Origin of the sequence: Streptomyces carminius (assembly GCF_002794255.1) — a bacterium.
Classification (GTDB): Bacteria; Actinomycetota; Actinomycetes; order Streptomycetales; family Streptomycetaceae; genus Streptomyces; species Streptomyces carminius.
Genome location: NZ_PGGW01000050.1, coordinates 1 through 112633 on the forward strand (window position 1 = coordinate 1; position 112633 = coordinate 112633).

The 112633-nt window shown below is 72.6% G+C and carries 109 protein-coding genes, 2 tRNA genes and 1 pseudogene (1 of these 112 cut by a window edge); 59 read left to right on the top strand and 53 right to left on the bottom strand.

Annotation, left to right across the window (positions count from 1 at the left end; translation table 11 throughout):
- On the top strand, positions 1-718 hold a 718-nt coding region (locus CUT44_RS14410; RefSeq protein WP_199185710.1), incomplete at its 5' end, for an XdhC family protein.
- 59 nt (positions 719-777) lie between these two features.
- On the opposite strand, the gene CUT44_RS14415 is transcribed toward CUT44_RS14410, so the two are convergent.
- The 4 genes from CUT44_RS14415 to CUT44_RS32755 form a co-directional block, all read right to left on the bottom strand.
- Positions 778-1527 carry a transposase family protein gene (locus CUT44_RS14415; RefSeq protein ID WP_100201776.1) on the bottom strand — a complete coding sequence of 250 codons (750 nt, stop codon included), beginning with the start codon at positions 1525-1527 and terminating at the stop codon, positions 778-780.
- A 237-nt stretch (positions 1528-1764) separates the two neighbouring features.
- The gene (locus CUT44_RS14420) at positions 1765-6828 is read right to left on the bottom strand and encodes an FtsK/SpoIIIE domain-containing protein (RefSeq protein ID WP_100201777.1); all 5064 of its coding nucleotides are present in this window, start codon (positions 6826-6828) and stop codon (positions 1765-1767) included.
- Positions 6825-8258: a hypothetical protein gene (locus CUT44_RS14425; RefSeq protein ID WP_146252198.1), complete on the bottom strand. Its 1434-nt coding sequence runs from the start codon at positions 8256-8258 to the stop codon at positions 6825-6827. Before CUT44_RS14425 ends, CUT44_RS14420 begins: the two co-directional genes overlap by 4 nt.
- Positions 8258-10090, bottom strand: a complete 1833-nt coding sequence (locus tag CUT44_RS32755) for a hypothetical protein (RefSeq protein WP_146252199.1) — start codon at positions 10088-10090, stop codon at positions 8258-8260. The genes CUT44_RS14425 and CUT44_RS32755 overlap by 1 nt, the downstream gene beginning before the upstream one ends.
- A gap of 90 nt (positions 10091-10180) precedes the next feature.
- Between CUT44_RS32755 and CUT44_RS35045 the strand changes: the two are divergent.
- From CUT44_RS35045 to CUT44_RS35050, 3 genes and pseudogenes are all read left to right on the top strand, one after another.
- Positions 10181-10540: pseudogene (locus tag CUT44_RS35045) on the top strand (winged helix-turn-helix domain-containing protein); the annotation flags it as partial.
- 392 nt (positions 10541-10932) lie between these two features.
- Positions 10933-12150 (top strand): DNA cytosine methyltransferase, encoded by a 1218-nt coding sequence (locus CUT44_RS14445; RefSeq protein ID WP_158239593.1) that lies wholly within the window; start codon positions 10933-10935, stop codon positions 12148-12150.
- 85 nt (positions 12151-12235) lie between these two features.
- Positions 12236-13305 (top strand): IS630 family transposase gene (locus CUT44_RS35050; protein WP_456300517.1). Its coding sequence is split into 2 segments (ribosomal slippage): positions 12236-12683 and positions 12683-13305, totalling 1071 coding nucleotides; the frame shifts between segments, so codons are not numbered across the junction.
- Positions 13306-13536: 231 nt separating this feature from the next.
- Here CUT44_RS35050 and CUT44_RS14460 read toward each other — a convergent pair.
- Positions 13537-14259 carry an HAD family hydrolase gene (locus tag CUT44_RS14460; protein WP_100201783.1) on the bottom strand — a complete coding sequence of 241 codons (723 nt, stop codon included), beginning with the start codon at positions 14257-14259 and terminating at the stop codon, positions 13537-13539.
- A 136-nt stretch (positions 14260-14395) separates the two neighbouring features.
- Here CUT44_RS14460 and CUT44_RS14465 point away from each other — a divergent pair, with 136 nt between their 5' ends.
- The 5 genes from CUT44_RS14465 (at position 14396) to CUT44_RS14485 (ending at position 18190) form a co-directional block, all read left to right on the top strand.
- Positions 14396-15592 carry a helix-turn-helix domain-containing protein gene (locus CUT44_RS14465; protein ID WP_233221343.1) on the top strand — a complete coding sequence of 399 codons (1197 nt, stop codon included), beginning with the start codon at positions 14396-14398 and terminating at the stop codon, positions 15590-15592.
- 181 nt (positions 15593-15773) lie between these two features.
- On the top strand, positions 15774-16082 hold the full coding sequence (locus tag CUT44_RS14470) for a hypothetical protein (protein WP_146252200.1): 309 nt from the start codon (positions 15774-15776) through the stop codon (positions 16080-16082).
- On the top strand, positions 16079-16579 hold the full coding sequence (locus CUT44_RS33120; RefSeq protein WP_158239594.1) for a hypothetical protein: 501 nt from the start codon (positions 16079-16081) through the stop codon (positions 16577-16579). The genes CUT44_RS14470 and CUT44_RS33120 overlap by 4 nt, the downstream gene beginning before the upstream one ends.
- Positions 16576-17223, top strand: coding sequence for a hypothetical protein (locus CUT44_RS33125; RefSeq protein WP_100201786.1), 648 nt, complete (start codon positions 16576-16578; stop codon positions 17221-17223). The genes CUT44_RS33120 and CUT44_RS33125 overlap by 4 nt, the downstream gene beginning before the upstream one ends.
- 85 nt (positions 17224-17308) lie before the next feature.
- The gene (locus CUT44_RS14485) at positions 17309-18190 is read left to right on the top strand and encodes a helix-turn-helix domain-containing protein (RefSeq protein ID WP_100201787.1); all 882 of its coding nucleotides are present in this window, start codon (positions 17309-17311) and stop codon (positions 18188-18190) included.
- 7 nt (positions 18191-18197) lie between these two features.
- Here the strand turns inward: CUT44_RS14485 and CUT44_RS14490 are convergent, their stop codons facing one another.
- Complete coding sequence (locus CUT44_RS14490) at positions 18198-18632, bottom strand: DUF6234 family protein (protein WP_146252202.1); 435 nt, start codon at positions 18630-18632, stop codon at positions 18198-18200.
- Positions 18633-18682: 50 nt separating this feature from the next.
- On the bottom strand, positions 18683-19177 hold the full coding sequence (locus tag CUT44_RS14495; RefSeq protein ID WP_100201789.1) for an SRPBCC family protein: 495 nt from the start codon (positions 19175-19177) through the stop codon (positions 18683-18685).
- A 488-nt stretch (positions 19178-19665) separates the two neighbouring features.
- Here CUT44_RS14495 and CUT44_RS14500 point away from each other — a divergent pair, with 488 nt between their 5' ends.
- Together CUT44_RS14500 and CUT44_RS14505 are read left to right on the top strand one after the other, a co-directional pair.
- A complete protein-coding gene (locus tag CUT44_RS14500) occupies positions 19666-20124 on the top strand; it encodes a PaaI family thioesterase (RefSeq protein ID WP_100201790.1) in 459 nt (152 codons plus the stop codon).
- 135 nt (positions 20125-20259) lie between these two features.
- Entirely contained in the window at positions 20260-20739 is a 480-nt protein-coding gene (locus tag CUT44_RS14505) for a pyridoxamine 5'-phosphate oxidase family protein (RefSeq protein WP_100201791.1), read from the top strand.
- 97 nt (positions 20740-20836) lie between these two features.
- Here CUT44_RS14505 and CUT44_RS14510 read toward each other — a convergent pair whose 3' ends face one another.
- The 3 genes from CUT44_RS14510 to CUT44_RS14515 form a co-directional block, all read right to left on the bottom strand.
- Entirely contained in the window at positions 20837-21274 is a 438-nt protein-coding gene (locus CUT44_RS14510; RefSeq protein ID WP_100201792.1) for a DUF4259 domain-containing protein, read from the bottom strand.
- 263 nt (positions 21275-21537) lie between these two features.
- Positions 21538-21678, bottom strand: a complete 141-nt coding sequence (locus CUT44_RS33130; RefSeq protein ID WP_158239595.1) for a hypothetical protein — start codon at positions 21676-21678, stop codon at positions 21538-21540.
- Between the two features lie 216 nt (positions 21679-21894).
- On the bottom strand, positions 21895-22119 hold the full coding sequence (locus tag CUT44_RS14515) for a cold-shock protein (protein WP_100201793.1): 225 nt from the start codon (positions 22117-22119) through the stop codon (positions 21895-21897).
- A gap of 611 nt (positions 22120-22730) precedes the next feature.
- Here CUT44_RS14515 and CUT44_RS14520 point away from each other — a divergent pair.
- Entirely contained in the window at positions 22731-23069 is a 339-nt protein-coding gene (locus tag CUT44_RS14520) for a MerR family transcriptional regulator (RefSeq protein ID WP_100201794.1), read from the top strand.
- A 169-nt stretch (positions 23070-23238) separates the two neighbouring features.
- On the opposite strand, the gene CUT44_RS14525 is transcribed toward CUT44_RS14520, so the two are convergent.
- The 3 genes from CUT44_RS14525 to CUT44_RS14535 all read right to left on the bottom strand — a co-directional run bounded on the left by CUT44_RS14525 (position 23239) and on the right by CUT44_RS14535 (position 25599).
- Positions 23239-23586, bottom strand: coding sequence for an SCO5918 family protein (locus CUT44_RS14525; RefSeq protein WP_100201795.1), 348 nt, complete (start codon positions 23584-23586; stop codon positions 23239-23241).
- Positions 23587-23666: 80 nt separating this feature from the next.
- The gene (locus tag CUT44_RS14530) at positions 23667-25109 is read right to left on the bottom strand and encodes a DEAD/DEAH box helicase (protein WP_100201796.1); all 1443 of its coding nucleotides are present in this window, start codon (positions 25107-25109) and stop codon (positions 23667-23669) included.
- 286 nt (positions 25110-25395) lie between these two features.
- Positions 25396-25599, bottom strand: coding sequence for a cold-shock protein (locus tag CUT44_RS14535; RefSeq protein WP_100201797.1), 204 nt, complete (start codon positions 25597-25599; stop codon positions 25396-25398).
- 541 nt (positions 25600-26140) lie between these two features.
- On the opposite strand from CUT44_RS14535, the gene CUT44_RS14540 reads away from it, so the two are divergent.
- The 4 genes from CUT44_RS14540 (at position 26141) to CUT44_RS14555 (ending at position 28285) form a co-directional block, all read left to right on the top strand.
- Positions 26141-27025: a fructosamine kinase family protein gene (locus CUT44_RS14540; protein ID WP_100201798.1), complete on the top strand. Its 885-nt coding sequence runs from the start codon at positions 26141-26143 to the stop codon at positions 27023-27025.
- A 158-nt stretch (positions 27026-27183) separates the two neighbouring features.
- Positions 27184-27372, top strand: coding sequence for a hypothetical protein (locus tag CUT44_RS14545; RefSeq protein ID WP_233221344.1), 189 nt, complete (start codon positions 27184-27186; stop codon positions 27370-27372).
- A 186-nt stretch (positions 27373-27558) separates the two neighbouring features.
- A complete protein-coding gene (locus CUT44_RS14550; protein WP_100201799.1) occupies positions 27559-27828 on the top strand; it encodes a type II toxin-antitoxin system Phd/YefM family antitoxin in 270 nt (89 codons plus the stop codon).
- Positions 27818-28285, top strand: coding sequence for a type II toxin-antitoxin system VapC family toxin (locus CUT44_RS14555; RefSeq protein WP_100201800.1), 468 nt, complete (start codon positions 27818-27820; stop codon positions 28283-28285). Before CUT44_RS14550 ends, CUT44_RS14555 begins: the two co-directional genes overlap by 11 nt.
- Before the next feature lie 116 nt (positions 28286-28401).
- Here CUT44_RS14555 and CUT44_RS14560 read toward each other — a convergent pair.
- Positions 28402-28477, bottom strand: a tRNA-Arg gene (locus CUT44_RS14560).
- 97 nt (positions 28478-28574) lie between these two features.
- Positions 28575-30398: a glycoside hydrolase family 3 protein gene (locus tag CUT44_RS14565; protein ID WP_100201801.1), complete on the bottom strand. Its 1824-nt coding sequence runs from the start codon at positions 30396-30398 to the stop codon at positions 28575-28577.
- Between the two features lie 273 nt (positions 30399-30671).
- Between CUT44_RS14565 and CUT44_RS14570 the strand changes: the two genes are divergently transcribed.
- Positions 30672-31343 (top strand): TetR/AcrR family transcriptional regulator, encoded by a 672-nt coding sequence (locus CUT44_RS14570; protein ID WP_100201802.1) that lies wholly within the window; start codon positions 30672-30674, stop codon positions 31341-31343.
- 158 nt (positions 31344-31501) lie between these two features.
- Here the strand turns inward: CUT44_RS14570 and CUT44_RS14575 are convergent, their stop codons facing one another.
- Entirely contained in the window at positions 31502-32023 is a 522-nt protein-coding gene (locus CUT44_RS14575; RefSeq protein ID WP_100201803.1) for a GNAT family N-acetyltransferase, read from the bottom strand.
- Between the two features lie 180 nt (positions 32024-32203).
- On the opposite strand from CUT44_RS14575, the gene CUT44_RS14580 reads away from it, so the two are divergent.
- The gene (locus tag CUT44_RS14580) at positions 32204-33220 is read left to right on the top strand and encodes a sigma-70 family RNA polymerase sigma factor (protein ID WP_100201804.1); all 1017 of its coding nucleotides are present in this window, start codon (positions 32204-32206) and stop codon (positions 33218-33220) included.
- A 185-nt stretch (positions 33221-33405) separates the two neighbouring features.
- Here CUT44_RS14580 and CUT44_RS14585 read toward each other — a convergent pair whose 3' ends face one another.
- Positions 33406-34578 (bottom strand): P1 family peptidase, encoded by a 1173-nt coding sequence (locus CUT44_RS14585; RefSeq protein WP_408646736.1) that lies wholly within the window; start codon positions 34576-34578, stop codon positions 33406-33408.
- A gap of 131 nt (positions 34579-34709) precedes the next feature.
- Between CUT44_RS14585 and CUT44_RS14590 the strand changes: the two genes are divergently transcribed.
- A complete protein-coding gene (locus tag CUT44_RS14590) occupies positions 34710-34922 on the top strand; it encodes a hypothetical protein (RefSeq protein ID WP_199185674.1) in 213 nt (70 codons plus the stop codon).
- A gap of 67 nt (positions 34923-34989) precedes the next feature.
- Here the strand turns inward: CUT44_RS14590 and mscL are convergent, their stop codons facing one another.
- From mscL to CUT44_RS14620, 6 genes are all read right to left on the bottom strand, one after another.
- Positions 34990-35547 (bottom strand): large conductance mechanosensitive channel protein MscL, encoded by a 558-nt coding sequence (gene mscL / locus CUT44_RS14595; RefSeq protein ID WP_100201805.1) that lies wholly within the window; start codon positions 35545-35547, stop codon positions 34990-34992.
- Positions 35548-35679: 132 nt separating this feature from the next.
- On the bottom strand, positions 35680-36279 hold the full coding sequence (locus tag CUT44_RS14600) for an RcpC/CpaB family pilus assembly protein (protein ID WP_233221345.1): 600 nt from the start codon (positions 36277-36279) through the stop codon (positions 35680-35682).
- Positions 36280-36548: 269 nt separating this feature from the next.
- A complete protein-coding gene (locus tag CUT44_RS14605) occupies positions 36549-37397 on the bottom strand; it encodes an S-methyl-5'-thioadenosine phosphorylase (protein ID WP_100201806.1) in 849 nt (282 codons plus the stop codon).
- A gap of 114 nt (positions 37398-37511) precedes the next feature.
- Positions 37512-37877 carry an FmdB family zinc ribbon protein gene (locus CUT44_RS14610; protein ID WP_100201807.1) on the bottom strand — a complete coding sequence of 122 codons (366 nt, stop codon included), beginning with the start codon at positions 37875-37877 and terminating at the stop codon, positions 37512-37514.
- A 110-nt stretch (positions 37878-37987) separates the two neighbouring features.
- Complete coding sequence (locus CUT44_RS14615; protein ID WP_408646732.1) at positions 37988-39424, bottom strand: MFS transporter; 1437 nt, start codon at positions 39422-39424, stop codon at positions 37988-37990.
- Between the two features lie 270 nt (positions 39425-39694).
- A complete protein-coding gene (locus CUT44_RS14620) occupies positions 39695-41182 on the bottom strand; it encodes a potassium/proton antiporter (protein WP_100201808.1) in 1488 nt (495 codons plus the stop codon).
- A 271-nt stretch (positions 41183-41453) separates the two neighbouring features.
- Between CUT44_RS14620 and CUT44_RS14625 the strand changes: the two genes are divergently transcribed.
- Positions 41454-44222, top strand: a complete 2769-nt coding sequence (locus CUT44_RS14625) for a penicillin acylase family protein (protein WP_100201809.1) — start codon at positions 41454-41456, stop codon at positions 44220-44222.
- A 42-nt stretch (positions 44223-44264) separates the two neighbouring features.
- Here CUT44_RS14625 and CUT44_RS14630 read toward each other — a convergent pair whose 3' ends face one another.
- Complete coding sequence (locus tag CUT44_RS14630; RefSeq protein ID WP_100201810.1) at positions 44265-44915, bottom strand: 5-formyltetrahydrofolate cyclo-ligase; 651 nt, start codon at positions 44913-44915, stop codon at positions 44265-44267.
- A gap of 124 nt (positions 44916-45039) precedes the next feature.
- On the opposite strand from CUT44_RS14630, the gene galU reads away from it, so the two are divergent.
- The 7 genes from galU (at position 45040) to CUT44_RS14665 (ending at position 50697) form a co-directional block, all read left to right on the top strand.
- Entirely contained in the window at positions 45040-45942 is a 903-nt protein-coding gene (galU, locus tag CUT44_RS14635; protein WP_100201811.1) for a UTP--glucose-1-phosphate uridylyltransferase GalU, read from the top strand.
- Between the two features lie 3 nt (positions 45943-45945).
- Complete coding sequence (locus CUT44_RS14640; RefSeq protein ID WP_100201812.1) at positions 45946-47391, top strand: molybdopterin molybdotransferase MoeA; 1446 nt, start codon at positions 45946-45948, stop codon at positions 47389-47391.
- 138 nt (positions 47392-47529) lie between these two features.
- Complete coding sequence (gene moaC / locus CUT44_RS14645) at positions 47530-48048, top strand: cyclic pyranopterin monophosphate synthase MoaC (RefSeq protein ID WP_100201813.1); 519 nt, start codon at positions 47530-47532, stop codon at positions 48046-48048.
- The gene (locus tag CUT44_RS14650; protein ID WP_100201814.1) at positions 48045-48557 is read left to right on the top strand and encodes a MogA/MoaB family molybdenum cofactor biosynthesis protein; all 513 of its coding nucleotides are present in this window, start codon (positions 48045-48047) and stop codon (positions 48555-48557) included. Before moaC ends, CUT44_RS14650 begins: the two co-directional genes overlap by 4 nt.
- Positions 48554-49180, top strand: a complete 627-nt coding sequence (locus CUT44_RS14655) for a GNAT family N-acetyltransferase (RefSeq protein ID WP_100201815.1) — start codon at positions 48554-48556, stop codon at positions 49178-49180. The genes CUT44_RS14650 and CUT44_RS14655 overlap by 4 nt, the downstream gene beginning before the upstream one ends.
- Before the next feature lie 171 nt (positions 49181-49351).
- On the top strand, positions 49352-50521 hold the full coding sequence (sepX, locus tag CUT44_RS14660) for a divisome protein SepX/GlpR (protein ID WP_100201816.1): 1170 nt from the start codon (positions 49352-49354) through the stop codon (positions 50519-50521).
- 102 nt (positions 50522-50623) lie between these two features.
- Positions 50624-50697, top strand: a tRNA-Ala gene (locus tag CUT44_RS14665).
- Positions 50698-50812: 115 nt separating this feature from the next.
- Here the strand turns inward: CUT44_RS14665 and CUT44_RS14670 are convergent.
- The 3 genes from CUT44_RS14670 to CUT44_RS14680 all read right to left on the bottom strand — a co-directional run bounded on the left by CUT44_RS14670 (position 50813) and on the right by CUT44_RS14680 (position 52904).
- Positions 50813-51292: a hypothetical protein gene (locus tag CUT44_RS14670; protein WP_100201817.1), complete on the bottom strand. Its 480-nt coding sequence runs from the start codon at positions 51290-51292 to the stop codon at positions 50813-50815.
- A 122-nt stretch (positions 51293-51414) separates the two neighbouring features.
- Positions 51415-52014, bottom strand: coding sequence for an NUDIX domain-containing protein (locus tag CUT44_RS14675; protein WP_408646733.1), 600 nt, complete (start codon positions 52012-52014; stop codon positions 51415-51417).
- A 629-nt stretch (positions 52015-52643) separates the two neighbouring features.
- The gene (locus tag CUT44_RS14680) at positions 52644-52904 is read right to left on the bottom strand and encodes a GntR family transcriptional regulator (protein ID WP_100201819.1); all 261 of its coding nucleotides are present in this window, start codon (positions 52902-52904) and stop codon (positions 52644-52646) included.
- Between the two features lie 357 nt (positions 52905-53261).
- Between CUT44_RS14680 and CUT44_RS33545 the strand changes: the two genes are divergently transcribed.
- From CUT44_RS33545 to CUT44_RS14690, 4 genes are all read left to right on the top strand, one after another.
- Positions 53262-53417 carry a hypothetical protein gene (locus CUT44_RS33545; protein WP_199185675.1) on the top strand — a complete coding sequence of 52 codons (156 nt, stop codon included), beginning with the start codon at positions 53262-53264 and terminating at the stop codon, positions 53415-53417.
- Complete coding sequence (locus CUT44_RS14685) at positions 53414-53899, top strand: hypothetical protein (protein ID WP_100201820.1); 486 nt, start codon at positions 53414-53416, stop codon at positions 53897-53899. Before CUT44_RS33545 ends, CUT44_RS14685 begins: the two co-directional genes overlap by 4 nt.
- The gene (locus CUT44_RS34525) at positions 53896-54021 is read left to right on the top strand and encodes a hypothetical protein (RefSeq protein ID WP_269846176.1); all 126 of its coding nucleotides are present in this window, start codon (positions 53896-53898) and stop codon (positions 54019-54021) included. Before CUT44_RS14685 ends, CUT44_RS34525 begins: the two co-directional genes overlap by 4 nt.
- Before the next feature lie 99 nt (positions 54022-54120).
- Entirely contained in the window at positions 54121-54969 is an 849-nt protein-coding gene (locus tag CUT44_RS14690) for a GNAT family N-acetyltransferase (protein WP_107488050.1), read from the top strand.
- A 3-nt stretch (positions 54970-54972) separates the two neighbouring features.
- Here the strand turns inward: CUT44_RS14690 and CUT44_RS14695 are convergent, their stop codons facing one another.
- Both CUT44_RS14695 and CUT44_RS14700 read right to left on the bottom strand, forming a co-directional pair.
- Complete coding sequence (locus CUT44_RS14695; protein ID WP_100201822.1) at positions 54973-55446, bottom strand: YxiG-like protein; 474 nt, start codon at positions 55444-55446, stop codon at positions 54973-54975.
- A gap of 210 nt (positions 55447-55656) precedes the next feature.
- Positions 55657-56670 (bottom strand): MerR family transcriptional regulator, encoded by a 1014-nt coding sequence (locus CUT44_RS14700; RefSeq protein ID WP_100201823.1) that lies wholly within the window; start codon positions 56668-56670, stop codon positions 55657-55659.
- Positions 56671-56781: 111 nt separating this feature from the next.
- Here CUT44_RS14700 and CUT44_RS14705 point away from each other — a divergent pair, with 111 nt between their 5' ends.
- The 4 genes from CUT44_RS14705 to CUT44_RS14720 all read left to right on the top strand — a co-directional run bounded on the left by CUT44_RS14705 (position 56782) and on the right by CUT44_RS14720 (position 59560).
- Positions 56782-57396 carry a sigma-70 family RNA polymerase sigma factor gene (locus CUT44_RS14705; protein ID WP_100201824.1) on the top strand — a complete coding sequence of 205 codons (615 nt, stop codon included), beginning with the start codon at positions 56782-56784 and terminating at the stop codon, positions 57394-57396.
- Positions 57397-57722: 326 nt separating this feature from the next.
- Entirely contained in the window at positions 57723-58565 is an 843-nt protein-coding gene (locus CUT44_RS14710; RefSeq protein ID WP_100201825.1) for a DUF4397 domain-containing protein, read from the top strand.
- Between the two features lie 5 nt (positions 58566-58570).
- The gene (locus CUT44_RS14715) at positions 58571-59206 is read left to right on the top strand and encodes a class F sortase (RefSeq protein ID WP_233221346.1); all 636 of its coding nucleotides are present in this window, start codon (positions 58571-58573) and stop codon (positions 59204-59206) included.
- A 75-nt stretch (positions 59207-59281) separates the two neighbouring features.
- Entirely contained in the window at positions 59282-59560 is a 279-nt protein-coding gene (locus CUT44_RS14720) for a hypothetical protein (protein WP_100201826.1), read from the top strand.
- Positions 59561-59593: 33 nt separating this feature from the next.
- Here the strand turns inward: CUT44_RS14720 and CUT44_RS14725 are convergent, their stop codons facing one another.
- Positions 59594-60352: an SAM-dependent methyltransferase gene (locus CUT44_RS14725; RefSeq protein ID WP_100201827.1), complete on the bottom strand. Its 759-nt coding sequence runs from the start codon at positions 60350-60352 to the stop codon at positions 59594-59596.
- 188 nt (positions 60353-60540) lie between these two features.
- Between CUT44_RS14725 and CUT44_RS33135 the strand changes: the two genes are divergently transcribed.
- Positions 60541-62328 (top strand): hypothetical protein, encoded by a 1788-nt coding sequence (locus CUT44_RS33135; RefSeq protein ID WP_158239596.1) that lies wholly within the window; start codon positions 60541-60543, stop codon positions 62326-62328.
- A gap of 113 nt (positions 62329-62441) precedes the next feature.
- Here CUT44_RS33135 and CUT44_RS14735 read toward each other — a convergent pair whose 3' ends face one another.
- The gene (locus tag CUT44_RS14735; RefSeq protein ID WP_100201828.1) at positions 62442-63422 is read right to left on the bottom strand and encodes an arylamine N-acetyltransferase family protein; all 981 of its coding nucleotides are present in this window, start codon (positions 63420-63422) and stop codon (positions 62442-62444) included.
- A 113-nt stretch (positions 63423-63535) separates the two neighbouring features.
- Positions 63536-64015, bottom strand: a complete 480-nt coding sequence (locus tag CUT44_RS14740) for a GNAT family N-acetyltransferase (protein ID WP_100201829.1) — start codon at positions 64013-64015, stop codon at positions 63536-63538.
- 23 nt (positions 64016-64038) lie between these two features.
- Between CUT44_RS14740 and CUT44_RS14745 the strand changes: the two genes are divergently transcribed.
- On the top strand, positions 64039-64836 hold the full coding sequence (locus tag CUT44_RS14745) for an exodeoxyribonuclease III (RefSeq protein ID WP_100201830.1): 798 nt from the start codon (positions 64039-64041) through the stop codon (positions 64834-64836).
- Here CUT44_RS14745 and CUT44_RS14750 read toward each other — a convergent pair.
- Positions 64824-66041 carry an FUSC family protein gene (locus CUT44_RS14750; RefSeq protein ID WP_158239597.1) on the bottom strand — a complete coding sequence of 406 codons (1218 nt, stop codon included), beginning with the start codon at positions 66039-66041 and terminating at the stop codon, positions 64824-64826. The genes CUT44_RS14745 and CUT44_RS14750 overlap by 13 nt on opposite strands.
- A 56-nt stretch (positions 66042-66097) precedes the next feature.
- Positions 66098-66949, bottom strand: a complete 852-nt coding sequence (locus tag CUT44_RS14755; RefSeq protein ID WP_100201832.1) for a MerR family transcriptional regulator — start codon at positions 66947-66949, stop codon at positions 66098-66100.
- A gap of 201 nt (positions 66950-67150) precedes the next feature.
- On the opposite strand from CUT44_RS14755, the gene CUT44_RS14760 reads away from it, so the two are divergent.
- Genes CUT44_RS14760 through CUT44_RS14770 form a run of 3 tightly spaced genes read left to right on the top strand, consistent with a single transcriptional unit; the run spans position 67151 to position 70608 of the window.
- Complete coding sequence (locus CUT44_RS14760; RefSeq protein ID WP_100201833.1) at positions 67151-68701, top strand: flavin-containing monooxygenase; 1551 nt, start codon at positions 67151-67153, stop codon at positions 68699-68701.
- Complete coding sequence (locus CUT44_RS14765) at positions 68698-69696, top strand: alpha/beta fold hydrolase (protein WP_100201834.1); 999 nt, start codon at positions 68698-68700, stop codon at positions 69694-69696. The genes CUT44_RS14760 and CUT44_RS14765 overlap by 4 nt, the downstream gene beginning before the upstream one ends.
- Positions 69697-70608 carry an SDR family oxidoreductase gene (locus CUT44_RS14770; protein ID WP_100201835.1) on the top strand — a complete coding sequence of 304 codons (912 nt, stop codon included), beginning with the start codon at positions 69697-69699 and terminating at the stop codon, positions 70606-70608. It begins immediately after the preceding gene.
- A gap of 30 nt (positions 70609-70638) precedes the next feature.
- On the opposite strand, the gene CUT44_RS33140 is transcribed toward CUT44_RS14770, so the two are convergent.
- The 4 genes from CUT44_RS33140 to CUT44_RS14785 all read right to left on the bottom strand — a co-directional run bounded on the left by CUT44_RS33140 (position 70639) and on the right by CUT44_RS14785 (position 75837).
- The gene (locus CUT44_RS33140; protein ID WP_158239598.1) at positions 70639-70803 is read right to left on the bottom strand and encodes a hypothetical protein; all 165 of its coding nucleotides are present in this window, start codon (positions 70801-70803) and stop codon (positions 70639-70641) included.
- Between the two features lie 74 nt (positions 70804-70877).
- Entirely contained in the window at positions 70878-71111 is a 234-nt protein-coding gene (locus CUT44_RS14775; RefSeq protein ID WP_100201836.1) for a hypothetical protein, read from the bottom strand.
- Positions 71112-71223: 112 nt separating this feature from the next.
- Positions 71224-74745, bottom strand: coding sequence for a S41 family peptidase (locus CUT44_RS14780; RefSeq protein WP_100201837.1), 3522 nt, complete (start codon positions 74743-74745; stop codon positions 71224-71226).
- Positions 74746-75423: 678 nt separating this feature from the next.
- Positions 75424-75837, bottom strand: coding sequence for an SsgA family sporulation/cell division regulator (locus CUT44_RS14785; RefSeq protein WP_100201838.1), 414 nt, complete (start codon positions 75835-75837; stop codon positions 75424-75426).
- Between the two features lie 318 nt (positions 75838-76155).
- Here CUT44_RS14785 and CUT44_RS14790 point away from each other — a divergent pair, with 318 nt between their 5' ends.
- The 5 genes from CUT44_RS14790 to CUT44_RS14810 all read left to right on the top strand — a co-directional run bounded on the left by CUT44_RS14790 (position 76156) and on the right by CUT44_RS14810 (position 80934).
- Complete coding sequence (locus tag CUT44_RS14790) at positions 76156-77271, top strand: energy-coupling factor ABC transporter permease (RefSeq protein WP_100201839.1); 1116 nt, start codon at positions 76156-76158, stop codon at positions 77269-77271.
- A gap of 1 nt (position 77272) precedes the next feature.
- On the top strand, positions 77273-78034 hold the full coding sequence (cbiQ, locus tag CUT44_RS14795) for a cobalt ECF transporter T component CbiQ (protein WP_100201840.1): 762 nt from the start codon (positions 77273-77275) through the stop codon (positions 78032-78034).
- Complete coding sequence (locus CUT44_RS14800) at positions 78022-78840, top strand: energy-coupling factor ABC transporter ATP-binding protein (protein WP_100201841.1); 819 nt, start codon at positions 78022-78024, stop codon at positions 78838-78840. Before cbiQ ends, CUT44_RS14800 begins: the two co-directional genes overlap by 13 nt.
- Positions 78841-78900: 60 nt before the next feature.
- A complete protein-coding gene (locus CUT44_RS14805; RefSeq protein WP_100201842.1) occupies positions 78901-80088 on the top strand; it encodes a serine hydrolase domain-containing protein in 1188 nt (395 codons plus the stop codon).
- A gap of 171 nt (positions 80089-80259) precedes the next feature.
- Positions 80260-80934, top strand: a complete 675-nt coding sequence (locus CUT44_RS14810) for a lytic polysaccharide monooxygenase auxiliary activity family 9 protein (RefSeq protein ID WP_100201843.1) — start codon at positions 80260-80262, stop codon at positions 80932-80934.
- Between the two features lie 306 nt (positions 80935-81240).
- On the opposite strand, the gene CUT44_RS14815 is transcribed toward CUT44_RS14810, so the two are convergent.
- The 8 genes from CUT44_RS14815 to rsmI all read right to left on the bottom strand — a co-directional run bounded on the left by CUT44_RS14815 (position 81241) and on the right by rsmI (position 89436).
- Entirely contained in the window at positions 81241-82074 is an 834-nt protein-coding gene (locus CUT44_RS14815; protein ID WP_100201844.1) for an SDR family NAD(P)-dependent oxidoreductase, read from the bottom strand.
- A 124-nt stretch (positions 82075-82198) separates the two neighbouring features.
- The gene (locus CUT44_RS14820) at positions 82199-83680 is read right to left on the bottom strand and encodes an acyltransferase family protein (protein WP_100201910.1); all 1482 of its coding nucleotides are present in this window, start codon (positions 83678-83680) and stop codon (positions 82199-82201) included.
- Between the two features lie 118 nt (positions 83681-83798).
- Positions 83799-84782 carry a 4-(cytidine 5'-diphospho)-2-C-methyl-D-erythritol kinase gene (locus CUT44_RS14825; protein ID WP_408646734.1) on the bottom strand — a complete coding sequence of 328 codons (984 nt, stop codon included), beginning with the start codon at positions 84780-84782 and terminating at the stop codon, positions 83799-83801.
- Positions 84779-85696 (bottom strand): 16S rRNA (adenine(1518)-N(6)/adenine(1519)-N(6))-dimethyltransferase RsmA, encoded by a 918-nt coding sequence (gene rsmA, locus CUT44_RS14830; RefSeq protein WP_100201845.1) that lies wholly within the window; start codon positions 85694-85696, stop codon positions 84779-84781. Before rsmA ends, CUT44_RS14825 begins: the two co-directional genes overlap by 4 nt.
- Positions 85693-87129 (bottom strand): resuscitation-promoting factor, encoded by a 1437-nt coding sequence (locus CUT44_RS14835; protein WP_100201846.1) that lies wholly within the window; start codon positions 87127-87129, stop codon positions 85693-85695. Before CUT44_RS14835 ends, rsmA begins: the two co-directional genes overlap by 4 nt.
- A gap of 99 nt (positions 87130-87228) precedes the next feature.
- Positions 87229-88104, bottom strand: coding sequence for a TatD family hydrolase (locus CUT44_RS14840; RefSeq protein ID WP_100201847.1), 876 nt, complete (start codon positions 88102-88104; stop codon positions 87229-87231).
- A 76-nt stretch (positions 88105-88180) separates the two neighbouring features.
- On the bottom strand, positions 88181-88450 hold the full coding sequence (locus CUT44_RS14845; RefSeq protein ID WP_100201848.1) for a hypothetical protein: 270 nt from the start codon (positions 88448-88450) through the stop codon (positions 88181-88183).
- A 128-nt stretch (positions 88451-88578) separates the two neighbouring features.
- Positions 88579-89436, bottom strand: coding sequence for a 16S rRNA (cytidine(1402)-2'-O)-methyltransferase (rsmI, locus tag CUT44_RS14850; RefSeq protein ID WP_100201849.1), 858 nt, complete (start codon positions 89434-89436; stop codon positions 88579-88581).
- 119 nt (positions 89437-89555) lie between these two features.
- On the opposite strand from rsmI, the gene CUT44_RS14855 reads away from it, so the two are divergent.
- A complete protein-coding gene (locus CUT44_RS14855; protein ID WP_100201850.1) occupies positions 89556-91301 on the top strand; it encodes a dolichyl-phosphate-mannose--protein mannosyltransferase in 1746 nt (581 codons plus the stop codon).
- A 198-nt stretch (positions 91302-91499) separates the two neighbouring features.
- Here the strand turns inward: CUT44_RS14855 and CUT44_RS14860 are convergent, their stop codons facing one another.
- Positions 91500-91859: a hypothetical protein gene (locus CUT44_RS14860; RefSeq protein ID WP_199185676.1), complete on the bottom strand. Its 360-nt coding sequence runs from the start codon at positions 91857-91859 to the stop codon at positions 91500-91502.
- Positions 91860-92236: 377 nt separating this feature from the next.
- On the bottom strand, positions 92237-92473 hold the full coding sequence (locus CUT44_RS14865) for a hypothetical protein (RefSeq protein ID WP_100201851.1): 237 nt from the start codon (positions 92471-92473) through the stop codon (positions 92237-92239).
- A gap of 575 nt (positions 92474-93048) precedes the next feature.
- Here CUT44_RS14865 and CUT44_RS14870 point away from each other — a divergent pair.
- The 3 genes from CUT44_RS14870 to trxA all read left to right on the top strand — a co-directional run bounded on the left by CUT44_RS14870 (position 93049) and on the right by trxA (position 95816).
- Entirely contained in the window at positions 93049-94674 is a 1626-nt protein-coding gene (locus tag CUT44_RS14870; RefSeq protein ID WP_100201852.1) for a penicillin-binding transpeptidase domain-containing protein, read from the top strand.
- Positions 94675-94980: 306 nt separating this feature from the next.
- The gene (locus CUT44_RS14875; RefSeq protein ID WP_100201853.1) at positions 94981-95493 is read left to right on the top strand and encodes a MerR family transcriptional regulator; all 513 of its coding nucleotides are present in this window, start codon (positions 94981-94983) and stop codon (positions 95491-95493) included.
- Positions 95484-95816, top strand: coding sequence for a thioredoxin (gene trxA / locus CUT44_RS14880; RefSeq protein ID WP_100201854.1), 333 nt, complete (start codon positions 95484-95486; stop codon positions 95814-95816). The genes CUT44_RS14875 and trxA overlap by 10 nt, the downstream gene beginning before the upstream one ends.
- Before the next feature lie 34 nt (positions 95817-95850).
- On the opposite strand, the gene CUT44_RS14885 is transcribed toward trxA, so the two are convergent.
- Positions 95851-96243, bottom strand: a complete 393-nt coding sequence (locus CUT44_RS14885; RefSeq protein WP_100201855.1) for a thiol-disulfide oxidoreductase DCC family protein — start codon at positions 96241-96243, stop codon at positions 95851-95853.
- 295 nt (positions 96244-96538) lie between these two features.
- Here CUT44_RS14885 and CUT44_RS14890 point away from each other — a divergent pair, with 295 nt between their 5' ends.
- From CUT44_RS14890 to CUT44_RS14910, 5 genes are all read left to right on the top strand, one after another.
- A complete protein-coding gene (locus tag CUT44_RS14890) occupies positions 96539-97186 on the top strand; it encodes a hypothetical protein (protein ID WP_100201856.1) in 648 nt (215 codons plus the stop codon).
- A 220-nt stretch (positions 97187-97406) separates the two neighbouring features.
- Positions 97407-99272: an ABC-F family ATP-binding cassette domain-containing protein gene (locus CUT44_RS14895; RefSeq protein WP_100201857.1), complete on the top strand. Its 1866-nt coding sequence runs from the start codon at positions 97407-97409 to the stop codon at positions 99270-99272.
- A 314-nt stretch (positions 99273-99586) separates the two neighbouring features.
- Positions 99587-101545: an outer membrane protein assembly factor BamB family protein gene (locus CUT44_RS14900; protein ID WP_100201858.1), complete on the top strand. Its 1959-nt coding sequence runs from the start codon at positions 99587-99589 to the stop codon at positions 101543-101545.
- 458 nt (positions 101546-102003) lie between these two features.
- The gene (locus CUT44_RS14905; RefSeq protein ID WP_100201859.1) at positions 102004-102603 is read left to right on the top strand and encodes a hypothetical protein; all 600 of its coding nucleotides are present in this window, start codon (positions 102004-102006) and stop codon (positions 102601-102603) included.
- Positions 102604-102802: 199 nt separating this feature from the next.
- Positions 102803-103534, top strand: a complete 732-nt coding sequence (locus CUT44_RS14910) for a response regulator transcription factor (RefSeq protein WP_233221347.1) — start codon at positions 102803-102805, stop codon at positions 103532-103534.
- Positions 103535-103576: 42 nt separating this feature from the next.
- Here CUT44_RS14910 and CUT44_RS14915 read toward each other — a convergent pair whose 3' ends face one another.
- Both CUT44_RS14915 and CUT44_RS14920 read right to left on the bottom strand, forming a co-directional pair.
- The gene (locus tag CUT44_RS14915) at positions 103577-103897 is read right to left on the bottom strand and encodes a hypothetical protein (protein ID WP_233221361.1); all 321 of its coding nucleotides are present in this window, start codon (positions 103895-103897) and stop codon (positions 103577-103579) included.
- Between the two features lie 134 nt (positions 103898-104031).
- On the bottom strand, positions 104032-105699 hold the full coding sequence (locus CUT44_RS14920) for a sodium:solute symporter family protein (RefSeq protein ID WP_100201860.1): 1668 nt from the start codon (positions 105697-105699) through the stop codon (positions 104032-104034).
- 115 nt (positions 105700-105814) lie between these two features.
- Here CUT44_RS14920 and galT point away from each other — a divergent pair, with 115 nt between their 5' ends.
- The 4 genes from galT (at position 105815) to CUT44_RS14940 (ending at position 110373) form a co-directional block, all read left to right on the top strand.
- A complete protein-coding gene (gene galT, locus CUT44_RS14925; RefSeq protein ID WP_100201861.1) occupies positions 105815-106984 on the top strand; it encodes a galactose-1-phosphate uridylyltransferase in 1170 nt (389 codons plus the stop codon).
- Positions 106981-108018, top strand: a complete 1038-nt coding sequence (gene galE, locus CUT44_RS14930; RefSeq protein WP_100201862.1) for a UDP-glucose 4-epimerase GalE — start codon at positions 106981-106983, stop codon at positions 108016-108018. The genes galT and galE overlap by 4 nt, the downstream gene beginning before the upstream one ends.
- A complete protein-coding gene (gene galK / locus CUT44_RS14935) occupies positions 108015-109244 on the top strand; it encodes a galactokinase (RefSeq protein WP_100201863.1) in 1230 nt (409 codons plus the stop codon). The genes galE and galK overlap by 4 nt, the downstream gene beginning before the upstream one ends.
- A 388-nt stretch (positions 109245-109632) precedes the next feature.
- Entirely contained in the window at positions 109633-110373 is a 741-nt protein-coding gene (locus tag CUT44_RS14940) for a response regulator transcription factor (protein WP_199185677.1), read from the top strand.
- A gap of 49 nt (positions 110374-110422) precedes the next feature.
- On the opposite strand, the gene CUT44_RS14945 is transcribed toward CUT44_RS14940, so the two are convergent.
- Positions 110423-110920, bottom strand: a complete 498-nt coding sequence (locus tag CUT44_RS14945; RefSeq protein WP_100201865.1) for a MarR family winged helix-turn-helix transcriptional regulator — start codon at positions 110918-110920, stop codon at positions 110423-110425.
- A gap of 72 nt (positions 110921-110992) precedes the next feature.
- Here CUT44_RS14945 and CUT44_RS14950 point away from each other — a divergent pair, with 72 nt between their 5' ends.
- Complete coding sequence (locus CUT44_RS14950) at positions 110993-111901, top strand: methyltransferase domain-containing protein (RefSeq protein WP_100201866.1); 909 nt, start codon at positions 110993-110995, stop codon at positions 111899-111901.
- 16 nt (positions 111902-111917) lie between these two features.
- Here CUT44_RS14950 and CUT44_RS14955 read toward each other — a convergent pair whose 3' ends face one another.
- Positions 111918-112633, bottom strand: partial view of an AraC family transcriptional regulator gene (locus tag CUT44_RS14955; RefSeq protein ID WP_100201867.1) — the 3' portion only. It continues 190 nt past the right edge of the window; only the last 716 of its 906 coding nucleotides appear in the window; its start codon lies off the right edge, out of view — the gene reads right to left on this strand; it ends in the stop codon at positions 111918-111920.

Below are 112633 nucleotides of genomic sequence, written 5' to 3' on the forward strand. Positions count from 1 at the left end.
CGGCGACGAACGCCAGGACCGGACGGCAGCCGCCCGCACCCGCGCCCTCCTACGCGTCGGCCGCACGGCCCGCACGGCCCGCACCGACCTCCCCGCCACCCCCAACGCCCCCGACACCACCGCCCCCTGCCCCGACAACCTCACGCTCCTGGTCCACACCCACGCCCCGCCGCCCCGCCTGCTGATCTTCGGCGCGGTCGACTTCACCGCCGCCCTCAGCCGGGCCGGACGCTTCCTCGGCTATCGCGTCACCGTCTGCGACGCCCGCCCCGTCTTCGCCACCCCGGCCCGCTTCCCGGACGCGGACGAGGTCGTCACCGACTGGCCGCACCGCTACCTGGCCGCCACCGAGGTGGACGCCCGCACCGCGATCTGCGTCCTCACCCACGACGCGAAGTTCGACGTACCCCTGCTGCGCCTGGCCCTGGGCCTGCCCGTCGGCTACGTGGGCGCGATGGGCTCCCGCCGCACCCACGCCCGCCGCCTGGAACTGCTGCGGGAGGCCGGCGTCCCGGATGACCAACTCACCTTGCTGCACTCACCGATCGGCCTCGACCTCGGTGCCCACACCCCCGAGGAGACGGCGATCTCCATCACCGCGGAGATCATCGCCCACACCCACCAGGCCCCCGCCCGTCCCCTCACCCACACCACGGGCCCGATCCATCGCCTGGCCCCGACGCCCGAGGAGCTACACCCGATCCCGCAGCCCACATGACCACAGCCCTCTTCCGGCCTCAGTGCTCGTGCTTTCCGCGAGTGATCTACTGAGCATTTTCAGCGTTGCCTCTCCACGGTGAGGACGGCTTTGGTGATGACGGCCATGAGGTTGGGGCTGCAGCGGGCGCGTCGGAAGATCCGCCAGGACTTCAGGCGGGCGATTCCGCGTTCGACGGGTGCCCGGGCGGCGGACAGGGCTCGGTTGACCGTCCGCTCGGTGGGGGTGAGTTCGCCGTTGGGCGGGCGGCGCTTTGCGGTGGTGACCCAGTCGCCTGCACCGAGGTAGGCCATGTCGGCGAGGATCGGGACTCCTTGGCGTTCACAGATTCGGATGATCTTGTGGGTGCGGGCGGCCGTCAGGTCGTGGGTCCGGCCCGGCAGTGCCGGCGACAGCCAGAGGATCTCTCCGGCGGGATCGGTGACGACCTGCACGTTCACGCCGTGCCGCTTGTGCTTGGAGGAGTAGTCGGCTCGTCCGTCGCCGACCCGGTCGCACTCGGCGAGGGTGCCGTCCAGGAGCGCGTACTCGGGGTCCGTCTCCCGCAGGGTTTTCAGCAGTCCCGGTGCCTTGTCCGCCAGGTGCCGGACGACGGTGGTGACGTAGGCGTGGGCGGTGCCGACGGATACGCCGAAGCCTGCGGCGATCTGCGCGAGCGTGTCGTGCCGGCGGAGGTAGACCAGGGTGACGAGAGCACGCTGGTGGGGCGGGAGCTTGCAGCGGCGGTCACCCTCACGGGTGACGATGAGCATGGTTACCCACTCGACCAGGGCGTGAGGCAGGTCGAGTGCGGCAGGATAGGGAACCAACGAGGCTCCTGCGCTGATGAGTTGAGACGTCGAACACCTCTCTCAACGGCACGGGAGCCTCGTGCGTTGCGGGCAGCGGCCTCGTCACCCGTTCGGTGGCCACGCTGAAAAGGCTCACTGAGTCAGCTCGGCCAGCCAGGCAAGGCAGTCGTTTAGGACTGCGGCATCAAGCGCTTTGCCACTCGTGGACTGGCAAAGCAAGCGCGTCTTCGATGGATGAAGCATGGCGGGTCCTGTTTAGCTCCCGTCGTAGGCTACCTGCACTCGTATGGTGCCCTTGGCCGTATGCAGGAGGGCGTCGCCCTGTCCGGCTAGAGCTTCGGCTCCGGTCTCGTCCAGAATGATGCGGCTGTCGGTCGCGGTCTTGACCCGAAGGGCGAGTTGGGCAGGGAAGTTGGAGCGGATGGTCGTCGAGATAACGTCTGCGCTCGGGCGCTGCGTGGCGGCGATGACATGAATTCCCGCAGCGCGGGCTTTCTGCGTCAGACGCTTGAGCAGCGCCTCGATTTTCTTCTTCTCCTCTGGATCGCTAGTAAGGTCGGCATACTCGTCTAGGACGATGACGATCCAAGGCTTTCGTTCCGCTTTGTCGACCTTGGCGTTGTACTCGACGAGTTTGCGTGCACGAATCGCCTTCATGTCCTTGTAGCGCACGGCCATCTCTTCGACGGTTTCCTCAAGGATCTCGATAGCATCGGCGGCGTCCATGCCGATCATGCCGTCAAGGTGAGGGTCGTCCTCAAAATCGACGAGTTCGGTGCCCTTCGGGTCCACGAGGCGGAGTCTCAGGGTGCTCTTGTCGTACCGGATCAAACCTTTAAGGATCGTGTCCAAGGCGACGGATTTTCCTGATCCGGTAGTTCCCGCCACCAGCAAGTGTGGTGAGTCCGCGGAGGACAGGTCGATGGCGACCGGTTTTCCTTCGATGTCGGCGCCCAAGGGGGCAATGAGGCTCTCAGGGTTAGCTGGGCACTGCTGCCACAATGCCTTAGCGTCGACACCATACTTCTCGTCATCGATTTTAGGGATTTCGAAGAGCACGGAGCCGCGGTCGCTGCGAGTACGAATGCTGAAACCGGAGGGCAATTCCAAGGCCAAAAAAATCTCGTCGCGACGATTGGTCAGTTTTTCCACCGTGACGCCGGGATGAGGGACGAACCGGAAGATGTAGAATCCTGGCCCTTCCTGCCACGCGCCGATCTCGGGGGCGGTAACCACGACCCGGTGAAGGTCGAAGACATCAACAACCTTACGGTATCGAAGCCTCAATTCCTCCTCGCCGATCCCACCGCGATGAGCACTTGGAGTGACAGAATCTTCCTTTGCTGCGATGCGACGGGCAACTACCTGATCCGATACAGTCGCCGGAGCGGTCCCTCCGACGACCTCAATAGATGCGGCCGGCTCGCCCGAAGCAGGAATTTCAGTGGAAGCGTTTGCTGAGGGAGGCTTTGCGACAGTGTTTTGAAACCTCTCTGTCCCACTGAGGTCCCCCGAAGAGACAAGGGGGTCAGCATTGGTGGGGTCCTGGTTGGCACGCAGAGCGCCGATAAGATTCAGCAGCTCATGTTTGTTCAGCCTCACCAGGGTGTGCTTGCCGAGTTTTCTGATCTCGGGGGCTGGCTGGTCGTCCTCAGCTGAGATGGCCACGGCAACGCCGGAGACTTGACCAAGCTGAACGTCTGCGGAGCGCAGGGCATCAAGGATCTTCGCTTCGACCTGACGGTGGTCGCTTTTGCCTACTATGGCGCGAGCTGGAAGTTCTGAGGCCTGCAGGGTGTTCCCACTGGTCTGAGCGATCGCGGCGGCAAGCTCGTCCAGCCAGAAAGGACGGTCGTGGCGAGCCTCGTCACCTGAGCGGAAGGCATCCTTGCACAGGTCGGTGGTGCGATTCAGCTGCTCTTCGGCCGAGCCGACGTCGAAGGTCTGGCGGAATTTGGACTCGGCGACCAGAACATCCAGGCGAACTATGCCATCGTCTTGGATAGTCAGTACGAACCGCCCTAGATCGGCACGGGTTTTGTGCCCGCGACCGAACCAACGGTGGTGCTCGTCAAAGCTAATCCAGGTGACCAGGCTCGTGCCCTGCCGAGGGATGGGGAACTGCTGATCGATGACAAATCGAGTGGCTACCAGGCCGACGACTTCGTTGACCGTGGTGCCGATACCGAGGGAGCGCAAAACGGCGCCAGGAGCCACGTTGCGGCCGACCTCGTAAATCCGCTTGGCGGTGCCTTCGGAGTCCTGCGGGATGACGACACCGATCTGCTCCAAGCGGCGTTGCAGGCGCTGGACGACGAACTGTTGGCCGGTCTGCGAGCTGACAATGAGGGTGTACGACTCGTTCTTTCCGACACTCGGTTTGACGAGAATGACGTCAGGGCGGTTGTGCAGGGCATCGATCTGTTCACGGCCGATGAAGCTATCGAGGGTGACGACCCAGTGGGCCACGCGGTGCAGCTTGGCGAACAATTCCTGATGCTGGTGGAACTGCACCTGCATTTCGAAGTAGTCGATGCTGTCGACACTCTCCCGGGAGACTGGAGAACGGCGATCGTAGCGCACGCACAAGGTGGACCAAGACTCAAGAGTCTCATCGGCGGTTTCGGGTAGCAGCGCTCTCACGACGTTCTCACTAGTCTGAGCCAAGTTGTGTGAGGCCGGATGCTTCCAGGGGTTAAAAAGGCCCGACAAGGATTCCTTCTTGGTGCTCTCCTTGATACTGGTCTGAGTACCGAACAGCGCTGGAGCTAGAGCGAGATCTATGGTGTCTTCCAGGGTGTCTTCCAGCCCTGACAGGTCTGCTTTCTGGTCGGGATCCCATGTCTGCAGGATGAGTTGAACGTCGGGCAGGAAGCTGTCCTCGGACATCTCCGCGCCGGAGAACTGTAGGTCGAAACCCTGGATGATCTCGTGGTGGGTGGTCTGGGGAGCCAGCACGACCAAGTCAACCTTTAGACGAGAGTTCTTGGCACGTACTTGCTTGGCCACGCGCATGGGTAGGACGGGGTCGCCGTTGCGGTTCAGAAGCAGTACACGTAGGCCGTCAAGCTTGTGAGGGTAAGTCGTCAGATAGTCGGTGATAACGCGGACCATCTCATCGATCGCGGTCTCGTCGACACTGGAGAGCCATTCCTTGGACTCGTTGCCGCCATGGCGGACCGGGGCATACTCTTCGTGTCCGGCCGATTCTCGCATCGGAATGGCGATCGTGCCACCCGGTCCGACGAGGACTGCCGGTGTTCCGTGTGGGGAGATGCGATCGATAGCGTCGAAAAAGAGATCCTCGTTCTCCTGATTGAGGCTCAGGCCTCCCTCTCTGTCCAGGGCGGTCTTAATGCTGCGAGCGATCTCTGTGTAGTTCCGTGCCAGCCATCGCAGCTTCAGTGGATGGGTGGCCAGCATCATCATGCGGTGATCGGCCAGCCCGACGACGTCGGTCAGGACGACGGCCTTAAGGTCTGCGTCCGGGGAGTTGTCGGGAATCAGGGTGGTGCGAGCTTCGCGGAGAATTTCTTCCCACTCGCGTACGTAATCGTTAACTTTCCCGGCATCAAGCCCTTCGGAGAACCTCTCAAAGTGCTTCCTCTTGAGGTGTTCCAGCTGGCCAGCAAAATTAGTTTCGCTGATAGGTGCAGGCTCGTCGACCTGCCATTGTCGGGGGTCGCTGAACTTCTCAAGGAAGGTGTCGAAAGTCAGATCACTGGCATGGCCAGGGGGGTTCCTCCAGCTGCTGTTGATGAGGGCTGCCAAGGATATCTGCCCGGGGATTCCCAGGGGGTCCCAGCGAAAACGTCGCTGGGCGACGCCATCCATCTCGACCAGGATGCGCAAAGGAGCCCACTCAGTGTTCAGGTCGAACGGCTCGTGGGTTTCTTGGGCCTCCAGCAGGGCTGGTTTCGTTACGTTCAGCAGGCAGTCTTTCACCTCCAGAGTCAGGCGAAGCCCGGTTGATTCCTGGATGTCACGCAGGGTGCGTGCGTACAGGAAAGCAAACAGCCAGCGACTCCATTGCCCGGCTTCCTGGTTTCCTTCAAGCCCGACCACGACGGAGCCTTCCTCTTCGTCGGAGAAGTAGGTCAGCTCGCGCAGCAGGGCACGCAGCGGGTCTTGGACGAACTGAGAGTCCGGGAAGGCAAGCTTCTCAACTTTGCGACGCGAGCGCTTGGACAGCAGGTCGGCCAGCGATTCAGCGCAACCAATGGGAGCCTCGTCAAGGAAGCGCTGTGCGGATTCCTGGTCTCCGCGGTTAAGTGCCTCTTCGATCATCATGGAGTCGAAGTCGTCGACCCGGTCTGAGGCCTTCTTCTCGATCTCTTGCCGGATCTGCTGCCCAAGGCCGATCTTTTTGGACTTCTGCTCAAAGACCTCAAGCCAGAGGGTCAGATCCTGCTCACAGCGCAGCTGACGACGATCCTGCAGGATCGTCCCACTGCGGTTGAGGTTGAGTACGAGGTTGCGCATGCGGGTTTTAACAGTCTCTGGCTCCGCTCCGATGTGAGCCAGGGACTCCTCGCTGAACTCAGCCGTGGCGATGCGGTCTATCAGATCTTCCGCGGTGATCTCCTTGCCGGCGGGCTGTTTGAAGGCACTGACGCAGACGTTCTTCTTGATTCGGGCAGGCAGCGCAGCAGGCTTGACGAAAAGGTTTCGGTCCGGGAATAGACCAAGAGCGGGCAAGGCTGCAGAAATCGCGGTACGGACGGTGTCAGACGTGTGGACCCGAGCTGCTACGACCTTCTGTGCCGTCTCGACCAGGAAGGCTGCCCAACGATGCAAGGACCGGGGATCTTCATCGGTGACTGCGCGCCAGATCTCTGGCATAGAGCCAGCCATCAGAGCCGGAATGGTGCCGCTGCCACCCACCTCCCGCCATACCTCTGCCATGAACCTGCTGAATCCGTGCTCGCCGGAGTTGTCATGCCGGACGCCCAGGATTGTGGCATCGTCAAGGGCGTTCATGGCCGCTAGGCCCTGTGCGTCCGGAGTCCGCCCCCACTCGAACAGCAACACCGCCATGCCCTGCACAGAATTCCGCCACTTGGTCAGCTGGTCCCCCCGGTCCAGCAGGAACTCATCAGGCACGCCGTTGATCTGCTCTGAGGTACCGACCTTGACGACAACCTGAAGCTCCGGTGACTCCGAAAGCCTCTGAGCTGTGCGACGGAGGGCCTCGGCCACAGTCGGCTGATCGAACCCGCTGACGCGCAGGCCGACACGGGTCCCGCTGGTCTCAGTGACCTTCCGCAGTGCTTCATTGGCGACGAACCGGCCGAGCGCTCGGATGCTGCTGTCGGTCACCGTGGCTCCCCTCGAACCATGCTGGTTGCGTCTGAATACTGAGTGAGTAGATTGATAGCGGTCAGCTTCTCTCGGAACGCCTTGCCGTTGTGGACAAGTATCGACGAGTCGATTTCATGGGCCAACGGACCCTCAGCCGCGACCTTGTTTTCCGCTACTAGGCCGTAATCTCTGTACAGCAGCGCACAGAACTGGTCGAATTCCATTTCCGTGCCCTGCGGGATGGTGGCGGATACCAGTGCTTCAAGCATCGAGGGCTTCATAGTGAAGTGTCGGCGCCCGGCTGTTGCGTTCAGGGCTCCTACAGCGGCGAGGGTCTCGCTGAAGAATGCCTGGGGCGATGCGACCGCCTTACCGTTCGCCTTGATGAATCGCTCGTATCGGCGCTTCTTAGCCTCGTCACCTTCGGATTTGTTGATCATTTCCTGGGCCTGGATGTTGATCGCGTTGGCGATGTCGTTGCGGAAGCTGGCGAGACTGTTCTGTGATTCGCTGCGCAGCGGATTCGCCTCATTTCCGAAGTCCAAAAGAATCGACTCACCATCGATGAAACCCAGCCTCCTGCGCGCGAGGTGAAGTTGGTGGCGGGCCAGGCAATAGGGGACCCAATGCATGAGGTTCTCGGTGCGCTTGGCTCTGGGCGTCGTAGCCCGGGCAACGATGTTAAAAACCCCATTCCTCAGGAGGGCAGGCCACGGACTGAGGTCCTCATACAGATCAATGTCTCTTTCTGAATCGTCTTCGTATGGCTCTTCGTCGTAGTCGAAGTCGTGGGCGCTAAGGGCTTTGGCGAGGTTGCCCAGCGGGGTGCCGCTGTCTTGGACGAGATCGCCAAGGCCCTGTTGGGTAGCTGCCTTGCGGTCAGGATTAGTGTCGCTGCGCAGGGCTTTGTAGGCCCAGCCCCCACCATCGCGGAAAAGATAGCGCTCGATGCTCGGAGCCTTGATCCTGGCAGTTAGTTTGCTGGCCTGCTCGCGCTTCTTAGGGGAGGTACCGCGTTGATGGAGCTTTCGGTCGACTGCGTCGTAGTGGATGAGCTCGCCGACGAACGGATAGATGTGCGCCCCGAACCAGCTGGGCTGACGGCGGCGCCCTGGGATATCGACCAACAGGGACGAGAACAGGGCATGGAGTGTCTCCAATGTTTCGGGAGAGTCCAGCTCGACCGCTTTACCGAGTTCTTCGTCGCCTTCGGCGATGGAGGATTTGGTTGCGATCCGCCGAGCCAGGTCGTGTGAGGTTCTCTTGTATGCAACCCTGTCTCCGTCGTCCAGAAGACCTGCATACTTCTGTGGGTTTTCCTGATGTGCCAGGTAGACGCCGCGGGCGATCGCGAGCATCTCAAGCGCGACGTAAAATCCGCGTCCTTGCTGTTCAAGATTCACCCCGAAGAGACGACGGACGACCTCTGCCTTGGAACGATCAGCCACTACACCCGCACCGACCTGATCTTGTCGCCGACGTCGATCATAAGCTTTCTCATGACGTTGCCCACCAGTACCTGAATCTCGTCGTCCTTGTTCGACGAGTCAGCCAGCTCTGCCAGGGATCCGCTCAGTCCGCGGATCTCGGCCTCATGCTGAACCTCGCTACGCAGGCCTGCGGCCCACCGCGTCAACAACTCGAAGCGCAGAAGATCCACCTCAACCGAGACTGCGGCCTGATCAGGGGCGACGGCTGGGATACGGATGTAGATCAAGCGGTTGAGCCACTCGACAGCTTTCTGCATCTCCGGGATGTCGCCCGTGCGGCCTTCCTTCTGCCACTGGGTGACCTGGTCGACTACCTCAACGCCCTTGCTGGATACTCGCCGAGAGATCACGGCTGCGCGGGCGCGATGGGCGAAGAAGGCCGGGTCAAGCACGAGGAAGTCAGGGTTGCTCCCAGCTCGGTGGATACCCTGGACGGCTTCCAGGCCCTTGAGGAAGCGGTCTCGCACTGTGGTGTCTGCTGGGTCACCATTCTTGTTCTGGACACTGACGAAGTCGTCGCCGGCCTGCAGGCCCATGCGGGCGAACCGGTCCTTGTTGTCAATGCTGTTGAAGAAGTCAGCACGTCGCAGGAACGTATACAAGCCCCGCAGCTGTTCGGCCTGTTTCTGTGCGTCCCGGATCGTACGGGCCTTCTGCAGGTAACTTTTGGGGTCCTCAGGAGGGAAACGGCTGACTGTGTCCGGGTCAAGACGGTCGTCAACCTGGCGACGAGATACCTTTCCCGGGTCTAGCTTGCGCAGTGCGAAAAAGGCGGGAACCCGATGACGTTGTTGCTGGGTCAACCGGTCACCGAAAAGCGCCTGATGGTACAGGTGAGGTGCCTGCCACAACCTGTTCGAGCGCGACCACTGGTACTTGGCATGAACGTTTTCACAAGACAGGCCGCCTGTAAGCATGTAGCTGGTCACTGTAAGCGCTTGGCGGGTTGTAACTACGGCTCCGGTGCGCTCGGCTGCGGCGAAGAGGTCCCGGATTGCGGCCCGGCGCTGAGGCCCGTGGGTTGCATCGTTCAACTCGTTGCGATTGGCCAGAATTGGGCAGATTTCCTGTGCATCACAGGTTTCACAAGGCTTCCACCGCGACCATTTCGGAGTCGTCCACTGCCTCAGCACCCAAGGGACGAAGCCACCATTGGGACCTTCAGCCGCTACGGACTGGTAATTGAGGTTGATGACAATGACTGTGTCATCAGGGTTGCTGACCCGCCCGCGAGCAATGCCCTCCGTGAGGGTCTTCACCAGAATCTTGGCGCGTCCTGTGCCGCCGTTGTCGAGGTTGTCGTCTTCAGCGACACATTTACGTAGCTGGCCCTCGTTTGCGCAGATAATCGCGACGCCATTGTCTGGAGGGTCGAGTAGCTCCACGAGCTTGCGGGCGCCCGCCTGCGCATTGAGTTCGCTGAGATCCCTCAGGATGTACAGTGGACGCTTGCTACGGGTCTGGCCGAGGGAGCGGCTGGCGTCGCCAGCCTCGGTCAATTTTTTGAAAACAGCCTTTTTTCGAACATCTGACGATACCGTCTCGCTGTCGACCCACAGCTTGGCCAGGAGGCTGGCACACAGACTCGTCTTGCCATGCCCAGCGTCTCCGGTGAGGACGATGGTTTTCGTGGTCGATTCCTCTATGGCCCTCAGCAGGTAGTCCAGCGTTGAGACGGGGAACAGTGACTGCGTCCGGTCTGCCTGTTCGTAGATCATCTCCGAGGTGTCGACATCGAACGGCTGGTAGCGACGTATCCGTTGGACGTGTTTGTTGACCTCTAGTGGCATGCTGCTGTCCTTCGTCGAGCGAGCCGGGGGCGCTGCAAAAGTCTAGCTGCCAGCGCTCCTGCTGGTAGGTTAAATTCGACCCAAGGGGTTGCCGCGTTACTCAAGCGGCACGGCTGGAGCTACCAGGTGCCGGCCCGCCGAGCAGTGGAGCGCGACGAGGTGGCGGTCGGCTGGGTGAAGGAGATTTGGCTCAGCGTGGAAGAACCGTGGCGGCGCTCAATACCTGGCTCGTCTTCGACGACGAGACCGATTTTTCGACGACGCCGCCAACCGCCCGCACCCGGTCTCGCCACGACCACACTCCCGTCGTGCACGTGCGAGGTCGCTCCCCCGCAGGTTATCCGTCGCCGTTTCGACCCGCTACAAAACCGGCAAACGCTCCCAGTTGATCTACCGGTTCTGCCCCGACGGATGCAAGAGCTTCTCCCGGAGGGTACTACCGCAACCTGACCCAAACCGTGCACCAGTGACTCGGCGACCTGATCGTGCTGCTCTGGGACATCTTGAACACCCACGTGACGGCCCGTTGATCAAGAGCCCTCTCACCCCGGCCAAGGGCACCTGGTAGGTGCTGCGACGTATCACCACGGCCAACTGCGTTTTCGCCGACCCGCACAACCTGATCGACCACTGTCCGGCGGGGCCTACACCACTCTTCGGTACCGCCGCGATGTCCTCAACGGCTGCCTCACCGGTACCGGCCTCCGACCCCAGCCACCATGATGACATCATGCTCTGAAAGTCAGTAGGTATCGGTCTACCGCGCGCGCTCACCCTTGATCGAGTACGATGACCGCTCGTTCCCGCCGGTTCTACAAGCAAGCGCAGATGGGGGGTCACACGTGGGTGAGCAGCACCCCTTGCGGGCCAAGCGGCGGCCGAAGTTTGAGGAGGGTGTCGTCTCCCTGCGAGTTGTGGACCTCTTCGCTGGCTGTGGTGGCCTCACTCTCGGTATTGCCCAGGCGGCACACAAGTGCGACGTCTCGCTCGATGTTCGTCTCGCAGTCGACTTTGAGGCAGCTCCCACCAAGGTCTTCAAGGCTAACTTTCCTAAGGCTAACGTTCATAAGGGGGCCGTCGAGTCCTACTTCGACGGTGATCTCGGCGCCTCGTTGACCGCTCAAGAGGCCGAGACTCTCTCCATGGTGGGTGAGGTGGGGCTCTTGGTCGGAGGGCCCCCATGTCAGGGGCACAGCAATCTCAACAACCACACTCGCCGTAACGACCCCAAGAACCGACTGTACCTGCGTATGGCTCGTGCCGTGGAGGTTCTGCGCCCCCGTGCAGTCGTCATCGAGAACGTGTTGTCCGTCGTAAATGACAAGCAGCAGGTGGTCTCCCGCGCTGTCGTTCACCTGAAGAAGCTTGGGTACGATGTCGCCACCAGTCGTATCGACCTACTCAAGCTCGGGGTCGCCCAAACACGTAAGCGCCATATACTGCTGGCCGTTCGCGAAGACGCGCTCCCTTTTGGTTTTTCGGCTGCTGATCTGCTGCAGATCGAAGACCACAACGTCATACCCCGTGACCTGCGTTGGGCAATTGGTGACCTGCTTGAGGTGCGGCCGAAGTCCTTCTTTGATGAAGCTGCTGTACCCAGTGCGGATAACCAGCGGCGCATGAAGTATCTCTTTGAGAATGACGAATATAATCTTCCGAACGAAGAGCGCCCCGAATGTCATCAGGGAAAGCATAATTACACCTCAATGTACGGCCGTTTGTGGTGGGACCGTCCAGCTCAGACTATTACCAGTGGTTTCGCGACGATGGGTCGTGGGCGGTTTGTCCATCCTGGCGTTCCCCGGTGCCTGACCGCCCATGAAGCCGCGCGCATCCAGGGTTTTCCGGATTATTTCAAGTTCGTTGACGAGAGGGCCAAGCCTCGCTATGAGCTGACTCGCACTGAGGTTCAGGTCATCATCGGAAACGCCGTGCCTCCGCCTCTGACCGAGGCGCTGACCTCCAATCTTTTCGACGCTGAGGTTCTACAGGCAAAGGGCGACGCCCCCCCATCGCTTGAGGACGACTTCGCTGCGTCTACTGTCGACCTCGCCTGCTAAGCCTGCAAAGGGCTACTGAACTTGATTGGGTGATGTCGGACCATCGGCCTGACGGCTGGGGGTCGGGTCCGATAGATCTGGGTGGGTGAGATACGCGCAGGGCGGCGGGCTGACCGACGCCGGGAGGGCCGCGCGGGAGCGTGTCCGGCTTCAGGCCGTGGAACGCTTCGAGCGTGGGGAGAAGAGCAAGGAGATCGCCACCGCACTGCGGGTGTCGGAGCGGTCGGTGGAGCGCTGGCGCAAGTCCTGGCGCGAGCGAGGCGAGGGCGGGGTCCGCTCGAAGGGGTCGCCGGGCCGGCCGAGGCTGGGGCCGGCCCAGATGGAGCGCCTGGAGCGGGAGCTGGAGCGTGGTCCGCTCGCGCACGGGTGGCCGGATCAGCGGTGGACTCTGGCCAGGATCAAGGCGCTGATCGGCCGGCTGTTCCACGTCTCGTACACCATCGAGGGCACGTGGCTGCTGCTGAAGCGGCACGGCTGGTCGTGGCAGCAGCCCGCCCGGCGGGCGATCGAGCGGGACGATGACGCGGTCGAGCTGTGGAAGAAGGAGGTCTGGCCACAGGTAAAAGACAGGCGGCGGCCCGGGGTGCGTGGATCGCCTTCGAGGACGAGGCCGGGCAGTCGATGACACCGCCCCGGGCCCGGACCTGGGGCAGGATCGGCCGCACGCCGGTGGTCAGGGTCCGCAGCCGGGGAAGTGGCCGCCTGTCCATGATGGGCATGTGCTGCTTCAAACCCGGCACCAGGTCGCGGCTGATCTACGGGCTGCGGGAGTACCGAGGCCGCAAGGACGAGCCGAAGGGCTTCGGCTGGAAGGACTTCTGCCGCCTCCTGGTGCGGGCCCGCATCCAGCTCGGCGGCCCGATCGTGCTGGTCTGGGACAACGTCCGCCTGCACCTCACCCGCGGCATGCGGGAGTTCATCGAGAAGAACGCCGACTGGCTGACCGTCTTCCAGCTGCCCACCTACGCACCCGATCTCAACCCGCAGGAGGGCATCTGGTCGCTGGTCAAACGAGAGATCGGCAACCTCGCGGCCGCCGATCTCTCCCAGGTCACCCGAGCCGTCAAGCGCAAGCTCAAGCTCAAGCAGATCCAGTACCGGCCCGACGTGGTTGACGGCTGCCTCGCCGGCACCGGCTTGACACTCAACGACTGACCGACATCACGAATTCAAGTTCAGTAGTTCCATCCGAGAGTATTTGAGTTAGGTGAATACCTTGCTGGTGGCCCGCTCCATAGGGGTGAGCATCATCAGGGGGCAGCCGCGGCACACCTCCTCTCCGACTTCAGACAGCTGATCGCTGTGAGTGCGCGACTGGGTGCTGGTAAAGCCGGAGGCCGGGCCGCATGGTGAGCAGAGCGAGCCGCCTTGAGCCCGTGAAGATTGTTACTCAACCAGCCGGTTGATCGATGTTGAGGGTCGACTGTGCTCCGGGGTGGTGCTGTGGAGTACCAACTTGAGGAGTAGGTCGGTGTTCTGGAGGTCGGGTAGGACGACATCGGCGCCGGCGGCTTGCAGGTCGGCCTCGTTGCTGTGGCCGGATGCGACGGCGATGATTCTTACGCCGCTGTCGTGGCTGGCCTCGACATCGGCGGGGGTGTCGCCGATGAGGACGGCGTCGGCCGGGGTGAGTGTGGCGCGTTCCAGGGCGATGCGGACCAGTTCGCTGCGTACGTCGTCGTCCTCACCGTAGGCGCCGGCCTCCCAGCCGATGTGCTGGTCGAGGCCGAACGTCTGGAGCTTGATTTCGGCGACGCCTCGAACGTTGCCGGTGAGCACGCTCTGCCGTACGTCCGGCTGAGCTGCCAGGGCGTCGAGTGCCGCCGCTGCCCCCGGCAGAGCGCAGCCACGCTCGCGGAGGTCTGCGATCCGGCGCTGGTGGGCGGCGACGAGTTCCCGGGCGAAGCGCTCGAAGTCGGCCCGGTCGGTGGTCAGGCCGTGGAGCTTGGCGGTCTCGCGGAAGATGACCGCTTCGGTGATGCCGTCGACCTTCGCCTGTTGCCGCATCTGGAGGCCGGTGGTCCGGTGGAAGGCTTCGGCCGACAGCTCACGGCCGACCCCTCGCGTGTCGATGAGCGTGTGGTCGATGTCCCACAGCACCAGCACCATCGTCGTCTCCCGCCTATCGGATCCCGTAACTACTTTCACACGTATGTGTACTCAGGGTGCCATCTTGTGCCTGTCGCCCTACGCTGAACCCTCAACCTGCCCCAGGAAGAAGGGGAATAGTGTGAATTCTCCATGTTTGCCCATCGGTGAGCGGATCAGGTACCACCGCACCAGGCGTGGGCGAACGCAGGTCGCAGTCGCCGGTCTGGCCGGTATCACCGAGGCGTACCTGTCCCAGATCGAGCGTGGCCTGAAGGTTCCCTCGGCCGATGTCCTGACTCGCATCGCCGCAGAGTTGAACGTGCCGGTCGCTTCCCTGCTCGGCGAAGACCCCGCCCCGAGCACAACTGAGGCTTCCACCACCACGGCGTCCAGTGTCGTCAGGGCGCTCATGGGCCGTGGTGTCCCGCGCGGGACCGAGCCCGCTACGCCGACCGCCCTGCGTGAACGGGTGGAGGCGGTATGGCGGATCTGGCAGGAGTCTCCCGCGCGGTTCACCGAAGCGGAGAAGCTTTTGCCTTCGCTGATCAGCGATACCGAGCACGCCATCTGTGCCCACCGGACTGGTACCGATACCGGTGGACGACGTGAGGTGTTCCGTACCGCTGCGGATTTGTACGGGCTGCTGCGGTCGTACTGCCGACGAACCGGACGCCTGGACCTGTCTCTGGTGGCCGCCGACCGCGCACGCCGGGCTGCCGAGGATGCCGACGACCCGGTGAGGATCGCAACTGCCCAGTGGAACCTCGGACATGTGCTGCTGTCCCAGGGGGAGGAGCAGGCGCAGGAGGCCGGGGCAGTGGCCTTGCTCGCGGTGGAGGGGCTTCAATGCGTTCCGCAATCCCCCGAAGCCACCGCAGTACGAGGCGCGCTGGAGTTGGTGGCCGTCCTGTCCTCCGCGAGAACTTGCCGGTGGTCGGAAGCTCGGAAACGGCTGGAGCAGCGCGCCAGACCGCTCGCAGAACAGGTGGGGGACGGCAACGTGCAGTGGACGGTCTTCGGGCCGACCAACGTGGAACTCCACGCGATGAGTCTGGGCATGCTTGCAGGCGAGGCATCAGAGGCCCTGCGTGTTGCCGATCAGATCGACACCTCCCATCTGCCGTCACGTGAGCGCCAGTTCACCTTTGGTCTGGAAGTGGCCCGCTGCTACGACCTGCGCCGTGAGGACGCCGCAGTGCTGGTCCATCTGCTGTCTCTTGAGGAACTGGCGCCAGAGGACCTGGTACGCAGCCCGCTGGCCCGGGAGATGGTCACCAACCTGGTGCGCCGGGTACGGCCGACGTACCGCCGCCAGGCCGCCGCACTGGCACAGCGAATGAGCCTGCTGTGACCCGAGCCTGTGGTTACCCGAACTCTCAGTTCGGGTAGGCCCGCCGATTCGCCCATACGGTCGCCGCACACCAGACGAGAACAACGGATGGGAAGCGGTTTTGACCATGGAAGCTGGCGGCATTGAGACAGCGGGCGGTCTGAAGTTGGCTCCTGCCGGGGTCGAATGGGATGCCGTCAAGGTGTCCCGATGGATCGGCCTCGAAGCTCTGGAGCGGCTGAAAGGACCGCACGGTGCTGTCGTCGTCGATCCTCACGAACGCGCCCTGTACTTCCTGGTTCCGCCTCGGAGCACCCAGGGCTGGGAGGTGCAGCACACCACTCCCCTCAGCACCGCCTCGTATGTGGTCGTCCCGCCTGCTGGCAAGGAAGCTGAGCCGGGAATCTACTGGCTGACCTCGCCTACTCACGGGCCTCTGCACACCGATGTGGACGCCCTGCGCGCAGCGATCGAGGAGACGCTGGGGCCGCGAGGGAAGGCCGCACGGTGAACGGTCTGGTCTGGCGTACGGCAGGGGAGCGGGTACGGCGGGCGGCCGTCGCCGAGGTGGCCGGTGGATATCCACCCGTGGGGAGAGGCGCCCGGTGGCTCGCCGGGAGTGGGCGGGCCTGGGAGGTGCTGGGGGCGTGGGCGCGCGGTGGGCCGGCGGAGGTGCCGGCCGGGGGCGGGTTCGACGTGGTGCGGGTGCCCGTCGGGCTGGGGCCCGAGACGGTGCGGTGGCTGCGGGTGGCCGGGGTGCCGCTCGGGCCGGTGCTCGTGGGGCCGGACGGCGCGGACTTCGTCGTGGCGGAGGGGACGGCCGAGGGGGACGCCGTACTGCCGCCGGGGACGCCGGTGCTGCTGCCGCCCGCGTGCGTCGTGGAGCCGTACCGGCTGGGCGGGCGCGGCTGGCTGGTGGGGCCCGCCGGGCGGGAGCCGGCGCGGGGCGGGGACGTGGCGTCCGCGTACGCCCTGGCGCTCGCGGAGGCCGGGGAGGTGCTGCGGTGAGCGGGGGAAACGCGGGAGGGGACGCCCGGGACGCCCGCGGGAACGCGCGGGGGGAGACCGTGCCGTACGTGGTGGCCTGGTCGGGCGAGCGCTGCGTCTCGCCGGACGTGGTCGCCGGCCCGTACGGCCTGGCCTACGTCGGCGAGGTGCCGCAGGACCGCGACCGGCACGGCGTGCTGTGGTCCCGGACGGAGCAGGCCCCGGGCCGGGGCCGCCCCGAGTTCGGGCGGATCCACCCGGCCCGGCAGCGGCGCGCGATGCTCCGGCTGCTGTGCCAGATCTGCGCCCGCCCCGCGAGCCGTACCGCCGACGGGGTGCTGTGGGTGATCGAGGACGACCGCGGGGCGTGGGACGGCTGGCCCGAACGGGCCGTCACCACCCACCCGCCGCTGTGCCTGCCCTGCGCCCGGCAGTCCGTGAACCGCTGCCCCCACCTGCTGAAGGAGGGGTGGGTGGCGGTACGGGTGCGGCACTCCGCCGTCGAGGGGGTGTACGGCCGCCTGTGGCACTCGCGCGGCGGGCGGCTGTACCGGGGCGGGAAGGAGGTCGTCCTCCACGGCCGGCCCGAGGCCCCGTGGGTGGTCGCCGGGCAGCTCACCCGCACCCTGCACGGCTGCACCCCGGCCGCCCTGCCCCTGCCCTGACGGGCGACGACCGCAGACCGCCCCGTCCGCCCGCGCCCCCGTCGCGGGCGTACGGGGCCCACTTCTCGCACGCAAGGAACCGCACATGAACGACACACCGCCGGGGACGCCCGAGGCGTCCGAGTCCGTACCGCCGACGCCCGTGCGCGGGCAGGTCGGGGCGCGGGAGGTGCTGCGCTGCGTCGGGCGGCAGATCAAGATCCTGCGCCGCCGGACCGGTCTGGAACGGGCGGAGCTGGGCCCGGCGATCGGCTACAGCCCGTCCATGGTCGCCGCCGTCGAGCTGGGGCGGCGCCCGCCCCAGCCGGAGTTCCTGGCCGCCGCCGACAGCGTCCTGGACGCGGGCGGGCTGCTGACCTGCGCGACCGACCTCGTCGAGCAGGCCCGCGCCGCCGGGCTGGCCGGCGTCCCCGGCGAACCGGAGTGGTTGGCCGCCTGGCACGCGTACGCCCCCGCCACCGTCCCCGAGCTGCTGCGCACCCCCGACTACCACCGGGCGGTGCTGCGCGCCGCCCGCCCGCTGCTGGACGAGGAGACCGTCGAGCGGCGTACGGCGGCGCTGGCCGAGCGCGCCGAACGGGTGCTGGGGCGGCGGCCCGCGCCGCTGGTCACCTGCGTGCTGGACGAAGCCGTCCTGCACCGCCCCTACGGCGGCCCGGCGGTGCTGCGGGCGCAGCTCGCGCACCTGGCGGAACTGGGGCGGCTGCGACACGTGGAGGTGCAGGTGATGCCGACCGGCGCCGCCGACCACGCCGGGGCCGAGGGCGGCGCCTTCGTCCTGCTGGAACCCGCCGACGGACGGCTGCCGGTGGCCCGCACCGGGGACGGCGAGCGGGTCACCGTCCGGCGGGCGGAGGTGCGTGCGCTGGAGCAGCGCTACGCCGCCCTGCGCGCCCAGGCCCTCAGCCCGGACGAGTCGTCGGCGCTCGTCGGGAAGCGGGCGGCGGAGGCGGGCGCGGGGGCGTGAGGGGAGGTCAGCCGCCGCACCGCGGTACGGACGGCGAGGTGCCGCACCCGTCCGGCGGGGGCATCGTGGCGTAGCCGTGGAACGACTCCGACGTCCCGCACATGAGCAGCACCGCCGTCGCGACGGCCATGAGGCCCTGCGTCCACGCGGTCACCCGGGCGCCCCGGCGGCGGGCGGCCCGCGCCGTCCACACCAGCAGCGCGCACAGTGCTCCCGTGATGGCGAGGTAGCCCCAGAGGGGGTGGGGTGGGGGCGGTGCGACCGGGCCGAGGGTCAGGCGGGCGGGGAACCACAGGTCGAGGACCGCGTCCAGGGCGAGCAGTTCCAGGGCGACCAGGGCGGAGGCGGCGGACGCGTCGGCGATCCGGCGCGTCCGCCCGGCGGCGCGGTCGGTGCGGTCGGCAGAACCGGTGGGGCGGAGGGGGCCGTCGGGGGGTGTCATGTCCACCAGCCTGCACCGGGGGACTGCGGGGGAGGAGCGCGGGCCGGGGCTCAGGGCAGGGCGTCGAAGTACGCCTTCTGCGCCGGGTAGTAGTCGCCGAAGTCGGGGCGGGGGCCGCCGGTGCGGGCGGCGGTGAGCATGTCCAGGTAGTACTCCCAGCCCGGGCCGATCTCGCCGATCCCGTCCGTGTCGGCCAGGTGCTGGACCAGGCGCAGCTCGGTGGTGCCGTCGCCGGCCTCGGACAGCAGCAGCTCCAGGCGCCAGGGGCCGGCCTCGTCCTCCGCCGAGACGGCGAGCCGGTGCGGCGGCTCGCAGGCGTCGATCCGCAGCGGGGACCAGGGCGCCTCCTCCTCGAACACCATCTGCACCTCGACGGTGCGCCCGGGGCCCGCCTCGCCGCGCCACGGGCCGAACCAGCGGGCGGTGCGCTCCGGTTCGGTGACGCTCGCCCACACGTCGGCGACGGGGGCGCGGTAGGTGCGGGTGAGGATCAGGTCGTGGCCGGCCGGGGTGGGGACGAGCCGTCCGGTGGGGGCGGGGGTCATGCCGTGTCCTCCCGTGCGGGGACGTGCGGGTGTGTGCGGGGACGTGCGACACGGTACCGGCCGGGGCGGCGGTACGGGCCCTGCCCGGCGCGGCCCGCGGCGGTGTCCATCCGGACGGCGGGGTCCTACGGCGGTCCGGCGGCGTTGTCGGTGGCGGGTGCTGGCTTTCCGTCCGCTGCCGGCCGGTTCGGCGCCCCCGGTGGGGGACGCGGTGGCCAAGGGGGGTGGCCGCTGAGCGGTCCCCGGGCCTGCGGGCCCCGGGGCCGCGAAAAGGCTCCGACTCCGCCCCCCTCTCACCGCTCTCCCCGGCCCCGGTCCGGGCTTCTGCCGCTCCACGGCGGCGGTCCGCCGTGCGCCGACGGCGTGGGCGGCGCCCGTACCGCCCGCGGTGGCCCCCCGCGGGCGCCCGGGGCGGCGGTGTCATGATGACCGCTCCCGGCGGGTTCCTTCCCGTGGGACACCCGGGGAGGACCGCTCAAGGAGGGCACGTGGAGGACCGGACGCGGCAGGAGCAGGCGAGCCCCGAGGTGCGGGCGCGCGTCAGGGCCGACTTCGAACGCCAGGGGCTGATGCGCCACCTCGGCGCCCGCCTGACGCACATCGGGCCGGGGAGCGCGCACATCGTGCTCCCGGGCCGTCCCGAAGTGACCCAGCAGCACGGCTACTTCCACGCGGGGGCGACCAGCGCGGTCGCGGACAGCGCGGGCGGCTGCGCGGCGCTCACACTCTTCCCCGAGGGCACCTCGGTGCTCTCGGTGGAGTACAAGATCAACCTCCTGGCGCCGGCCGTGGGCGACCACGTCGAGGCGGTGGGGACGGTCCTGCGGGCCGGGCGGACGCTGACCGTGTGCCGCCTGGAGGTGTTCGCCGTCCGGGACGGCGAACGGTCGCTCGTCGTGTCGGGCCAGCAGACGCTGATCCGGGTGGGCGAGCGCCCCGGGCGGTGACCCCCTCCGGCGTACTGCCCCGGACTGCGCTCCGGGGGCGCCACCCGCGGGCGCCGTCCGGGCCGTGTCGGGGACGCCGGACCGGGTACTGCGGGAAGGGCCCGGCCCAGCCACCCCACGACGTACGGAGGCCCCATGTCCGAGGAGCAGAACGAGCAGAAGAAGCTGGTCGAGCTGATGCGGGACATGCCCATCGCGATGATGACCACCTTCGGGCTGGAAGGGCCGCACAGCTTCCCCATGGCCCGCCAGGAGGTCGAGCCGAGCGCCGAACTGTGGTTCATCACCGCCCAGGACACCCGCCACGTCCGCGAGCTCGGGACGGACCCGCGGGTGTCGCTGACCTTCTCCTCCCGGGACTCCTGGGTGGCGATGACCGGGCGCGCGGAGCTCGTCCGCGACCAGGCCAAGCTCAAGGAGCTGTGGAACACCTTCGCCGAGGCGTGGCTGCCCGGCGGCCCCGACAACCCGGACGCGGTACTCATCCGCGTCGACGTGGAGCGCGCCGAATACTGGGACACCCCCGGCGGCAAGATCTCCTCGCTGATCAGCTTCGCCAAGACGAAACTGACCGGCGACACCTTCGACGCGGACCACGGGACCGTCCGGCCGTAGGCGCTCCGGCGCCCGGCACGGCGCCGGGACGCGGCCGGTCTTCTCCGCGGGATCGGGGTCCGCTCAAGTCCCGTGGTCCGTAGTACCGGGTTGCCGGTCAAACGCCGGACGGTGCTTCTTCCCGGGGGCCGGACTCAGGTGCGAGGACGGCGCGAAGGCGGCCGATGCCCTGCTGCCACTTCGGGCTGCTGTGCGCCTCGTCCCAGAGTTCGGCGAGTTCGGAATCCTCGGCGACCACCCGGTCGAGGGCTTCGACGGCGAGCGGCCGGAGATCGCCGGCGAAAGCGGGAAGGGCCTGCTTGGGCCCGTAGCCGGTGCTGATCGCCTCACCGCCCGGGCACTGCGCCGCGACGAGCGCGGCGGCTGCGACAGCCTTCTCGCCCTCCGAGCTCTCGAGGTAGTCGCGGGCCTGGACGGCTCGGCCGAGCGTCGAGCGCACGAGGCTCTCGCGCTTGTCCGGGGCCGTCTCGTCCAGGGTGTGGGCGAAGTCCGCGGCCATGTCGTTCTCGAAAGGACCGACGTCCCAGGCTCCCATGGTGTTCTCCTCGTGTTGACGTGCGGCGATCGTCGCAGCGGCCACTGACAGTGGCTGTCATGGGGAAAGCAGGACATGCTTCCGGGGGAGGGCGGAGCCGGCGCGGCCGGACATCTCGGCAGGCTCGTCTCCGGCACACCGCTGTTTGTGCAGGGGGGCTTCTTGTAGCTGGAGTCGTACGAGGTGGCCGGGATGGTGGGACGCCAGGTGTGCCGGGGCCGGGCATGGCGGTGGCATCCGTCCGGCCGTAGCGGCCCGCGCCGTCAGTGCGAGGGCAGGGTGGCGGCGGCCTCGGTGAGGACGGTGCGCAGCCAGGTCCGGAGGTGGTTGTCGTAGAGCCACGGGTTCCAGACCAGGGCGAGGCCGGGGAAGGGGACGGCGCGGCCGGTTCCGGCGCCCCGCACACCGCTCCCGGCATTCAAGGCGACCGGGGAACATGGCACAAATGCACAGTTCTCGCGCGATCCATGCGGTCGGTGCATGCGGCCGGTGCATGAGGCCGGTGCGTGCGGAGATCTCCGGAGACGGCCGGCGGCCCGTTCACCGGGCGCGCGGCGGTGGGCGGTGCCCGGGCCGGTCCGGCCGCCGGCGCGCGTCACCGCCGGCGACGGCGGCGGAGGTCAGGCGGGCCGGGGCGTGATGCTCACCGCGCGGTAGTCGTATCCGTCCTGCTGGAAGCCGGGGGCCTCCCAGACGAGGTCCACGTGCTGTCCGGGGGAGAGCGTGCGGAATCCGGCCATCCTGATGTCGGAGAAGTGGCCCCAGCATCCGCCGGGGGTCTCGGGGCAGTCGAGCACGCCCCACCCCTCCTCGTCGTGCCACTCGCGGACAGTCGCAGTCACCATGCGGGGAACCCTACGGCTCGGCCGGGCGGGTGACCCGGTGCCCCGGCCGGAGGCGGACGGCTGCGGCAGACGGGTACCGGCGCGGAACCTTTCACTCGCATGGACTGAAACCTGCAGTGGCTGATGTAGACATGCTTCCGCAGCAGGGCTAGTGTGTTTGCTGTAGCCAGGAAGTGAGTGAGGCGTGGCAGAGACGAACTGCCCGCATGCGGTACACGAGGTTGTGGCACGGCGGTGGAGTGGCGGGGCCGGAGCAGGTTTTGGGGTCCCCCCGCTGATCGCCGGGCCTGGTGGCCTTAAGACAGGGCCGCCGGCAGTACGCAGGATCCGCAGTACCAAGAGGTTTGTCAGAAGGAAGAGAGAAGGAGGAGGACGCCATCAGGATCGCCCGGGTGAGAACGGTTCGCCCGGGTACCGCAGGCCCCGGAACGGAAGGTGGTCCCACGGTCACGCATCCGCGATCCCCGCACTCTCCGCCCCCCGCCGGGGGCCGGTGCGGAAGCAGAAGGCCGGCGTCGCAGTAGCCGGTCGATGGTGTTACAAATCCCTCGGGGCCTTGGTGCCGTACGGCACCAAGGCCCCCTTGACGCGTTCCCCGATCAGAGGTGCAGATGACCGCAGGCACACCGCTCGACCGAATCGACGACGACGACTACCCCGCCTACACCATGGGACGGGCGGCGGAGATGCTCGGCACCACGCCCGCCTTCCTGCGGGCGCTCGGGGAAGCCCGGCTGATCACGCCGCTGCGCTCCGAGGGCGGCCACCGCCGCTACTCCCGCTACCAACTGCGGATCGCCGCCCGCGCCCGTGAACTGGTCGACCAGGGCACCGGCATCGAGGCGGCCTGCCGCATCATCATCCTGGAAGACCAGCTCGAAGAGGCCCAGCGCATCAACGAGGAACTGCGACGCGGTGGTGTCGGCTCCGGCCACAAGGCGGACGCCTGACCCGCGTCCTCACGGGGACGGCAGCCGGCACACCGCTCGGCCCGCGAGCGGTGTGCCGACCGGGCGTACCGCGGCTCCCGCGGTGTCCGCGGCGGGAGCGCCCAGGACTGTGGTCGCCCCCGCCCGCACCGCCCGCACCGCTGTCGTCACTTCACTGCTGTCACTGCTGTCATCGCTGTCCTGATGCGGGCTCCCGCCCGTCCCGCGAGCCACCGGGAGCCGGGGCGCCGAGCATCGCGGAAGCCCGCTGGAGCGGATCGACGATCGTCGCGACCGCGGCCCTGGGGGCGGTGCGGCAGGTGAAGCCGAGCCGGGCCATCGCCCTGAGCACCTCGTCGCTGCTGAAATCGCGGCGGTCCTGGTGGGTGATGACCTGACCGACCTGCTTGGCGGGGTAGTGGCGGCGCCCGATGATCACGGACTCGCCGGTGACCGGCTCGGGCTTGACGCCCTTCATCGACGTCAGCACGCCACCCTTGGTGAGCTCGAACGGAAAGCGGGCGATTACACAGCGCATGATGCCTCACAGAGGAGCGGAAGGAGAGGGGAGGGGGAGGGGGGAGAGGGACCGGTCCCCCGGTCGGAGCGGTTCCGGTGCTAGGCGGCCGCACCGGAGACGGACCGCCGTGCGGACGCGCGCCGGGCCGCCGCGGCCGGGTGGCGCCGACCGCGTGAGGTGGCACCGCGCCCGGAGCGTTCGGCTACCGGTGCGGTGATGACGACCGGCACGCCGGAGGGCGCCCGGGCACCGGTGATGCGCTGCAGGGCCTCCGCACCGGCGCGGACCCGGGTGGTCTGCGGGACGATGCCGGCCGTCGCCATGAGGCGGGTCATGGCGCGGTGCTGGTCCGGGGTGACGAGGGTGACGACGCTGCCGGACTCGCCCGCGCGGGCCGTCCGGCCACCGCGGTGGAGGTAGTCCTTGTGGTCGGTCGGAGGATCGACGTTGACGACGAGGCCGAGACTGTCGACGTGGATGCCGCGCGCGGCGACGTTGGTCGCCACCAGCACGTTGACGTGCCCGCTCCGGAACTGCGTCAGCGTACGGGTGCGCTGCGGCTGGGACTTGCCCCCGTGCAGGGCGGCGGCCCGTACCCCGCTGCTCAGGAGGTGCCGGGTGAGGCGGTCGACGGCGTGCTTGGTGTCCAGGAACATGATCACTCGGCCGTCGCGTGCGGCGATCTCGGTGGTGGCCGCGTGCTTGTCGGCGCTGTGGACGTGGAGCACATGGTGCTCCATCGTCGTGACCGCACCGGCCGACGGGTCGACGGAGTGCACGACGGGGTCGCTCAGGTAGCGGCGCACGAGCAGATCGACGTTGCGGTCGAGGGTGGCGGAGAACAGCATGCGCTGGCCCTGCGGGCGTACCTGGTCGAGCAGGGCGGTGACCTGCGGCATGAAGCCCATGTCGGCCATCTGGTCCGCTTCGTCGAGGACGGTGACGGAGACCTGGTCCAGCCGGCAGTCGCCGCGTTCGACGAGATCCCTGAGGCGCCCGGGGGTGGCGACGACGACCTCGGCACCGCCGCGCAGCGCGCCGGCCTGCCTGCCGATCGGCATCCCTCCCACGACCGTGGTCAGGCGCAGCCGCACCGAGCGGGCGTACGGCGCGAGTGCCTCGGTGACCTGCTGCGCCAGCTCACGCGTCGGTACGAGGACCAGCCCCAGCGGCTGCCGGGGCTCGGCGCGCCGTCCGGCCGTACGGGCCAGCAGCGCCAGTCCGAAGGCGAGGGTCTTGCCGGAACCGGTGCGCCCCCGGCCGAGGACGTCGCGGCCGGCGAGGGAGTTCGGCAGCGTCGCGGCCTGGATCGGGAACGGTGTGGTCAGGCCCTGCGCGCCGAGTGCGGCCAGCAGTTCCGCGGGCATGCCGAGATCGGCGAAGCTCGCGACGGCGGGCAGCGCCGGGGTGACCGTCTCCGGGAGGGCGAACTCGCCCTGGAGCGCGGCGGGGCGGCGGGCGCGGCCGTGGGAACGGACCGGCCTGCCGGAGCGGCGCGGGGCCGATGAGCCGAACCGGTTGTTCGAGCGTATGCGGTCCATGCGGAACCTTCCTCGATGCGGCGCGTATCAAGGAATTCTCGCAGCGGGAAGCGGCACGGAGAATTGCAAGAACAGGCCGGGTGGAATGAAGAATTGAATCGTGTGTCACGGCGCGGTCGAGAGGCGCCGAGCGGGTTTTCCCGGAGGGAGTCCGGGTGGGTGGGGCCGCGGGTTTCCCGCAGTCCTCCCGGCGTCGTCCCGCAGGCGGGGCCACCGTGGGAAGCGCATGCAGCAGGGGCCCGCACCCCGAAGGATGCGGGCCCCTGCTGCGAAGTGTGCGCCGGTGTCAGGCGGTGACGATGTTCTCGGCCGTCGGACCCTTCTGTCCCTGCGCGATGTCGAAGCTCACCTTCTGGCCTTCGAGCAGCTCGCGGAAGCCCTGGGCGGCGATGTTCGAGTAGTGGGCGAACACGTCGGCGCCGCCACCGTCCTGCTCGATGAAGCCGAATCCCTTTTCCGCGTTGAACCACTTCACGGTGCCAGTAGCCATGTCTTGCTCCTTCGGGGCAGTGAGTCGGCGTCCGCACTGTACGGACGCCGTGTCGCCGCGATGATCACCCCGCCGGAAGAAGACCGGTGCCAAAAAACACTCCCAGTGGCGCAGAAGCCGACCGGGAGGAAACTGGAATTCGGGAACCACAACTGCAACTGAGATCGACAGTAGCACGTTGCGGCGGTCTGTGCGCGCTCAATGAATTTGCTCCGCCTGTTGTCGCAGCGAAACTGCCCGCACATTTCACCGAATTCTCTTCCCGCGGGTACAGATATGATGCCGTCCGGGCCTCGTCGGTCCGTGGAGCCACGGCCACGGCGTCTCCCTCGGCCACGGGGGCGAAGACCGGATCGACGCGGGCGGACGCCGGCCGGGGTGTCGCACGGTTCCCCGTGTGTGCTGGATCCGCTCCGGCGGGGGCTGCCCGCGGGAGACGGCCACTCCGCCCGCCCTGCGCGGCGGGCAGGACGCGAGCCCGCGGCACCCGCCTCACAGGCCATCGACGGACACCGGCACACCGGCACAGAGGAGCACGCCCGTGACAGAACCGACGTCCCTCCTGCTCTCCCGCCTGCACGCGGCCGGTCTGCACGACGTCGTCGCGGTCGAGCCGGCCACCGGAGGGCTCGCCGCGACCGCGGGGTTCGCACGCCGCGGTGACGGCACATCGGTGTTCGCCAAGGCGTTCGGCGAGCCGTCGCCGGGTGCCGTTTTCGCCGCGGAGGCCGAGGGGCTCACCGTGCTGCGCGAGGCGGGCGGCGTCGCCACGCCCGACGTCGTCCTCGCGGACCGCGACCTGCTCGTGCTGTCCGTACTGCGGCCCCGGCCGCGTACCGAAGCCTTCTGGGAGCGGCTCGCGCATGTGCTCGCACACCTGCACACCACCACGCGGCACCCCCGGTTCGGGTGGCACCGGGACAACTGGCTGGGCCGTCGCCGGCAGGTCAACACCTGGGAGGACGACGGGTTCGAGTTCTTCGCCCGGCACCGCCTGCTGCGCTGGCTGGGCGAGCCCCGTGTCGAGGAGGCGCTGGACAGCGCGGACCGGGCGGCCCTGGAGCGACTGTGCGACCGGCTGCCCGAGCTGCTGCCGGTCAGACCCGCGTGCCTGACGCACGGTGACCTGTGGGCCCTGAACGTCATGGCCACCCCCGACGGGCGACCCGCACTGATCGACCCGGCCGTGTCGTACACATGGGCCGAGGTCGACCTGGCCCACGTGTGGACCACGGCACCGCCGCCCGAGGCGCATGTGCTGTTCGAGTTGTACGCCGAGCTGACCGGGCTCGACCGCGACTGGCGCGAACGCATGCCGATCCTCCAGCTCCGCCAGCACCTGGCCGTGATCGCCCAGTTCGACCCCGACTGGGGTGCCGCCGATCTCGTCCGCGCCACGCTCGCTCCGTTCCGCCGGCGGACCTGACCTGGGAGGTCCTGGAGCTTCCGGCCGACAGGTCGGGCTGCCGGTCGAGATCAACAGGTACGGGAGGGAATGCCGGTGACCACAGCTCCCAGCGGCGGGCCCGCCCGCCGTTCCGGTCGTCGCATCCGCTGCGGACCATCCGTGACATCCGGGAGTCCTTGCCCGAGGGTCGGCGTCGGCGCTTCGACACGGAACTTGCCGACACGGAGATCGAGGCGCTGTCCGAGATACCCCACCGCCGGGTGACGCCGGGCAATGACGGCTTCGAGGAGTTCCTGCTCTCCGCTCCCTTCGAAGGGCTGGAGTTCGGCGCCCGCTCCTGCGACGAGCAGCCGGGCACCGAGTGATCTGCCTGCTCGACACCAGGCCCGGGCCGCGCCGATGCAGTGCGCGCGTAGCCGGAGTGGTTCAGGTTGTCCTTGGCGACTGGCTGGTCTGCGCGGCCGATCGCCGCGCTCACGGCCGAAGGCTTGTCGGCGCAAGCTGTCAGCACCCGATGCCACCAGGTAGCACCGGGTGCTACCGTGAAGAGTGTGAGTATTCAGCCCGAAATCACCCAACGGGATCTGCGCAACCGGTCCCGAGAGATCATGGACGCCATACAGGGCGGCCAGTCGTTCACCGTCACCCGGGACGGACATCCGATCGGTCAGCTCGTTCCTCTGCGGCGACGCCGCCGGTTCGTTCCCCGTCAGGAGTTCACCGCGATGTCCAGGAGCGCTCCCGGCATCGACCTCGACACGTTCCGCGCCGACCAGGCCGCCACGGCCGAGACCTACCCGGACGATCCCTATGTCCGCTGACCGCTCGGCGTACGCCCAGGGCCTCCTCGACACCAACATCATGATTCTGCGCCGGTGGGTGGCTCCCGAGGAACTGCCGGACGAAATGGCGATCACCGCCGTCACCCTGGCCGAGCTGTCCGCCGGTCCGCACGAGGTCCGCCGCAACGACGAACAGAGCGGCTACGACGAACACGCCGAACGCGCCCGCAGGCTCGACGTTCTCCAGCGCGCCGAGAACGAGTTCGATCCCATCCCCTTCGACGCGGAAGCGGCCCGCGCCTACGGCCGCATCTGCGCCGCGGTGATCAGCGCGGGCCGCAAGCCGCGTCGCCGGGTGGCCGACCTGATGATCGCCGCCATTGCCGTGGCCGAGGGCCTTCCCCTCTTCACCACCAACCCCGATGACTTCAAAGGGCTGGACGAACTCCTCACCGTGGTACCGGTCACCCGCCCGAAGGCGCCTCACGAGGGCTGATGCCAGGGAGCCGGATCGGTGGAATCACGACGGACTCGGTGGTGCGAGCCCGGCACGGACGCGAGCACGCAACAGGGCCGGTTCGGGGGAGCAAACCCTCGAACCGGCCCTTCGGCTGGTGCCCCCGGCAGGATTCGAACCTGCGACACCCGCTTTAGGAGAGCGGTGCTCTATCCCCTGAGCTACGAAGGCGTGCGCAGACAGGTTAGCGGATCGGGGCGGGGCGTGCCGAACGCGTTGGCGGTGCTTCGGGGATCGGTCGGACGGGCGGACGGTCGGACGGGCGGGGTCAGTACGTCAGGCCGTGGCCGAAGGGGTGGAGGGTGCCGGTGGCGTCGAGGGTGGGGATGGTGACCGGGAGCTTCCCTGTGGGGGAGAGGTCGCCGTAGAGGGCGCGGACGGCGGCGCGGAGGGAGGGGATGCCGTAGGAGTAGGTGGCCAGGTAGGCGGGGACGCCGGGGAAGCGGCGGATGTCGTACGGATTGCGGACGGCGAGCGCGACGACCGGGCGGCCGGTGTCCGTCAGGGCCCGGACCAGCGCGGCCTGGGCGGCGCCCTGCTCGGAGCCGGCCGCGGCGGCGTTGACGGAGACGAGCACCACGTCGTGTTCCGCGGCGGCGGAGACGGCCTCGGCGATGAGGGAGTCGGTCGGGACGGCTGCCGTCTCCAGGACGGTGGCGGTCTGGCCGGGGCGGTCGGCGACGGCGTCGGCCAGGGCGCGGGTGGTCCCGGTGCCCCAGCCGGTGACCAGCACCGAGCGGGCGGCGGGGGAGAGGGGGAGGAGGCCGCCGTGGTTCCGGACGAGGGTGATCGTCCGGTCGGTGATCGCCTGTGCGTCGGCGCGGTGGCGGGCGTTGCCGACGGTGCGGACGGCGCGCTCCTCGTCCACGTACGGATGGGCCAGGAGGCCGCGGCGGATCTTGTGGACCAGGATGCGCTCCACCGAGGCGTCCAGCCGGGAGAGGGGGATCTCGCCGCCGCGGACGGCGGCCAGGACGGCGCCGTGGGCGGTGTCCAGCTCGGGGGCGAGGACAAGCTGGTCGCAGCCCGCCCGCAGGGCCCGGACCGGGGCCACGTCCGGTGGGAACTGGCCGGCGGCGCCGCGCATGTCCAGGGCGTCGGTGACGACCAGGCCGTCGAAACCCAGCTCCTCGCGGAGCAGGCCGGTGACGATCGGGTGCGACATGGTGGCCGGGACGCCCGACGGGTCCAGGGCCGGGACCACGATGTGGGCGGTCATGATCGTGTCGACCCCGGCGGCGACGGCGGCCCGGAAGGGCGGCAGGTCGATGCGGTCCAGTTCCTCGCGGGTGTGGTCGATGCGCGGCAGTCCGGTGTGGCTGTCGGTGTCGGTGTCGCCGTGGCCGGGGAAGTGCTTGGCGGCGGAGGCGGCCCCGCCGCGGTGGTGGCCGCGTACGGAGGCGGTGGTCAGCTCCGCGCACAGCCCGGGGTCGGAGCCGAAGGAGCGGACGCCGATGACCGGGTTGGCGGGGTTGACGTTGACATCGGCGACGGGCGCGTAGTTCTGGGTGATGCCCAGCGCGGCCAGCTCCCGGGCGAGGATCTCGGCCGAGCGCCGGGTGTCGGCCGCCGAGCGGCCGGCCGCCAGCGCCATGTTCCCGGGCAGCAGGGTGGCGGGCTCGGTGAGCCGGTAGACGACGCTGCCGCCCTCCTGGTCGACGGAGATCAGCAGCGGTACGCGGGCGCCGCGGGTGCGGGCGGCGCGCTGGAGCCCGTTGGAGAGGCGGGCGGTCCGGCGCGGGTCGGAGACGTTGTCGGGGCCGCGCCGGGCGTCGAAGTAGATGACGCCGCCGGGCAGGTACTTGGCGATCACCTCGGCGGGGGTGTCCACGCCGTACAGGGCGCGGTTGCCCGCGGCGGGCTCGTCGGCGGACCGGCCGTACACCTCGACGACGAACAACTGCCCGACCTTCTCCTCCAGCGACATGCGGCGCAGGACGGCCCGCGCCCTGGCCCGTACGCCCCGGGAACGGTCGGCGCGGGCGGCACCTGCCGGGGAGGCCAGGGCGGTGGAGGCGGTCAGGGCCGCGGTGGCGCCGAGCAGACCGGTGGCGAGGGCCTGTCTGCGGGAGGGTGGCACGGGCTGCTGCATTCGGGGCTCTCCTCACACGGGAGGGTGGGTGGCGTACGGGCTGTGGGGTTGTCGTCGGGGCTGTGGCGGGCACATCGTCGCAGCGTGCCGAGCCGGCGGCCAGGGGTGTGGACAAGTGCCGGGAGCCGGGCCGGTGGTCCGTGGACGGGGGCACCTCGAAATGTGACGCGGGTCACAGTGGTGATGTGGAACAACCGGGGAGGCGATCCCCGTTTGCGACGTTACCTATTCCGACGGGAGCCCGCTCCCCGGGAGTCCGCGAGAGGGGACGGCATGGCGGCCACCGGCACCACCGCCCCGCGCGGCACCGTCCCGCCCCGGCGCGCGGACGCGGTCCGCAACCGGGAGCGGATCGTCGCCGCAGCCGGCCAGGCGTTCGCCCGCTACGGCTCCGACGCGTCGCTCGACGACATCGCCCGGCGCGCGGGCGTCGGCAACGCCACCCTCTACCGGCACTTCCCGGACCGGGAGACACTCGCGCACGAGGTCGTGCTCGCCGTGGTGGAGCGGATCACGGACCGGGCGCGGGCGGCCCTGGCGGAGTGCGGCCCGAGCGGCGGGGGAGACGATCCCTTCGAGGCGCTGCACCGCTTCGTCACCGGGGCGGCGCAGGAGCGCGTCGGTGCCCTCTGCCCGATGCTGGACGCGGACTTCGACAGCGAGGAGCCCCGGCTGCTGGCCGCCCGGCGCCGGCTGGAGGGGGCGGTCGGGGAACTCCTCGACCGGGCGCGGCGGGCCGGACGCCTCCGCGCGGACGCCGACACCGGCGATCTGCTGATGGCCGTGGGGCAGCTCACCCGGCCGCTGCCCGGCGCGGACTGCGCGCGGCTGGAGCGGTTCTCCGGCCGGCAGTTGCAGATCTACCTCGACGGGCTGCGTGCCCCGGCGGAGTCCCGGCTCCCCGGGCGGGCGGCGACCCTGGAGGCGCTGCGGCGGGAGGACTGACCGGAGCGACCGGAGACGGCCCTGCGGGAGACGGCCGGGAGCGCGTGCGTACGCCGCGTCCCGGTGACCGGCCCCCACCGCGGACGACGGGGGTGTTCGCGGTGGGGGCCGGTGTGTGCCGGGCGTCCGGACGGGGCGGGCGACGCAGTGGCAGGCGGTCAGGAGTCCAGCGGCTTCTCGTACCAGGCGACGTCCCAGAACCGGCCGAACTTCCGGCCCACCTCCCCGTAGGTGCCGATGTGGCGGAAGCCGAAACGGGTGTGGAGGCGTACGGAGGCCGGGTTGGGCTGGGCGATGCCCGCGTAGGCGCGGTGGACGTCCTCGCCGGACAGGGCCTCGAAGAGGTGCTTGTAGAGCAGGGTGCCGATGCCCCGGCCGCGGGCGGTGGGGGAGAGGTAGACGCTGGTCTCGACCGAGGTGGAGTAGGCGGGCTTGGGGCGGAGCGGGCCGCTGGTGGCGTAGCCGAGCACCCGGCCCGTCCCCGTGTCCCGGGCAACCTGGAGGCGGTGCGGGCCGTCTATCGGGTGGGAGAGCAGCCAGGGACGTCTGTCCGCCGCGGTGAGGGGAACGGTGTCGAATGTGATGGGTGTCTCACGGACGTAGTGGTTGTAGATCTCGGTCAGCTCCGGGAGGTCCTCCTCTCCACCCGCCCTGACCTGCACTTCTCCGTTCCCCGTCACAAGGCTCCCCCTTCGTGCGGCGGCGCAGGATACCGCAAGATCGACAAAGTCGATGGGCGGCTTGGGAATTCTGTCCGGATTGAAGTCGTTGTTTCCAGCGAAGCGGGCACCCGGTTGAGAAGACGCCGGGTGGCCGGAACCGCCACCGACCAGTTGTAGACCACTCGTAAGGGAGTACGTATGGCAACCCGTGCCGTCGCCCGTCGTCAGGCCGATAGCAAGGGCTCTGGCGAGGCACGCACTGCTCGTACCTCGTCCTCGGGGGATGTCGCGGACCGGGACCTGGTCGGCATGTACCTCGACGAGATCGCCCGCACTCCGCTGCTGGACGCGGCCAAGGAGGTCGAGCTCTCGCTCGCGATAGAGGCGGGTGTGTACGCCCAGCAGATCCTCGACGGCGAGGTCGAGCCCGTCTCGGAGGACTCGCCGAGCGCGACCGCGCGCCGGGAGGAGCTGGCGGCGATCGTCGCCGAGGGCGAGCGTGCCAAGGACGTCTTCATCCGCTCCAACCTGCGTCTGGTCGTCGCCGTCGCACGGCGCTACCCCCGCAGCGGACTGCCGCTGCTGGACCTGATCCAGGAGGGGAACGCGGGCCTGGTGCGGGCGGTCGAGAAGTTCGACTACCGCAAGGGCTTCAAGTTCTCCACCTACGCGACATGGTGGATCCGGCAGGCCATCACACGGTCGATCGCCGACCAGTCGCGCACGATCCGGCTGCCCGTCCACCTGGTGGAGGAGCTGGGCCGGATCCGCCGTGTGCAGCGGGAGTTCAACCGCGAGCACGGGCGCGACCCCGAGCCCGCCGAGATCGCCGAGGAGCTGGGCTCGACGGCCGAGCGCGTCACGGACGTGCTCGACTGGGCGCGCGACCCGGTCAGCCTCAACATGTCCGTGGACGACGAGGGCGAGACGCAGTTCGGCGACCTGCTGGAGGACACCTCCGCGACCTCGCCGGAGGACTCCGTGCTCGTGATGCTGCGGCGTGAGGAGCTGGAGGAAATGATCGGGCGCCTGGACGACCGCACCGCCTCCATCATCCGCGCGCGCTACGGCATCGAGGATGGGCGCGAGCGCACGCTGACGGAGGTCGGCAAGCAGCACGGCCTGACGCGGGAACGCATTCGCCAGATCGAGAAGCACGCCCTGCTGGAACTGAAGAAGATGGCTCGTGACACGGGCTTCGACGCGGCGGCGTGACGGGGCGGGGCACGGCGGAACGCACCGTGCCGCGCGGCCCCGGCCCCCGAGACACCCCGGCGGAAGACCCGCATCCGACCAGCACGACCCGCACGGCCAGAGCCCCGGCACTCCCCGAGTGACCGGGGCTCTGCCGCGCCCGTGGGATGCCGCCTCCGGTGCCGGGGGGATCCCGGAGGGACGGCTCAGGAGCGGGGGCGGGGGCGGCTGTAGAGATCGCGGTAGGCGGGGAACACCCCGCCCGGGCCGTCCACGCCCTCCGCGGCCAGCACCGCCTTCACCACCGCCCGTGTCAGGGTGTCGGCCCCGGCGGCCAGCACGGCGTTGAACTCCTCGACGGCCTCGAACCCGGTGGGGCCCCCGGCGGGCTCCCCGGTGGGCCCTCCGGCGGCGGGGCCGTCGGCGGCCTCCCGTACGGCCGTCGGCCGGGCCCCGGTGGCCAGGGCGAACACGGTGTCGCCGTCGGTGAGCAGATGGACCGGGCGGACCGCACGGGCCAGCCCGTCGTGGGAGGTGCCCGCCAGCTTGTGCGCCTGGGCACGGGAGAGCGCGGCGTCGGTGGCCACCACGGCCAGGGTGGTGTTGAGCGGCGCGCGTACGGAGGCGGCCGTACGGCGCTCGGACTCCTGCCGGGCGGCTGCCAGCCTGCGCAGCGCCTCGGCGTGCTCGGCCGCGGAAGGGAAGGCCGGACGCCCGCCGCCGTACAGCTCGCCGTAGAGCGCACCCGTCGCCGGGTCGAGCACCGAACCCGCGGCGTTGACCACGACCAGCGCGCCCACGGTCGTACCCGAGGGCAGGACCGTGCTCGCGGTGCCCACTCCGCCCTTGAGGCCACCCGCCACCGCTCCCGTTCCGGCGCCGACACAGCCCTGGGGCACCGGGCTCCCGGGAGCCGTACGGTCGGCGGCCCCGGCCGCCTCGCGGCCGAGCGCGGCGTCGGGGCGGGCCCGCCAGGAGCCGCCGCGGCCGAGGTCGAAGAGGCACGCGGCCGGAACCACCGGCACCACCTGCTCCGGTTCGGGGCCGACCCGGAAGCCGCGGCCCCGTTCCGCCAGCCAGTCCACGACCCCGCAGGCCGCATCCAGCCCGAACGCGCTGCCGCCGGTCAGCACCAGGGCGTCGACGCGCTGCACCAGATTGCGGGGGTCGAGGGCGTCGGTCTCCCGGGTGCCGGGGCCGCCGCCCCGGACGTCCACCGCGGCCACCGCCCCGCCCTCCGGCGCGAGAACCACCGTCGTACCCGTCAGCCGGCCGTCGCCCCGGTAGCGGGCATGGCCGACCCGCAGCCCCGTTACGTCCGTCAGTGCGTCCAGGGGGCCCATGGCCTCCGCGGACCCCGTGCCGTCCGTGCCGCCCATGCCGTCCGTGCCGTCCGTGCCGTCCGTGCTGTCCGTGCTGTTCATACGGGCCATGGTCCCCGGTACGGCCCCGGAGGCGGCTGCCGCGACGCTCCCGGGGCGGCGGGCCGGGGCCGCCGTACCCTGGGGGCATGAACACCCCCGCCACTCCCGGCCCCGGGCACCGTGCCCCGGCGGACCCGGCTTCCGCACTGGACTTCACCGACCCGCTGAGCCGGCCGTCGAACGACGACACCGACCGGGGCTGGGGCGACCGGGGCTGGGGCGAACGGGCGGACACGGCGGGTGGCGACGCGGCCGACCTGGCCCGTTTCCTGGAGGAGAAGCCCCCGCACCACCTGTGAGGCACGAGCGCGAGCGCGGGCTCGAGCACGAGTGCGGGCGCGGGTGGACGGCGGGGTGTGTCCGGGACTACGCCCGGCCGGTGCCCTCGCCGCCGGTGAATCCCGGGCCGCCGGGGGCACCGCGCTGCGGGCCCAGCCCGGCCGCACCCGCCGCCGGGCCCTGCTCGGCGCGGAGGGCGACCAGGGTGTCGCGGATCTCGGCGAGCAGCTCCACCTCGCTCTTCTGAGCGGGTGTCGCGGCCATCTCCGCCGCCTCCTCGGTGTCCAGGGCGTCCAGCCGCTTCTTGAGCTTGTTCATGGGCACGATCATGAGGAAGTACACGACCGCCGCGGTGATCAGGAAGGTCAGGGAGGCGCTCAGCACCGTGCCCCACTTGATCGTGATGCCGTTGATGACCGCGCCCGTCGACTCGTCGATCTCGCACGGGCCCTGGAGGCAGGAGTGGTAGCGGTCGAGGTCCTTGGGCCCGATGGAGCCCACCACCGGGTTGATGACGCCCTCCACGACCGAGTTCACGATCTTGGTGAAGGCCGCTCCGATGACGACGGCAACGGCCAGGTCGACCACGTTGCCCCGCATCAGGAAGGCCTTGAACCCGTTCAGGACGCCTTGCTTCTCGCTCAACGGACTGCCTCTCTGCACATGCGCGCCGACCCTCGCCGACGGAACGCAGCACACGCTGCATGACCCCCGCGCCGGTTGTCCAATCCGGGGATCCGTCCGGGGCGGGCCCCGGGAGCGGCCGGTCGGCGCAGGTCAGCACAGGGTCACCGCCAGTTGGGAGTGTGCGGCGGCCCCGGCGAGCCGGGCCGCCACGGGCCGTGGCACCGAGAGCACCACCAGCGCCCCGGCTTCCTCGCCGGAGGCACCAAAGGCACCGGAGAGACCGGACGCACCGGAGGAGCCGGAGCCGTCCGGGCCGGGACCGGGAACGGCGGCCACCCGTACGTTCCGGGCGACGGTCCGGGCAGGACGGCCGGCCGGGACGCCCGCGGTGGTGTCGTCGACGGTGGTGGCCAGTACGTCCACCCGGTCGCCGGGCCGCAGCAGTCGCACCACGGCGGCGTCCGGAATCCGCACCGGGGCCTCGACCTCGGCCGCCGTGTCACCGCCGTGCCCGGGCGAGGACCGGGCCGCTGCCGACGGTGCGGGTGGTGCGGGTGCCGGCGCCCGTTGTGCGGCGGACCCGAGCGCGGACGGGGCCGGCTCCCCGCCGGGCCCGCCACGCGGCATCCAGGCCACGGCCACCGTGGCGGCCGCGGCGAGGGAGACGGCCGCCGCGCGCCTGCCCCGTCCCGCCGTCCGCAGCGACCCGAGGAGACCGCGGCCGGCGCGCACCGGCTCGAACTCCGGCACGGGACAGGAAGGAGGCGGACAGGAGGACGGCTGGGAGGAAGAGCGCCGGGAGGCGGAAGGGAGAGAAGGGCAGGGGGAAGAGGACACCGCGGTCACCGCCTTGGAGAGGGAACTCCCTCACGATGGCCGGTTCCGCGCGAGTCCGCCGGGCCCTGTGGAGAGCCCACAGGCTGTGGACAACTCCGTCACCCACACGGGCCGCACACGCCCCTCACGCCACGCAGGACGCGTCCCGCGGCGGCCCCACGCCGGCTCCACGCCGGCCGTCCCTACGGCAGCGCGATCCCCGGGTCCATGCCGTCCAGCGCGCCCGCGCACCCGCACTCCCGCTCCACCGGCAGTCCGGCCACCACGTCGAAGAGCACCTCGCGCAGCCGTCCGACGTTCTGAGCGAAGACTTCGAGCACCTCCTCGTGCGAGACGCCCTCACCCGTCTCCGCACCGGCGTCCAGGTCGGTGACCAGGGCGATCGAGGTGTAGCACAGGGCGAGTTCCCGGGCGAGGACGGCCTCCGGGTGCCCGGTCATCCCGACCACGGACCATCCCTGTGCCGCGTGCCAGCGCGACTCCGCGCGGGTCGAGAAGCGCGGTCCCTCGACCACCACCATCGTGCCGCCGTCCACCGGCTCCCACCCCCGGCCGCGGGCCGCCGCGAGCGCGGCCGTACGGCCCGCTCCGCAGTAGGGGTCGGCGAAGGTCAGGTGCACCACGTTCGGCACCGAGCCGTCGGACAGTGCCTCGCCGTCGTAGTAGGTCTGGACGCGTGACTTCGTACGGTCCACCAGCTGGTCCGGGACGACCAGGGTGCCCGGCCCGTACTCGGGGCGCAGACCGCCCACCGCGCACGGCCCCAGCACCTGGCGCACACCGGCCGAGCGCAGGGCCCAGAGGTTGGCGCGGTAGTTGACGCGGTGCGGCGGCAGGTGGTGCTTGCGCCCGTGCCGGGGCAGGAAGGCCACGCGCCGCCCGGCGACCTCGCCGAGGAAGAGGGAGTCGCTCGGTGGGCCGTAGGGCGTCTCCACCGTGAGCTCCGTCACGTCCTCCAGGAAGGAGTAGAACCCGGACCCGCCGATGACGCCTATCTCCGCCTGCGGAGCGCTTCCTGTCTGAGAAGTCATGGCCGTCACCCTAGCCCGCCCGGCGGGCACGCCGGAGACCCCGCCGGGCCGCGGCGGGGTCGGTGGCGTTCGGGATGCGTCCGGGGGCCGGACGTGTCGTGGGGACGCGCCGCCTCAGGCCGCCGTCGAACCCGCCTTGGAGGACGAGCCGCCCGACGAACCCGACGACGAGGACGACGACGAACCCGACGACGAGGAAGAAGACGACGAGCTGTCGCTTTTCTTCTCGGCCGAGGACGACGACGAAGCCGAGGAAGCCGAGGAAGACGAAGACGACGACGAAGCCGAGCTGCCGGACGAGGAGCTGCGGCTGTCGTTCCGGTAGAAGCCGGAGCCCTTGAAGACGATGCCGACCGCCGAGAACACCTTCTTCAGGCGTCCCTCGCAGCTCGGGCACTCGGTGAGCGCGTCGTCGGTGAACTTCTGAACCGCTTCCAGGCCCTCGCCGCACTCGGTGCACTGGTACTGATAGGTCGGCACTTGCTCCTCCTGGCACTCTTACCTGTGGAGTGCTAACGACGCACCATGGTGCAGCATTCCGGCGGCTTAGTCCACTGCGGACGGCCGACGGTGACCCTCGCCACGTGCCGTCACCCCCTCCGCGTCCCCCGTCCGGAGTCCTGCCCGGAGTCCTCCCGCCCGTCCCGGACGGGCCCCGGACGGGACGGGCGGGAGGGGACCGGTCCCTTCACCACCGGGGTGTCCGGTGCCGCCGGGACCAGCCGCCCGCGCAGCACCGCGACGATCACCAGCGCGAGCGCGGTGACCAGCGGCGGCACCGCGAACCCGGCGTTCGTCCCGAAGCCGTCCACCAGCTGCCCGGCCGCCGTGGCCGCCCCGGCCTGCCCCAGCGCGACCGCCCCGGTCAGCCAGGTGAACGCCTCGGTGCGGACGGTCGGCGGGGTCAGCCGTTCCACCAGCGTGAAACCCGTGATCAGACTCGGCCCGATGCCCGCGCCGGCCAGCAGCCCGAGAACGGCCAGCGGCACCACCGAGTCCACCGCCCACAGCGGCGCGGTGGCCAGCACCAGCAGCCCGTACGAGACCAGCAGCCGCCGTCGCGGGGACGACCGCCAGGTCAGCGCCCCGTAGCCGAGGCCGGCCAGCATGTTGCCCGCCGCGAAGATCCCGTACAGCACGCCGTTGAGGTCCGGCTGCCCGATGTGTTCGGTGTAGGCGGCCAGTGACACCTGCATGCCGCCGAACACCGCGCCGACGCCCAGGAAGGCGACGATCAGCACCCGTACGCCCGGCACCGACAGCGCCGAGGCGTGCGGGCCGCCGTCCGTCCCGGTGCCCGCGGCACCCCCGGCACCCCCGCTGTCCGCGGTGACCCGGGCGCGGCGCTGGACCGGGGGCTGGGTACGGCGCCGCGCCGCGAAGAGCAGTCCGCCGACGACGGTGAGGACCCCCTCCGCGGCCAGCCCGGCGGCCGGATGCACCCCGGTGCACAGCGCCGTCGCCAGCACCGGGCCGAGGACGAAGGTCAGCTCGTCGGTGACCGACTCCAGCGCCGCCGCCGTCGGCAGCGTCCCGGGGCGGTCCCGCAGCAGGTGCGCCCAGCGGGCCCGCACCATCGGGCCGACCTGCGGCACCGAGGCGCCGGCCGGCACGGCCGTCACCAGCAGCGCCCACAGCGGGGCCCCGGACAGGGCCAGCGAGGTCAGCAGGGCGACGGAGACGGCGTGCAGCGCGATGCCGGGCAGCAGGACGGCGCGCTGGCCGAAACGGTCGGCGAGCCGTCCGGCGCGCGGCGCACACAGGGCCATCGCGACCCCGGCGGTCGCGGACACCGTGCCCGCCGCGCCGAACGAGCCGGTGGTGTCCTCGACCAGCAGCACGATGCCCAGGGTCAGCATCGCGAACGGCTGGCGGGCCAGGAAGCCGGGCACCAGGAACGTCCAGGCGCCGGGGGTGCGCAGCAGCTCCCGGTAGCCGGCCCTGCGGGAGGGGCTCCGGGAGGAGCCGTCGGACGTGCCGGGGGGATCCGGCTCAGGGTTGACCGAGGAAGTGACCGTGGTGGTCACGACCTGACCTTTCTGCCGCCTGGTAGCGCGCCCCCGGGCGCCGTACGGCGGGCGTACGGCGGCCGCGCGGGGCCGGCCGAGGGCTGTCCTCTCACGCGGGAACCGCGGGCGCGGCGTGCTGCCGGACGGCCGGGCGGTCGCGTCAGCCCTGCATCAGGCGGAGTCGGAGCTCCGGAAGTCGGACGAAGTCGGATTTCAGGTTAACCCACCGCCCGCCGGTGGGCAGGCGGGCGGTGGGCAGACAGACAGACGAACGGGCGGCCGGGCGCCTCAGCGCCGGGAGCCCCCCAGCGCCGTACTGCCCGCCGATCCCAGCCAGCCCGCCAGCTTGCCGCCGCGCCCCACGGCCATCAGCCGCCGCTCGGCGGCCTCGCGCACCTCGTCGGTGGCGATCACCAGCAACTCGTCGCCGTACCGCAGGACGGTCGTCGGCCCCGGCACGAAGCTGCTGTCCCCCCGCACGACCAGGGTGACCGCGGCTCCTTTCGGCAGCCGGAGCTCGCCGACCTCCACGTTGTGCATCCGCGATCCCCGCGGGATGCCGACCGAGATCAGATGGCCGCGCAGCCGCTCCAGCGGGGCCGACTCGATCTCCAGGTCCATCGCCTCCTCGTTCCCGCCCAGTCCCAGCTTCCGGGCGGCCCAGGGCAGGGTCGGCCCCTGGATCAGGGTGAAGACGACGACCAGGACGAAGACGATGTTGAAGATCCGGTCGCTGTCCCGCCCGGGGGAGGACATGGGGATCGTCGCCAGGATGATCGGTACGGCGCCGCGCAGCCCCGCCCACGACATCAGCGCCTGTGCCCGCCAGGGCAGCCGGAAGGGCAGGGTGCACAGCACGACCGACACCGGCCGGGCCACCAGGGTCAGCACCAGGCCGATGACCAGGGCGGCCCCGAAGTCGTCCAGCAGCTCCGCCGGGGTCGCCAGCAGTCCGAGCAGGACGAACAGCCCGATCTGCGCCATCCACGCCATGCCGTCCGCGAAGCCGCGGGTGGCCGGCCGGTGCGGCAGCCTGGCGTTGCCCAGGACGATCCCGCAGATGTAGGTCGCCAGGAAGCCGCTGCCCTGTGCGAGGGTGCCCCCGGCGTACGCCAGGACGCACAGCGCCAGCACCGCGATCGGGTACAGGCCCGAGGCCGGCAGGGCCACGTGCCGCAGTCCGTACTCGCCGATCTTGCCGACGACGATCCCGGCCACGAGGCCGATGGCCAGCTGCAGCGCGATGTTCCCCAGGAGGACGTACCAGGAGTCCACCGGCCCGGCCATCGAGAAGGCGACGACCAGGATGACCACCGGGGGATCGTTGAACCCGGACTCCGCCTCCAGGGTCCCGGCCAGCCGCCTGGGCAGCGGCAGCCGGCGCAGGACCGAGAAGACCGCCGCCGCGTCGGTCGAGGAGACGACCGAACCCATGATCAGTGCCAGCCGCCAGTCCAGCCCCACCAGGTAGTGGGCGCCCGCCGCGGTGACCGCGACGCTGATGCAGACCCCCACGGTGGCGAGTACGGCGGCGGAGGAGGCGACCGGGCGGATGTCGCGCCACTTGGTGCTCAGCCCGCCCTCGGACAGGATCACCACGAGCGCGGCGTAGCCGAGTACCTGGGTCAGTTCGGCGTCGTCGAAACTGATGCCCAGCCCGTTCTCCCCCAGGGCGATGCCGAGCCCCAGGTAGATCAGCAGACTGGGCAGGCCGGTGCGCGAGGAGAGTCGGACCGCCGCGACGGCGACGAGCAGGACGAGCGAGCCGAGCAGCATGAGTTCGTTGAGGCGGTCGACAGTCAGAGGGCGGGTCCTTCCGTGCGTACGGGCGGGCGTACCGGAGCGGGCGTGCGGGACGGACGTGCGAAGCGGACACAGGGGACGAAACGGCCGGACTCCGGCCGCCGAAAGTCATTTGCCTGCCTAACAATTTACCATTGCTTGAAGGTTGCGGCTTTGTTGCCCGGGCTCCCTGCCGGTCCGGGGCCCGTCTCGTCCTATGGTTGCTCCAGCACTCCTGGTCCCACCCTGCCCGCGAAGGACAGCGATGCCCGCCAAGAAGACCTCACGACGCGCCCGTTTCTCCGTGATCGCAGTCGTGCTGCTGCTCGTGGCGGGTCTCGGCTACGGGACGTACTGGGGCGTGGACACCGTCCGCGCCTCCTTCCCGCAGACGACCGGTTCGCTCCAGCTGGACGGCCTGTCCGCCCCGGTGACCGTCAAGCGCGACGGCCACGGCATACCCCAGCTCTACGCCGACAGCGCCGAGGACCTCTTCCGCGCCCAGGGCTACGTCCACGCCCAGGACCGCTTCTGGGAGATGGACGTGCGGCGGCACCTGACGGCCGGCCGGCTGTCGGAGATGTTCGGCGAGGACCAGGTCGAGACCGACGCCTTCCTGCGCACCCTGGGCTGGCGGAAGGTGGCGGAGGAGGAGTACGAGAGCAAGCTGTCGAAGACGACGAAGGAGTACCTGCTGGCGTACTCGGAGGGGGTCAACTCCTACCTCGCGGAGCGCGGCGGCGCGGAACTCTCCCTGGAGTACGCCGCCCTCGGCTTCGTCAACGACTACACGCCGCAGAAGTGGACGCCGGTGGACTCCGTCGCCTGGCTCAAGGCCATGGCCTGGGACCTGCGCGGCAACATGCAGGACGAGATCGACCGCGCCCTCCTCGCCGGCCGGCTGGAGGAGCGGCAGATCGAGGAGCTGTACCCGGACTACCCGTACGAGCGGAACAAGCCGATCGTGCGGGAGGGCGCGGTGGACCCCGCCCAGGAGGCGTTCGACCCCGGGAGCGAGGCCCCTTCCGGCGGGGAGGCCGACGGGGACACCGGCGAGGGTACGGAGGGATCCGCCGACGGCACCGGCACCGGCACCGGCACCCAGGGCGCCGGATCCCCCGACGGCGTACGGACGCAGCTCACCGGTCTCTCCGACGTCCTCGACCGGCTCCCCGCCCTGCTCGGCCCGAACGGCAACGGCATCGGCTCCAACTCCTGGGTCGTCCACGGCAAGCACACGACCACCGACAAGCCCCTGCTGGCCAACGACCCGCACCTGGCCCCGCAACTGCCCTCCATCTGGTACCAGATGGGCCTGCACTGCAACGAGGTCGGCGAGGCCTGCCCCTTCGACGTCGCGGGCTTCACCTTCTCCGGCATGCCCGGCGTGATAATCGGCCACAACCAGGACATCTCCTGGGGCTTCACCAACCTCGGCGCCGACGTCACCGACCTGTACCTGGAGAAGATCGAGGACGGCAAGTACGTCTACGACGGAAAGCGGATCCCGTACGAGACCCGCCAGGAGACCATCAAGGTCGCCGGCGGCAAGGACCGCACCATCACCGTCCGCTCCACCCGCCACGGCCCGATCGTCTCCGACCGCAGCGCGGAACTGGGCACCGTCGGCGACCACGCCCCCGTCGGCGACCGGGCACCCGACCGCGGCAAGGGCTACGCCGTCGCGCTGCGCTGGACCGCGCTGGAGCCGTCCAACACCATGGACGCCGTCTTCAAGCTCAACCGGGCGGGGGACTTCGAGGAGTTCCGCGCCGCCGCCGCCGACTTCGCCGTCCCCTCCCAGAACCTGCTCTACGCCGACACCGAGGGCAACATCGGCTACCAGGCCCCCGGCCGCATCCCGGTCCGCGGCAAGGGTGACGGCCGCTACCCGGCGCCCGGCTGGGACCCGGACCACGAGTGGACCGGCTACATCCCGCAGGACGAACTGCCCTGGGAGTACAACCCCGAGCGCGGCTACATCGTCACCGCCAACCAGGCCGTCGTCGACGCCGAGAAGTACCCCTACCTGCTCACCGAGGACTGGGGCTACGGCGCGCGCAGCCGGCGGATCGAGGACCTCATCCAGTCGAAGATCAAGGAGGGCGGCAGGGTCTCCACCGAGGACATGGCCACCATGCAGCTGGACAACAGCAGCGAGATAGCCAAGATCCTGGTGCCCCACCTGCTGAGGATCGACGTCAAGGACCCCTACGTCCGCGAGGCCCAGGAACTGCTGGAGGGCTGGGACTACACCCAGGACGCCGACTCGGCCCCCGCCGCCTACTTCAACGGCGTGTGGCGCAACCTCCTCAAGCTCTCCTTCGGCAACAAGCTCCCCAAGGAGGTCCGGGTCGAGGGCGAGTGCCTGCGCGTCCGCCCGGCCGACGACTCCGGCCCCGTCGAGGACCTCGACGGCACCGTCCGCACCGTCCGCGAGTGCGGCATGCGGGCCCCGGAGTCCGCACAGCCGGACGGCGGCGACCGCTGGTACGAGGTCGTGTACAACCTGCTGGAGAAGCCCGACAGCGGCTGGTGGACCCCCGGCAGCCGGTACGAGACCGGCGCGGGCGACCGGGACGAGCTGCTGGCCGACGCCCTGCGGGACGCCCGCTGGGAACTCACCACCAAGCTCGGCAAGGACATCGACACCTGGAGCTGGGGCCGCCTGCACCGGCTGATGCTGAAGAACCAGACGCTGGGCACCGAGGGCCCGGGCTTCGTCCAGCACCTGCTCAACCGCGGCCCGTGGAACCTGGGCGGCGGCGAGGCGGCCGTCAACGCCACCGGCTGGAACGCGGCAGGCGGCTACCAGGTGGTCTGGGTGCCGTCGATGCGCATGGTGGTCAACATGGCCAGGCTCGACGAGTCCCGCTGGATCAACCTCACCGGCGCCTCCGGCCACGCCTACCACTCGAACTACATCGACCAGACGGACCTGTGGGCCGACGGCGAGATGCTGGACTGGCCGTTCGGCGAGGAAGCCGTGGAGAAGGCCACCGAGGACAAGATGGCCCTCACCCCCGAGCCCTGACGGCCCTCGTCCCCGAGCCCCGGCCGGACGCGGACGCCCGGGTCACGCCGTGAAGCGGTGCACCCCCTCGGGGGTCACCGCGGCGTGCACCGGCCGGTCGTGGGGCTCGGCGGGCACCTCGGCCGCCAGCAGCTCGCCGGAGTGGAGCAGCACCACCCGGGCCGGGGCGGCACCGGCGGACTCGACACGGGCCAGCCCCCGGTCGTAGCTGCCGCCGCCCCGTCCCAGCCGCGTCCCGCGCCGGTCCACCGCCAGCCCCGGCAGCAGTACGGCACCGGCCGCCGTGACCGCGTCCGGGCCCAGCCGGGGGCCGGTGGGCTCCAGCAGCCCCCGGCCGGCCCGCGCCAGGGAGCCGGGGCCCTCGTACACCGCCCAGTCCAGGTCGTCGTCGGGCAGCAGCACCGGCAGCAGCACCCGTACGCCGCGCCCGCGCAGCGCGTCCAGCAGCTCCGGGCCCCCCGGCTCGCGGCCGACCGGGACGTACGCCGCCACGGCGCGCGCGCCGGTCAGCTCGGCCAGCCCCAGGGCGTGCCGGACGACCGCCCCGGCGGCCCGCCGCAGCTCCTCCTGGGGCAGCGCCGCCCGCGCCGCCAGCAGGGCGCGCCGCAGCGCGCGCTTGTCCGCGGCGGCACCGGCACGGCCACCTCCCGCGGTGCCCTCCCCGGTACCGCCTCCGCCGCTGCCCTCACCCATGGTGATCGCTCCCTCTCCCCGTTTCTCCCCTTCCGCGGGACCGCCCGCGGACGGCCGGCCGTGGATCGCGGCGGGCCTGCCGGACCTGCGGGTTGTGCGTCCGGCCAACGGATATGGTGCTGACATGACTACCTCACGTGCACGGATCACGAAGGCCGTCGTCCCGGCCGCCGGGCTCGGTACCAGGTTCCTGCCGGCCACGAAGGCGACTCCCAAGGAGATGCTGCCTGTCGTCGACAAGCCCGCGATCCAGTATGTGGTGGAGGAGGCCGTGACCGCCGGGCTCCCCGACGTCCTCATGGTCACCGGCCGCAACAAGCGTCCCCTGGAGGACCACTTCGACCGCAACTACGAGTTGGAGGAGGTGCTGCGGAGCAAGGGCGACGAGGACCGGCTCACCCGGGTCCAGGAGTCCACCGACCTGGCCACCATCCACTACGTGCGCCAGGGCGACCCCAGGGGCCTGGGCCACGCCGTGCTGTGCGCCGCCCCGCACGTCGGCGACCAGCCCTTCGCCGTCCTCCTCGGCGACGACCTGATCGACCCGCGCGACCCGCTGCTGTCCCGGATGATCGAGGTGCAGGCCGCCTACGGCGGCAGTGTCGTCGCGCTGCTGGAGGTCGAGCCGGAGAACATCCACCTCTACGGCTGCGCCGTCGCCAAGCCCACCGGCGACGACGACGTGGTGAAGGTCTCCGACCTGGTGGAGAAGCCGTCCCGCGAGGCCGCGCCCAGCAATCTGGCCGTCATCGGCCGCTACGTCCTGGACCCGGCCGTCTTCGACGTGCTGCGCCGGACCGAGCCCGGCCGCGGCGGCGAGATCCAGCTCACCGACGCCCTCCAGGCGCTGGCCGCCGATCCCGCCATCGGCGGGCCGGTGCACGGCGTGGTCTTCAAGGGCCGCCGCTACGACACCGGCGACCGCGCCGACTACCTGCGGGCCATCGTCCGGCTGGCGTGCGAACGCGAGGACCTCGGCCCGGAGTTCCGGGCCTGGCTGAGCGACTTCGTGAACAAGGAGCTGTAGGACTTGAGCGAGACCTGGTCCGTCGACGAGCACCTGGCCGACATCCTGCGGTCGGTGCGGCCGCTGGAGCCGATCGAGCTGCAACTGCTCGACGCCCAGGGCTGCGTCCTCGTCGAGGACGTCCTGGTGCCCGTCTCCCTGCCCCCCTTCGACAACAGCTCCATGGACGGCTACGCCGTGCGGGTCGCCGACGTGGCCGGGGCGAGCGAGGACGACCCGGCGGTGCTCCGGGTCGTCGGGGACGTGGCCGCGGGCACCGGGCGGGCGCCGGAGGTCGGCCCGGGCCAGGCGGCCCGGGTCATGACCGGCGCCCCGCTGCCGCCCGGCGCCGAGGCCGTCGTCCCCGTGGAGTGGACCGACGGCGGTACCGGCGGCGGCCCCGCCGAGGCCATGGCCGCTCACCGCGCCGACCCGTCCGGGGCGGGCGGCGGGGTCCGTGTCCACCGGCCGGCCGAGGCCCGGCAGTACGTGCGGGACAAGGGCAGCGACGTACGCGCCGGTTCGGTCGCGCTGACCGCAGGCACCGTGCTGGGCCCGGCGCAGATCGGCCTGCTGGCCGCCATCGGCCAAGGCACCGTCACCGTACGGCCGCGCCCGCGCGTGGTGGTGCTCTCCACCGGCAGCGAACTGGTCCCGCCCGGCTCGCCGCTGGGCCACGGGCAGATCCACGACTCCAACAGCTTCGCGCTGACCGCCGCCGCCCGGGCCGCGGGCGCCATCGCCTACCGCGTCGGCGCGGTGGCCGACGACGCGCCCGCGCTGCGCGAGGTGATCGAGGACCAGCTGGTGCGCGCCGACGCCGTCGTCACCAGCGGCGGGGTGAGCGTGGGGGCGTACGACGTGGTGAAGGAGGCGCTGTCCGATCTGGCGGGTACGGCGCTGGGCGGCGCCGAACCGGTCCGCCCCGGGGACGAGCACGAGCACGGAGACGGAGACTCCGCCGAGCCCGCCGCCACCGCCGCCGCCACCGACGCCGCCGAGGGATCCGAGGCCGCCTCCGCCCCCGCCCGTACCCCCGCCCGCGGTGTGGAGTTCCGCCGGCTGGCGATGCAGCCCGGCAAGCCGCAGGGCTTCGGCCTGGTCGGCCCCGACGGCACCCCGCTGTTCGCCCTCCCCGGCAACCCGGTCAGCTCCTACGTCTCCTTCGAGCTGTTCGTCCGTCCCGCCCTGCGCACCCTGATGGGGCTGGAGCCCGTCTCCCGCCCGACGGTCCGCGCCCGCGTCGAGTGCGACGGGCCGCTCACCTCACCCGACGGCAAACGGCAGTTCCTGCGCGGCCGTTACACCCCGCCGGCCCCCGGTGAGAAGACCGGCACGGTACGCCCGGCCGGCGGCGCGGGTTCCCATCTGACGGCCTCCCTGGCGCGTGCCGACGCGCTGATCGTGGTACCCGAGCAGACCACCGGGGTAGCCCGGGGCGACGAACTGGAGGTCGTGCTCCTGGAGTGAGCCGACCGCCACCGGCGCCTGCGGGTACCGTTGTCGGTTGTCGTTCGGCAGTTGTCTGACACCTGTCCGACAGTTGTCCGACAGGTGTTCGGCAATTGACCGGCGACCGACCGGAACGGATCGCCGCACAGGAGAGTGATGAGCAGCGCGCAGCAGGGGAACCCCACCGCCAGTCCGCCCGGCCCGGCCGGGCGCCTCACCCACGTCGACGAGACGGGGGCCGCCCGGATGGTCGACGTCTCGGCCAAGGACGTCACCACCCGCACCGCCCGCGCCACCGGCCGGGTGCTCGTCGCGCCGCGTGTGGTGGAGCTGCTGCGCGGCGCGGGCGTACCGAAGGGCGACGCGCTGGCCACCGCCCGGATCGCCGGGATCATGGGCGCCAAGCGCACCCCCGACCTCGTCCCTCTGTGCCACCCGCTGGCGCTCTCCGGGGTCAAGGTGGACCTGGTGGTGGCGGACGACGCGGTGGAGATCACGGCGACGGTGCGCACCACCGACCGCACGGGCGTGGAGATGGAGGCGCTGACGGCCGTGTCGGTGGCGGCCCTCACCGTCGTGGACATGGTCAAGGCGGTGGACAAGGGCGCCGTCATCACGGACGTGCGGGTGGAGGAGAAGACCGGGGGCGCCTCCGGGGACTGGAGCCGGTCGTGAACCCGGGCTCCCCGGCCCCCGTCCGCCGCGCCCTGGCCGTCACCGTCTCCAACCGCGCCGCCGCGGGCGTCTACGCCGACACCACCGGGCCGCTGCTGGCCGAGGCCCTGGCGGGACTGGGCTTCGCCACCGACGGGCCGCGCGTCGTCCCGGACGGCGAGCCGGTGGCCGGGGTGCTGCGCGAGGCGGTCGCCGGCGGCTACGACGTGGTGCTCACCACCGGCGGCACCGGTATCTCCCCGACCGACCGCACCCCGGAGATGACCCGCTCCGTACTGGACCACGAGATCCCCGGCATCCCCGAGGCGATCCGCGCGGCCGGACTCGCCAAGGTCCCCACCGCCGCGCTGTCGCGCGGCACCGCGGGCGTCGCGGGCACCACACTGATCGTCAACCTCCCCGGCTCCGCCGGCGGTGTGCGCGACGGGCTGGCCGTCCTGGAGAAGCTGCTGGTGCACGCCGTGGACCAGCTCCACGGCGGGGACCACCCCAGGAAGGACCAGAGCTGAACGCGTTCTGGCCGGTCGAGCTGGCGGACGGGGATGTCGCCCTCCGCCCCATAAGGCTGCGCGACCACCGCGCCTGGCGCGAGGTCAACCACCGGAACCGTGAGTGGCTGCGCCCCTGGGAGGCCACCGTCCCGCCCGCCCTGCCCGGCCGGCTGCCGCCGCGTCGCCCGACGTACCGGCAGATGGTGCGCCATCTGCGGGCGGAGGCGCAGGCGGGCCGGATGCTGCCGTTCGTCGTCGACCACCAGGGGCGGCTGGCCGGCCAGCTGACGGTCGCCGGGATCACCTGGGGGTCGATGTGCTCGGGCCATATCGGCTACTGGGTCGATCACGAGGTGGCCGGGCGCGGGGTGATGCCGACGGCCGTCGCGCTCGCCGTGGACCACTGTTTCCGCACGGTCGGACTGCACCGGATCGAGGTCTGCATCCGTCCCGAGAACGGACCGAGCCGCCGGGTGGTGGAGAAACTCGGATTCCGGGAGGAGGGGCTCCGGCCGCGTTATCTGCACATCGACGGCGCCTGGCGGGACCATCTGGTGTACGCGCTGACGACGGAGGACGTCCCCGAGGGGCTGCTGGACCGCTGGCACCGGAGGTCCAGACCAGGTGCGCCACGAAAATAAAATAAATGTTCGATTTTCCTGTCCGGCGGCGACCCGCTGATTACTCGTCGTACATAATTGCGGAAAAGTGATCCGACAAACGCAAAAAACGGTAGGGATATCAGCCAGATCGTGCGACACACCGCGCCAATTGGCCTATCGCTCCCGGGAAATCCCTCTACCGTGTGGGGGGTGAGCAGCAGCGGCCTCATCTACGCAGTCATCGTCGGGGCCTGGGCCGCCTACCTCGTGCCGATGTGGCTCCGTCGGCAGGACGAGCTCAACGAAGCCCGTCCGACGGAGCGCTTCGGCACCGCCATCCGGCTGCTCTCCGGCCGAGCGGCCATGGAGCGCCGCTGCGCCAGGGAGCTGGAGGCGGCCGGGCGCGAGGAGGGCGACCTCGCGGTCAGCGGGGCGGTCACCGACGACGACGCCACGAGCCTGCCCGCCGACGGTGTGGCGGGTGTGGACGTGCGTGCCCTCGCCGACCCCGTGACCGAGCACCACGAGATCCTCTCCCGCACGGCGATCACCCGCGCCGAGGCCCCCACCCAGGTGCGCCCGCACCCGGAGCGTGCCGGAGGTACCGGCCGCGGTGACCGCGACGACCGCGCCGACGACTCCGGCCGCCGGAAGCGGGCCAGGCTGCTGGCCCGCCGCCGCCGCACCACCATGGGGCTCTTCCTCGCCTTCACGCTCGGCGCGGTCGTCGCGGCGGTCGGCGGGGTCGCCTTCCTGTGGGCCCCGGCGATCCCGGCCGGGCTGCTGAGCGCGTACATCGCCCATCTGCGCGCCCAGGAGCGCCGCCGCTTCGTCGTCGTCATGGACCGCCGCCGTGCCGAGGCCGCCGCCCGCCGGCTGCGCGAGAACCGCGCCGCCGCGCCGCCGGCCGCTCCGAAGTCGCAGCCGAAGTCCGGGGCCGGGGCCGGGGCCGAGGCCGCGCCCGCGCCCGCGCCCGTTCCCGACACCGACCCGAGGGCCGCCGCCGAGCGGCGGGCCCTGGTGGAGCAGACGGACCACGCCGAGTGGGTCGACTCCCAGCGGCGCGAGCGCGCCCCCGGCTCGGCGGACGGCGGCTGGGAGCCCACCCCCGTACCGCTGCCCACCTACGTCAACGCCCCGGTCGCCCCGCGCACCGCCGGCGGCGTGGACCTGGACGCCCCGGACGCCTGGAGCTCGGCCCGTTCCGCCACGGCCCCGACGCCGGCCCCGGCTCAGACTCCGACCTCCGCCCAGGCGCCCGCCGCGCCGTCCGGCCGGTCCGACCGGAGCCGGTCCGACCGCTCCTCCTCCCGGCGCAGCCAGACCCCGCTGTTCGACCAGTACGCCGACGAGGACCGCCCGCGCGCCGCCAACGAGTGACCCGCCCGCCCAACCCCTCTCCGGCGCCGGTCCGGGGCATGACCAGCGCGGAACGGATTTCCGCGCACGGCGGTGAGGATGCTAGGGTTTCACCCGTTGCAGGGGCCTGTAGCGCAGTCCGGTAGCGCACCTCGTTCGCATCGAGGGGGTCAGGGGTTCAAATCCCCTCAGGTCCACAACATCCGGCTGCTCTCGCGTTCGCTTGGGAGCAGTTGACGAGATCCCGTCGGTCTTCATGGCCGGTCGGGGTCTTCGTCGTTTCTGCCGTTCACGCTCTGGGCGGCGTGCCGGTCATGCGACATCCCGCGGGTTCGTTGCCGGGCCGTAGTCCTCGGCGTGATCCCTGGTCAGTGCGGCCAGCAGCTCGGGGTCGGAGTGCACCTCGGCGGTGTGCTGCCAGGTGATGAGCAACTGGGCGACGGACGCGCTGTTCCCGAGCGAGTCGGCGGCGCGCATGGTGTCGACCAGCTCGACGGTGAAGGCGTGGAGATCGGGCTCGGGCAGGAAACGAACCCAGGGGAAGACGTCCGGCAGTATGCCGAGGAGCAGTTCCATGCCGCCGGGCTCCCGGCGGGCCAGCGAGGCCAGCATCCGGGTGGCTGCCGACACCACGGTCTGATCCTGCTCGGCCCGCGCCGCGGTGGTGAGGACCAGATCCTCGCCGTCTCTGCGATGCAGGAGCAGCCTCGGCGATTCCTTGAGTCGGGCAAGCGTCTGCTTGTTCCTGTTCACCAGCTCGGAGAAGTTCACGGCTGCGTTCTCGGTACTCATGACTTTGAAACTACTTTGAAACTTGCCCTGGTGCCCTCACCCGAAAGAGGAGCGCGGAGCGGTGGACCTGTCGCGCACACCCCGCCGCGGCCGATCGCCGGTGATCGGGTCCGTTCCGTCCGTCAGTGGAACTGGAGATCAGCGGGAGGGGCCTCGACGTGTTTCGTTGCCCGGGGACGGCTGACGGGCCGTCCGGCGTGGGTGGTGTCGCCGGGTCGGCCGTCCCAGCCGTGCAGGGAGAGCCCGGTGCCGTTGTCGTTGAGGTAGGCGCGGAGAGCGCGGGCGTTGGAGGGCACGAGGTTGCCGGGCAGGGCGGCCGTATCGAACCAGCGAATCTGGGCGTGTTTCTCGGGCTCCCGGTTGTCCGGCTCGCCGGCCCACTCGTGGGCGGCGAAGACGACGGTGAGGAAGCCGTTGGGTGCGGTGGGCCGCGGGGAGCCGTGGACCAGGTGGACGGCGTGCAGGGAATCGGGTTCGACGGTCAGGCCGGTCTCCTCGCGCAGCTCGCGTACGGCGGTCCCGGTGACGGGCTCGTCCGGTTCGCTCTTGCCGGTGGGGAGGTCCCACAGGCCCGGGGCGAACGCGGACCGGGGGCCGCGCTGGAGCAGGACGATCCGGTCAGTGGCCCTGTCGTGGACGATGACAGCCGCGACCAGCAGGGTCGTCGATTCGAGCGTGGGCCTGAGCGCCTCGGACCGGGCACCGTTTTGGGACTGGGGCACGAGGGTCCTTTCGGCGGTGGGCCAGGTGTTCTGGGTGCGGGTGCGGGTGCGGTGCCGACTGGGGCGGGGCCGGTCCGGGGCGGTCGGTCTGGACGGCATTATTTACGGCCGTTGCCGCGTCACGCTTTGTCGCCCTCTCATTGGCCGCAAATAACTCCCCTTGCCTTCGGCATGGGGGACCCCAGGTGTCCAGACCAACCGCCCCTCCCCGTCCCCTTCCGCCGTCGCCCGTCTGCGCCCCGTGTCCGGCAGCCGGTTCGGGTAGAACCGCAAACGTCTCCCTGACCGCTCGCGCCAGGGTCCCACTGGATACCGATCCGCACCGGGCGGAGCAGCGCAGCCACTCGTTTCCGGGGGCGGTCGGCTCAGGTTGAACGCGCTCACTCGCGTGGGGCCGTGCCCGTGAATCTGCTGCGGGTGGGCAGGTCGTCCGCGTGCGCGGGGGAGCAGGCGCGGGGTTGCCGTAGGCGCAGAGGTGGTGCACTCGGCACCGCCCCACCTCGCACTCCGACCCGTGCTGACCCCGGTGGCGGGTCGGGATGCGGTGGGAGGCGTCCCCGGTCAGGCGCACGTCTACTGGAACGGCGACGAGCCCGCCCTGCGGGGAGAGCACCGCGTCGTCTGATGCCTCAGTCTTGTTCGCTCTCGCTGCCCGCCGTCGGCTGCTCGGCCACGAACGAGCCAAGCCCCGGCACTGTGTACGTCGCACCTTCATCCCGTAGTCGGGAGAGAACCTTCTGTGCCGTGGCCTGCGCGATTCCGAACTCGGACTGCAACTGGATCACGGACGGTACGCGACTGCGTGGCGGATAGGTGCCATCGGTGATCCGGGCTCGGATCACATCGGCCACCTGCTTCCATCGCGGCACGTCAGACGCGTAGTCGATCACTGGGTCACGGTAAGCACGGTGTGGTTATCGCTGCGAGACATGCTCTGCCTAGCATGCTAGGTATGCTAGGTGTACGCTCACCATATGAAGGACCCCCGCGACCGCTGGAACGGTCCGGGGGCGTGGCCACCAACTTCCAAGGAGTTGATGACAGTGGGGAACCCTACAGGGGGTGCCCTGGGCCGGGCGTGCAGCCTTGCCCTTCTGCGGCTTCTGGTCCGGATGTTCCCGCCCTCCGGGCGGCACCGGAGGGCGGCGGCACCGCCGTCCGGGTGCCCGACGGCTGCCGGCCGTACGTCCGCGGCCGGGCGCGTGCCCGTTCGGTGCTCGCCGTACAGCCGGGAGCAGGGCGGAGCGTTGACGGGGGAGGAGTCGGCGCTGGTGCGGCCGTACTGGGCGGCGTACGAGCGGGCCGTGCGGCAGCGCAGGCGGCGGGTGCTGTGGCTGGCGACGGTGGGGCTGGATGTGGATACCCGGAACATTCACCTGCGCACGGCCGGGGGAGCGCGGTGAGCGGGGCGGAGGAGTACCGGTCGGCGCCGTGCGCGATCGGGCGGCACGGCGAGTGCGGGGACTTCCCGGCGCGGGAGAGCGGGGTGCCGGGGCTGCGGCACCTGGTGTGCGGGTGCGGCTGCCACCCGGCGGACGAGGGACGGGTGACCGCCCCGGCCGGGGAGGCCGCTGAGGGTGTGGGGGAGCGGTGGTACCGGCTGTGCTGGACGCTGCGGCCGGAGGCGCCGCGGGCGGTGGCCGGGGTGGAGTACGGGGTGCTGGTCGGGCGGGACGTTCCGGCGATACTGCGCGGGATGCGCGGCTGTCTGCCGCCACCGGCCTACCACGATCCGGTGCATGTGCGGGTGCTGGCGGACACCCCGGGCGGCTGGTCGTACGAGAGCCGCGCGGTGTCGGCGCACACCCACCGCATCGCCGGGCCGGAGGAGTGGGCGGCGCTGTTCGCCTGCCCCGGGCGGGAGCGGGCGGGGGACGGGACATGATGTCGCACGTGCGGCGGCGCGGGCGGCTGGAGTCGGTCACCTGGACGGCCGTGCTGGTGGCCGCCTCGGCTGTGGCGATGATCCTGCTGTTGCAGGCCGCGCGGCGGGGCACGACCGGATAGCCGGAACCCCGGGCGGGGAAGGCCTCACCTCCCCGCCCGGAGCCGTACGGCGGCCGGTGTCGGATACGGACGGACAGCACCAGTCGATAGATTGAGGCCATGTCACCCAGGGTCAGACGCATCACCGTCAGCGGCTACAAGGGGCAGACTCACGTACCGGCGGAAGGTGTGCCGGAGGAACGCGTCACGGCGCGGACTCTCCGGCGGATCAACGCCTTCCTGTCGGCGTTCGCACGCAACCAGGCCGCACACAGCGTCGATGTCCCCGGCGGATTCGCCGTGTATGACGACGCCTTCGCGCATTCCCGCGCGAACAACCAGATCGTCATCGACACGGTCGTCGACGCCGGCGTACTGCCCGCCGTCGCAGAGGAGGCACTGGGGCATTTACCGCACCGTATGATCTCCGTCCTCGATGACGAGGTCGGAACGGCGTGTGCGGAAGCGCTGCTCCGGTCCGGGTACACCCACTCCACCCTCCTGGTGATGCAGCACGACGGACCGGTGACGCGGCACGGCCGTGACGCGGGGAAGGTGAGCCTCGACGCGATCCGGGCCCCGCTCGCCGAACAGTGGCGGAACTTCCTCCCGGACGTCGACGACGAGGTCATACGCCACCTCGTCGACCGGAGAGAGGTCCGCCACCGTGGCGCTGACGTCGTCCACTTCATCGGCGCGCACACCGAGGGAGGCGAGGTCGCATCGTGGGCCGACCTCTATCTGGACCGTGCGACGGGTATGGCTCAGATAGAGGACCTGGTCACTTCGGAGGTCCATCTCGGACGCGGTTACGCCGACGCGGTCCTGAACGCCGCCCTGCGTCTGGCCGTCGACGCGGACTGCGGCACGCGGTTTCTCATCGCCGATGCGGCGGACTGGCCTCGCCACTGGTACGAGCGCCGGGGTTTCTCGGTCGTAGGCCGCTCGCACTGCTTTGAACGCGGCTGATCGCTAGTCCGTGACGAAGGGGGCGTAGCCGACCGGGACCTCGCTCACCTTCAGGTCGGAGAAGAGCAGGGTCAGCCGGTGGGCGTTCGTCTCGATGAGCACCCGGTGGAAGTCGATGCCGACGGCCTCCTCCCACTGCCGGACCGCTCGGGACGGGGGGAGGAGCTTCGCTCCGGGGTACAGGACGTGCCACTTCACGCCCCAGACGTACCCGTCCAGGCCGTCGGCGGTCTCGATGTCGGTGAGACGGTCGTCCAGGGAGACCCGCCAGGTCCCGGGCGGCACCGTCGTCTCGCACCGTGCCTCGACGCAGTGGCGGAAGAGGTACCGCAGATAGGCCGGCTCGATGCCGGTGGAGGGTGCGGCGGTCAGGTGGACGACGACCTCGTAGTCGCGCATGTAGCCGGTGTAGCCGTGGTGCACCAGGGCGTGGTCGAAGATCTCGTCCAGCCGCTGCTGGAGTACCGCCGTGTCCATGGTGGCGTTCTACCGCAGGGACGCCCGTTGACGCGTCTCGCGTCGTATGGGGTCGGTCCGGGGCGTACCGGCGGATGAAGGGAAGACGGCAGGGGACGTTGCTTGTCATCCGCTTCGGTGGCCCCACGCGGTGTGTGGCCTCGCGGCCGGAACCGGAGACGGGCCGGGTATCGCGCGGGGCCGTGCCCGCCGGAGTGGGCCGCGGGCGGTTCAGGCGCCGCCCGCGGCGGTGAGCACGTCCAGGGCGTCGCGCAGGCCGCGGGGGCGGACGGCGCCGGTGAGGCGGGTGCCGCGCCAGCCGGGGCCGGCGGCGAGCACGGCGGGGCGCAGCCGGGCGCCGCGCACGCCCCAGGTGAGGGCGCGGATCCGGCGGACCAGGGTGGCGTCCGCCGTCCGCCGGGTCTGCGACCACAGGACGACTGCGGCGGGGCCGGTGCGGCGTACGGCCTCCTCCAGTGCCTCGGGCGGTACCGCGGCGCCGAACATCCGTACCGGCAGGCCGCGCTCGTTCAGCGCGGCGGTCAGCACCTCCAGGGGGAGGGTGTGCGTCTCGTCGGGGGCGCAGGCCAGCAGCAGCGGGGGGCCGGGCGCGGGGGACGGCTCCGGCCCGGGGCGGGGCCGGGCGGTGACGCGGCGCAGCGCCGAGGAGACGTGCCAGGACAGCAGGTGCTCCACCTCGACGTAGCGCTCGCCGGAGGGGGTGTCGGAGGTGCCGTTGGAGGTGGCCCACTTGCGGCCCGCCGCCCGCAGCGCGGGCATGATCACCTCCTCCCAGGCGGCGACCACCCCGTGATCGGTGATCGCCCGGTCCAGCAGGCGGTCCAGGGCGGGCGCGTCGAGGCGTACGGCGGCGCGGGCCAGCCCCCGGCACTCCGGACCTACGGCGCCCACGGGAAGGGTGTTGCCCCCGCCCGTGCGGGGCGGCGGGGCGGCGGGAAGCGGCTCGGGCGCGGGGGTGGGCGGGGAGCCGGGGGCGCGGGCCTGGCGGGCGGCCTCCGCCGGGGGCACCCCGGCGGCGGTCAGCCGGCACATGCGCTCCAGCACGGCGATGTCCCGCGGTGACCAGCGGCGGTGACGGCCGTCCGCGCGGACGGTGGGCCCCAGTCCGTACCGCCGGTCCCAGGAGCGCAGGGTGGTGGGCGAGACGCCCAGCCGCCGGGCGACGGCGCCGGTGCTCAGGCCGGCGACGGAGGGGCGGTCGGCGGGGCCGGGGTGCTCTGCCATGGCGCCAGAGTAAACGATGCAGAAACGATGCGAGTTGTTCTCCGCTGTCATGCCCGCCGACGGTGTCGGTACCGGGGCGCGCCACGCGCCCGGTGGGAGGAGCGAGAGATCATGACGCCCACAGCGGTACAGGAGAGGGCACCCCGCCGGACCGGCCCCGCCCCTTTCGGCGCGGCCGACTCCGAGGAGGAGCTGGCACGGTCCCTGGCGCGCGGCGAGGAGCGGGCGCTGGCGGAGATGTTCCACCGCTGGGGAACGCTCGTGCACACGCTGGCCGCCCGCACCCTGGGCGACGCCCGGGAGGCGGAGGACGTGACGCAGCAGGTCTTCCTCGCCGCCTGGCGCGGCCGGGCCGGCTACCGGCCCGACCGCGGCACACTGCCGGGCTGGTTGGTCGGCATCACCCGCCGGACGGTGGCCGACGCGCTGGCCGCCCGTACCCGCCGCCGCGCGCTGGCCGAGCGGACGGAGGCGGCCGCCGGCGGCGGGCCCGCGGTGTCCGGGCCGCACCCCGACCAGGTCGTGGAGCGCGTCCTGCTCGCCCATGCCCTGGCCGGGCTGCCGCCGGCCCAGCGCCAGGTGCTCTACCTGGCCTTCTACGAGGACCTGACGCACCAGCGGATAGCCGACCGGACCGGGATGCCGCTGGGCACGGTCAAGGCCCACGCCCGGCGGGGGCTGCTGCGGCTGCGCCGGGAGCTGGACGCTCTCCGTCACCGGGGCTGAGCGGTGGTGAAACGGTCTGCGAGCTGGTGATCTGAGGGATTTGAGGTGAAATATGGCGTGTTCTCGGGTGCCGCCACATACTGGCTCAGGTGCCCGCGAACGGGCCGTCGGGGGACGGGTGTCGCCGCCGTACGGCGGTGGGCGGCGCGACGGCGACCGGCCGGTGGAGCCGGCGGGCGACCCAGTGGACAGCAACGAGAACCAGTGGATCCGAGGAAGCCGAGAAATCCGGAAAACCCGTCGTGTGGTGCATCCGTGAAGGGCGCTCGCACGGAAGTGGGGGTGAGAGTCCCGCGGTTGAGCGGGGCTCGTACGAAGGGAGTTCGATGATGAACCCGCGCAGCAGGAACGTCGCCGCCACCGCCGCCGGTGTGTGCGCGCTGGCCCTCACCGCCGCCCTGCCCGCCTCGGCGGCGGCCGCCCCGGCCCAGGACGAGAAGGCCATGGTGTCGGTCTTCCACGCCGTCCCCGGTCTGACCGTCGACGTCTACGCCAACGGGAACGAACTGCTTCCCGACTTCGAGCCCGGCACCCTCACCGAGCCCCAGTCCCTGGACCCGGGCACCTACGACATCGAGGTCTTCGCCGACGGCGAGGGCCCCGACGGCGAGCCCGCCGTCCAGAAGAGCGTCGAGGTGCCGGCCGGGGCGAACGCCACGCTCGCCGCCCATCTGAACGCGCAGGGCGACCCGATGCTCACCGCGTTCGTCAACGACACCTCCGAGATCCCGGCCGGTCAGTCCCGGCTGACGGTCCGTCATGTCGCTGCGGCGCCCGCCGTGGACGTCCGGGCGGGCGGAGACCCGGTGATCGAGGGACTGGAGAACCCGAACGAGGAGTCGCTGGAGGTGCCCGCCGGGACGGTGAGCGCCGATGTCGTCCTGGCCGGGACCGACGACGTGGTCCTCGGCCCCGCCGACCTGGAGCTGGCCGAGGGCACGAACAACGTCGTCTACGCCTGGGGCAGCGCCGAGGACGAGAGCCTGGCGTTGAAGACCCAGACGATCAGCGGCATGCACGGCGCGCCCTCCGGGGTGGACGCCGGGGAGAGCGGAGCGATGGCGCAGTCCAACGAGGCCGCCACCACCTGGCTCGGCTGGGGTGCCGCGGGCGCCGTCGCGGCCGCCGGGCTGCTGGTGGCGCGCCGCCGGTACGCACGGGACAACTGACGGCCGTGCGCACCTCCGGTACGGCGAGGGCCGCGCTCGCGGCCGTCGCGGCGGCGGTCCTGGGGATGCTCGGTTGGGCGCTGTGGCCCTCCGGGACCGCCGCACCAGAGGGATTCGGCGACCGGCCGCGGGTTCAGGCGCCCGCGGCCGGTCCGTCCGCCGGTCCGGCCGGGGAGAAGGGTTCCGGGGCCGCGGCCGAGCCGGTGCGGATACGCGTCCCGCGGCTCGGGCTGACGGCACGTGTCGGCCCGGTGGGGGTCGAGGAGGGCGGCACGGTGGAGGTCCCCGCCGACGCCGGCTCGGCCGGCTGGTACCGCTACGGTCCGCCGCCCGGCGCCGACGCCGGTTCGGCCGTCCTGGTCGGACATGTGGACGACCGCACCGGTGAACTGGGCGCCTTCGCCAAGCTGTACGGAATCCGCCCGGGCGACGCCGTGACCGTCGCCCGCCGCGGGGCCCCCGCCGTACGGTACGAGGTGACCGCCCGGGAGACCGTGGCCAAGGACCGGCTTCCCGCCGAGGTGTTCCGGCGCACCGGACAGCCGGTCCTGACCCTGGTCACCTGCGCGCCCCCCTACGACCGCGAACGCGGCGGCTACCAGCGCAATCTGGTGGTGTACGCCGTCCCGGCCGGGGACTGACCGCACGGCGGAGCACACCGGACAGCGCGCGAGGGAGCGCGAGGGGCACGAGGGAGCGCGAGGGAGGAGGGCGGCGTGGACGGCTGCGACCACACACTCCTGGCCGCCCTCGCCCTCGGTGACGCCTCCCCGGCGGAGGCGTACACCGCCGGATGCCATCTGGGGCACTGCGCCGCCTGCCGCACCGAACTGGCGGAGCTCCAGGAACTGGTGGCCACCGCCCGGACCGCGTCGCCGGGCGGCGACGCGGTCCGGCCTCCCGGGCGGGTCTGGCAGGCCGTCGCCGACGCCGTCACCGCGGAGGGGGACGGCACGGACGCACCGGACGGCACGGGGCCCGTCCGCGAGCGGTGACCGGGCGGGATCAGGGCAGGACCCAGGCAGGGCTCAGGCCGGGATCAGAGTGAGGTACGCCATGCCGAGCACACCCCGGTAGTGCAGCCAGGCGGCGCGGTGGCGGTCCAGCCGCTCACGCACCGCCCCGGCCCCGGGACGGTCGCCGTGGGCGGCGAGCCACTCCTCGGCGTCGGCCTGGTAGCCCGACTCGAACTCCTCCCACTCGTCCCCGTTCGCCGTCTCGGTCCACTCCGGCCGGAAACCGGCGGTGACGGCGGCGTCCACCAGCCCGGCCAGCTCCGGGTGGTCGGCGGCCGAGGCCCCCGGCCACATCCCGGCCAGTTCGGCGGGGGCCGGGACGCGCTGCCAGAAGCCCTCCCCGAACAGCACCCGGCCGCCGGGGGCGACCAGCCGGCGCAGCTCCCGCAGCGCGGCGGGGACGTGACCGGGCGGTTCGGCACCGGTCAGGGCGTGTCCGGAGCCCACGCACAGCACCACGTCGGCCGGACCGCGGACGGTGCCCCGGGCGGACTCCTCGGCGAACTCCACCCGGTCCGCCAGCCCGCGGGCGGCCGCCGCGCGGCGGGCGCGGGCCAGGGACTCCCCGTCGGTGTCGAGCCCGACGGCCGTGGCCCGGGGCGCGGCGGCCAGCAGCCGGAGCGTCAGCTCCCCCCAGCCGCAGCCGACGTCCAGGACGGTGGCGGGCCCGGTGCGGACGAGCCGCCGGACGACACGCGCGGCGCGCTCCTCGGAGAGCGGACCGTGGAAGGCGAGCCGGGTGAGGTGCGGCGGCCCGTCGTGGTCTGTCACCGGGCGAACGGTAGCCCGGCGGGCGGGGCGGGGGTACCGGTTACCGGTCTGCCGGCGGCGGGCACCGGCCGGAGCGCGGCCAAGTCGTGACCACGGCAAGTACAACCCGGGGAACCGGTCGCCGGTCTTCCGTCCCGGGCCGCTGACCTCGTGCCCCCACTTCCGGCTGTTTCCTTAGGAGTTGAAGAGTGCGACGCCACTCACCCCACAGACCTGCCCGCCGGCTGCGGCGGTGGACCGCCGGCGGACTGACCGCCGCTCTGCTGGCGGCCGGCGCCGCCGGCACCGTCGGTACCGCCCACGCGGACGAACCGCCGGCGCCGGTCCCGGTGACCTTCGCCGGGCCGGACTCGTACGACCTGTCGCTCGACGCCGAGCCCGTCGAGGGCGAGCCGGAGATCGAACTGCGGCTCAAGGGGCCGGGGGAGGCGGAGACCGACGAGGACGGGGTCTACATACCCGTGCACCGGGGGGAGTACAGCGTCACCATCGACGCGACCGGCATGGCGGGCGTCGCCGACGTGAACCTGCCGTGCGGCGCCGAGGGGCTGGTGGCCGTCTGCACCGAGTACGACCTGTACGGCGGCACCGAGGTGAACCCGCGCTGGGACATCGGTCTCGCCGTCAGCGGGGAGAGCGAGGCCGGGGACCTGGGCACCATCACCGTCACGGGTGAGGGCGAGGGGCTGGAGTTCACCGAGCACACCGTCGACGTGCTCGTCGGCGGACCGGAGTTCCGGATGCGCGAGCTCTCCGAGCCCGCGGGCTTCGCCCCCGGCGACACCTACGAGGCCCCGCTGGGCTTCCGCAACGCCGGCGGTACGGCGGCGAACGGGGTCGTCCTGCGGTTCGGCGGCTCGCGCGGACTGTCCTTCCCCGAGGAGTACGGCAACTGCGAGTACGCCGTGGAGGAGGAGGGCGACCTGCTGCGCATGCGGCGGGTGGCCCTGTGCACCTTCGAGGGCACCTTCGCCCCCGGGGCGGCGTACGCGCTGGACAGGCCGGTGGCGGTGAAGACGGCCGGCTTCGCGCTGAACGACATCTTCCACTACTACTTCACCGCCCTCTCCCCGGAGGAGGCGGACCGGCTGCGCGAGGGCGCCGACTACCGCCGCGGCGACGGCCGGAAGCTGACACTGGAGCCGGTGGGGAACGCCGACCCCGGCGACTACGCGCAGTACGCCGAGCTGGACTTCCCCACCAGGAACAGCTACGACCTCGACCTCACCGGCGAGCGGGTCGGCGGTGCCGAGGGCGAGACGGTGACGGTGGACGTCGCCCTGCACAACCACGGCCCGGCCTGGCTCGGAGCGCTGCGCTCGGGTGGTGAGCCCGTCAGCTTCACGGTGGACATCCCCGAGGGCGCGACGGTCACCGAGGCGCCCAGGGCGTGCGGGCGGTCCAACGAGGAGGGCGGGGAGCGGGACGACCGGTACCTGTGCTGGGCCGGAACCCCGCTGCTGGAGAAGGACAGCGAGGAGTTCCCGTTCGAGCTGCGGATCGACAAGGTCGTCCGGGGCGCCAAGGGCGCGGTCCGGCTGCCGGAGTGGGGCGGCGGCGCCAACCCCTGGGAGGGGGACCCCGCCAACGACACCGGCTGGATCGTGCTGAACGGCACCGGCGACGAGGAGACCCCCGGCGACACCGGCGGCCCGGGCGGGAACGGTGACGGCCCGGGCGAGGACGGCGAGGACCCCGGCGAGGACGGCGAGGACGGCAAGGACCCCGGCGAGGACGCCGAGGACGGCAAGGATCCCGGCGAGGACGGTGCGGACGCCGGGGGCGGCGACGGCTCCACCGGCGGTGACACCGGAGGCGACGGATCCGGGGACGGCGCCCTGGCCCTCACCGGTACGAGCGCGCTGGTCCTGGGCGGCGCGGCGCTGGTCCTGCTGGCCGCCGGCGCGGGTGTCGTGTTCGCCGTGCGCGGCCGCCGGGCCGGTGGCGCGGGCGGCACCGGTGGTGCGGTGGCCTGACCGGGCCGTGCCGGGAACCCGTACGGGGGTGCGCCACCAGTCCGGTGGCGCACCCCCGTTCCGCTCCCCCTCCCGCGCCCGGCCCCGGCGGCGCGCCCCGCGTCACCCCCGCGTCACCCCCGCGCCGCTCCCTCGGCGGTCCGGGGGACGGAGAGCCGCTCCAGCACCGTGACGAGCGCCTTCGTGTCGTCCGCGGCCGGCACGATGCCGAAGGTGTCCGCCAGGACCCCGGGCACCTCGTGCGGCTCCAGCTCCCGCACCCGGCGCGAGCCGTCCGCGCGGGTGGACACCAGGGTGGTGCCGTACAGCCCGTGGCGGACGTCCGGGCCGTTGCGCAGGACGACCGGGCGGCCGGTGAAGGGGGAGTCGGGGTGGGTGGAGACGTAGTGGTTGCCCACCTCCCAGTCGACGGGGTACTGCGGGACGGGCACGAAGGAGTGCAGCTCGCGCCACTCCTCGCCCGGCGCTCCCGCCGCGCGCCGCTCGCGCAGCACCCACTCCCCGGTGCCGAGCTCCGAAGTGCGCCGCGCCAGGCGGAAGGCCCGGCCGCCGGTGGCGACCCCGGCGCCGTCGGCCAGCTCGACCGGCTCCAGCGGACCGCTGCCGAAGCCGGCGTCGCAGAGCCACACCTGCCCGGTCCGGGCCGTCTCGGCGGTCGCCACCCGCAGGACGGCGTGTGTCGCGGCCTCGGGACGGCCCTTCCCCATGTCCACCCGGGAGGACAGCGCGGTCACTCCGAAGCCCAGCCGTTCCAGGACCGCCGCGAAGAGCCGGGAGTGCTCGTAGCAGTACCCGCCGCGCGCCCGGCGGACCAGCTTGTCCTGGAGGGCGGGCACGCCGAGGAGGACCGGGCGGCCGAGCACGATCTCCAGGTTCTCGAAGGGGACGGCGGTGATGTGCGCGCGGTGCAGGGCCCGCAGGGTCGCCGGGGTGGGGGAGAGGTCCCCGGTGTGGCCGATCCGGGCCAGATAGGCGTCCAGGTCCAGTGACCCGTCGTCCCAGTGGCGGACCTCTCCGGCACGGGCTCCGGTACGGGCCCCGGCACGGATCTCGGCACGGGGACGGATGCGGGTGCGGGTGGGGGTGCGCTTCATGGTGGCTGCCCTCCCTGTGCGAGCCGGTGGCGGTACCAACGCTATGACCTCAAGCGGACTTGAGGTCAAGGCGGACGGGGCGCACGGGTGAGGGGAGGAGCGGGACGGGACGCTCAGCGCAGCGGCTTGGCGTAGCAGCGGCTGCTGTCGTGGCAGCGGTAGAGCCCGAACTTCTCGGTGAGGGTGTAGCCGCTCGACTCGTACAGGGCGATCGCCTCCGGCTGCGCGATGCCGGTCTCCAGCACCATCCGGATCCGGCCCGCCTGCCGCGCGTCCTCCTCCAGCAGGGCCAGGAGGCGGCGGGCCAGGCCCTGCCCCCGGACCTCGCGGACCACGAACATGCGCTTGATCTCCGCGTCGCCGTCCCGGTAGCCCTCGCCGCCGGAGTCCCGGGCCCGCCAGGCGCCGGTGGCCACGGGGCGGTCCGCCGCGTCGTACGCGATCAGGTACAGCCCGTTCGGCGGCCGGAACATCTCCGGGGCCAGCGGGGTGATGTCGCCCTCGTCGCCGTACCGCTCGGCGTACTCCTGCTGCACCATGTCGTTCAGCTTCACGGCGTCGGGATGGTCGTAGGCGGCGGGCACGATGCGCATGACCGCATCGTAAGGTGCCCGGTGTGCTGACGATTTCGACGGTCAACGTGAACGGGCTGCGGGCCGCGGCGAAGAAGGGCTACGTCCCCTGGCTGGCCGCCACCGAAGCGGACGTGGTGTGCCTGCAGGAGGTGCGCGCCGAGCCCGGCCAACTCCCGGACGAGGTGCGCGAGCCGGCCGGCTGGCACGCCCTGTACGCCCCCGCCGCCGCCAAGGGGCGCGCCGGTGTGGCGGTGCTCACCCGGCGCGCGCCGGAGCGGGTGCAGGTGGGCTTCGGGGTGACGGAGTTCACCGACTCCGGCCGCTATCTGGAGGTGGACCTGCCCGGGGTGACCGTCGCCAGCCTCTACCTGCCCTCGGGCGAGGTCGGCACCGAGCGGCAGGAGGAGAAGGAGCGCTTCATGGCGGCCTTCCTGCCGTACCTGGCCGCCCTGCGCGAACGCGCGGCCGCCGCGGGCCGGGAGGTCGTTGTCTGCGGCGACTGGAACATCGCCCACCGGGAGGCGGACCTGAAGAACTGGAAGGCCAACCGGAAGAACTCCGGCTTCCTGCCCGAGGAGCGCGCCTGGCTCGGCCGGGTCCTCGACGAGGCGGGCTACGCGGACGTCGTGCGCCGCCTCCACCCCGACCAGGACGGGCCGTACACCTGGTGGTCCTACCGGGGCCGGGCCTTCGACAACGACGCGGGCTGGCGCATCGACTACCAGATCGCGACGGAGGGCCTGGCGGAGCGGGCGGTGAAGGCGGTCGTGGAGCGGGCGGCCGACCACGCGGGCCGGTGGAGCGACCACGCGCCGGTGACGGTCGTCTACGGCTCCTGACCGGAGTCGCGGTCCCGGTCGCGGTCCCGGTCGCGGGGCAGCAGGCAGGTGGTGAGCCGGCGGGCCTCTGCCAGCAGCGGACCGAAAACCGCCAGCCCCTCGGGGACGGCGGCGACGTGCCCGGGCAGCTCGGCGCGGAGCCGGTCCTGGACGGCGCGGACCTCGGCGACGGCCTCGCGCAGCTCCTCGCGGGCCGCCTCGGTGTCGTCGCCGGTGACGGTGCGCCCGTAGGCGCCCAGCGCGGCGTCGACCTGCCGCAGGAAGTCGGCGTACGGGCGGGTGACGCCGTGGCCGGGGCGGAGGTCGTCGTCGGTCTCCTCAGCGGACTCCACAAGGGTGCGGGTCAGGCCGACGAGCCGGTCGGCGATGTCCTCCAGGGTGTCCAGGGTCTCCTCGTACGCCGCCGCCAGCGCCGTGGCCTCGGTGCGGCGGCGGCGCTCGGGGTTGAGCCGCAGGCTCTCCTGGCTCCAGCCGATCGCGGAGTGCACGCCGCGGATCAGCCGGGGGAGACGGCGGGCCCGCTCGTGCCAGCCGCGGACGCGGTCCCGCTCCCAGGGCTCGTCCAGGCCGTCGGCGAGGTCCGTGACGATCTCCCGCGCCTCGCGGAGCACGTCGTCCACCGCCTCGCGGGTGCTGCGCAGGTAGACGGGCGGCATGACCAGCGCGTTGACACCGACGCCGACGGCCGTGCCCAGCAGTGCCGCCAGGATGCGGGAGACGGCGGAGTCGAGCGTCGCCTCGCCCGGGATCAGGGTGAACAGGGCGGCGGTGGAGGTGTAGATGCCCTGGTCGCCGAAGCGCGGCCAGTTGGCCAGCAGGGTGGTGACGGGCAGCACGACGACCAGCGCCGCCATGGGATGGCCCAGGGGGATGACCAGGGCGGCGGCCAGTACGGTGCCCACGGTGATCGCCAGGGTCTGGTGGAGGCCCTGCCGCACCGAGCGGTAGACGGTGGCCTGCACCAGTACCACGGCCACCCAGGGCGCCATCAGGGCGAAGGCGTCGGGCAGCAGCCAGGCTGCCGCGAACCAGGCGAGCAGGGCGGCGAGCGCGGCCTTGAGCGACTGGACGACCATGTCGCGCTCCCGGCCCGGCCCCCGCCCGGCGCGGCGCGCGGCGCGGGCGGCCCAGGAGACCTCCGCCCGTACGGCGCGGAGCGCGGCGGCGGCCCGGGCGCGCGGCGCCGGAGGGCGTGTATGCATCATGCAGATACCGGTGCCACGAGGGTGGCCCGTCATGCCGGGCGGTTCCCGCGGGCCGGTCAGGCCCCGGTGTCCGGTTCCGGCGCGGTCCCGGTTCCGGGCTCGTCGTCCGGCCGCGGCCAGTTCTCCAGTTCGGCGCGGATCCGGCGGTCCACGGCCAGGGCCACCTCGGCGTCGACGACCTGCTTGGACAGCGGGCGCAGCCGGTCCATGACCTCGGTGAGCCACTCCGGGCCGGCGCCGGCCGGCCGGCGGGCGTCCGCGAGCAGATGGTTCCTGATCAGTTCGGTGAACAGGCCGGCGACGGCGTCGGCGTGCTCGCGGACCACGCGTCCCGCCTCCAGCACCGCCGCCAGCGGTATGCCCTCGCGCACCAGCGCGGTGGAGGCGTCGAGCAGCCGGCGGCTGACATGGACCACCTCGTCGCCGTCGACGGCCAGATAGCCCAGCCGCAGGGCGGCGGCGAGGTTCTCGGGGGTCACCTCGCCGGGGAAGTGGGCGGCCAGCTCCTCGGGGGTGAGCCGGACGGGGGTCTCCTCCGACCAGGGCGGGACGAGGGTGCCGTCCAGCCCGAGCAGTTCGGCGGCCCGGCCGGAGTCCCGGCCCTTCTCGAAGGCGTCGATCAGATCGGCGATGCCGCCGAGGGTGTGGCCGCGCGCCAGCAGTTCGGAGATCGTCCGCAACCGGGCGAGGTGGTGCTCGTCGTACCAGGCGATCCGGCCCTCGCGGCGCGGCGGCGGAAGGAGTCCGCGTTCGCGGTAGAACCGCAGGGTGCGCACGGTGATGCCGGCCGCACCGGCGAGCTCGGCCGTGCGGTACTCCGCGCGTCCCGTCCCGTCCGCCGCTCCTTCCGTCCTGTCCGCCGCCCCTTCCGCCGCTCCGTCCGCCGTCCGACCCGTCGTGTCCGCCACACCCGGAAGCCTATGCGGCGCGGGCCGCCCCCGGCCGGACGGGGCGGGACGGTGGGGCGGGACGGTGAGGCGGAGGTGCAACCGGCGGTAACTTCCCGCTCCGCACCCCTACCCATGAGTACGTTCCTGTCCTACTCTCCAACAGTGCCAGTGATCGCTGGCATATTCTGCCCGCGGGGGCACCTATGTCGGGAGGGCGGCGTGGCCGAACGGGAACACGTACGGGTGGCGGTGATCGGCTCGGGCTTCGGCGGACTGGGGGCCGCCGTGCGGCTGCGCCGCGCCGGGGTCACCGACTTCGTCGTCCTGGAGCGCCGCGACGCCCTCGGCGGCGCCTGGCGGGACAACACCTACCCGGGCTGCGCCTGCGACGTGCCCTCGCACCTGTACTCCTTCTCCTTCGCCCCCAACCCCGACTGGCCGCGGAGCTTCTCCGGGCAGGAGGACATCCGCGCCTATCTGGAGCGGGTCGCCGACACCTTCGGGCTCCGCCCCCACCTCCGCTTCGGCGCCGAACTGCTGGCGGCCCGCTGGGACACCGCGGCGCTGCGCTGGGAGATCGAGACCCGGGCCGGGAGCCTCACCGCGGACCTGCTCGTCTCGGCCACCGGCCCGCTGTCGGACCCGAGGATTCCCGACATCCCCGGCCTGGCCGGCTTCCCCGGCAAGGTCTTCCACTCCGCGCAGTGGGACCACGGCTACGACCTGCGCGGCAAGCGCGTCGCCATGATCGGCACCGGCGCCTCCGCCATCCAGATCGTCCCGGCGATCCAGCCGGTGGTGGAGCGGCTCACCGTCTTCCAGCGCACCCCCGCCTGGGTCCTGCCGCGCCTGGACCGCGAGACCAGCCGCTTCGAGCGCCGGCTGCACGCGAGGGTGCCCGTCACCGGCGCGCTGCGCCGCCGGGCGCTGTGGCTGGTCCGCGAGTTCCAGATCGGCGCCTTCGCCCGGCACCCGGCCCAGCTCGGTCTGGTGGAGAAGCTGGCCAGGCGCCACCTGCACAAGGCCGTCCGGGACCCGGCGCTGCGCGCCGGACTCACCCCCGGCTACCGGATCGGCTGCAAGCGCATCCTGCTGTCCAATACCTACTACCCGGCCCTGGCGCGGCCCAACGTGGACGTCGTCGCCTCCGGTCTGAAGGAGGTGCGCGGCAGCACCCTGGTGGCCGCCGACGGCACCGGGGCCGAGGTGGACGCGGTGGTCTTCGGCACCGGCTTCCACGTCACCGACATGCCGATCGCCCACCGGATCACCGGCGCGGACGGCGTCACGCTCGCCGAGGCGTGGAAGGACGGCATGGCGGCGCTGCGCGGCGCCACGGTCGCGGGCTTCCCCAACTTCATGACGGTCATCGGGCCCAACACCGGGCTCGGCAACAGCTCGATGATCCTCATCATCGAGGCCCAGCTCAACTACCTGGTCGACTACCTGCGGCGGCTCGACGCCCTGGCCGCCGAGGCTCCCGGCGGCCGGACCGGCCGGGTCGCGCTCGACGCCCGCCCCGAGGCGGTACGCGCCTGGAACGACCGCGTCCAGGAGCGCATGCGGCGCACGGTGTGGAGCACCGGCGGCTGCGACAGTTGGTACCTGGACGCGAACGGCCGCAACACGACCGTCTGGCCGGGCACCACCGCCGAGTTCAGAAGGGTCACCAGAAAGATCGACCCGGCCGAGTACGAGGTGCTGCGCGCGCCCGCCCGTACCGCGGACCAGGACAGCCGGCCGGCGCGCACCGCGGAGGGGACCCGATGAACGACGAACCGGCGAACGACGGCCCGACGAACGGCGGCCCGGCCGCCACCGGGCCGTACGCACCGCCCGCCCCGCGCCGCGAGCTGACCGTCGTCTCCGCCGACGGCTCCCGGCTGCACGCCGAGGAGCACGGCCGCGAGGACGGCCCCACCGTCGTCCTGGCGCACGGCTGGACCTGCTCGACGCTCTTCTGGGCGCCGGTGATCCGGCTGCTGGCCGGCGAGCACCGGGTGATCGTCTACGACCAGCGCGGCCACGGCCGCTCCCCGGCCGCCGGACCCGGCGGCCACACCACCGAGGCCCTCGCCGACGACCTGTGCGCCGTCCTGGCCGCCGCCGGGGCCCGGGCGGTGGTGGCCGGGCACTCCATGGGCGGCATGACGGTCATGGCCGCCGCCGGCCGCCCGGAGCTGCGCGAGCGCGCCGCCGCCGCGCTGCTGCTCAACACCGGCAGCTCCGGACTGCTGGCCGAGTCCACCGTGGTGCCGCTGCGGGCGGGCCGGCTGCGTCTGCGCGTCCAGAAGGCCGTCCTCGGCTCCAGTCTGCCGCTGGGCCCGGTGACACCCCTGGGGATGCGCGTCCTGCGGTACGCGACCATGGGCCCCGGCGCGACGAAGGAGCAGATCGCGGCGTGCGCCCGTATCGTGCACGCCTGCCCGCGCAGAGTGCGCGCCTCCTGGGCCCGGGAGGTCCTGGCGGTGCTGGACCTGGACGCGAACCTCGCCGCCCTGGACCTGCCCACCGCCGTCCTGGCCGGGGAGAAGGACCGTCTCACCCCGCCGGCGCACGCCCGGCGGCTGGCCGCGGCCCTGCCGGACTGCACCGGCCTGACCGTACTGCCCGGCCTCGGGCACATGACCCCGATCGAGGCGCCGCGGGCCGTCGCCGACGCCGTGGCCGCCCTGGTGCGCGACCATCTGACGGGGGGCACGCCTTCCGTGTCCGCCGAGCCTTCCGCACGTCCCGCACGTCCCGCCGAGAAGGAGTCGTCGTAGATGGCACGCAACAGTCTCACGGGCCGGGTGGCGGTGGTCACCGGCGCCGCCCGGGGCGTGGGCGAACTGCTCGCCCGCCGCCTCGCGGCACGCGGCGCGCGGATCGCGCTGGTCGGCCTGGAGCCGGAGGAGCTGGCGAGGGTCTCCGCGTCGCTGCCGACCGACAGCGCCCACTGGCACGCCGACGTCACCGACCACACCGCGATGGCCCGGGTCGCCCGGGAGGTCGGTGAGCGCTTCGGGGCGGTGGACGTCGTCGTGGCCAACGCCGGAGTGGCCGCCGGCGGCCCGTTCGCCGACTCCGACGAGACCGCCTGGCGCCGGGTGATCGAGGTCAACCTGCTCGGCAGCGCCACCACCGCCCGCGCCTTCCTGCCCGCACTGATCGAGTCGCGCGGCTACCTGCTGCAGATCGCCTCGCTCGCCGCGCTCACCCCGGCCCCGATGATGAGCGCGTACTGCGCCTCCAAATCGGGGGTGGAGGCGTACGCGCACGCGCTGCGCGCGGAGGTCGGCCACCAGGGAGTGCGGGTCGGGGTGGCCTATCTGAGCTGGACCGACACCGACATGGTGCGGGGCGCCGACGAGGACGAGGTGATGCGCGAACTGCGCGGGCGGCTGCCCTGGCCGGCCAACCGGACGTACCCGCTGGAACCGGCCGTGGAACGGATCGCGGCGGGCGTCGAGCGCCGCTCCTTCCACGTCTACGGGCAGTGGTGGCTGCGCGGCATGCAGTCGGTGCGCGGCCTCCTGCCCGGGATCGTCGGCCGGGTCGGGCAGCGCGAGATGCGGCGCTTCGCGCCCAGGCTGGCCGCCGCGGGCGGCACCCGCACCGGGCTGGTGGGCGCGGGCGGCGCGGCGGACGAGCGGGCCCGCCGGCCGTCCGGCGCGGAGCCCGGCACGGAGCGCTGACCCCCGCCGAGGCGGCGAACCGGCGCCGGGTCAGTGCCTGCGCGTGTCGATCCCGGTGAGCCGATACACGCGCACCTGCGCGACGAGCCGCTCCGTCGCCGCCTGCTTCTCCGCTGCCGACCGCGTCGGCAGGCCGGCGGCCTCACACCGCTCACGTGCCTTGCGCCTGGCATCCTCCCAACTGACGGTGCTCATTCGTACTCCCGGGTCTCAAGGTCGGCGAGGTGCGAGGTGCGAGGTACGGGGTGCGGGGCCCGGGCGGGGCGTGCTCAGGCCTGCGGCCGGTCCTCCTCGCCCCACTCCGGGGAGCCGTCCTCGTGGGGGCGGTCCCCCCGGGCGTCCTGCTCGCGGTCGCGGTCGCGGCCGGACCGCTGGGAGCGGGCGGTGCCCGACATCCTCCCGGCCCGTTCGCCGTGGTCGCGGGTGATCTCGCTCTCGTTCCGGGGGTCGGCGGTACGCCGCGTGTACCCGCCGCGCCTGTCCGGCTCGTCCGGCCTGTTCATGTGCGCTCCCGAAGTGGTGCGGGACGTCCGGTCCGCCGCGGAACCGGCATGGCCCTTCCCAGTACCCGCCCGCCGGGCGCGCACACCGGGCGTACGCGCCGGAGGGCGGCGCTCACGGCCGGGGCGGCAGCGGCGGCCGGGAGCGGTCGGGCACGTCCCCGTAGCCGGGCGGGGCCGCCGCCGGGTGCCTCTCCAGCAGGTCCAGGGCGGTGCGTACGGCCGTCTCCAGCATCGGATGGCGGTCCTGGGTCCAGTCCCGGGGCGTGCGCAGTATCTCGATGTCGGGCTCCACGCCGTGGTTCTCCACGGACCAGCCGTACCCGTCGAACCACGCCGCGTTCATCGGCACCGTGATCACCGTGCCGTCGCCGAGCCGGTGGCGCCCGGTCATCCCGACGACCCCGCCCCAGGTGCGGGTGCCGACCACGGGGCCGATGCCCAGCAGCCGGAACGCCGCGGTGATCATGTCGCCGTCGGAGGCGGTGGCCTCGTCGGCCAGCGCCACGATCGGGCCGCGCGGCGCGTTGGAGGCGTAGCTGACCGGCCGGGCGTCGCGGATCAGGTCCCAGCCCAGCACCTTGCGGGTCAGCGCCTCGACCACCAGCTCGCTGATGTGGCCGCCCGCGTTGCCGCGCACGTCCACGATCAGCGCGGGCCGGGAGACCTCCACCCGCAGGTCGCGGTTGAACTGCGCCCAGCCCGAACCGCCCATGTCCGGGATGTGCAGGTAGCCGCACCTGCCCTCGCTCAGCCTCCGTACGACCGCCCGCCGCCGGCTCACCCAGTCCTGGTAGCGCAGCGGGCGCTCGTCGACGAGGGGGACGACGGCGACCCGGCGGGGCCGGCTCGGCTCCGCGCCGGGCGGGTCGCCCGCGTCGTGGGTGAGGAAGGCCAGTTCGACGGTGGTGCCGCCGGCCGCGGCCAGCAGCGGGTAGGGGCCGGCGACCGGATCCACCGGGCGGCCGTCCACATGGGTGAGCAGCGAGCCGTCCCGGACGCCCGAGCCGGCCAGCGGCGACCGGGCCCGGGAATCGGAGGACTCGCCGGGCAGGACGCGTTCCACCCGCCACCGGCCGTCCCCGGTGGGGGCGAGGTCGGCGCCCAGCAGCCCGATCGGCCGCTGGTAGTGGGCGGGCCCCTCGTCGCGCCGGGCGGGCGAGACGTACGCGTGCGAGGTGCCCAGCTCGCCCACCGTCTCGCGGAGCAGGTCGGCGAACTCGTCCGGGGAGGCCACCCGCTCCACCAGCGGCCGGTACTGGGCCAGGACCGCGTCCCAGTCGACGCCGGACATGCCCGGGTCCCAGAAGTAGGACCGCATGATCCGGCCCGCCTCCTCGAAGGCCTGCCGCCACTCCGCGCAGGGGTCCACGTCGTGCAGGATGCGGCGCAGGTCGAGGTGGGTCGTGGAGTCGCCGTCGGCGGACTCGGTGGCCGGGACCGCCCGCAGGTCGCCCTCGTCGTTGACCACCAGCCGGGTGCCGTCGCCGCTGACCGCGAACCAGTCGATGTCCCCGGTCAGCTCGGTCCGCTTGGCCTTGACCAGGTCGAAGTGCTCCAGGGTGGGGCGGCCGGAGGTGTCGGCGGGGTTGGCGAACGTCTCGCCCAGCGCCCCGGAGATCGGCCAGCGCAGCCAGACCAGCCCGCCGCCGCTGACGGGGTGGAGGGAGGAGTACTTCGAGGCCGGCACCGGGAACGGGGTGACCCGGCTGGCCAGCCCCTCGGCCTCCACCAGCACCGTGCCCTCCTCGCCGGCGGCCTCGCCGAGCGCGTCCGGGTCCAGTCCGCCGGCCGCCGGGCGGCCCTCGGGGGAGAGCGCGAAGGGCGAGGGTGTCGCCGAGGACAGCGGCACCAGGTACGGGCGGCAGCCCAGCGGGAAGGACAGGTCCCCGGTGTGCACGTCGTAGACCGGGTCGAAGCCGCGCCAGGAGAGGAAGGCCAGATAGCGGCCGTCCCGGGTGAAGACGGGCTGCTCGTCCTCGAAGCGGCCCTCGGTGACGTCCAGTGTCGTCCGGTCGCTCAGCCGGGCGATCCGGATGCGGCTGAGGGCGCCGCCGGTCCCGGGCTGGGCCCAGGCCAGCCACTGGGAGTCCGGGGAGAAGGCGAGGTGGCGCACCGGGCCGTCCTCGGAGCGGGCCAGTTCGGTGACACCGGTGTCCGCTGCCTCCCCGGTGGCCCCGGTGTCCCCGCCGGTGCCGGTGTCCGGCGCGGTGTCGGACGGGGCGTCCGGCGGCGGGGCGTCCTCGGCCGTCTCCCCGCCGGTCTCCACGGCGGGCTCCCCGCCGGTGCCGCCGTCCCCGGGGCTCCCGTCGGCGCTCCCCGCGTCCCCGGCGCCGGTGCGGACCAGCAGCAGCCGGCCGTCGTGCGAGGCGACGGCGAGCGTCTCGCCGTCCGGCGCGGCGATCAGTTCGTGCACCCGCCCCAGCCGGCCGGCCGCCGTCCGCCGCGGCTCGCCGGTGCCGCTGGCCCGCGGCAGGCCGGCGATCTCCACGGCGTCCTCGCCCTCGGCGTCGGTGACGTAGGCGATCTGCCCGGTGGAGCCGAGCATCTCCGGCAGCCTCACCCGCACCCCCGGGGTGTCGGCGATCACCCGGGCCGGGCCGTCGCGGTGGGTGAGCCAGTACAGGCTGCCACGTACCCCGACCGCGCTGGCCCGCCCGGTGGTGTCCACGGCCAGGGAGTTCACATGGCCCGCGGCCGGCACCTGGTAGCCGCGCCGTCCGGCGCGCGGCCCGCCCAGCCGTACGGCCAGCCGGCGCGGCCGCGCGTGCGGGGAGAGGTCGTCCACCAGCCACAGCTCGCCGCCGCACTGGTACACCACCCGCTGCCCGTCGGTGGCGGCGTGGCGGGCGTAGAAGTCGGCGTGGTCGGTGTGGCGGCGCAGGTCCGTGCCGTCGGGGCGGCAGGAGTAGAGGTTGCCGACGCCCTCGTGGTCGGAGAGGAAGGCGATCCGGCCACCGACGATCATCGGGCAGTCCAGGTGCCCGTACAGCTCGGGCACCAGGCGTTCGCCCTCCAGCCACAGCCGTCCCGTCGCCCCGCCGCGGTACCGCTTCCAGGCGGCGGGTTCGTGCGGCGGGGTGCCGGTCAGCAGCAGGGTGCGGACCTCGCCGTCGAGGTCGGCGACGGCCAGGTCCGACACCGGCCCCCAGGGCAGCTTCTCGCCGGGGCCGCCGTCGGTGGACAGCCGGTGGGCCCAGGCGAAGTGCGAGAACGGCTGGCCGTGCGAGGCCACGGCCAGGATGTCGCCGTCCGGGGTCCAGCCGCGGACCTGGGTGTCGACGGCCCCCCAGTACGTCAGCTGCCGCGACGGGCCGCCCTCGACGGGGGTGAGGTGGACCTCGGGGTCCAGGCTCCGCCAGGTCGTGTACGCGAGGTGGCGGCCGTCGGGGGAGAAGCGGGGGTGCCCGATCCGGGTGCGGTCCACCGTCAGACGCCAGGCGCGCGGGGGGTGGTGTGCCGCCGGTGTGCCCTCGGGGACGAGCGGGGCGACCCACAGGTCGTCCTCGGCGGTGAAGCACAGCAGCTCACCGTGGAGGTGCGGAAACCGGAGGTAGACGCCGGGCGGCTGCCCGTCCGCCGGGGCCGGGGGGACGGGCGGAGCCGGAGGGGCGGAGGAAGCGCTCACCCCTCCCATGATCGGCCGCCGGACGGGTGACGGCAACTCCTGCCGCCGGCCCCGGCGCCGGTCCTGCTCCCGGCTCGGTACGGGGTCCCGGCCCGGCGGTGGACCACGAGGGACCTCCGTTCACCCGGACGGGTGAGATCGGGGTCCACGGCGAGCCGCCCGGGCGGTGCGGGACGGGACAGCGCGGGACGGAGCGGCGCGGGACGGAGCGGCGCGCAACAGGGCAGTGCGCAACAGGGCAGTGCGGGACAGGGCAGATTGGGGCAGGGGGTTCCCCGGTTCCGGGCCGGGGGCGCGGGTGGTCGTCACCGCGCCGATCGTCAGGACCGGTGTCCTCGCGGGCTCCGCCGGGGCGCCCGACCAGGTGCGGTGGTCGGGCTGCCGGGCTCCGGCCCGGCCGTTCGGCGCCGCCCGGTGAGCGGGCGTGGTGGCCGCCGCGATGGCGGGCGAGGGGCCGCGCGGGCCACTCGCCGGGGGTGTCGGGGCGCGTCCGCCGCGCCCGGTGCGGATCGGTTCCGCCGGTCCTGTGCCCCGGCGGGCTTCTGAGGGGTGGTGCTCCTGGGAGGTGGTGGGGTGCCCGGACCTTCCGGCCCGTCCGGCCTCGCCGGTCCCGCCGGTCCCGCCGGTCCTCCGTGGCTCCCCGGCGGCGCTGTCCGCCGTGTGCCGTCCGCTGCCGTCGCCGGGACGTCACACCCCCCGCAACAGCGCGGTCAGCACCCTGTCGATGTCCAGCTCGTGGCGCTCGTCGCCGCCGGACACCAGCTCGTAGGTGCCGCGCAGGAAGCGCCGCAGGTCGGCGGTGGCGAACTCGATCACGGCCACCCCCTCCGGCGCCCGCAGCTCGACGACGGTCCGTCCCGTCTCGCCCGGCCGGACGTGCACGTCCCCCGGGCCGGCCGGGGACCGCATGCCCTCCTCCAGCAGTTCACGGGAGAACACCCAGACGACCTCGTGGCCGTCGAGGGAGACGTCGGAGGGGAAGACGATCCGCACGGCGAAGGGGTCCTGCCGGTCGTAGCGCAACCCGACGGGGATGTCCCGGGTGAGGGAGGGGACGGTGACCAGACGGGCCTGGACGTTGTGGTCGATGATGATGGGCATGGCGCTGCTCCTTCCGGGGGCCTGCTTTCCTACGACCCAGCCAGGGCGTTTTCATGACGACATACCGCGAGTAATTTCTGTGAGCTCTGCAACAATTTTGTGAGGATCCGGCATTCGCGACTGCTCGGGCTTACCGGTCGGTCCGTGTCAATTGCCCTCCAAGCGGCCGGTTCGGCGACGCTTCCCGACCCGACTGACCACACGCGGTCACTGGCGGCACAGGCGCTCTTGCAAAAGGTTCGCAACAAGTCCTTACTATCGGGAAGGGGAGCCGACTCCCTCGCGCGGTGTCCCTGCAAGCAGAGAGCGGAGCCCGACATGCATGTCCCCGACGGATTCCTCGACGCCCCCGTGTCGGTGGCCACCGGCGCCGTCGCCGCGGCCGCCGTCGCGGTGAGCCTGCGCGGCGCCCGCCGCGAGCTGGCGGGCGCCGCCGACAGCCTCGGCGCGGAGCGCACGGCGCCGCTGGCCGGGCTGGTGGCGGCCTTCGTCTTCGCCGTCCAGATGCTCAACTTCCCCGTCGGGGCCGGCACCAGCGGGCATCTGATGGGCGGGGCGCTCGCGGCCGTGCTCGTCGGTCCGTACACGGCCGTGCTCTGCCTGGCCGTGGTCCTGCTGCTCCAGGCACTCCTCTTCGCCGACGGCGGCCTCACCGCGCTGGGCACCAACATCACCCTGATCGGCGTGGTCACCGTGGTGACCGCCTACGCCGTCTTCCGCGCCCTGGTGCTGGTCCTGCCCCGCAGGCGGAGCTCGGTCACCGCGGCCGCCTTCACCGCCGCCCTGGTCTCCGTACCGGCCGCCGCCGCCGTCTTCACCGGCCTGTACGCGATCGGCGGCACCGCCGAGGTCTCCCTGGGGAAGGTCCTCGCGGCGATGCTCGGCGTCCACACGCTGATCGGCTTCGGCGAGGCGGCCATCACCGCCGCCACCGTGAGCGCGGTCCTCGCCGTCCGCCCGGACCTGGTGTACGGCGCCCGCGGTCTGACCCGCCCCCTCGTCCTGCGCGCCGCCGACGGCACGGAGCTGCCCGCGCCCGCCGGCGGTACGGAGCCCGCCGCGCGGCCCGCCGCCTCCGCCCGGAGGGTCTGGGCGGGCGGACTGGCCGCCACCCTGCTGTGCGCCGGGGTCGTGAGCTTCTACGCCTCCGCCTCGCCCGACGGCCTGGAGAAGGTCGCCGGTGAGCACGGCATCGCCGAGCGGGAGGAGGAGCACGGCCTGGCCGGCTCGCCGCTCGCCGACTACGGTGTGGCCGACATCGCGAACGAGCGGCTCTCCGGCGGGGTCGCCGGGGTCGTCGGGGTGGGCGCGACCCTGGCCGTCGGCTCCGGGGTCACCCTGCTGGCCGTCCGCCGCCGCCGGGCCGGGGAGGCGGCCGGGACCGGGGCCGACGGCCGTACGGCCGGGGCCGGCACCCCGGCCGGAACCGCCTGAGATGGGCGCCGGACACACCCACCGGCTCTACCGCCACGGGCACTCGCCCGTGCACCGGCTCCCCGCGCACTGCAAGACCGTCGCGGTCCTCGCCTTCGTCTTCACCGTGGTCGCCACGCCCCGCGAGGCGGTGTGGGCCTTCGGCCTCTACGCGCTGCTGCTGGCCGCGGTCGCCGCCGCGGCCCGCGTACCGCCCGGCCACCTGCTGAAGCGGATGCTGGTCGAGGTGCCGTTCGTGGCGTTCGCGGTCCTGCTGCCCTTCGTGGCGGAGGGACCGCGGGTGTCCGTGCTGGGCCTGGCGCTCAGCGAGCCCGGACTGTGGGGGGCCTGGAACGTCCTGGCCAAGGGCACCCTCGGCGTCGCCGCCTCCGTGCTGCTGGCCGCCACCACCGAGCTGCGCGAGCTGCTGCTCGGCCTCCAGCGGCTGCGCATGCCGCCGCTGCTGGTGCAGATCGCCTCCTTCATGCTCCGCTACGGCGACGTGATCGCGGACGAGATGCGCCGGATGGGCGTCGCCCGCGCTTCGCGCGGCTTCACCGCGCGGGGCCCGCGGCAGTGGGGAGTGCTGGCCAGGTCCGCCGGCGCGCTGTTCATCCGCTCCTACGAACGCGGCGAGCGCGTGCACCTGGCCATGGTCAGCCGCGGCTACACCGGCACGATGCCGGTGCTCGACGAGACGGCCGCCACCCGCGCGCAGTGGTCGTACGCCGCGGCCCTCCCGCTCGCCGCGCTCGCGGTCTGTCTGCTGGGATGGAGCCTGTGACCACCGCCGACGCCGACCCCGGCCCCGCCCACCGGCCCGCCCCCGGGACCGCCGCGCCCCCCTCCCTGGAGGTGCGCGGCCTCGCCTACGCCTACCCCGACGGCCACCAGGCCCTGTTCGGCGTCGACCTCACGGTGCGGCGCGGTGAGCGGGTCGCGCTGCTCGGGCCCAACGGCGCGGGCAAGACCACCCTCGTCCTCCACCTGAACGGCATCCTCTCCGGCGGCGCGGGCAGCGTCACGGTGGCCGGGCTGCCGGTGAACCGGGCCAACGTCGCCGAGATCCGCCGCCGGGTCGGCATCGTCTTCCAGGACCCGGACGACCAGCTCTTCATGCCCACCGTCCGCGAGGACGTCGCCTTCGGCCCCGCCAACGCCGGGCTGCGCGGCGCCGAACTGGACGCCCGGGTGCGCGAGGCCCTCGACCGGGTGGGGATGGCGGACCACGCCGACCGCCCGCCGCACCACCTGTCCTTCGGGCAGCGGCGCCGGGTGGCGGTGGCGACCGTGCTGGCCATGCGGCCGGAGATCGTCGTCCTGGACGAGCCGTCCTCCAACCTCGACCCCGCCTCCCGCCGCGAACTCGCCGACATCCTGCGGTCCCTGGACGTCACCGTGCTGATGGTCACCCACGACCTGCCGTACGCCCTGGAGTTGTGCCCGCGCTCGGTGATCCTCGGCGACGGCGTCATCGCCGCCGACGGACCCACCCGGGACCTGCTGACCGACACCGGGCTGATGCACGCCCACCGGCTGGAACTGCCGTTCGGCTTCGACCCCGGTTCGGTGACGCTTCCCCGGGCATAGGAGCATGGACGGTACAAGCATCGACCACCGGCCGGGGGAGCCCGGCAGCCGGGGGGAACAGTGGCCGACGTCCAGGGGACGGTGGCGGACGGCTGGGAGCCGGTCCGCGACGCCTTCCGCACCAACCTCGCCGAACGCGGCGACCGCGGCGCGGCCGTGGCCGTGTACCGGGACGGGCACCGGGTCGCCGACCTGTGGGGCGGTCTGGCCGACCCCCGCGGCGAGGCGCCCTGGACCGGGGAGACCGCCCAGCTCGTGCGCTCGGTGACCAAGGGGATCGCCTCGGCCGTCCCGCATCTGCTGCACCAGCGCGGACAACTGGACCTGGACGCCCCGGTGAGCGCGTACTGGCCGGAGTTCGCGGCGGCGGGCAAGGAGCGCGTCCTGGTGCGCCACCTGCTCGGCCACCGCGCCGGACTGCCCGCCCTGGACACCCCGCTCACCCCGGAGCAGGCCCTCGACGGCGTCTCCGGGCCGCGTGCCGTCGCCGCCCAGGCACCCGCCTGGGAGCCCGGCACCGCACACGGCTACCACGCCCAGACGTACGGCTGGCTGCTGGACGAGCTGGTGCGCCGGGTCACCGGGCGCACCCTGGGCCGCTGGTTCGCCGAGGAGGTGGCCGGGCCGTACGGCCTGGACGTCTGGCTCGGACTGCCGGCCGGACAGGCGCACCGGGTGGGCCGGATCGCCGAGGTGGCGGCGCCGCCCGCGCCGCCCTCCCGGGGGCTGCGGGTCCGTCCCCGGCGCGAGGTCGCCGAGGCCTGGCGCGACCCGGACTCCCTCACCCGCCGGGCCTTCGCCGCGATCGACCCGTCCCCGGACGAGAACGACCCCGCCTACCTGGCCGCCGGACTCCCCTCCTCCGGGGGCGTGGCCACCGCCCGTGCCCTGGCCCGCTGCTACGCGGCGTTCATCGGCGACCTCGGCGACGGCACCCGACGGCTGTTCGAACCCGCCACCCTCGCCCGGGCCCGCGCCGAGGAGTCGGCCGGGCCGGACCGCGTGCTGGTCGTCCCCACCCGCTTCGGGCGGGGGTACATGCTCCACGGGCCGTCCTGCCCGATGCTCGGGCCCGGCTCCTTCGGGCACTCCGGCCGCGGCGGCTCCCTGGCGTTCGCCGATCCGGAGACGGGGACGGCCTTCGCCTACGTCACCAACTCCCTGCAGAAATCGGTCACCTCCGACCCGCGGGCGCAGGCCCTGGTACGCGCCGTGCGCCGGGTGCCGGCCGGCCGGGACGCCCGCTGACGTCTGCCGACGCCCGCCCGGCGGCGCACGGCGGCCGTGGGGCGGAGCCGTGAGGAAACCGGCCACATCGAAGGGCGAGGTTTCGGTTCCGTGACGCCGGGTAAAGCCCGGATGACATGGGAGCGCTCCCATGGTCCGGACCCCCCACAGCCGGAAAACGGAGACCAGAGAATGCATTGTCATGACCGGGCCGAGTCCCCCCGCGGCTCCTTCCGCGCGGCGTTAGTACTCCTCTTCGCCGGGCTGCTCGCGCTGATCCCCTGGAGCAACAACACCGCCTCGGCGCACGGCGCCATCGTCAACCCCGGCTTCCGCGCGTACATGTGCCACGAGCGCTGGGGCGGCGACCACCTGAACCCCAACATGGCGCAGGAAGACCCGATGTGCGCCCAGGCCTGGCAGGCCAACCCCAACACCATGTGGAACTGGAACGGCCTGTACAAGAACAACGTGGGCGGCAACTTCCGCGCCGCCGCCCCCGACGGGCAGCTCTGCAGCGGCGGCAACGCCGAGAGCGGCCGCTACCGGTCCCTGGACGCCGTGGGCGCCTGGAAGACGACCGACGTCAACACCAACTTCCGGATGGAGCTGTACGACCAGGCCAGCCACGGTGCCGACTTCTTCCAGGTCTACGTCACCAAGCAGGGCTTCGACGCCACCCGCCAGCCGCTGACCTGGGGCAACCTGGAGCTGGTGAAGACCACCGGCCGCTACGCGCCCGCCCAGAACATCTCCTTCGACGTGAGCGCCCCCGGTCGCAGCGGCCGCCACATCGTGTACACGATCTGGCAGGCCTCGCACATGGACCAGGTCTACTTCCTGTGCAGCGACGTGAACTTCCGGTGATCCGCTGAACCCTCGGTGGTGAATCGGTAGTGGTAGGCCCCGCCGGACGCCCAGGCGTCCGGCGGGGCCGCGCTGTGTGCGCGGCCCGGGGGATCCCGCGGCCCCGCCGCGCGCCGGACCGGTCCGTCCACCGGGCCGTGCGGCGGTGTCACGGTCCGGGCGATCCGTCCGGCCATGCGTGTTCGGCCGGCTGGCCGTGGGCGTCGACGGCGCCGCGGGCAAGCGGGATGTTCCCGGCCTCGGTCGACGGCGGTCGACGTCGGTCGACGTGAGCGGGAGTTGACGCGTCCGTCTCCTCGGCGAGCGCTACGGCTGCGTCGCCGGGCCTGCGACGGCGGCCTCGGAGGTTGCCCAGAGCCGCGCCGCGTTGTCCGCGTTGAAGACGCGCGGGTTCGGACGGATGGGGTCGCCGGGGCCGTGGAGGGCACCGCTGGTCAGCTCGTCGGCCGGTGCTGTGGCGAGTCGCACCAGGCGTCGGGCCGACTTCTCGGGGCCGGCCAGGAACGGCGCGTAACGGAAGAAGAAGCGCAGCGCCGTGTCGCGGCCGATGTCGGTCCGGGCCAGGCCGGGGTGCAGGCTGAGGCTCAGGATGTCGGGCCAGCGCCGCGCCGCCTCCATCGCGAAGAGCACGTTTGCGGCTTTGGAGGTCTGGTAGGCGGCGATGCCGTTGTAACGCCGCCCGTCGCGGTCCAGCCGGTCCGGGTCGAGCCGCACGTTGGGACCGGGGCGCACCGAGGTGTTCACGATCCGGCTCCCGCGCAGCCTTTCCCGCAGCAGCTTGCTGAGCAGGAAAGGTCCCAGGTGGTTGGCCTGGATGGTGGCCTCGTGGCCGTCCACGGTGCGCCGGTGGGACATCGTGGTCATGCCGGCGTTGTTCGCCAGCACGTCGATCCTCGGGTACGTGGCCAGCAGGTGATCCGCGAGTGCCCGTACGTCGGCCAGTCGTTCGAAGTCGGCCTGGAAGCGTCCCGGCTCGGCCCCGCGCCCGGCTGCCCGGACCCGGTCGACGGCGATCGCCAGACGGCGCTCGTCACGGCCGACCAGGACGACCCGGTCGCCCCCGGCGGCGAGCTGTTCCGCGGCGGCGAGCCCGATGCCCGAGCTCGCACCGGTGATCACGATCGTGCGTGGTTCCGCCATGCCGGATGTTCCTCCCAGGTCCCGAGCCGTCACTGCGGTAGGACGCGAAGCGGGCGCCGCGGGTGCATCCGGGACCGAGAAACCGGACCCGGCGCCCCCGCCCACGCCCACCTCCGCACAGGGGTCACCCCGCCGCGCGGCCCGCCCGTTCCACCAGCAGCCAGCCGGCCACCGTCATCGCCACCGCCGTCGGGGCGGTGATCCGTACCGCCACCAGCAGTGCGTCCTGGCCTTCCAGCAGGCCGCCGAGACCGGTCATGGACAGACCCAGCACCCCCAGCACGCACAGGGCCGCGCCCAGCGCGGCGGCCGGCGCGGCGGCGCGCGGGAGAAGGCCGGAACGAGGCGGGGAAGCGGGGGCCGGGCCGGGGACGGCGGTGGCGGCGGGACGCTCGAAGCGCCGGAAGACGGCCACCAGCAGTGCGGTGAGGAGCGCCGCGGCCCCGACCCGGGCCGGGACCCACGCCCACCAGACGGCGCTCGCCGGGGCGGGCAGGGGGATGTCGAGGGCGAACAGCAGCCCGTACACGCCGAGCAGCGCGGTGAGGTGCCACAGGAAGGCCGTCATGGCCACCCCGTTGGCGGCGACCACCGCGCGCCACACCCGGGGCCGCGCCAGCAGCCGTGCCGCGGGAGCGCGCAGCAGCTCCACCGCGCCCACCAGCCAGGCGGCGTGGCAGAGCAGGGCCAGGGTGGGCGGGGACATGTTGCTGACCGGCTCGCCCGGCATGCCCACCATCGACAGCGGATACGGCCCCCACGCCACCAGCGCGGCGGCCGAGGCCAGCCCGCCCAGGGCCAGGGCCGCCGGAACACGCCGGTCCGGCCCCAGCCGCCCGTCGGCGCGCAGGATGCCCAACTGGTGGACCGCGAGCCAGACCAGGGCGAGGTTGAGGAACTCCACATACGGCATCCCGGCGGCGAAGCGCAGCAGGTCCACCATCGCCGCCCCCCAGGCGAGCGCGGCGAACACCCCCCAGCCGTACCGCTCGTTCAGCCGCAGCAGCGCCGGGGTGAGGGCCACCAGCGCCAGATAGACGCCGATGAACCACAGCGGCTGGGTCACCAGCCGGGCGGCGGTCTCCCACAGCGGGCCGTCGCGGCCCGTGACGTGGACGGCCAGTGCGGCCGCGCACCACACCGCGGTGAAGACCATGGTCGGGCGGAGCAGCCGCTGGAGGCGGGCGCGCAGGAACGCCGGGTAGCGCGGCGCGCCGGGCGGCAGGCGGCGGTCAAGCGAGCGGTGGGACAGCGCGTGCGAGAAGCCGCCGACCAGGAAGAACACCGGCATGATCTGCAACAGCCAGGTGGCGGGCTGCAGTTCGGGCACCACGGCCAGCAGGTTGCCCACCACCACGTGCCCGTCGTCCGGTCCGCCGGACCCGACCGTGACCGCCGCCATCAGCCAGTGGCCCAGCACCACCGTGCCGAGCGAGGCGACGCGCAGCAGGTCGACGTAGCGGTCGCGCCCGGCGGGCGTCGCCGCGGCGAGCGCGCGGACGCCGGACGCCCCGCGTCCTTCGGTGCCGGTGCCGGTGCCGGTGCCTGTCCCGGAGCCGGTGCCGGTGCTGTCTCCGGTGCGGTGTGCCGTCCCCCTGTTGTCCATGCCCGGCAGCCTGACGGCTGCGGCCACCTGTTCGACACGGTGTCCGTACTCAGAACCCGGCTGAGTACTTCGGCCGGGGCGCTGTACCCGGGGACGTCCGGGGCCGCCCGCGGGGTGCTCAGCGCACCGCCGCCCCCGGCGCCGGACCGGTGGCGGTACGGGCGGTGCGGCAGGTGCCCGACAGCCGCAGCTCCCGGGCGACGGCCGTCGCCGAGGCGGCGTCCGCCGCCAGGAAGGCACAGGTCGGGCCGGAACCGGAGACCAGGGCGGCCAGGGCGCCCGCCGCCGTGCCCGCCTTGAGGGTGTCGGCCAGACCGGGCAGCAGGGACAGCGCCGCGGGCTGCAGGTCGTTGGTCAGCGCGGCGGCCAGCGCGTCCGCGTCCCCGGCGCGCAGGGCGTCCAGCAGCGCGGCGGAGGGCTCCGGCGCGGGGACGTCGGCGACGCCCGCGCCCGCGCCGTGCCGCTCGCGCAGCCGGTCGCACTCGCGGTAGACGGCCGGGGTGGACAGCCCGCCCTCGGCGACGGCGAACGCCCAGTGGAAGGTGCCGCCCACCTCCAGCGGGGTCAGCACCTCGCCCCGGCCCCGCCCCAGGGCCGCGCCGCCGGTCATCGAGAACGGCACGTCCGAGCCCAGCCCGGCGCAGATCGCCAGCAGCTCCTCGCGCGGGGTGCGGGTGCCCCACAGCGTGTCGCAGGCCAGCAGCGCGCCCGCCGCGTCGGCGCTGCCGCCGGCCATGCCGCCCGCGACGGGGATGTCCTTGGCGATGTGCAGGCGGACGTCGGGGGAGCGGCCGTGGCGCAGGGCGAGCGCGTAGGCGGCGCGGACGGCCAGATTGGTGTGGTCCAGCGGGACCCGGCCGGCGTCGGGCCCGGAGCAGGTGAGGAGCGGGCCCTCGCCCTCCGGGGCCGGGGCGGCGGTGATCTCGTCGTACAGGTCGACGGCGAGAAAGACGTTCGCCAGGTCGTGGAAGCCGTCCGGCCGCAGCCCGCCCACCGTGAGCTGCGCGTTCACCTTGGCGGGTACGCGCACGGTGACCGGCGCGCCCGGGGTCCCGGGGACGGCGGCGCTCATGTCGGGGGTGCTCATGTCGGGGGTGCTCATGCGGTGCTGCCCTTCCGCTCCGCTACGGCCGCGAAGTCCTCGATCGTCAGTGCCTCCCCCCGGGCCCGGGGGTCGATCCCCGCGGCCCGCAGCGCCGCCTCGGCCGCCGCGGCCGAACCGGCCCAGCCCGCCAGCGCGGCGCGCAGCGTCTTGCGGCGCTGCGCGAAGGCGGCGTCCACCACGGCGAAGACCTCCCGCCGGCCGGCCGAGGTGCGCGGCGGCTCGCGCCGGACCAGCGAGACCAGCCCGGAGTCCACGTTGGGCGCCGGCCAGAACACGTTCCGCCCGATCGCCCCGGCCCGCCGCACCTCCGCGTACCAGGCGGCCTTCACCGACGGCACCCCGTACACCCGGGAACCGGGCTCGGCCGCGAGCCGGTCGGCGACCTCCGACTGCACCATCACCAGCCCGTGCTCGAGCGTCGGGAAGACGGCCAGCATGTGCAGCAGGACGGGCACCGCCACGTTGTAGGGCAGGTTGGCGACCAGCGCGGTGGGCGCCGGGCCGGGCAGCTCGGTGACGCGCAGCGCGTCGCGGTGGACCAGCGCGAAGCGGTCGGCGCGCGCCGGCAGCCGGGCGGCGACGGTCGCGGGCAGCGCGCCCGCCAGCACGTCGTCGATCTCCACCGCCGTCACCCAGGCCGCCTCCGCCAGCAGCGCCAGCGTCAGCGACCCCAGCCCGGGCCCGATCTCCACCACCACGTCCGTGGGGCGCACCCGCGCGGTCCGCACGATCCGGCGGACGGTGTTGGCGTCGATGACGAAGTTCTGGCCGCGCTGCTTGGTGGGACGCACCCCCAGCGCGGCGGCCAGCTCGCGGACGTCGGCGGGGCCCAGAAGGGCGTCGGTGCCGGGAGGACCGGACGGACCGGACGGACCGGACGGGCCGGAGGGGGAGGGGGCCGCTGAGCTCACCGCTGCAGTTTACGGCCGCACACCGGCCAGGGTGCCGCGCCCCGGTGCACGTACAGCTTCTTCGCCCGGCGGGTCTGCTCGGCCGGCGGGGCGTCCTGCGGCCGGCCGGTGCCGCCCAGCCGCCGCCAGGTGCGGGTGTCGAACTGGTACAGCCCGCCGTACGTCCCGGTGGGGTCCACCGCGTCCGGCCGCCCGCCGGACTCGCAGCGGGCCAGGGCCGCCCAGTCCAGGCCGTCGGCGCCGCGCTCCGTACGCGGCTCGGCGGTGCCCACCCGGATCACCCGCGGCTGGGGCTCGCGCACCAGCGCCGCGGCCGTCCGCCGGGGCCGCTGCCGTACGCCGTCCACCGTGCGCACCTCGTGGGTGATCCGCCGCAGCCCCGCGCGGCCCGGCCGCGCCACCACCTCGGTGCCCCGCGGCAGGGCCGCGTCCGGGCGCCGCACGGTGCGGTACGGGACCGGTTCCTCGTGGACCTCCGTGGTGTCGGTGACGCGCCGGACGGTGACCGTCTGGCCCTCGCGCGGGAAGGAGTCCAGTGGCGCGGACACCCGGTCCGCGCAGCGCACGCCGTCCTCGCAGGCCCGGCGCAGGCCGACGCCCGCCTCGGCCATCGCCTCGCGCACGGTCGCGGCGTTGGTGCGGACGGTGTGCTCGCGCCCGTCGGCCAGGAAGGTCACGGTCCGCTCGGTCCGCACCCGCAGCGCCAGGCCGCCGCGGCCGATGGGCCGGTCGCCGGGCACCGACAGGTACGCGCCCTCGGGACGCACCCCGAGCCGCCGCAGCGCCCGGGCCACGGTGGGGGCGGTGGTCCACACCCGCCGCTCGCGGCCGTCCACGGTGAGCGCGAGGGGACGGGCCCGGCGGACGGTGACCCGGTCGCCGTGGGCGAGCGCCGCGCCGGGGGCGGGGGAGACGGCGTCGTGCTCGCCGAGCTCCACGCCCTCGTCCGCCAGCAGCCCGGCGACGTCACCGGCGAAGGTGTGCAGGGTGCGCCGCTCGCCCTCCACGGTCAGCTCCACGGCCTTGTCGTGGGCGAGGAAGGCGGTGGTGCCGCCGGTCAGGAAGGCGAGGACCAGCGCCCGGGGCAGCAGGGCGCGCAGCGTCGCGGGGCGCCGGCCGGCCGGCCGCCGGGCGTGCGCGGCCCGCCGCCCCGTACGTCCCCCGGCCCGGCCCCCGGCGGGCGGGGGGACACAGGGGGGCGGGACGTACGGCGCCGCGGGCGGGGGGACGTACGGGGGCGGGACGTACTCGTACCCGGGTCCGTACTCCCCGTACGAGGGGGGACGGGGATCGGCCGCTTCCCACTCCCGTGTCTCCCACTGCTGGTCCCACGGCTGGTCCCACGGCTGGTCCCACGGCTGGTACGGAGGGGCGGCGGGGTACGCGGGCTCGTACCCGTACGCGTACTGCCGGGTCTCCTGCGGATGGCTCACGACGCGACTCCAAGCGGTCCGGGTGGCCGGACCCTAGCGGAGCCTCCGTCACTCTCCCAAGTTGTATGGATACCCTGGGTAACTTCTTCCTCGGATCCCTCAGTACCCGAAGGCGCGTGCGGTGTTGGCCGCGATGTGCTCGGCCAGCTTCTCCTCGTCCAGCCCCTTCACCCCGGCCATGGCGCGCAGCGTGTACGGGATCAGATACGGGGCGTTGGGGCGTCCGCGGTACGGGGCCGGGGTCAGGAAGGGCGCGTCGGTCTCCACCAGCAGGAGTTCGGGCGGCGCGACGGCCAGCGCGTCGCGCAGCGGCTGGGCGTTCTTGAAGGTGACGTTCCCGGCGAACGACATGAACCACCCCCGCTCGGCGCACACCCCGGCCAGCTCCGCGTCGCCGGAGAAGCAGTGGAAGACGGTCCGCTCGGGGGCGCCCTCCTCGGCCAGGACGCGCAGCACGTCCTCGTGGGCGTCGCGGTCGTGGATCACCAGCGCCTTGTCCAGCCGCTTGGCCAGTTCGATGTGGCGGCGGAAGGAGTACCGCTGGGCCGCGCGCCCCTCCTCGCCGGTGCGGTAGTGGTCCAGGCCCGTCTCGCCGACGGCCAGCACCTCCGGCCGGGCGGCCAGCGCGGCGATCTCCGCCAGCGCCTCGTCCAGGGCCGTGCGCCCCCCGGCGGCCTCGATGCGCGGCGCCTCGTTCGGGTGCAGGGCGACCGCGGCCCACACGTTCTCGTGCTCGGCGGCGGTACGCGCGGACCAGCGGGAGCGCTCCAGGTCGCAGCCGACCTGGAGCAGAGTGGTCACGCCGACCGCGGCGGCGGCCGCGACCGCCTCCCCGACGGTGGTGTCCTGCATGTCGAGGTGGGTGTGCGAGTCGGCGACCGGTACGGCCAGGGGCGCGGGCGGCGGCGCGGGCCGGACGGGCTTCGCGCTCTTCCGCGCCCCGGCCGTCTCCGCCGTCTTGGGGGACTGCTCCATGTGGTCGATCCTAGGCGGCCCGGCCGTCCCGCCCGTCGCGCGCCCGCAGGCCCGCGCCGGCCCGTCCGGCCGTCGGTCAGGGCCGCTCGCGCGGCAGCGCCTGCTCCACCGCGGCCACCCGTCCCGCTCCCATGATCCGCACCACGTGCGTCTCGCAGGCCGGGCAGGCCGGGCGGGTCAGGGGTGACGGCACCCGCGTGCCGCTCGCCGGATCGTGGTAGGTGACGAAGGGGCGTCCGTCGAGGTCGGTGTGGTGCCGGATCGCGTACGCCTGCTCCCAGCCGTGCCCGCAGTGCATGCAGGCGAACGAGTACTCCTCGTGAACGGTCGTGTGCCTGGGGTCCATGGGAACCTCCTCCGCTTTCTCCCAGTGGACTCCTCGGGTGCCCGAAATGCACGTGTGTGACCGATCCTTTATGTGATTCCCGGCCGCACCCGCCGGGCCGCCTCCCGCCGGGACCCCTCCGGAGCGCCTCAGCCGGTTCCCGGTCCGGCGCTCTTCGCGGCGACCACCGCGTCGAACACCTCCCGCTTGGGCACCCCCGCCTCGCGCGCCACCGCCGCGATGGCCTCCTTGCGGCGCTCCCCGGCGCTCTCGCGCACCGCGACCCGTCGCACCAGCTCCGTGGCGTCCAGCCCGCCCGGGACCGCGGCGGGCGCGCCCTCGACGACGACGGTGATCTCCCCCCGCACGCCCTGGCCCGCCCACTCGGCCAGCTCGCCCAGCGGGCCGCGCCGCACCTCCTCGTACGTCTTGGTCAGCTCCCGGCACACCGCGGCCCGGCGTTCGGCGCCGTAGGCCTCCGCCATGGCCTCCAGCGCGGCGGCCAGCCGGTGCGGGGCCTCGAAGTACACCAGGGTGCGGCGCTCCCCGGCCGTCTCGCGCAGCCGCGCCTGCCGCTCGCCGGCCTTGCGCGGCAGGAAGCCCTCGAAGCAGAAGCGGTCCACCGGCAGCCCCGACAGCGCCAGCGCGGTCGGTACGGCGGACGGCCCGGGCACGGCCGTGACCCGTACGCCGCGCTCGACGGCGGCGGCCACCAGCCGGTAGCCGGGGTCGGAGACCGAGGGCATGCCCGCGTCCGTCACCAGCAGCACCCGGGCGCCGCCGGCGAGCGCCTCGGCCAGCTCCGGTGTGCGCGCCGCCTCGTTGCCCTCGAAGTACGACACCACCCGCCCGGTGACCTCGACCTCCAGCGCCCGGGTCAGCCGCCGCAGCCGCCGGGTGTCCTCGGCGGCCACGATGTCCGCCCCGGCCAGTTCGGCGGCCAGCCGCGGCGGCGCGTCGCCGATGTCGCCGATGGGGGTTCCTGCCAGTACGAGTGTTCCGCTCACCCGGCCATCCTCCCAGGCGTCCGCCCCGGCGCCGCCCCGGCGCCGTCCCGGCCTCGTCCCGGCCTCGTCCGCCCGGTGGCGCCGGGACGGGGCGGGGCGACCGCGGGCCGTTCCCTACGATGGCCCGCGTGAGCAGTGACACCGCGACTCAGACCCGGCACGGGGAACCCGCGCGGGAGCAGCCCCCCGCGTGGCGCGAACGGCTGCGGCGCTACGGGTACGCGCCGCCCGCGCGGGCCGGCGTCCGGGATCGCCTCGTGCCGCCGTACCCGGAGCCCGGCCGGAGCCCGGTGTGGGGCCTGTTCGGGCTGGACGGCCGGGACGCGCGGCGGCTGGGGCGCCTGGCGGGCTGGGGCGGGCCGCTGCTGGTCGCGCTGTTCGCCGGGCTGCTGAGGTTCTGGAACCTCGGCTCCCCGCACGAGGTGATGTTCGACGAGACCTACTACGCCAAGGACGCCTGGGCGCTGTACCGGCTCGGCTACGAGGGCACCTGGGCGGACAGCGCCAACGACACGATCCTGGACAACCCCGCCGCCGCCCCCCTCGGCGAGACCGCCTCGTACGTGGTGCACCCCCCGGCGGGCAAGTGGGTCATCGCCCTGGGCGAGATGATGTTCGGCCTGAACCCGTTCGGCTGGCGGTTCATGGTCGCGGTGCTCGGCACCCTGTCGGTGCTGATGGTCTGCCGCATCGGCCGCCGCCTCTTCCGCTCCACCGCCCTGGGCTGCCTGGCCGGCGTCCTGCTGGCGGTGGACGGGCTGCACCTGGTGATGAGCCGTGCCGCGCTGCTCGACCTGGTGCTGATGTTCTTCGTGCTGGCGGCCTTCGGCTGTCTGCTGATCGACCGGGACGCCGCCCGCGCCCGGCTCGCCGCGGCCCTCCCGCCGGACGGGCGGCCCGACGCGGGGGTGGGCGGGCGGCTGAACCTGGGGTGGCGGCCCTGGCGGCTCGCGGCCGGGGTCTGCCTGGGGCTGGCCTGCGCCACCAAGTGGAGCGGCGCGTACGTGCTGGTCGCCTTCGGGCTCCTGGTCGTCCTGTGGGACGTCGGCTCCCGGCGCACCGCCGGGGCGCGCCGCCCGTACCGCTCGGTGCTGCGGCGGGACGCCGGGCCCGCCTTCCTCGCCCTGGTGCCGGTGGCCGTCGCCGTCTACGTCGCGTCCTGGGCCGGCTGGCTGGCCGGCCGGGACGGCTACTTCCGGACCTGGGCGGAGGGCCGCGAGGGGCTGTCGCCGGAGCTGGGGCCGCTGCCCCGGTTCGACATGACCTGGGTGCCGGAGTGGCTGCGCAGCCTGTGGCACTACGAGGCCGAGGTCTACCGCTTCCACGTCAACCTGACCTCGGAGCACCCCTACCAGTCCCATCCCTGGAGCTGGCTGGTGAACGCGCGCCCGGTCTCGTACTTCTACGAGTCCGCCGAACGGGGGGAGAGCGGCTGCACGGCGGAGGGCGGCTGCGCCCGCGAAGTGCTCGCCCTGGGCACCCCGCTGCTGTGGTGGGCGGCCTGCTTCGCGCTGCTGTACTGCCTGTACCGCTGGGCGCTGCGCCGCGACTGGCGCGCGGGCGCGATCCTGTGCGGGGTGGCGGCCGGGTACCTGCCGTGGTTCCTGTACCAGGAGCGGACGATCTTCTACTTCTACGCGGTCGTCTTCGTGCCGTTCCTGTGCCTGGCGCTGACCATGATGATCGGCGCGATGCTGGGGCCGCCCGGCAGCACGGAACGGCGGCGGGCGGTCGGCGCGGCGGGCGCCGGGGTGCTGGTGCTGGCGATCGTGTGGAACTTCGTCTACTTCTATCCGGTCTACACCGGCCAGCAGCTCCCCAAGGACGCCTGGCAGGGCCGGATGTGGCTGGACACCTGGGTCTGACGGGCCTTCCGCGCTCCCCGTTTCCCCCTCCCCGGGGCTTCCCTCGGGCTCCCCGCGGGCTCCCTCGGACTTCCCCGGGCCCTTCCCCGGACGCGCCGTGTCCCGCGAGGGGCACGCGGGACACACACAGGCGCCGCCCGCCGGAAGAACCGGCGGGCGGCGTCATGAGAGGGTCAGAACGGAAACCGACGTGAAGCGTCAGTCGACGTTCTTGTTCTTGTTCTCGGCCTCGGCCTCGGCACCCGCCGCGGCTCCGGTCTCCTGGCCCTGGCCCTGGCCCTGGGCCTGCTCCTGCTCGGGGGCGACGATGATCTTCGCCTCCTTCTCGACCTTGTGCACCTTCTTGATGTGCGTCTCCTCCTCGTAGTTCTCGGAGCAGTCGATGTTGTTGTTGGCGGCCGAGAGGATCGGGAGGTCGATGACCTCGATCACGTCGCAGCTCAGAACCTGGCTGTTGTTCTCGAACTTCGCGCCGTTCTGGGCCTGGGCAACGGCGGCTCCACCCGCGACGGCCATGGCGGCGGTGAGCGAAACGACGAGCGACTTCTGCAGCTTCATACGGTCTTGTCTCCTTGACGAGAGAAGGAAGTTTCCGATGATCCCCGGCCACCGCCGAGCGGCCGAGGAGTCGGTTTCCGGAGTACAGTCACCATGCGGCCGGTTCACCGGAAGGCGGGAGTGACCCCCACATCGGCGACATTAACCGACCGAATCCACAGAAGCGTGTTTTTCGCCGCTTGCGTGTCTTGCGGAAAGTTCGTCGCCGACTTCGCCAACCAGTGAACGAGCCGGGGGCCCGGGTTGTTACTACTCCAATTAGGTGGTGCTGTCGCTCCGGTATTCGGCGGCCGTGCGGGAAACGGCGGAAGGCCGCCTCCGGTGAACCTGGAGACGGCCTTCGTGAAGCCGGGGGCCGACGTGTGCCGGCGGTGGCGTCAGTCCTGCTGCGACTCGACGCTCTCGACCCTGACCTCCTTCTCGTAGTTCCGCGAGCAGTCGATGTTGTTGTTGGCGCTGGACAGGATCGGAACGTCCAGGACCTCCAGGGTCAGGCAGGACAGGACCTGGGAGTTGTTCTGGAACTTGGGTCCGTCGGCGTGGGAGACGCCGGCGCCGGCGGCCAGCAGTGCGGCGGTGGAGAGCGAGACGGCCGCGGTCCGCTTCAGGTTCATGGGTGCATACCTCCGATGTACGAATGTTCGAAGCCTTTTCACGGGCTTGTTCCGCGTAATACCGGAACTCGTTCGCCCGGTACACGGTAGAGCCTGCCGTGTGCTGATATCCCGTTCCGCTGCGCTGTACGTGTCACGGACCCGGGCGGCCGGCAGTCGCGCGGGCCCGCGCCGTATGGGCCGGACCGGGGAATCGGTTCCTGCCTCGCCCGTGACAACGACAGGACGGGAGTCCGGGTTTCGTCTTCGAAAGAGTGAAGGAAATATCCGCCGACCGGCGGAATGGATTACCGGGGCGCATTCTTCCGTGCGGGCCGCCGGGGGAGGGATCCGCCGGCCGTCCGGCGCCGGACGGCACCGGACGGCACCGGACGGCCGGTCCCCGGATGCCGCCCGGGGTGCCCGACGGGACGCGGGGGCGCCGGAACCGGCTGTTTTTCACCCGAACGAATCCCTTGTGTCGCGACGGCCGGGGATCACCCCTCGACCGGACCCGTGTCACACGAGTGCTCTAGGGTTTCCTCACAGGCCCCCGGCGGGACCGGCCGGGGCAGGGGCGGAGGTTTCGGACATTCATGCGTGACGGTCGGAAGGCAGTAGTGATCGGCGCGGTCGTCACCGCGCTGGTCGGAGCCGCCGGAGTCGGGGCGTACGCCCTGGTCGGCGACGGCGGCCTGGACGCGGTGATCGCCAACGGTCCGGCCGGCGGGGGGAAGGAGACCGGCCCGCCGTCCGCCGAGGAGATCCGGGAGACGGCGCAGAAGTTCCTCGACGCCTGGCAGGCCGGGAAGACCGAGGAGGCCGCCGCGCTCACGGACGACGAGGCCTCCGCCGCCGAGGCGCTCGACGGCTTCCGCGAGAACGCCGGGGTGACCGGGGTGACCTTCGCCCCCGAGCCCGCCTCGGGCACCACCGTCCCCTTCACCGTGACCGCCGAGGTGGAGCACGGCAAGGAGCGCGCCGAGTGGGTCTACGAGTCGGATCTGGCCGTCATGCGGGACACCGGGACCGGTGAGGCGGTCGTCGACTGGGAGCCGTACGTCCTGCACCCCGAGCTCCAGGCGGGCCAGACCCTCGAGACGGGCGAGGCCGACGCCCCGCCCGTCAGGACGGTGGACCGCAACGGCACCGAGCTGACCGCCGAGGCCCACCCCGAGCTGGCCGCGACCCTGGCCGACCTGCGCAAGCGGTTCGGCGACAAGACCGACGGGAAGCCCGGGATCGCGACCCGGATCGTCGGCGCCGACGGCAAGGACGTCAAGACCCTCAAGAAGCTGAGCGAGGGCACCCCGGGCGAGCTGCGCACCACCCTGGACGTGCGGGTGCAGAAGGCCGCCGTCCAGGCCATCGCGGACAGACCCAAGGCGTCGGTCGTCGCGCTGAAGGCCAGCACCGGCGAGATCCTGGCGGTCGCCAACACCCCGGCCGACGGCTTCAACACCGCCTTCCAGGGCTCGCTCGCCCCCGGTTCCACGATGAAGGTGGTGACCGCGTCGATGCTCCTGGAGAAGGGCCTGGCGGCCAGCGACAGGCAGCACCCCTGCCCGAAGGAGTTCAACCACGGCGGCTGGCCGTTCCACAACCTCGACAAGTTCGAGATCAAGGGCGGCACCTTCGCCCAGTCCTTCTCCGCCTCCTGCAACACCGCCTTCATCAGCCAGGCGGGGAAGCTTGCCGACGACGACCTCACCAAGCAGGCCCGCGAGGTCTTCGGCATCGGGCTGACCTGGGAGGTCGGCACGACCACCTTCGACGGCGCGGTGCCCGTCCAGTCCGACGCCCAGATGGCCGCCTCCCTGATCGGCCAGGGCGGTGTCCGGGCGAATCCGCTGATCATGGCCTCGGTGTCGGCGACGGTGAAGAACGGCGTCTTCAAGCAGCCCCACATCGTCTCCCCCGAGGTGGACGGCCGCACCCTGACCAAGGCCCCGCGCACCCTTCCCCCGGCGGTCTCCCAGGAGCTGCGCTCCCTGATGCGGCTGACGGCCACCAGCGGCACGGCCGCCGAGGCGATGGCCGGCACGAACGGCGACATCGGAGCCAAGACGGGCTCGGCGGAGGTGGACGGCCAGGAGAAGCCCAACGCCTGGTTCACCGCCTACCGCAACGACATGGCCGCGGCGGCGGTCATCCCGGCCGCCGGCCACGGCGGCACGAACGCCGGCCCGGTCGTCCGCCAGGTCCTCAACTCCCTGAACTGACCGGCCCGGTCCCGTTCCGGCCGCCTGCCCCGCCCGAACGGCCCGCGCGAAACCGCCTCGCGCGGGCCGTTCCCGTCCGGTGGGCGTCACCCGCGCGGAACGGCCCGCCACCGCTGCCGTCTCCGCCGCGCGTCCGTGCTTCTCCGCCGCCCCGCGGTTCCGGGCCCGGTGGACACCGAGGCCCGGGCCTTCCGCCCCCGGCACCCGTACGGCCGGGGTGATCGGCCGCGAGGAGCCCTGCCCCGCAGCGTGACGCCGCGTTCCGGGACTGGCGTTGACGTCGGCGTCAGGGTCTAGCGTCGGGGCATGCGGATCGGGGAGCTGGCGAGACGCGCGGGTACCACCACCCGCGCCCTGCGGTACTACGAGTCGCTGGGGCTGCTGCGGGCACACCGTACGGCCAACGGCTACCGCGACTACGGCGAGGAGGATCTGCGGCTGCTGCGGCAGATCCGCACACTGCAGGACTTCGGCTTCGAACTGGAGGAGACCCGCCCGTTCGTGGAGTGCCTGCGGGCCGGACATCCGGCGGGGGACGCGTGCCCCGCGTCCCTGGAGGTGTACCGCCGCAAGCTGGCCGAGCTGGATGACTGCATCGACCGGCTGCGGACCGTACGGCGGGAGATCGCCGCCCAGCTGTCCCGCGCCGAGACGGTGGCGGGAAGGGCGGACGGACCGGTGGACGGACCGGTGGGGGGAGCTTCCGCACCGGAGCCGCGGTGTTTGCTGTCGCCGTGTGAGCCTCCCGGACCGCACGGACCCGCGACGGACGGGCCGCCGGACGCGGCCCGGGAGAGGAGAACGGGAACATGGCGCTGACACAGGAGCTGACGGCGGTCACCGATGCGACGTTCGCCGGGGAGGTGCTGGCGGCCGAGGGACCGGTGCTGGTGCAGTTCACCGCCCGGTGGTGCGGATCCTGCCGGATGATCGCCCCGGTGCTGGCCGAGGTGGCCCGTGAGGAGGCCGGTCGGCTGAAGGTGGTCCAACTGGACGTGGACGCGAATCCGGAGACCGCGGTGGCGTACGGAGTGCTGTCCGTACCCACCCTGCTGGTCCTCCGCGCCGGTGAGCCGGTGCGGTCCCTGGTCGGGGCGCGTACGAAGCGGCGGCTGCGCCAGGAACTCGCCGAGGTGCTGTGACGGCACCGCCCGGCACGCGGTGCCGCCGCGGCCGTCAGGGGCGGGGCGGCACCGCGCAGGCGGGCGTCGAGCCGGGCATGCGGTACCGGTTGGCGGCCACCCAGCGGTAGCCGAGCCGGGCGCAGCCGCGGATGCCGGGGAGGGCGAGGAACCTCCCCGCCGCGCGGTACCGCCGCTTCGGCGAGGACCGCAGGTACGCGGCGACCGCCCCGGCGCCGCCCGCCGCCGCCCGTCCGCCGTCGAGGAGCAGTACCTCGCGTTCCAGCCGCGCCAGATGGGGCCGGGTGATCCGCTCGGGCAGCGACTGCCAGGGCGCGGCGGGAACGGTGGGCGCGGCCCGGGCGACGAGGAGGGCGACGGATTTCTGGCAGAAGCCGCAGTCCCCGTCGAACGCCAGCACGGTGGACGGGAGTTCACGAGTCCCCACGGGGCACCTCCGGTACCGGGACGGCGGGGCCGCGGAAGCGGTCCCGGCAAACCAGGCTACGGCGCCCGCGAGCCCCGGAATGGCCGGAAACGATCCTTATCCGTCCAGGCCCTTCCCAGAAAGCGCTCTCCAGGGGACGATTCGGGAAAGGGGCCGACCGCTTGAGGCCACAGTCCGTGAACTGTCGGTGACCAGGACCTCCCAGAAGCCGTCGCAGAGCGATACGGTACGGCCCCGAAACGTAAGACCGAAGCCGCAAGAGAAGGCGGCGTTCGGAAGGAGGGGGGACCGTCCCGTGCCCACTGACTACGCGTGCCAGGCAGCGGCCGAGCAGGCCGCACACGGCATCGCGCCCATAAGGGCGCTCCTGGTGCCCGCCCAGCGCTCCGGCCCGCCGCAGCAGGAGGAGGTGTCGGTCGTGATCCGGTCCTTCATGGGACCGCAGCAGACCAGCCGCTCCTCCGCCCGCCGGGAGGAGGGCCCGCCGCCCGTCGAGCCCGTCGGGGCGCCCGTCGGCGCGGCCGTGCTGCTGAGTTTCCTCGACGGGCTGCGTGCCGACCTGAGCGGTGCGCTGGTCGACTGGTACTCGGCGATCCCGACCCAGCTGCCGCAGACGCTCGGCGTACCTGGTGCCGACTCGTCCGGACCGCCCGCCCGCATCCCCAACGGCTGGCAGTCGCTCGCCGACCTGCAGAGCAACGCCCAGGACGTGCTGACGGTCCTGGCCGGCCGCCCGCGCGGCGGTCAGCAGGTGGGCCCCGCGGAGCTGAGCTGGCGCCTGGCGCTGCTGGAGGACCTGTTCTCCGGGGCGCTGCGCCGGATGGGCATTCCGGACGACACCGCGACGGACTCCGCCGCCGAGCTCGTCGGCGCCACCGGCTCGCTGTTCGGCCTCAACCGGCCCACTCCGCGCTCGGCGCCCGCCCCGCAGCAGGCGTACTGAGCCGGGCGTACTGAGCCGCAGGGGCCGGGAGGGCTCCCCGCCGTCGGCCGGAGGCGCGAGCGGACCCGCCGTGAGCGCTTCCGTCCGCCCCGCGGCCACGGCCCCGCCGCCGGGCGGGGCCCGGCCGGCGGACGGACCCCGCCGGCCGCGGCACTAGGCTGAGGAGGAACCAGCCCACCAAGACAGACCGGCCCGGCACGGGCCGGGCAGCGGGAGCCCCATGGCCACGAACCTCGTCAATCTGGAAGCCGTCGGCAAGGTGTACGGCACCCGTACGCTGCTCGACGGCATCTCCCTGGGAGTCGGCGAGGGAGACCGGATCGGCGTCGTCGGGCGCAACGGCGACGGCAAGACCACCCTCGTCCGCATCCTGTCCCGGCTGGAACCGGCCGACACCGGACGGGTCACCCACGTCGGCGGGCTGCGGCTGGGCGTGCTCACCCAGCACGACTCGCTCGACCCGGCCGCCACCGTCCGGCACGAGGTCATCGGCGACCTGGCCGACCACGAGTGGGCCGGGCACGCCCGCATCCGGGACATCCTCACCGGGCTGTTCGGCGGGCTGGACCTGCCCGGCTTCCCGCAGGGCCTGGACACCGTCATCGGCCCGCTCTCCGGCGGCGAGCGGCGGCGTATCGCGCTGGCGAAGCTGCTCATCGCCGAGCAGGACCTGATCGTCCTGGACGAGCCCACCAACCACCTCGACGTCGAGGGCATCTCCTGGCTGGCCGGACATCTGCGCGCCCGCCGCTCGGCGCTGGTGTGCGTCACCCACGACCGCTGGTTCCTGGACCAGGTCTGCACCCGGATGTGGGACGTGCAGCGCGCCGCCGTGCACGAGTACGAGGGCGGCTACAGCGACTACGTCTTCGCCCGCGCCGAGCGCGAGCGCATCGCCGCCACCGAGGAGGCCAAGCGGCGGAACCTGGTCCGCAAGGAGCTGGCCTGGCTGCGGCGCGGCGCCCCGGCCCGCACCAGCAAGCCCCGCTTCCGCGTCGAGGCGGCCAACGAGCTGATCGCCGACGTGCCGCCGCCGCGGGATGCCGCGGAGCTGATGCGGTTCGCGAACTCGCGGCTCGGGAAGACCGTCTTCGACCTGGAGGACGTCACCGTCCAGGCCGGGCCCAAGGTGCTGCTCAAGCACCTCACCTGGCAGCTCGGCCCGGGCGACCGGACGGCCCTGGTCGGTGTCAACGGCGCGGGCAAGACCTCCCTGCTGCGCGCCCTGGCGGACGCGGCGTACAGCGGCGGCGAGGAGCAGCCGGCCGGCGGCCGGATCCGGGTGGGCCGGACGGTGAAGCTGGCGTACCTGTCGCAGGAGGTCGCCGAACTCGATCCCGCCTGCCGTGTGCTGGAGGCCGTGGAGCGGGTCCGGGCCCGCGTCGATCTGGGCGGGGGCCGGGAGATGACCGCCTCGCAGCTGTGCGAGCGCTTCGGCTTCGGCAAGGAGAAGCAGTGGACGCCGGTCGGCGACCTCTCCGGCGGCGAGCGGCGGCGGCTGCAGATCCTGCGGCTGCTGATGGACGAGCCGAACGTGCTGTTCCTGGACGAGCCGACCAACGACCTGGACATCGAGACCCTGACCCAGCTCGAGGACCTGCTCGACGGCTGGCCCGGCTCACTGGTCGTCATCTCCCACGACCGCTACTTCGTCGAGCGGACCACGGACCGGGTGTACGCGCTCCTCGGCGACGGCACGCTGCGGATGCTGCCGCGCGGCATCGACGAGTACCTGGAGCGCCGTGAACGGCAGCGGCAGACGGGCCCTCCCGCACGCACCGCCCCGGCCGCCCCGGCACCGGGCCGGGCCGCTCCCGCCGTTTCCCCTTCCACCGGCTCCGCCGATTCCGCCGCCCCTGCCGCCGCCAAGCCCGCGGCGCTCTCCCGGGCCGCCCGGAAGGAACTGCAGCGCATCGAGCGCAGGCTGGAGCGGATCGAGGAGCGGCAGACCGCGCTCCACGCCGAAATGGCCGCGCACGCCACCGACTTCGAGAAGGTCGCCGCCCTGGACACCGAGCTGCGGGAACTGACCGGGGAGCGGGACGAGTTGGAGACGCGCTGGCTGGAACTGGCCGAGGAGGACTGACGGCGGCGCGGATTCCGCGGCTCGGCGTCCAGGGCGGCGCCGGCGGAGGACCGGGGCCGCCGGAGTCCCGGGTAACGGCGGGATCGCGGGCGGGTCTCACCTGATGGACCGGAAGGGAACCGACGACCTTTCCGGATGTGTCCGGTGGTAGAAAGAGCTTCGCTCCACTGTCGGTGCCCATACGTCAAGAGACGTCGGAAAGCTTCGGAAAACGTCGGAAAAACGTCGAGAAGTGGCGGGCCAGTGTCCGATTCGCTCTGCCCAACGGGGGGCTGAGGGGCTGGGCAGCCGGTCCGCGCGTGAAGAGGAAAACCATGTCGCAGCCGCCTCCGCCACCCAGCCAGCCGCCGTCCGACGGCTCCGACGCGCCCCGGCAGCCGGACGGGCCGCCGCGGGAGCCCGGGAGTCCGTCCCAGAACCCGCCGGAGCAGCAGGCACAGTCGCCGGAACGGCCGGAGCCGTCCGGACAGCAGTCGCCGGACGCTCCGGCCCCGGCCCCGGACGCGTCCGGGGACCGGCTGGCCAAGTCCCCGGCACAGCCCGGCCAGCCCGGCCGGCCCGCCCCGCCCCCGCCGCCCGGCCCGCCGCAGTTCCAGCCGCCGTCGGGCGGCTTCGGCGCGCCGCAGGAACCGCAGACGCCGCAGGCGCCGCAGCCCCCGCCGTCGTACGGCTACCCCCAGCAGCCGCCGCCCGTCCCGCCGTACGGCGGGACGCCGCAGCCGCCGTACGGCCAGCCGCCGTCCTACGGCTACCCCCAGCAGCCCGCCCAGCCCTACGGCCAGCCGCCCGCGTACGGGGCGCCGTACGGGCAGTACCCGCCGCAGCACCCCTCCCAGCAGCCGACGTACCCCATGCCCGCGGGCGGGACGCCGCCGCCCGGCGCGGGCGGCGGCAGCGGCAAGATCCTGGCCGTCGTCGCCTCGGTGGTCGCGGTCCTGCTGATAGCCGGTGCCGGGATCTGGTTCCTCGCCGCCAAGGGCGACGACGAGCCCCAGGCCAAGGGCGGTGACACCAGGGGCGCCAGTGAGGGCACCAGCGAGGGCGGCACGGGCGAGCCCGGGAAGAAGGGCGGGACGAAGCGCGAGCACAAGGACCAGGTCGGGATGGCCTGGCAGATCGACGCGCCGGACATGTCGAAGGCCGAGGACACCATCCACGACGTCCCCGGCACCTGGTTCGTCGGCGACAACATCGTCAAGGCGTCGACCGACTCCGTCACCGCCTACAACATGGACAGCGGTGAGGAGGCCTGGTCCATCGACATGGCCCGCGGGTCCAGGTGCACGGCCGCCCAGCAGGTGTCGGACAACAGGACCGCGGTGCAGTGGGGCCGCAAGTGCGAGAAGATCATGGCGATCGACCTCGCCGCGGGCAAGGAGCTGTGGCGCGAGGACTTCCCCACCAAGGACCGCGGCGCGAGCGAGTACAGCTACACCGAGATGGCGATCAGCGGCAACACGGTCGCCGTGGCGTGGATCGGCAACGCGGTCGGCTACGACCTGACCAGCGGAAAGAACCTGTGGTCGACGAAGCAGGGCGAGAGGTGCCAGGACCGCGGCTACGTCGGCGGCAGCCAGCTCGTCGCGCAGATCGAGTGCGGGTTCGGTGAGACCCAGGCGCTCCAGTCCGTCAAGCCCGACGGGGCCAAGGGCTGGGAGTGGAAGGCCCCCGCGGGGGTCGACATCAAGCGGATCTTCTCCGTGGACCCCGTGGTGATCGGCGTCCAGGCCGGTGGTGAGTACGACCTCACCGACCTCATGATCCTCAGCAGCTCCGGAAAGCTCCAGGCGAAGATCAGCCTCCCCAAGGAGCGCTACTGGTTCGCCTGTGGGGGCATCGCGCTGGCCGACTGCCACAACGTCGTCGTGGACAAGGCGAACAACTCGGTCTACCTGCAGACCTACCGGCACCAGGGCGAGACCGGCAGCGTCAGCGAGATCGCCGCGTTCGACCTGGCCACCGGCAAGTCGAAGTGGCTCTCCAAGCCGACGGAGGAGACCCAGGTCGCCCCGCTGGCCATGGAGGACGGCAAGCTGCTCGGCTACGAGCAGCCGTCGTACGAGAGGGCGGGACTGATCACCTCCATCGACCCCGGGACGGGGAAGGCGACTCCGTACGTGCGGATGCCGGCGGCCTCCCGGGACCTGGAGCGCGGCATGAACAGCATCGGCAACGGCCGCCCGTACTGGCACGACGGCCGCTTCTTCCTGGTGGTGCACCGCTTCTACAAGGACGCGAGCCTCAACAAGGGGAGCATCCTGGCGTACAACTGACGCCTCGTACGGCGGGCGGGCCCCGCGCTCCCCGGGGGAGCACGGGGCCCGCCCGGCTGTCCGGGTGCCGGGCGGCACCGGCGGCGGCGCCGGGGGAGCGCGGTGGTAGAAAGAGCGACGCCCCGACACCGTTGTTGCAGACATCAAGACACCGGGACGCCGTGGGCCGGGTCGGCCATCCCGGTCCGCGGCCGAAGAGGGAACCCATGTCACAGCCGCCTCCACCGCCCGGCCGGCCGCCGGCGGGAGGATTCGGGCCGCCGCAGGAACCGCCGCGGCCGCCGGCGTACGGCCCCCCGCGGTGGCCCGGCCCGTACGGGCCGCCGCCCGCGTACGGGAATGCCGACCAGCACCCCGCGCACCCCGCGCACCCCGCGCCCGGCGGCACGCCGCCACCGGACGGGAGCGGGAGCAGGGGCGGGGGCGGACGGAAGAGGACGCCGGCCGTCGTCGCCTCGGTGGTCGCGCTCCTGCTCGCCGTCGGCGCCGGGGCGTGGTTCCTGGGCGGGGACGACGGCGGCACGGCGGCCGGAGCGGACGGCCGGAACGCGGCGAACGCGGCGAACCCGGAGAACCCGGAGAACCCGGAGAAGGAGCACGACGGCCGGTTCGAGACGCTCTGGAAGAAGGCCGCGCCGGACACCTCGGACCTCGCCGACCAGGGCGGTTACGCCTACGGCACCTGGTTCGCCGACGGGAGGCTCGTCCGCGCGCTGTTCGACTCGGTCGTCGCGTACGACCTCGCCACCGGCCGGACGAAGTGGCTCTCCGAGCCCACCCGCACGGGCCAGACCACCCCGCTGGCCCTGTGGGACGGCAGGCTGCTGGGCTACGAGCTGCCGACCCCCGACGAGGCGGGACGCCTCACCTCCATCGACCCGGGGACCGGCAGGGCCACCCGGTACGCGGAACTGCCGGACGGTGACTGGAAGGCGGAGTTCGCGATGCAGTCGAGCCAGAGCCGCCCCTACTGGCACGACGGCAGGCTCTTCCTGGTGGCGGGTGACTTCTTCACCGGCGAGCACCCCGGCCGGGGCGGTCTGCTGGCCTACGGCTGACCCGGCCGGCGGCCGGGACCCGGCCCGGCCCCGCGACGTGAGCGGACCCGCACGCCCCGTACGGGCGCGCGGTCCCGCTCACGCGGTTCTCGCCGGAAGGGGCGCGCGGCGCGGGGCGAGCGTGTAGCTTCCGTGGGCATGGCGCGGCCGGGCGGAACGGGCTGGACCGGGGCACAGGCACAGGACGACAGGGGTGTGGATGACCGTGCGGCTCATGGTGGTCGACGACCACCGTCTGCACGCCGAGGCGCTCGCCTCGGCGCTGAAGTTGCGCGGGCACCGGGTGCTCGCCGCCGCCGCGCCGGCCGCGGGGGCGGCCGAGCTGGTGATCAGCAGGGCACCGGAGGTGTGCCTGTGGGGGACGGCGTCCCCCGCTGAGCCGGGGGCGTTCGACCCGGTGGCGCGGATCAAGCGCGAGCGCCCGCAGACCGCGGTCGTGGTGCTGGGCCCGGTGCCCAGCCCGCGGGGCATCGCGGCGGCGTTCGCGGCGGGGGCGTCCGGCTACATACGGCACGACGAGCGGATCGAGGGCGTCGAGCGCGGCATGGTCCGGGCCCGTGCCGGGGAGACGGCCGCGGCGCCGCAACTGCTGCAGGACGCCTTCGCGGAACTGCTCAACCCCAGGGCAGAGCCGGACGACGAAGGGGTCCGGCTGCTCCAGATGCTCACCCCGCGGGAGATCGAGGTGCTGGTGCGGGTGGCCGAGGGCGAGGACACCCGGCTGATCGCCCGGGGCATGGGCATCGCGCCCAGCACGGCCCGTACCCATGTGCAGCGGGTGCTGATGAAACTCGGGGTCGGCTCACGGCTGGAGGCGGCGGCGCTCGCGGCCCGGACCGGACTGCTGGACCGGGTGACCGTACCCGGCTCCGGCACCGTCCCGGGTGCCGGGCGGGAGCCGGGAGCGGACACGGGAACGGGGGCGGGCTGAGCGTCGCCGCCCGGCCCGCCCCCGTCCGTACCGTCCGTCCGGTCACTCCCCGGCGGGCGGCCGGTTCCCCTCGGCGGCCGGTCCCGCTGTGTCCCCGCCGGCCCCGCCGCCCCCGCCGGCCTCCCGCGCGGTGGGCGGCGGAACGGCGGGGCTCAGCCGCAGCCACAGCAGGAAGAACAGTCCCAGCGCGAGCATGGCCAGTCCGGTCCACAGGTTGATGTTGATGTTCTGGGCCTTAGCCAGATCCGCGTCGGAGACGAAGACCCCGGCGAGGGTGACCATGACCCCGTAGATCAAGAAGAGGACGCCGATGACCCGGCGGATGTCGAAGAGCCGGGCCGCGCTGGCCGAGCGTTCCTCCATCCGCAGGTCCTCCTGCTGCCAGTCGGCGGCGCCGCCGGGGCCGTTCGGGGTCGGGTCGTTCCTGCCGTTCGTCACGGAAGATCACATCCTTCGCTGTGCGGTGCGCGGAGCACTCGGGGCGCTCAGAAGGAGACTCAGAAAGAGAAGGGGACGTAGCACAGGGCGGCCAGGATGATCGCACCCCAGCCCAGCAGCGCGGGCCTGCGGTACCAGGCCTCGTCGCCGGCGGCCGGGGGCTCGGCCAGGCCGGGGGCCCGGGTGCCGTACACCAGGCCGGCCAGTCGTTCCACGGGTTTGGGCGCGGTGAACAGGCTGACCGTGACGGAGACGACGGCGCCCACCACGAAGGCGATGATGGCGGAGACGAAGTTGGCGCCCTGGTCGGTGGGGATGTCGACGAGCCCGCCCTGGTAGAACCAGAAGTAGTTGATCATCGCCGCGACCGTGCCCGACAGCAGGCCCCAGAAACCGGCGGCGGCCGTCATGCGCTTCCAGAACATGCCGATGATGAAGACGGTGAACAGCGGCACGTTGAAGAAGGAGAACAGCGTCTGGAGGTAGTTCATGATGTTGCTGAACGTCGCCGCGATGAACGCCGTCCCCATGCCGAGGACCACCCCGATCGCGGTGACGATCCGGGCGACGAGCACGTAGTGCTCGTCCGGGCGGTCCTTCTTCAGGTAGGCCCGCCAGATGTCGTTGGTGAACACCGTGTTGAAGGCCGAGACGTTGGCGGCCATACCGGCCATGAAGGCGGCGAGCAGACCGGTCACCGCGATGCCCAGCACGCCGTTGGGCAGCAGGTCCCGCATGAGCATCGGGATCGCGTCGTTGTACTCCAGGCCGTTGCCCTGGCCGATGTCGGGGGCCACCACCAGCGCGACCAGGCCGGGGATGACGACGAGCGCGGGGATGAAGATCTTGGGGAAGGCGGCGATCAGCGGGGTCCGCTGGGCGGCGGAGAGGTTCTTGGCCGACAGGGCGCGCTGCACCTCGGCGAAGTTGGTCGTCCAGTAGCCGAAGCTGAGGGCGAAGCCGAGACCGAGGACGATGGTGAGCCAGTTGGCGCCGAGCGGGTTGTCCGAGCCGATGCCGGTGCCGCCCCAGGCGGAGACGAAGTTGTCGCCCTGGGAGGCGGTGAGGGAGTCGCGCAGTCCGCTCCAGCCGCCCACCCGGGTCAGGGCGAGGACGGTCAGCGGGATCAGGCCGGCCAGGATCACGAAGAACTGCACGACCTCGTTGTAGATGGCCGAGGACAGGCCGCCCAGGGTGATGTAGAGCAGCACGAACACGCCCGCGACGACGATCGACACCCACTGCGGCCAGCCCAGCAGCGCCTCCAGCACGATGGCCAGCGCGTAGAGGTTGACGCCCGCGATCAGCACGGAGGCGGCCGAGAAGAGGATGCCGCTCAGCAGGTGCGAGGACGGCCCGAAGCGGTGCAGCAGGAACTCCGGGACCGAACGCACCCGTGACCCGTAGTAGAAGGGCATCATCACCAGGCCGAGGAAGACCATCGCCGGAATGGCGCCCACCCAGTACCAGTGCACGGTGTACATGCCGTACTGGGCGCCGTTGGCGGCCATGCCCAGGATCTCCAGGGCACCGAGGTTGGCCGCGATGAAGGCCAGACCGGTGACCCAGGCGGGCAGCGAGCGGCCGGAGAGGAAGAAGTCAAGACTTGTCTTGATACTGCGCCGGGCCGCGAACCCGACTCCCAGGACGACGAGGAAGTAAACGCCGAGGATCGCGTAGTCCAGGGCGTTCGTCGGGAGCCGGAGATCCTGAGCCAACTGTGGCATGGGCGCTCGCCTCCATGGCGTGACGGGGCCGGTGAGGGACGGCCCCTTGACGTTGATGTTCAGTCATGGTTCTTTGTGTTTGATTGTGTTCGGGTCGCAGTATAGGAGTCCCGGTGTGAAGAAGACCTCGATCCGCCTCGCCGACGGCCGTGAGCTCGTGTACTACGACTCCCACGGAGCCACCGGGCGCGAGGCGGTGGACCGGCGTCCCATCGAGGCCGTCGCCACCTCCTCGGAGATCCGCCACGACCCGCTGCTCGACGAGTGGGTGGCCGTCACCGCGCACCGCCAGTCACGTACGTACCACCCGCCACAGGATGAGTGCCCACTCTGCCCGTCCAGGAACGGCCGTCTGACGGAGATTCCGGCGGACGACTACGAGGTGGCCGTCTTCGAGAACCGCTTCCCCTCCCTGGCGGGCCCGCCGGGCCCCGGGCGGGCGGCCGACCCCGGCGGCCTCCTGGTGCGCGCCCCGGGCGCCGGGCGGTGCGAGGTGGTGTGCTTCACCGCCGACCACGACGCCTCCTTCGCCGACCTGGACGAGGAGCGCGCCGCCCTGGTCCTGGCCGCCTGGACGGACCGCACCGCCGAACTGTCCGCGCTGCCCGGCGTCCGGCAGGTGTACTGCTTCGAGAACCGCGGCCGGGAGATCGGCGTCACCCTCGGCCATCCGCACGGCCAGATCTACGCCTATCCCTTCACCACCCCGCACACCGGGCGGACGCTGCGCTCGGCCGCCGCCCACCGGGAGCGCACCGGCGGCAACCTCTTCGACGACGTCGTCGCCGCCGAGCGCTCCGACGGGCGGCGCACGGTGCTGGAGACCGCGCACTGGACGGCCTTCGTGCCGCACGCCGCGCGCTGGCCGTACGAGGTGCACCTGTACCCCGTGCGGCGGGTGCCGGACCTGACGGAGCTGGACGACGCCGCCCGCGCCGAGTTCCCCGGCGTCTACCTGGAGCTGCTGCGGCGCTTCGACCGGGTCTTCGGGCCGGACGAGCCGCCCACCCCGTACATCTCCGGCTGGCACCAGGCACCCACCGCCCCCGACGGGCAGGGGCCTTCGGACACCGTCCCGCAGGGACCTTCGGACACCGCCCCGGAGGGGCCTTCGGACTGGGCCGACCGGGCGGACTTCGCGCTGCACCTGGAGCTTTTCACCATCCGCCGCACGTCCGGAAAGCTGAAGTACCTGGCGGGCTCGGAGTCCGGCATGGGGGTTTTCGTCAACGACGTGCCGCCGGAGCGGGCGGCCGAACGACTGCGAGAGGTGGCGAGCCGGTGAGCGGCACATACCTGGTGACGGGCGGCGCGGGATACGTCGGGAGCGTCGTGGCGGCGCACCTGCTGGAGGCGGGACACCGGGTGACCGTCCTGGACGACCTGTCCACCGGCTTCCGGGAAGGGGTGCCCGAGGGCGCGGAGTTCGTCGAGGGCCGGATCCAGGACGCGGACAGGTGGCTCGACCGCTCCTACGACGCGGTGCTGCACTTCGCGGCCAGCTCCCAGGTCGGCGAGTCCGTCGTCCACCCCGAGAAGTACTGGCACAACAACGTCGGCGGCACCCTGGCGCTGCTGGACGCGATGCGCGCCGCACACGTGCGCACCCTGGTGTTCTCCTCCACGGCCGCCGTCTACGGCGAGCCCGCACAGGTGCCGATCCGCGAGGACTCCCCCACCGCCCCGACGAACCCCTACGGTGCCGCCAAGCTGGCCGTCGACCACATGATCGCGGGCGAGTGCGCGGCCCACGGCCTGGCCGCCGTCTCGCTGCGCTACTTCAACGTGGCGGGCGCGCACCGCGGCGGGCGCGGCGTGCTGGGCGAGCGGCACGACCCCGAGTCGCACCTCATCCCGCTGGTGCTCCAGGTGGCCCTGGGCGAGCGGGGGAGCGTCTCGGTCTACGGCGACGACTACCCCACGCCCGACGGCACCTGCGTGCGCGACTACATCCACGTCGCCGATCTGGCCGAGGCCCACCTGCTGGCCCTGGACGCGGCCCGGCCCGGCGAGCATCTGGTGTGCAACCTCGGCAACGGCAGCGGCTTCTCCGTCCGCGAGGTGATCCGCACCGTCCGCGAGGTCACCGGCCACCCCGTCCCCGAGACGCCGGCGCCGCGCCGCGCCGGCGACCCGGCGGTCCTGGTGGCCGCGGCGGACCGGGCCCGGGAACTGCTGGGCTGGCGGCCGTCCCGCACCGAACTGCGGGACATCGTCGCCGACGCCTGGGCCTTCGCCCGGGGCAGGGTCCTGGATCCGGCGGGGGACACGGCGGGGCACACGGCGCGGGACACGGCGGACGGGGGGAGCGCCGGATGAGCGGCGGACCGGAGACGGACCCGGACCGGTACCCGGCGGCCGTGCGGCGCGCGGCCGACGGCTTCCGCGCGGTCCACGGCGGCGACCCGGAGGGGGTGTGGGCCGCACCGGGCCGGGCCAACCTGATCGGTGAGCACACCGACTACAACGACGGCTCCGTGATGCCGTTCGCCCTGCCGCACACCACCGTCGTCGCGGCGGCCCGCCGTGACGACGGCGTGCTGCGCCTGCACTCGGCCGACACCTCCGGCGGGACGGTGCGGCTGGCGCCGGGCGAGCTCGCCCCCGGCACCGGCGGCTGGGCCGCGTACCCGGCCGGTGTGGTGTGGGCGCTGCGCGAGGCGGGCCTGCTGCCCGGCACCGGAGAGGGCGGCGGGGCCGGCGGGGACGGCGGTGCCGGTGCGGACCTGTACGTCACCAGCGACGTGCCCACCGGCGCGGGCCTGTCCTCCTCGGCCGCCCTGGAGGTCGCCACGGCCCTGGCGCTGAACGACCTGTACGGCCTGGGCCTGCCCGCCGAGCGGATCGCCGCGCTGTGCCGGCGGGCCGAGAACGACTACGTCGGCGTCCCCTGCGGGATCATGGACCAGATGGCGTCGGCCTGCTGCACCGCCGGCCACGTCCTCCACCTGGACACCCGGGACCTGTCGCACCGGCAGGTCCCGTTCGACCTCCCGGCGGCGGGGCTGCGGCTGCTGGTGGTGGACACCCGGGTCAAGCACGCGCTGGCCGACGGCGAGTACGCCCGCCGCCGGGCGGGCTGCGAGACGGCCGCGCGGGCCCTGGGGGTGCGGGCGCTGCGCGACGTGCCGCCCGGCGAGCTGGCGGCGGCGCTGGCCGCCCTGCCCGATCCGGCCCTGCGGCCCCTGGTGCGCCATGTGGTCACCGAGGACGAACGGGTGCGGGAGGCCGCCGCCCTGCTGGACACGGGCGCGATCCGGGCCGTCGGCCCGGTGCTGACGGCCGGACACGCCTCGCTGCGCGACGACTACGCCGTCTCCTGTCCGGAACTGGACCTGGTGGTGGAGACGGCGAACGCGGCGGGCGCGCTGGGCGCCCGGATGACCGGCGGCGGCTTCGGCGGCTCGGCGGTCGTCCTGGTGGAGGCGGCCGGGGCGGAGGAGATCGGACGGGCCGTCACCGACGCCTTCGCCGCGGCCGGTCACCGGGCCCCGCGGCTGTTCGGGGCGGTGCCCTCGGCGGGGGCCCGCCGGCTGGACGGGTGATGACCCCGCGGTCCGCCGGCCCCGCGGGGCCCGTCCCGGACGGTGCGGCGGACGGGGCGGCGGACGGTGCGGTGATCACGGCGGGGCGGAAACGATCGCATCGGATGTCCGGATGAACACCAGTGGCGCCCGTGGGACCGGCCGGAGCCGCGGCGGCGGCCGGTTTTCCACAACCCCCTTCTCCCGTCGCGCCCCGGCCGTACGCTGAGGGACGGCGTCGGTGGGGGCCGATGCCGCTTCAGGGGGCGAGGCGGACCGGATGCGGCGTCCGGCGCGGGGTACCAGCAGAGCATGGCGGCGGCCGTGCGGAGGTGTTGGTTCCGCACCGGGCGCCCTGCCCGGACACGGGCGAGTCCTTGAGGACGTATGGGCGACAGGGGGTGTGTGCGTGCAACGTATCCGGGTGCTCGTGGTGGACGACCACCGCATATTCGCCGAGTCACTCGCCGCCGCGCTCGCGGTGGAGCAGGACGTGGAGGTGGCCGCGGCGGGCAGCAGCCCGGCGGCGCTGCGCGCCGTGGAGCGGGCGGCCGCCGACGGCCGTCGCTTCGACGTCCTGCTGATAGACGCCGATCTGGGCGGGGCCTCCCCGCCGGCGGAGGCACTCCCCGCGGAGCCGGACGCGCCGGCCGCGATCGGCGGGATCCCCCTGGTCTCCCGGCTCCGCACCGCGCACCCCGGGACCCGCACCGTCGTGCTCGCCGAGCGCGACGACCCGTGCCGCGCGGCGGCCGCCCTCCAGGCGGGGGCGTCGGGCTGGGTCGCCAAGGACAGCTCGCTCTCCCGGCTGCTCCAGGTGGTTCGGGGCGTACTGCGCGGCGAGACGCACCTGCCGCCCGCGCTGCTGACCGGAGTGCTGCGCGAGCTGACCGCGGCCCGCCGCAACCGCACCGAGAGCGAGCGGCTGGTCGAGTCGCTGACCCCGCGCGAGCACGAGGTGCTGCGCTGCATGGTGGCCGGGCTGGGCCGCAAGGCCGTCGCCGAACGGCTCTACCTGTCCCCGCACACGGTCCGCACCCATATGCAGAACGTCCTGGGCAAGCTGGGGGTGCACTCCACCCTGGCCGCGGTCGCGCTGGCCCGGCGGGCGGGGGTCGGCCCGGTGGATCTGGAGCACGCCCCGACCTGAGCCCGGCACCCGGGGCCCGGCCCGCGCGTGATCCGGGCTTCGGGCGCCGTCAGCCGGGGACGTTGTCGAACGGGGCGGTCAGGCAGCGCAGCAGCCCGGCGAGCTCCCCGCGCTGGGCCGCCGTCAGCTCGGCCAGGATGGCCCGCTCGTGCGCCAGCAGCCCGGCCAGTGCCCGGTCCGCCCGGTCGCGTCCGGCGTCCGTCAGCCGGACCAGGACGCCGCGCCGGTCGCTGGGGTCGGGCAGCCGCTCCACCAGGCCCTTCTTCGCCAGCCGGTCGATGCGGTTGGTCATGGTCCCGGAGGTGACCAGGGTCTGGGTCAGCAACTGGCCGGGGGAGAGCTGGTACGGGGCGCCGGCGCGGCGCAGTGCGGTCAGCACGTCGAACTCCCAGGGCTCCAGCCCGTGCTCGGCGAACGCGACGCGGCGCGCCCGGTCGAGATGGCGCGCCAGCCTGCTGACCCGGCTGAGCACCTCCAGGGGTTCCACGTCGAGATCGGGGCGCTCGCGGCGCCATGCTGCCACCAGTCGGTCGACCTCGTCCTGCATGTGCCCAGTGTAGTAGTTCTGTCGATATGAAGTCTCTTGGCGTCAAGATAAAGCTCGGGGGAGACTTCCCCCATGGACCGCAAGGACGCCTCCGCCGACCACGCCCCCGGAACCGGCGCTCACGACTGGGACCCGGAACAGTACCGCTACCACGCCGGCCCCCGGCTCCGCCCGCTGTACGACCTGCTGGCCCGCGTCCCCGAGCTGCCCTCGCCGCGGCCCCGCATCGCCGATCTGGGCTGCGGGCCCGGCGGCCCGACGGTGCTGCTCGCGGAGCGCTGGCCGGCCGCGTCGATCACCGGCTACGACCTCTCCGAGGCCATGCTCTCCGAGGCCCGTGCCTACGCCGGTCCCCTCCCCGGCGGCGGGCACCTGGACTTCGTCCACGCCGACCTCGCCGACTGGCGCCCCGGGCACCCGCACGACCTGATCATCTCCAACGCCGCCCTGCACTGGGTTCTCCCTGCCGAAGGCAAGGGACGGGTTCTCCCTGCCGAAGGTGCCGAAGGCAAGGCCGTCGCCGAGCGGCACGCCGAACTCCTCCACCGCTGGGTCGCCGCCCTGAACCCCGGCGGCTTCCTCGCCTTCCAGATCCCCGGCAACTTCACCGCCCCCAGCCACACCCTCCTCGCCGGACTGCGCACCTCCCCGCGCTGGCGCGACCGGCTGGGGGAGGACGGCACCCGCGTCCCCGTGGCCGAGCCGGCCGAGTACGCCGCCCTGCTGGCCGGCCTCGGCTGCGAGACGGACGTGTGGGAGACGACCTACGTGCACGTCCTCACCGGCGAGGACCCGGTACTGGAGTGGACCAGGGGCACGGCCCTGCGCCCGGTGCTCACCGCCCTCGACGGCGACCCCGCCGCCCGGGACGCCTTCCTGACCGAGTACCGCGACCTGCTGCGCGAGGCGTACCCGCCGGGCCCGCACGGCACCCTCTTCCCGTTCCGCCGGATCTTCGCCGTCGCCCGCCGGCCCGGCTGACCACGCGCGGGAGGGCTCAGGGAAGGGCGTCCGCGGAGGCGCGCACGGTGTGCCGCAGCCGGGCGGCGTCCCGGCTGGGCGGCACCCCGAACTGGCGGCGGTACTCCCGGCTGAACTGCGACGGGTTGTCGTAGCCGACGCGCCGACCGACCCCGGTGACATCGCCCGGGCGGGTGGCGAGCAGCAGCCGGGCCTCCTGCAGCCGGATCTGCTTCTGGAACTGGACGGGACTCATCGCGGTGACGGCCTGGAAGTTGCGGTAGAAGGCCGAGACGCTCATACCGGACATGCGGGCCACGTCCTCGACCCGGAAGGCCTGCGCGTAGTGCTCGCGGATCCAGCGCACGGCCCGGGAGACATGGCTGAGGCTGCTGTCGGCGAGGCCGAACTGACGGACCGCCGCACCCTGCTCACCGGTGATCAGCCGCCACAGGATCTCGCGCTTGACCAGCGGGGCCAGCACGGCCCGGTCCCGGGGCTCGTCGAGCAGCCGCAGCAGCCGGACCACCGCGTCGAGCAGCGCGGCCGGGGCGTCGCTGACGGCGATCCCCGACGGGGCGTTCCCACCGGCCCGGGGGGTGTCCCCGGGGCCGGCCCGCAGCAGCAGCTCGGCGACGGCCGACGGCTCCAGGACGAGACCGAAACCCAGTGCCGGCCTTTCGGGATCGGCCCGGGTGAACTCCCCGGTGACCGGTAGGTCCACGGACGCGACCAGGTACTGCCCGGGCCCGT

Bases quoted from the DNA above. Each gene is read 5' to 3' on its own strand.
- CUT44_RS14705 (WP_100201824.1), top strand. From the start codon at position 56,782: ATGACGCCCACAGCGGTACAGGAGAGGGCACCCCGCCGGACCGGCCCC.
- CUT44_RS14780 (WP_100201837.1), bottom strand. From the start codon at position 74,745: ATGGGAGGGGTGAGCGCTTCCTCCGCCCCTCCGGCTCCGCCCGTCCCC.
- CUT44_RS14530 (WP_100201796.1), bottom strand. From the start codon at position 25,109: ATGGACCGCATACGCTCGAACAACCGGTTCGGCTCATCGGCCCCGCGC.
- CUT44_RS14915 (WP_233221361.1), bottom strand. From the start codon at position 103,897: ATGGAGGAACGCTCGGCCAGCGCGGCCCGGCTCTTCGACATCCGCCGG.
- CUT44_RS14800 (WP_100201841.1), top strand. From the start codon at position 78,022: ATGGAGCCTGTGACCACCGCCGACGCCGACCCCGGCCCCGCCCACCGG.
- galK (WP_100201863.1), top strand. From the start codon at position 108,015: ATGAGCGGCGGACCGGAGACGGACCCGGACCGGTACCCGGCGGCCGTG.
- CUT44_RS14765 (WP_100201834.1), top strand. From the start codon at position 68,698: ATGAACGACGAACCGGCGAACGACGGCCCGACGAACGGCGGCCCGGCC.
- CUT44_RS34525 (WP_269846176.1), top strand. From the start codon at position 53,896: ATGATGTCGCACGTGCGGCGGCGCGGGCGGCTGGAGTCGGTCACCTGG.
- CUT44_RS14630 (WP_100201810.1), bottom strand. From the start codon at position 44,915: ATGGGTGAGGGCAGCGGCGGAGGCGGTACCGGGGAGGGCACCGCGGGA.
- CUT44_RS14790 (WP_100201839.1), top strand. From the start codon at position 76,156: ATGCATGTCCCCGACGGATTCCTCGACGCCCCCGTGTCGGTGGCCACC.
- moaC (WP_100201813.1), top strand. From the start codon at position 47,530: ATGAGCAGCGCGCAGCAGGGGAACCCCACCGCCAGTCCGCCCGGCCCG.
- CUT44_RS14460 (WP_100201783.1), bottom strand. From the start codon at position 14,259: ATGGTGCTGGTGCTGTGGGACATCGACCACACGCTCATCGACACGCGA.
- cbiQ (WP_100201840.1), top strand. From the start codon at position 77,273: ATGGGCGCCGGACACACCCACCGGCTCTACCGCCACGGGCACTCGCCC.
- CUT44_RS14910 (WP_233221347.1), top strand. From the start codon at position 102,803: ATGACCGTGCGGCTCATGGTGGTCGACGACCACCGTCTGCACGCCGAG.
- CUT44_RS14585 (WP_408646736.1), bottom strand. From the start codon at position 34,578: ATGGGCGGCACGGACGGCACGGGGTCCGCGGAGGCCATGGGCCCCCTG.
- galU (WP_100201811.1), top strand. From the start codon at position 45,040: ATGACTACCTCACGTGCACGGATCACGAAGGCCGTCGTCCCGGCCGCC.
- CUT44_RS14860 (WP_199185676.1), bottom strand. From the start codon at position 91,859: ATGAAGCTGCAGAAGTCGCTCGTCGTTTCGCTCACCGCCGCCATGGCC.
- CUT44_RS14620 (WP_100201808.1), bottom strand. From the start codon at position 41,182: ATGCTGCTCGGCTCGCTCGTCCTGCTCGTCGCCGTCGCGGCGGTCCGA.
- CUT44_RS14810 (WP_100201843.1), top strand. From the start codon at position 80,260: ATGCATTGTCATGACCGGGCCGAGTCCCCCCGCGGCTCCTTCCGCGCG.
- CUT44_RS14870 (WP_100201852.1), top strand. From the start codon at position 93,049: ATGCGTGACGGTCGGAAGGCAGTAGTGATCGGCGCGGTCGTCACCGCG.
- CUT44_RS14895 (WP_100201857.1), top strand. From the start codon at position 97,407: ATGGCCACGAACCTCGTCAATCTGGAAGCCGTCGGCAAGGTGTACGGC.
- CUT44_RS14525 (WP_100201795.1), bottom strand. From the start codon at position 23,586: ATGCGCTGTGTAATCGCCCGCTTTCCGTTCGAGCTCACCAAGGGTGGC.
- CUT44_RS14770 (WP_100201835.1), top strand. From the start codon at position 69,697: ATGGCACGCAACAGTCTCACGGGCCGGGTGGCGGTGGTCACCGGCGCC.
- CUT44_RS33140 (WP_158239598.1), bottom strand. From the start codon at position 70,803: ATGAGCACCGTCAGTTGGGAGGATGCCAGGCGCAAGGCACGTGAGCGG.
- CUT44_RS14845 (WP_100201848.1), bottom strand. From the start codon at position 88,450: ATGGACCCCAGGCACACGACCGTTCACGAGGAGTACTCGTTCGCCTGC.
- CUT44_RS14945 (WP_100201865.1), bottom strand. From the start codon at position 110,920: ATGCAGGACGAGGTCGACCGACTGGTGGCAGCATGGCGCCGCGAGCGC.
- CUT44_RS14950 (WP_100201866.1), top strand. From the start codon at position 110,993: ATGGACCGCAAGGACGCCTCCGCCGACCACGCCCCCGGAACCGGCGCT.
- CUT44_RS14920 (WP_100201860.1), bottom strand. From the start codon at position 105,699: ATGCCACAGTTGGCTCAGGATCTCCGGCTCCCGACGAACGCCCTGGAC.
- CUT44_RS14825 (WP_408646734.1), bottom strand. From the start codon at position 84,782: ATGAGCACCCCCGACATGAGCACCCCCGACATGAGCGCCGCCGTCCCC.
- CUT44_RS14670 (WP_100201817.1), bottom strand. From the start codon at position 51,292: ATGAGTACCGAGAACGCAGCCGTGAACTTCTCCGAGCTGGTGAACAGG.
- CUT44_RS14565 (WP_100201801.1), bottom strand. From the start codon at position 30,398: ATGCAGCAGCCCGTGCCACCCTCCCGCAGACAGGCCCTCGCCACCGGT.
- CUT44_RS14840 (WP_100201847.1), bottom strand. From the start codon at position 88,104: ATGGAGCAGTCCCCCAAGACGGCGGAGACGGCCGGGGCGCGGAAGAGC.
- CUT44_RS14815 (WP_100201844.1), bottom strand. From the start codon at position 82,074: ATGGCGGAACCACGCACGATCGTGATCACCGGTGCGAGCTCGGGCATC.
- CUT44_RS14785 (WP_100201838.1), bottom strand. From the start codon at position 75,837: ATGCCCATCATCATCGACCACAACGTCCAGGCCCGTCTGGTCACCGTC.
- CUT44_RS14580 (WP_100201804.1), top strand. From the start codon at position 32,204: ATGGCAACCCGTGCCGTCGCCCGTCGTCAGGCCGATAGCAAGGGCTCT.
- CUT44_RS14490 (WP_146252202.1), bottom strand. From the start codon at position 18,632: ATGACACCCCCCGACGGCCCCCTCCGCCCCACCGGTTCTGCCGACCGC.
- CUT44_RS14570 (WP_100201802.1), top strand. From the start codon at position 30,672: ATGGCGGCCACCGGCACCACCGCCCCGCGCGGCACCGTCCCGCCCCGG.
- CUT44_RS14505 (WP_100201791.1), top strand. From the start codon at position 20,260: ATGTCCGAGGAGCAGAACGAGCAGAAGAAGCTGGTCGAGCTGATGCGG.
- CUT44_RS14865 (WP_100201851.1), bottom strand. From the start codon at position 92,473: ATGAACCTGAAGCGGACCGCGGCCGTCTCGCTCTCCACCGCCGCACTG.
- trxA (WP_100201854.1), top strand. From the start codon at position 95,484: ATGGCGCTGACACAGGAGCTGACGGCGGTCACCGATGCGACGTTCGCC.
- CUT44_RS14820 (WP_100201910.1), bottom strand. From the start codon at position 83,680: ATGGACAACAGGGGGACGGCACACCGCACCGGAGACAGCACCGGCACC.
- CUT44_RS14855 (WP_100201850.1), top strand. From the start codon at position 89,556: ATGGCCCGCGTGAGCAGTGACACCGCGACTCAGACCCGGCACGGGGAA.
- CUT44_RS32755 (WP_146252199.1), bottom strand. From the start codon at position 10,090: ATGCCACTAGAGGTCAACAAACACGTCCAACGGATACGTCGCTACCAG.
- CUT44_RS14750 (WP_158239597.1), bottom strand. From the start codon at position 66,041: ATGATGCATACACGCCCTCCGGCGCCGCGCGCCCGGGCCGCCGCCGCG.
- CUT44_RS14520 (WP_100201794.1), top strand. From the start codon at position 22,731: ATGACCGCAGGCACACCGCTCGACCGAATCGACGACGACGACTACCCC.
- CUT44_RS14690 (WP_107488050.1), top strand. From the start codon at position 54,121: ATGTCACCCAGGGTCAGACGCATCACCGTCAGCGGCTACAAGGGGCAG.
- CUT44_RS14700 (WP_100201823.1), bottom strand. From the start codon at position 56,670: ATGGCAGAGCACCCCGGCCCCGCCGACCGCCCCTCCGTCGCCGGCCTG.
- CUT44_RS14515 (WP_100201793.1), bottom strand. From the start codon at position 22,119: ATGGTGACTGCGACTGTCCGCGAGTGGCACGACGAGGAGGGGTGGGGC.
- CUT44_RS14605 (WP_100201806.1), bottom strand. From the start codon at position 37,397: ATGACTTCTCAGACAGGAAGCGCTCCGCAGGCGGAGATAGGCGTCATC.
- CUT44_RS14555 (WP_100201800.1), top strand. From the start codon at position 27,818: ATGTCCGCTGACCGCTCGGCGTACGCCCAGGGCCTCCTCGACACCAAC.
- CUT44_RS14740 (WP_100201829.1), bottom strand. From the start codon at position 64,015: ATGCGCATCGTGCCCGCCGCCTACGACCATCCCGACGCCGTGAAGCTG.
- CUT44_RS14710 (WP_100201825.1), top strand. From the start codon at position 57,723: ATGATGAACCCGCGCAGCAGGAACGTCGCCGCCACCGCCGCCGGTGTG.
- CUT44_RS14695 (WP_100201822.1), bottom strand. From the start codon at position 55,446: ATGGACACGGCGGTACTCCAGCAGCGGCTGGACGAGATCTTCGACCAC.
- CUT44_RS14485 (WP_100201787.1), top strand. From the start codon at position 17,309: ATGAACGACACACCGCCGGGGACGCCCGAGGCGTCCGAGTCCGTACCG.
- CUT44_RS14875 (WP_100201853.1), top strand. From the start codon at position 94,981: ATGCGGATCGGGGAGCTGGCGAGACGCGCGGGTACCACCACCCGCGCC.
- CUT44_RS14775 (WP_100201836.1), bottom strand. From the start codon at position 71,111: ATGAACAGGCCGGACGAGCCGGACAGGCGCGGCGGGTACACGCGGCGT.
- CUT44_RS14735 (WP_100201828.1), bottom strand. From the start codon at position 63,422: ATGAAGCGCACCCCCACCCGCACCCGCATCCGTCCCCGTGCCGAGATC.
- CUT44_RS14590 (WP_199185674.1), top strand. From the start codon at position 34,710: ATGAACACCCCCGCCACTCCCGGCCCCGGGCACCGTGCCCCGGCGGAC.
- CUT44_RS14625 (WP_100201809.1), top strand. From the start codon at position 41,454: ATGCCCGCCAAGAAGACCTCACGACGCGCCCGTTTCTCCGTGATCGCA.
- CUT44_RS14535 (WP_100201797.1), bottom strand. From the start codon at position 25,599: ATGGCTACTGGCACCGTGAAGTGGTTCAACGCGGAAAAGGGATTCGGC.
- CUT44_RS14495 (WP_100201789.1), bottom strand. From the start codon at position 19,177: ATGACCCCCGCCCCCACCGGACGGCTCGTCCCCACCCCGGCCGGCCAC.
- CUT44_RS14900 (WP_100201858.1), top strand. From the start codon at position 99,587: ATGTCGCAGCCGCCTCCGCCACCCAGCCAGCCGCCGTCCGACGGCTCC.
- CUT44_RS14510 (WP_100201792.1), bottom strand. From the start codon at position 21,274: ATGGGAGCCTGGGACGTCGGTCCTTTCGAGAACGACATGGCCGCGGAC.